Annotated in this window: 100 protein-coding genes, 1 tRNA gene and 1 pseudogene (2 of these 102 cut by a window edge); 33 read left to right on the top strand and 69 right to left on the bottom strand. The window is 64.8% G+C overall.

Annotation, left to right across the window (positions count from 1 at the left end):
- From pnp to rimP, 8 genes are all read right to left on the bottom strand, one after another.
- Nucleotides 1–902, bottom strand: the 5' portion of a protein-coding gene (gene pnp, locus EDE08_RS19540; protein WP_131870448.1) for a polyribonucleotide nucleotidyltransferase. 1261 nt of this gene lie to the left of the window's left edge; the window shows 902 of its 2163 coding nt (coding positions 1–902); its start codon is at nt 900–902; its stop codon lies off the left edge, out of view.
- 378 nt (nt 903–1280) lie between these two features.
- Nucleotides 1281–1550, bottom strand: a complete 270-nt coding sequence (gene rpsO, locus EDE08_RS19535; protein ID WP_008540131.1) for a 30S ribosomal protein S15 — start codon at nt 1548–1550, stop codon at nt 1281–1283.
- A gap of 2 nt (nt 1551–1552) precedes the next feature.
- Nucleotides 1553–2671 (bottom strand): tRNA pseudouridine(55) synthase TruB, encoded by a 1119-nt coding sequence (gene truB / locus EDE08_RS19530; protein WP_061879921.1) that lies wholly within the window; start codon nt 2669–2671, stop codon nt 1553–1555.
- Nucleotides 2668–3114: a 30S ribosome-binding factor RbfA gene (gene rbfA / locus EDE08_RS19525; RefSeq protein WP_061879920.1), complete on the bottom strand. Its 447-nt coding sequence runs from the start codon at nt 3112–3114 to the stop codon at nt 2668–2670. Before rbfA ends, truB begins: the two co-directional genes overlap by 4 nt.
- Nucleotides 3115–3268: 154 nt before the next feature.
- On the bottom strand, nt 3269–5977 hold the full coding sequence (gene infB / locus EDE08_RS19520; RefSeq protein WP_131870446.1) for a translation initiation factor IF-2: 2709 nt from the start codon (nt 5975–5977) through the stop codon (nt 3269–3271).
- 69 nt (nt 5978–6046) lie between these two features.
- A complete protein-coding gene (locus EDE08_RS19515) occupies nt 6047–6730 on the bottom strand; it encodes an RNA-binding protein (RefSeq protein ID WP_131870445.1) in 684 nt (227 codons plus the stop codon).
- 23 nt (nt 6731–6753) lie between these two features.
- The gene (gene nusA, locus EDE08_RS19510; RefSeq protein WP_131870443.1) at nt 6754–8364 is read right to left on the bottom strand and encodes a transcription termination factor NusA; all 1611 of its coding nucleotides are present in this window, start codon (nt 8362–8364) and stop codon (nt 6754–6756) included.
- Between the two features lie 2 nt (nt 8365–8366).
- A complete protein-coding gene (gene rimP, locus EDE08_RS19505) occupies nt 8367–9122 on the bottom strand; it encodes a ribosome maturation factor RimP (RefSeq protein WP_131870441.1) in 756 nt (251 codons plus the stop codon).
- 371 nt (nt 9123–9493) lie between these two features.
- On the opposite strand from rimP, the gene EDE08_RS19500 reads away from it, so the two are divergent.
- On the top strand, nt 9494–10576 hold the full coding sequence (locus tag EDE08_RS19500; RefSeq protein WP_131870440.1) for a DUF2336 domain-containing protein: 1083 nt from the start codon (nt 9494–9496) through the stop codon (nt 10574–10576).
- 115 nt (nt 10577–10691) lie between these two features.
- Here the strand turns inward: EDE08_RS19500 and trmB are convergent, their stop codons facing one another.
- From trmB to murJ, 16 genes are all read right to left on the bottom strand, one after another.
- Complete coding sequence (gene trmB, locus EDE08_RS19495; RefSeq protein ID WP_131870438.1) at nt 10692–11402, bottom strand: tRNA (guanosine(46)-N7)-methyltransferase TrmB; 711 nt, start codon at nt 11400–11402, stop codon at nt 10692–10694.
- Nucleotides 11399–12556, bottom strand: a complete 1158-nt coding sequence (locus tag EDE08_RS19490) for a M20 family metallopeptidase (RefSeq protein WP_131870437.1) — start codon at nt 12554–12556, stop codon at nt 11399–11401. Before EDE08_RS19490 ends, trmB begins: the two co-directional genes overlap by 4 nt.
- A gap of 86 nt (nt 12557–12642) precedes the next feature.
- The gene (locus EDE08_RS19485; protein WP_007603895.1) at nt 12643–13056 is read right to left on the bottom strand and encodes a helix-turn-helix domain-containing protein; all 414 of its coding nucleotides are present in this window, start codon (nt 13054–13056) and stop codon (nt 12643–12645) included.
- 218 nt (nt 13057–13274) lie between these two features.
- Nucleotides 13275–14888 carry an apolipoprotein N-acyltransferase gene (gene lnt / locus EDE08_RS19480; RefSeq protein ID WP_131870435.1) on the bottom strand — a complete coding sequence of 538 codons (1614 nt, stop codon included), beginning with the start codon at nt 14886–14888 and terminating at the stop codon, nt 13275–13277.
- Complete coding sequence (locus EDE08_RS19475; protein WP_165936044.1) at nt 14885–16003, bottom strand: hemolysin family protein; 1119 nt, start codon at nt 16001–16003, stop codon at nt 14885–14887. Before EDE08_RS19475 ends, lnt begins: the two co-directional genes overlap by 4 nt.
- 1 nt (nt 16004) lies before the next feature.
- Nucleotides 16005–16514: an rRNA maturation RNase YbeY gene (gene ybeY, locus EDE08_RS19470; protein WP_061879911.1), complete on the bottom strand. Its 510-nt coding sequence runs from the start codon at nt 16512–16514 to the stop codon at nt 16005–16007.
- A gap of 58 nt (nt 16515–16572) precedes the next feature.
- Nucleotides 16573–17568, bottom strand: coding sequence for a PhoH family protein (locus tag EDE08_RS19465; RefSeq protein WP_131870431.1), 996 nt, complete (start codon nt 17566–17568; stop codon nt 16573–16575).
- 64 nt (nt 17569–17632) lie between these two features.
- A complete protein-coding gene (gene miaB, locus EDE08_RS19460) occupies nt 17633–19027 on the bottom strand; it encodes a tRNA (N6-isopentenyl adenosine(37)-C2)-methylthiotransferase MiaB (RefSeq protein ID WP_131870429.1) in 1395 nt (464 codons plus the stop codon).
- Nucleotides 19028–19210: 183 nt separating this feature from the next.
- Nucleotides 19211–19891, bottom strand: a complete 681-nt coding sequence (locus tag EDE08_RS19455) for an HAD family hydrolase (protein WP_131870427.1) — start codon at nt 19889–19891, stop codon at nt 19211–19213.
- Nucleotides 19892–19989: 98 nt separating this feature from the next.
- Nucleotides 19990–20445 carry a Fur family transcriptional regulator gene (locus tag EDE08_RS19450; RefSeq protein ID WP_061879908.1) on the bottom strand — a complete coding sequence of 152 codons (456 nt, stop codon included), beginning with the start codon at nt 20443–20445 and terminating at the stop codon, nt 19990–19992.
- Between the two features lie 38 nt (nt 20446–20483).
- Nucleotides 20484–20969 carry a ribosomal protein S18-alanine N-acetyltransferase gene (gene rimI / locus EDE08_RS19445; RefSeq protein WP_131870425.1) on the bottom strand — a complete coding sequence of 162 codons (486 nt, stop codon included), beginning with the start codon at nt 20967–20969 and terminating at the stop codon, nt 20484–20486.
- Nucleotides 20966–21661, bottom strand: a complete 696-nt coding sequence (tsaB, locus tag EDE08_RS19440; RefSeq protein WP_131870424.1) for a tRNA (adenosine(37)-N6)-threonylcarbamoyltransferase complex dimerization subunit type 1 TsaB — start codon at nt 21659–21661, stop codon at nt 20966–20968. The genes rimI and tsaB overlap by 4 nt, the downstream gene beginning before the upstream one ends.
- 88 nt (nt 21662–21749) lie before the next feature.
- On the bottom strand, nt 21750–22319 hold the full coding sequence (locus tag EDE08_RS19435) for a NifU family protein (RefSeq protein ID WP_131870422.1): 570 nt from the start codon (nt 22317–22319) through the stop codon (nt 21750–21752).
- A 306-nt stretch (nt 22320–22625) separates the two neighbouring features.
- On the bottom strand, nt 22626–23120 hold the full coding sequence (locus EDE08_RS19425; protein ID WP_165936042.1) for a universal stress protein: 495 nt from the start codon (nt 23118–23120) through the stop codon (nt 22626–22628).
- Between the two features lie 106 nt (nt 23121–23226).
- Entirely contained in the window at nt 23227–24279 is a 1053-nt protein-coding gene (gene trpS / locus EDE08_RS19420; protein ID WP_131870418.1) for a tryptophan--tRNA ligase, read from the bottom strand.
- 207 nt (nt 24280–24486) lie between these two features.
- Nucleotides 24487–26022, bottom strand: a complete 1536-nt coding sequence (gene murJ, locus EDE08_RS19415; protein ID WP_131870416.1) for a murein biosynthesis integral membrane protein MurJ — start codon at nt 26020–26022, stop codon at nt 24487–24489.
- Between the two features lie 126 nt (nt 26023–26148).
- On the opposite strand from murJ, the gene EDE08_RS19410 reads away from it, so the two are divergent.
- Nucleotides 26149–27150: an adenosine kinase gene (locus tag EDE08_RS19410; protein ID WP_131870415.1), complete on the top strand. Its 1002-nt coding sequence runs from the start codon at nt 26149–26151 to the stop codon at nt 27148–27150.
- A 222-nt stretch (nt 27151–27372) separates the two neighbouring features.
- On the opposite strand, the gene EDE08_RS19405 is transcribed toward EDE08_RS19410, so the two are convergent.
- Nucleotides 27373–29067 carry an AMP-binding protein gene (locus EDE08_RS19405; protein WP_131870413.1) on the bottom strand — a complete coding sequence of 565 codons (1695 nt, stop codon included), beginning with the start codon at nt 29065–29067 and terminating at the stop codon, nt 27373–27375.
- 139 nt (nt 29068–29206) lie between these two features.
- On the bottom strand, nt 29207–30403 hold the full coding sequence (locus EDE08_RS19400; protein ID WP_131870411.1) for a serine hydrolase domain-containing protein: 1197 nt from the start codon (nt 30401–30403) through the stop codon (nt 29207–29209).
- A gap of 353 nt (nt 30404–30756) precedes the next feature.
- On the opposite strand from EDE08_RS19400, the gene EDE08_RS19395 reads away from it, so the two are divergent.
- Entirely contained in the window at nt 30757–31077 is a 321-nt protein-coding gene (locus EDE08_RS19395) for a hypothetical protein (RefSeq protein WP_131870409.1), read from the top strand.
- Between the two features lie 104 nt (nt 31078–31181).
- Entirely contained in the window at nt 31182–32675 is a 1494-nt protein-coding gene (locus tag EDE08_RS19390; RefSeq protein ID WP_131870407.1) for an NAD-dependent succinate-semialdehyde dehydrogenase, read from the top strand.
- 103 nt (nt 32676–32778) lie between these two features.
- Here the strand turns inward: EDE08_RS19390 and EDE08_RS19385 are convergent, their stop codons facing one another.
- From EDE08_RS19385 to EDE08_RS19375, 3 genes are all read right to left on the bottom strand, one after another.
- Nucleotides 32779–34161, bottom strand: a complete 1383-nt coding sequence (locus tag EDE08_RS19385; RefSeq protein ID WP_131870405.1) for a hypothetical protein — start codon at nt 34159–34161, stop codon at nt 32779–32781.
- A 463-nt stretch (nt 34162–34624) separates the two neighbouring features.
- On the bottom strand, nt 34625–35539 hold the full coding sequence (locus EDE08_RS19380; protein ID WP_131870403.1) for a phosphoribosylaminoimidazolesuccinocarboxamide synthase: 915 nt from the start codon (nt 35537–35539) through the stop codon (nt 34625–34627).
- A 77-nt stretch (nt 35540–35616) separates the two neighbouring features.
- Nucleotides 35617–36534 (bottom strand): pirin family protein, encoded by a 918-nt coding sequence (locus EDE08_RS19375; RefSeq protein ID WP_028178100.1) that lies wholly within the window; start codon nt 36532–36534, stop codon nt 35617–35619.
- A 243-nt stretch (nt 36535–36777) separates the two neighbouring features.
- On the opposite strand from EDE08_RS19375, the gene EDE08_RS19370 reads away from it, so the two are divergent.
- Nucleotides 36778–37833 (top strand): helix-turn-helix domain-containing protein, encoded by a 1056-nt coding sequence (locus EDE08_RS19370; RefSeq protein ID WP_131870402.1) that lies wholly within the window; start codon nt 36778–36780, stop codon nt 37831–37833.
- A gap of 147 nt (nt 37834–37980) precedes the next feature.
- Nucleotides 37981–39450 (top strand): serine hydrolase domain-containing protein, encoded by a 1470-nt coding sequence (locus tag EDE08_RS19365; RefSeq protein WP_131870400.1) that lies wholly within the window; start codon nt 37981–37983, stop codon nt 39448–39450.
- A 94-nt stretch (nt 39451–39544) separates the two neighbouring features.
- On the opposite strand, the gene EDE08_RS19360 is transcribed toward EDE08_RS19365, so the two are convergent.
- The gene (locus EDE08_RS19360) at nt 39545–40909 is read right to left on the bottom strand and encodes an MmgE/PrpD family protein (protein WP_131870398.1); all 1365 of its coding nucleotides are present in this window, start codon (nt 40907–40909) and stop codon (nt 39545–39547) included.
- 118 nt (nt 40910–41027) lie between these two features.
- Between EDE08_RS19360 and EDE08_RS19355 the strand changes: the two genes are divergently transcribed.
- Nucleotides 41028–42143, top strand: a complete 1116-nt coding sequence (locus EDE08_RS19355) for an FUSC family protein (protein WP_131870397.1) — start codon at nt 41028–41030, stop codon at nt 42141–42143.
- Between the two features lies 1 nt (nt 42144).
- Here the strand turns inward: EDE08_RS19355 and EDE08_RS19350 are convergent, their stop codons facing one another.
- The 3 genes from EDE08_RS19350 to EDE08_RS19340 are packed head-to-tail and all read right to left on the bottom strand — an operon-like array spanning nt 42145 to nt 44677.
- On the bottom strand, nt 42145–42795 hold the full coding sequence (locus EDE08_RS19350) for a 2-hydroxychromene-2-carboxylate isomerase (protein ID WP_131870395.1): 651 nt from the start codon (nt 42793–42795) through the stop codon (nt 42145–42147).
- Nucleotides 42792–43280 (bottom strand): DUF2867 domain-containing protein, encoded by a 489-nt coding sequence (locus EDE08_RS19345; protein ID WP_131870394.1) that lies wholly within the window; start codon nt 43278–43280, stop codon nt 42792–42794. Before EDE08_RS19345 ends, EDE08_RS19350 begins: the two co-directional genes overlap by 4 nt.
- Nucleotides 43277–44677 carry an MATE family efflux transporter gene (locus tag EDE08_RS19340; RefSeq protein ID WP_131870392.1) on the bottom strand — a complete coding sequence of 467 codons (1401 nt, stop codon included), beginning with the start codon at nt 44675–44677 and terminating at the stop codon, nt 43277–43279. The genes EDE08_RS19345 and EDE08_RS19340 overlap by 4 nt, the downstream gene beginning before the upstream one ends.
- Before the next feature lie 161 nt (nt 44678–44838).
- Here EDE08_RS19340 and EDE08_RS19335 point away from each other — a divergent pair, with 161 nt between their 5' ends.
- The 5 genes from EDE08_RS19335 to EDE08_RS19315 all read left to right on the top strand — a co-directional run bounded on the left by EDE08_RS19335 (nt 44839) and on the right by EDE08_RS19315 (nt 47513).
- Nucleotides 44839–45570, top strand: coding sequence for an outer membrane protein (locus EDE08_RS19335; protein ID WP_165936041.1), 732 nt, complete (start codon nt 44839–44841; stop codon nt 45568–45570).
- 169 nt (nt 45571–45739) lie between these two features.
- Nucleotides 45740–46270 carry an RNA polymerase sigma factor gene (locus EDE08_RS39665; RefSeq protein ID WP_245524826.1) on the top strand — a complete coding sequence of 177 codons (531 nt, stop codon included), beginning with the start codon at nt 45740–45742 and terminating at the stop codon, nt 46268–46270.
- The gene (locus tag EDE08_RS19325) at nt 46267–46695 is read left to right on the top strand and encodes a hypothetical protein (protein ID WP_131870387.1); all 429 of its coding nucleotides are present in this window, start codon (nt 46267–46269) and stop codon (nt 46693–46695) included. Before EDE08_RS39665 ends, EDE08_RS19325 begins: the two co-directional genes overlap by 4 nt.
- Entirely contained in the window at nt 46692–47132 is a 441-nt protein-coding gene (locus EDE08_RS19320; protein ID WP_131870385.1) for a periplasmic heavy metal sensor, read from the top strand. Before EDE08_RS19325 ends, EDE08_RS19320 begins: the two co-directional genes overlap by 4 nt.
- A gap of 78 nt (nt 47133–47210) precedes the next feature.
- Nucleotides 47211–47513, top strand: coding sequence for a hypothetical protein (locus EDE08_RS19315; protein WP_131870383.1), 303 nt, complete (start codon nt 47211–47213; stop codon nt 47511–47513).
- Nucleotides 47514–47519: 6 nt separating this feature from the next.
- Here EDE08_RS19315 and murA read toward each other — a convergent pair whose 3' ends face one another.
- The 5 genes from murA to EDE08_RS19290 form a co-directional block, all read right to left on the bottom strand.
- On the bottom strand, nt 47520–48812 hold the full coding sequence (gene murA, locus EDE08_RS19310; RefSeq protein WP_131870381.1) for a UDP-N-acetylglucosamine 1-carboxyvinyltransferase: 1293 nt from the start codon (nt 48810–48812) through the stop codon (nt 47520–47522).
- A 137-nt stretch (nt 48813–48949) separates the two neighbouring features.
- Entirely contained in the window at nt 48950–49417 is a 468-nt protein-coding gene (gene yidI / locus EDE08_RS19305; protein ID WP_131870379.1) for an inner membrane protein YidI, read from the bottom strand.
- 179 nt (nt 49418–49596) lie between these two features.
- On the bottom strand, nt 49597–51168 hold the full coding sequence (locus tag EDE08_RS19300; protein WP_131870378.1) for an MDR family MFS transporter: 1572 nt from the start codon (nt 51166–51168) through the stop codon (nt 49597–49599).
- Nucleotides 51165–52331, bottom strand: coding sequence for an HlyD family secretion protein (locus EDE08_RS19295; RefSeq protein ID WP_131870376.1), 1167 nt, complete (start codon nt 52329–52331; stop codon nt 51165–51167). The genes EDE08_RS19300 and EDE08_RS19295 overlap by 4 nt, the downstream gene beginning before the upstream one ends.
- A 192-nt stretch (nt 52332–52523) precedes the next feature.
- Nucleotides 52524–53465, bottom strand: coding sequence for an AraC family transcriptional regulator (locus tag EDE08_RS19290; protein ID WP_165936040.1), 942 nt, complete (start codon nt 53463–53465; stop codon nt 52524–52526).
- A 345-nt stretch (nt 53466–53810) separates the two neighbouring features.
- On the opposite strand from EDE08_RS19290, the gene EDE08_RS19285 reads away from it, so the two are divergent.
- Nucleotides 53811–56675: an ATP-binding protein gene (locus EDE08_RS19285; protein WP_165936039.1), complete on the top strand. Its 2865-nt coding sequence runs from the start codon at nt 53811–53813 to the stop codon at nt 56673–56675.
- 144 nt (nt 56676–56819) lie between these two features.
- Nucleotides 56820–57581 carry an SDR family NAD(P)-dependent oxidoreductase gene (locus EDE08_RS19280; RefSeq protein ID WP_131870374.1) on the top strand — a complete coding sequence of 254 codons (762 nt, stop codon included), beginning with the start codon at nt 56820–56822 and terminating at the stop codon, nt 57579–57581.
- Nucleotides 57582–57812: 231 nt separating this feature from the next.
- On the opposite strand, the gene gyrB is transcribed toward EDE08_RS19280, so the two are convergent.
- From gyrB to rpsT, 7 genes are all read right to left on the bottom strand, one after another.
- A complete protein-coding gene (gene gyrB / locus EDE08_RS19275; RefSeq protein WP_131870373.1) occupies nt 57813–60248 on the bottom strand; it encodes a DNA topoisomerase (ATP-hydrolyzing) subunit B in 2436 nt (811 codons plus the stop codon).
- A gap of 340 nt (nt 60249–60588) precedes the next feature.
- The gene (locus EDE08_RS19270) at nt 60589–62742 is read right to left on the bottom strand and encodes a hypothetical protein (RefSeq protein ID WP_131870371.1); all 2154 of its coding nucleotides are present in this window, start codon (nt 62740–62742) and stop codon (nt 60589–60591) included.
- A 141-nt stretch (nt 62743–62883) separates the two neighbouring features.
- Complete coding sequence (locus EDE08_RS19265; protein ID WP_131870369.1) at nt 62884–63627, bottom strand: hypothetical protein; 744 nt, start codon at nt 63625–63627, stop codon at nt 62884–62886.
- Nucleotides 63628–63736: 109 nt separating this feature from the next.
- Complete coding sequence (gene recF / locus EDE08_RS19260) at nt 63737–64873, bottom strand: DNA replication/repair protein RecF (protein WP_131870368.1); 1137 nt, start codon at nt 64871–64873, stop codon at nt 63737–63739.
- A gap of 127 nt (nt 64874–65000) precedes the next feature.
- The gene (dnaN, locus tag EDE08_RS19255; protein ID WP_131870366.1) at nt 65001–66119 is read right to left on the bottom strand and encodes a DNA polymerase III subunit beta; all 1119 of its coding nucleotides are present in this window, start codon (nt 66117–66119) and stop codon (nt 65001–65003) included.
- 377 nt (nt 66120–66496) lie between these two features.
- Nucleotides 66497–67906 carry a chromosomal replication initiator protein DnaA gene (gene dnaA / locus EDE08_RS19250; protein ID WP_131870365.1) on the bottom strand — a complete coding sequence of 470 codons (1410 nt, stop codon included), beginning with the start codon at nt 67904–67906 and terminating at the stop codon, nt 66497–66499.
- A gap of 1218 nt (nt 67907–69124) precedes the next feature.
- Nucleotides 69125–69391 carry a 30S ribosomal protein S20 gene (gene rpsT, locus EDE08_RS19240; protein WP_035704405.1) on the bottom strand — a complete coding sequence of 89 codons (267 nt, stop codon included), beginning with the start codon at nt 69389–69391 and terminating at the stop codon, nt 69125–69127.
- A 423-nt stretch (nt 69392–69814) separates the two neighbouring features.
- Between rpsT and EDE08_RS19235 the strand changes: the two genes are divergently transcribed.
- Both EDE08_RS19235 and EDE08_RS19230 read left to right on the top strand, forming a co-directional pair.
- Entirely contained in the window at nt 69815–70132 is a 318-nt protein-coding gene (locus EDE08_RS19235) for a hypothetical protein (protein ID WP_028178126.1), read from the top strand.
- Between the two features lie 127 nt (nt 70133–70259).
- Nucleotides 70260–71000: a polysaccharide biosynthesis/export family protein gene (locus tag EDE08_RS19230; protein ID WP_131870363.1), complete on the top strand. Its 741-nt coding sequence runs from the start codon at nt 70260–70262 to the stop codon at nt 70998–71000.
- 150 nt (nt 71001–71150) lie between these two features.
- On the opposite strand, the gene EDE08_RS19225 is transcribed toward EDE08_RS19230, so the two are convergent.
- The 3 genes from EDE08_RS19225 to EDE08_RS19215 all read right to left on the bottom strand — a co-directional run bounded on the left by EDE08_RS19225 (nt 71151) and on the right by EDE08_RS19215 (nt 73120).
- Nucleotides 71151–71822, bottom strand: coding sequence for a dienelactone hydrolase family protein (locus EDE08_RS19225; RefSeq protein WP_131870362.1), 672 nt, complete (start codon nt 71820–71822; stop codon nt 71151–71153).
- Nucleotides 71823–71995: 173 nt separating this feature from the next.
- Nucleotides 71996–72331, bottom strand: a complete 336-nt coding sequence (locus tag EDE08_RS19220) for a hypothetical protein (RefSeq protein WP_131870360.1) — start codon at nt 72329–72331, stop codon at nt 71996–71998.
- Nucleotides 72332–72334: 3 nt separating this feature from the next.
- Complete coding sequence (locus EDE08_RS19215; RefSeq protein WP_131870358.1) at nt 72335–73120, bottom strand: alpha/beta fold hydrolase; 786 nt, start codon at nt 73118–73120, stop codon at nt 72335–72337.
- 306 nt (nt 73121–73426) lie between these two features.
- On the opposite strand from EDE08_RS19215, the gene EDE08_RS19210 reads away from it, so the two are divergent.
- Nucleotides 73427–74521, top strand: a complete 1095-nt coding sequence (locus tag EDE08_RS19210; protein ID WP_131870356.1) for an HD domain-containing protein — start codon at nt 73427–73429, stop codon at nt 74519–74521.
- A gap of 130 nt (nt 74522–74651) precedes the next feature.
- On the opposite strand, the gene EDE08_RS19205 is transcribed toward EDE08_RS19210, so the two are convergent.
- Nucleotides 74652–76232, bottom strand: a complete 1581-nt coding sequence (locus EDE08_RS19205) for an AMP-binding protein (RefSeq protein ID WP_131870355.1) — start codon at nt 76230–76232, stop codon at nt 74652–74654.
- A gap of 137 nt (nt 76233–76369) precedes the next feature.
- Nucleotides 76370–76780: a VOC family protein gene (locus tag EDE08_RS19200; RefSeq protein WP_131870353.1), complete on the bottom strand. Its 411-nt coding sequence runs from the start codon at nt 76778–76780 to the stop codon at nt 76370–76372.
- A 119-nt stretch (nt 76781–76899) separates the two neighbouring features.
- Here EDE08_RS19200 and EDE08_RS19195 point away from each other — a divergent pair, with 119 nt between their 5' ends.
- From EDE08_RS19195 to EDE08_RS19175, 5 genes and pseudogenes are all read left to right on the top strand, one after another.
- Nucleotides 76900–77874 (top strand): Bug family tripartite tricarboxylate transporter substrate binding protein, encoded by a 975-nt coding sequence (locus tag EDE08_RS19195; protein WP_061879874.1) that lies wholly within the window; start codon nt 76900–76902, stop codon nt 77872–77874.
- A gap of 149 nt (nt 77875–78023) precedes the next feature.
- Entirely contained in the window at nt 78024–78302 is a 279-nt protein-coding gene (locus tag EDE08_RS19190) for a DUF3551 domain-containing protein (protein WP_131870351.1), read from the top strand.
- Between the two features lie 92 nt (nt 78303–78394).
- A complete protein-coding gene (locus EDE08_RS19185) occupies nt 78395–78847 on the top strand; it encodes an ArsR/SmtB family transcription factor (RefSeq protein ID WP_165936038.1) in 453 nt (150 codons plus the stop codon).
- Nucleotides 78848–78855: 8 nt separating this feature from the next.
- Nucleotides 78856–79191, top strand: a pseudogene (locus EDE08_RS19180) (SRPBCC family protein); the annotation flags it as partial.
- Nucleotides 79192–79207: 16 nt separating this feature from the next.
- A complete protein-coding gene (locus EDE08_RS19175; protein ID WP_131870349.1) occupies nt 79208–79945 on the top strand; it encodes a DUF899 domain-containing protein in 738 nt (245 codons plus the stop codon).
- 217 nt (nt 79946–80162) lie between these two features.
- Here EDE08_RS19175 and EDE08_RS19170 read toward each other — a convergent pair whose 3' ends face one another.
- The gene (locus EDE08_RS19170) at nt 80163–81410 is read right to left on the bottom strand and encodes a S1C family serine protease (RefSeq protein WP_131870348.1); all 1248 of its coding nucleotides are present in this window, start codon (nt 81408–81410) and stop codon (nt 80163–80165) included.
- A gap of 203 nt (nt 81411–81613) precedes the next feature.
- Here EDE08_RS19170 and EDE08_RS19165 point away from each other — a divergent pair, with 203 nt between their 5' ends.
- The 4 genes from EDE08_RS19165 (at nt 81614) to EDE08_RS19150 (ending at nt 84103) form a co-directional block, all read left to right on the top strand.
- Nucleotides 81614–82231, top strand: a complete 618-nt coding sequence (locus EDE08_RS19165; protein WP_131870346.1) for a hypothetical protein — start codon at nt 81614–81616, stop codon at nt 82229–82231.
- Nucleotides 82218–82592, top strand: a complete 375-nt coding sequence (locus tag EDE08_RS19160) for a transcriptional regulator (RefSeq protein WP_165936037.1) — start codon at nt 82218–82220, stop codon at nt 82590–82592. Before EDE08_RS19165 ends, EDE08_RS19160 begins: the two co-directional genes overlap by 14 nt.
- A 32-nt stretch (nt 82593–82624) precedes the next feature.
- A complete protein-coding gene (locus tag EDE08_RS19155) occupies nt 82625–83365 on the top strand; it encodes a di-trans,poly-cis-decaprenylcistransferase (protein ID WP_131870343.1) in 741 nt (246 codons plus the stop codon).
- Nucleotides 83366–83617: 252 nt separating this feature from the next.
- Nucleotides 83618–84103, top strand: coding sequence for a Crp/Fnr family transcriptional regulator (locus tag EDE08_RS19150; RefSeq protein WP_131870342.1), 486 nt, complete (start codon nt 83618–83620; stop codon nt 84101–84103).
- Here the strand turns inward: EDE08_RS19150 and EDE08_RS19145 are convergent.
- Nucleotides 84042–84869 (bottom strand): metallophosphoesterase family protein, encoded by an 828-nt coding sequence (locus tag EDE08_RS19145; protein ID WP_131870341.1) that lies wholly within the window; start codon nt 84867–84869, stop codon nt 84042–84044. The two genes, EDE08_RS19150 and EDE08_RS19145, sit on opposite strands and share 62 nt — an antisense overlap.
- Nucleotides 84870–85077: 208 nt before the next feature.
- On the opposite strand from EDE08_RS19145, the gene EDE08_RS19140 reads away from it, so the two are divergent.
- On the top strand, nt 85078–85764 hold the full coding sequence (locus tag EDE08_RS19140) for a DNA-3-methyladenine glycosylase I (RefSeq protein WP_131870674.1): 687 nt from the start codon (nt 85078–85080) through the stop codon (nt 85762–85764).
- Between the two features lie 208 nt (nt 85765–85972).
- Nucleotides 85973–86272, top strand: coding sequence for a hypothetical protein (locus EDE08_RS19135; protein ID WP_131870340.1), 300 nt, complete (start codon nt 85973–85975; stop codon nt 86270–86272).
- A gap of 117 nt (nt 86273–86389) precedes the next feature.
- Here EDE08_RS19135 and EDE08_RS19130 read toward each other — a convergent pair whose 3' ends face one another.
- Nucleotides 86390–87802 carry a sensor histidine kinase gene (locus EDE08_RS19130; protein WP_131870338.1) on the bottom strand — a complete coding sequence of 471 codons (1413 nt, stop codon included), beginning with the start codon at nt 87800–87802 and terminating at the stop codon, nt 86390–86392.
- A gap of 105 nt (nt 87803–87907) precedes the next feature.
- The gene (dinB, locus tag EDE08_RS19125; RefSeq protein WP_131870336.1) at nt 87908–89008 is read right to left on the bottom strand and encodes a DNA polymerase IV; all 1101 of its coding nucleotides are present in this window, start codon (nt 89006–89008) and stop codon (nt 87908–87910) included.
- 43 nt (nt 89009–89051) lie between these two features.
- On the opposite strand from dinB, the gene EDE08_RS19120 reads away from it, so the two are divergent.
- From EDE08_RS19120 to EDE08_RS19105, 3 genes are all read left to right on the top strand, one after another.
- Nucleotides 89052–89495 (top strand): TspO/MBR family protein, encoded by a 444-nt coding sequence (locus EDE08_RS19120; RefSeq protein ID WP_131870334.1) that lies wholly within the window; start codon nt 89052–89054, stop codon nt 89493–89495.
- A 95-nt stretch (nt 89496–89590) separates the two neighbouring features.
- Nucleotides 89591–89800: a hypothetical protein gene (locus EDE08_RS19115; protein ID WP_131870332.1), complete on the top strand. Its 210-nt coding sequence runs from the start codon at nt 89591–89593 to the stop codon at nt 89798–89800.
- A 583-nt stretch (nt 89801–90383) separates the two neighbouring features.
- Nucleotides 90384–91295, top strand: a complete 912-nt coding sequence (locus tag EDE08_RS19105; RefSeq protein ID WP_131870330.1) for a helix-turn-helix domain-containing protein — start codon at nt 90384–90386, stop codon at nt 91293–91295.
- 26 nt (nt 91296–91321) lie between these two features.
- On the opposite strand, the gene EDE08_RS19100 is transcribed toward EDE08_RS19105, so the two are convergent.
- On the bottom strand, nt 91322–92326 hold the full coding sequence (locus tag EDE08_RS19100) for a zinc-dependent alcohol dehydrogenase family protein (protein ID WP_131870328.1): 1005 nt from the start codon (nt 92324–92326) through the stop codon (nt 91322–91324).
- Nucleotides 92327–92987: 661 nt separating this feature from the next.
- Between EDE08_RS19100 and EDE08_RS19095 the strand changes: the two genes are divergently transcribed.
- Nucleotides 92988–94247: a DUF5996 family protein gene (locus EDE08_RS19095; RefSeq protein WP_131870327.1), complete on the top strand. Its 1260-nt coding sequence runs from the start codon at nt 92988–92990 to the stop codon at nt 94245–94247.
- A gap of 222 nt (nt 94248–94469) precedes the next feature.
- Here EDE08_RS19095 and EDE08_RS19090 read toward each other — a convergent pair.
- The 12 genes from EDE08_RS19090 to EDE08_RS19035 all read right to left on the bottom strand — a co-directional run bounded on the left by EDE08_RS19090 (nt 94470) and on the right by EDE08_RS19035 (nt 111201).
- A tRNA-Arg gene (locus EDE08_RS19090) sits at nt 94470–94546 on the bottom strand.
- Nucleotides 94547–94606: 60 nt separating this feature from the next.
- The gene (locus EDE08_RS19085; RefSeq protein ID WP_131870326.1) at nt 94607–95662 is read right to left on the bottom strand and encodes a sensor domain-containing diguanylate cyclase; all 1056 of its coding nucleotides are present in this window, start codon (nt 95660–95662) and stop codon (nt 94607–94609) included.
- Entirely contained in the window at nt 95662–98772 is a 3111-nt protein-coding gene (locus EDE08_RS19080; RefSeq protein ID WP_131870324.1) for a bifunctional diguanylate cyclase/phosphodiesterase, read from the bottom strand. Before EDE08_RS19080 ends, EDE08_RS19085 begins: the two co-directional genes overlap by 1 nt.
- A 174-nt stretch (nt 98773–98946) precedes the next feature.
- On the bottom strand, nt 98947–100032 hold the full coding sequence (locus EDE08_RS19075; protein ID WP_207913038.1) for a branched-chain amino acid ABC transporter permease: 1086 nt from the start codon (nt 100030–100032) through the stop codon (nt 98947–98949).
- Nucleotides 100029–101039: a branched-chain amino acid ABC transporter permease gene (locus EDE08_RS19070; protein WP_028176859.1), complete on the bottom strand. Its 1011-nt coding sequence runs from the start codon at nt 101037–101039 to the stop codon at nt 100029–100031. The genes EDE08_RS19075 and EDE08_RS19070 overlap by 4 nt, the downstream gene beginning before the upstream one ends.
- Nucleotides 101036–101758, bottom strand: coding sequence for an ABC transporter ATP-binding protein (locus EDE08_RS19065; protein WP_131870321.1), 723 nt, complete (start codon nt 101756–101758; stop codon nt 101036–101038). Before EDE08_RS19065 ends, EDE08_RS19070 begins: the two co-directional genes overlap by 4 nt.
- A complete protein-coding gene (locus tag EDE08_RS19060) occupies nt 101755–102531 on the bottom strand; it encodes an ABC transporter ATP-binding protein (RefSeq protein ID WP_131870320.1) in 777 nt (258 codons plus the stop codon). Before EDE08_RS19060 ends, EDE08_RS19065 begins: the two co-directional genes overlap by 4 nt.
- Before the next feature lie 158 nt (nt 102532–102689).
- Nucleotides 102690–103874: a substrate-binding domain-containing protein gene (locus EDE08_RS19055; protein WP_165936036.1), complete on the bottom strand. Its 1185-nt coding sequence runs from the start codon at nt 103872–103874 to the stop codon at nt 102690–102692.
- A gap of 104 nt (nt 103875–103978) precedes the next feature.
- Nucleotides 103979–106003, bottom strand: a complete 2025-nt coding sequence (locus EDE08_RS19050; protein WP_131870317.1) for an acyl CoA:acetate/3-ketoacid CoA transferase — start codon at nt 106001–106003, stop codon at nt 103979–103981.
- A gap of 499 nt (nt 106004–106502) precedes the next feature.
- A complete protein-coding gene (locus tag EDE08_RS19045; protein WP_131870316.1) occupies nt 106503–107942 on the bottom strand; it encodes a sigma-54 interaction domain-containing protein in 1440 nt (479 codons plus the stop codon).
- 258 nt (nt 107943–108200) lie between these two features.
- On the bottom strand, nt 108201–109937 hold the full coding sequence (locus EDE08_RS19040) for a putative bifunctional diguanylate cyclase/phosphodiesterase (protein ID WP_165936035.1): 1737 nt from the start codon (nt 109935–109937) through the stop codon (nt 108201–108203).
- Between the two features lie 298 nt (nt 109938–110235).
- A complete protein-coding gene (locus tag EDE08_RS19035) occupies nt 110236–111201 on the bottom strand; it encodes a sensor histidine kinase (RefSeq protein WP_131870312.1) in 966 nt (321 codons plus the stop codon).
- 179 nt (nt 111202–111380) lie between these two features.
- On the opposite strand from EDE08_RS19035, the gene EDE08_RS19030 reads away from it, so the two are divergent.
- Nucleotides 111381–112220, top strand: coding sequence for an SDR family NAD(P)-dependent oxidoreductase (locus EDE08_RS19030; protein WP_131870310.1), 840 nt, complete (start codon nt 111381–111383; stop codon nt 112218–112220).
- Nucleotides 112221–112348: 128 nt separating this feature from the next.
- Here EDE08_RS19030 and EDE08_RS19025 read toward each other — a convergent pair whose 3' ends face one another.
- Both EDE08_RS19025 and EDE08_RS19020 read right to left on the bottom strand, forming a co-directional pair.
- Nucleotides 112349–113722 carry a cytochrome P450 gene (locus EDE08_RS19025; RefSeq protein WP_131870309.1) on the bottom strand — a complete coding sequence of 458 codons (1374 nt, stop codon included), beginning with the start codon at nt 113720–113722 and terminating at the stop codon, nt 112349–112351.
- Between the two features lie 145 nt (nt 113723–113867).
- Nucleotides 113868–114775, bottom strand: partial view of an LLM class flavin-dependent oxidoreductase gene (locus EDE08_RS19020; protein ID WP_131870308.1) — the 3' portion only. It continues 328 nt past the right edge of the window; 908 of the gene's 1236 nt are visible here — the last part of the coding sequence; its start codon lies beyond the right edge, outside the window; its stop codon occupies nt 113868–113870.

Genomic DNA, 114775 nt, shown 5'->3' with positions numbered 1-114775 from the left:
AGCTCCTTGAACACGCCGGCGACACGGAGCTTGTCGTATTTCGGCTCCTGCCCTTCGGGGAAGTAGTGGGCGATCACCTTTTCCTTGACCTTGCCGACCGCGGCGTAGCGATCCTGCTTGACGGGAATCGCATAGGCGGCGCGCAGCTCCTGCTCGACGAGGCCGAGCATCTCCTTCTCGAGCGCGGCGTTGTCGATCACGGTGACTTCGCGCGGCTCCTTGGCGGCCTTCTCGGCGAGTTCGATGATCGCGTTGATCACCGGCTGGAAGTGGCGGTGACCGAACATCACGGCGCCGAGCATGATGTCTTCGTTCAGCTCCTTGGCTTCCGATTCCACCATCAGCACGGCGTCGGCGGTGCCGGCGACGACGAGGTCGAGCTGGGTGTCGACCATCTCGTCGAGCGTCGGGTTGAGGATGAACTCGTCATTGGCGAAGCCGACGCGCGCTGCGCCGATCGGGCCCTTGAAAGGGGCGCCGGACAGGGTCAGCGCAGCCGACGACGCGACCAGCGCGACGATATCCGGGTCGTTCTCCATGTCGTGCGACAGCACGGTGACGATCACCTGGGTCTCGTTGCGCCAGCCATCGACGAACAGCGGGCGGATCGGACGGTCGATCAGGCGGGAGACCAGCGTCTCCTTCTCGGTCGGACGGCCCTCGCGCTTGAAATAGCCGCCGGGGATGCGGCCCGCAGCGTAGGTCTTCTCCTGGTAGTCGACGGTCAGCGGCAGGAAGTCGACGCCCTCGCGCGGCGCCTTCGCCGCGACGACGGTGGCGAGCACCACGGTCTCGCCATAGGTGGCGACGACGGCGCCGTCGGCCTGGCGGGCGATCTTGCCGGTTTCGAGCTTGAGTGGGCGTCCGCCCCAGTCGATCTCGACTGAATGCTTATTGAACATAGTGGTCTTCTTTCATGGGTTCTCGAAAGAAGGGACGGCGCTCGAAAAACAAAAACCATGCGCAAGATTGCGGGACGCTGATCGGAGCGGATGATCAGCGTCCTGCGATCCTGCCATGGTTTTTGGATTTCGGATGGCGTCCATCCTTTCGGGTCATACGGGCGCCTTGCCCGTTGTGCCCAGCCGCCGGATTGCTGCTGGACTGTCAGTCGGCACAAAGGCGAACACCGAACCGCGGTTTTCACTCTTCATGCCCGGATGCGAATCCTCAAAGACGCGCATCCGACGCGCACGCAGCCTCGATCAAAAACCTTTAAGGAAGCGCTTTCGTTCGAAACCACGCACGAAAACGCGCGCCAGTGGCGCGCGCAGGAACACTTAACGACGAATATTGTGCTTCTCGAGCAGCGCCTTGTACCGCGCCTCGTCCTTCTTCTTGAGATAGTCGAGGAGCGAGCGGCGGGTCGAGACCAGCTTCAAGAGGCCGCGACGCGAATGGTTGTCCTTCACGTGGGTCTTGAAATGGTTGGTGAGGTTGTTGATGCGTTCCGACAGGATCGCGACCTGAACCTCGGGCGAGCCGGTGTCGCCGGCCTTGGTGGCATTCGTCTTGATGACTTCCGCTTTGCGTTCTGCGGCAATCGACATCGTCAATTTCTCTCGTTGCGACCGGAGCTGGCAGTCAGGCCGGTCAGGTTGAACACACGCTTGGGGATGATTTCGCCATTGCCGACTTCAGCAAGCGCGAGAAGCCGGCCTGCCACCGTGACATAGACTGTGCCGCTACAAGTGGGCGCATCCCGTCCGCGCAACAAAACGGCCTGGCCCCGATGGAGCCTTGCCGCATCAGCCCGAGTGACGGCCAGTGCCGGGATGTCGTCCAGCGCGGTCTCAACGGGCAAAAGCGCGTCGGCGAGGCTGCCCTCGCCGGACGCGGCTCTATCGCACAAAGCCTCCAACTGATCCAGCGGAATCATGTCGTTTTCGCCAAACGGGCCGACCAGGGTCCGCCTGAGGGCGCAGATATGGCCGTAAGTGCCGAGAATCCGGCCCATATCGCGGGCTAGCGCCCGGACATAGGTGCCCTTGCCGCACTCGGCCTCGAATACGGCTCGGTCCTTATCCGGTTGATCTACAAGGGTTAAATGGTGAATCTCGACCGGCCGGGGGGCCAGTTCCACGACCTCGCCATCGCGGGCAAGGTCATAGGCGCGCTCGCCCTGGATCTTGATCGCGGAATAGCGCGGCGGGATCTGCTCGATCACCCCGGTGAAGCGGGGCAGAAGCGCCAGGATCGCCTCCCGGGTCGGGCGCTGGTCGGAGGTCGCGGTCACCCGGCCCTCGATGTCGTCGGTGTCGCGCTCCTCGCCCCAGCAGACCGTGAACTGATATCGCTTGCGGCCGTCCATCACGAAGGGAACGGTCTTGGTGGCTTCGCCGAGTGCGATCGGCAGCCCGCCAGAGGCGAGCGGATCGAGAGTACCGGCGTGGCCGGCGCGCTTGGCGTTGAACAGGCGCTTGAGCACCGCAACCGCCTGCGTCGAGGTCATGCCGATCGGCTTGTCGAGCACGACCCAGCCATGGACGTCGCGGCGGTCCCGGCGCGGCTGGTTGCCCTTCTGCTGCTTGGCGCGTGGATCGTTGTTGACGCGGCGCGCCTCCTGATGCGGCCGGGCATCGCCTCCCAGATCCGCGAAATTATTTTTCTGCACCTCGCGCTGATCGGCATCGTTGCCGCCGATCGTGCCGTGAGCCGGGTCCATGGTCATTGCTCTTCTTCCCGATCCGAAGCCGGATTCTGTTCCAAGTCCTGTTCGAGGTCCTTCTGCACCGCAGGTGTTCGCAAAAGCTTCTCGATCCGTTCCGCTTCGTCGAATCGCTCGTCGACGCGGAAGCGAATGTCAGGTGCAAATTTCAGGTTAACGCGCCGCGCGACCTCGCCTCGCAGGAATTTCTTGTTGCGCTCGAGCGCCGCGATCACGATCTCGGTGTCGCGGCCACCGAGCGGCATCACGTAGACCGTTGCGAGCTTCAGGTCGGGCGACATCCGCACCTCCGGCACGGTGATGATGTGACCTTCGAGATCCGCATCATGCACATTGCCTTGCGCCAGAATATCGGCCATCGCGTGGCGAACCTGCTCGCCGACGCGCAACTGACGCTGCGAGCCTCCGCCGGGCGCGGAACTTTTCTTCTGATGGTGGCGTGGCATTCTCGAAAATCACCTCGTCATGCCCGTGCTTGGGACACGAGCATTGTCGTTTTCCTGTTGAAACGAAGAGGGGTGGATGGCCGGAAAGATCCGGCCATCGCACTCCCGCAATTTCAGTTCAAAAAAGATCCGAACGCTTCGGTAAGATTTGGACTTACAGGGAGCGTTGGATCGTCTCCACGCGATAGCACTCGATCACGTCACCGGCACGCATGTCGTGATAGCTCTCGAAGGCCATGCCGCATTCCTGGCCCGACTGAACTTCCTTCACTTCGTCCTTGAAGCGCTTCAGCGTCGACAGCTTGCCTTCGTGCACCACGACGTTGTCGCGGATCAGGCGCACATTGGCGCCGCGTTCCACGGTGCCGTCGGTGACGCGGCAGCCGGCAACCTTGCCGACCTTGGAGATGTTGAAGATCTCCAGGATCTCGGCATTGCCCAGCATGGTTTCGCGCAAGGTCGGCGCGAGCAGACCGCTCATCGCCTTCTTCACGTCGTCCACGAGGTCGTAGATGATGTTGTAGTAGCGGATCTCGATGCCGTTGCGCTTGGCGGCCGCAGCGGCTTCCTTGTTGGCTCGGACCGAGAAGCCGATGATCGCGGCGTTGAAGCCTTCGGCCAGCGTCACGTCGGATTCCGAGATGCCGCCGACACCGGCATGCAGGATGCGGGCGGCGACTTCGTCGGTGCCGAGCTTCTCCAGCGAGCCGAGGATGGCTTCCAGCGAGCCCTGAACGTCGGCCTTGACGATCAGCGGGAATTCCTTGCGGCCCGCCGTCTTCAATTGCGACATCATCTGCTCGAGCGAGCCGCGCATGCCGGAGATCGAAGCGGCCGCGTTCTCGCGCTTCTGGTGCGCACGGTAGCTGGTGACCTGACGGGCGCGGGCTTCGTTCTCGACCACCGCGAGACGATCGCCGGCTTCGGGCGGACCGTTGAAGCCGAGCACTTCGACCGGCACCGAGGGACCGGCCTCCTGCACCGTCTCGCCCTGATCCGAGATCAAGGCGCGGACACGGCCCATTTCGGCACCGGCGACGATGATGTCGCCGACGCGGAGCGTACCGCGCTGCACCAGCACGGTCGCGACCGGACCACGGCCGCGATCGAGCTTGGCCTCGATCACGGTGCCCTCGGCCGGACGCTGCGAATTGGTCTTGAGGTCGAGGAGTTCGGCCTGGAGCGCGATCATCTCGAGCAGCTTGTCGAGATTGGTCTTGTTCTTGGCGGACACCTCGACGTCGACGACCTCGCCGCCGAAGGATTCCACCTGCACCTCGTGCTGGAGCAGCTCGGTGCGGACGCGCTCGGGCTTGGCGTCGGGCTTGTCGATCTTGTTGATGGCAACGATGATCGGCACCCGCGCCGCCTTGGCGTGGTTGATGGCCTCGACCGTCTGCGGCATCACGCCGTCATCGGCCGCGACCACCAGCACGACGATGTCGGTGACCTTGGCGCCGCGGGCGCGCATCGCGGTGAACGCGGCGTGGCCGGGCGTATCGATGAAGGTGATCTTCTTGCCGCTTTCGGGCGACACCACCTGATAGGCGCCGATGTGCTGTGTGATGCCGCCGGCCTCGCCGGAGACGACGTTGGCGTGGCGGAGTGCGTCGAGCAGCGAAGTCTTGCCGTGATCGACGTGGCCCATCACGGTCACGACGGGCGAGCGCGTTTCGGTATCAGTGGAATCGTCGACGGTGTCGAACAGGCCTTCCTCGACGTCCGACGCGGCAACGCGTTTGACGGTGTGGCCCAGTTCTTCGGCGATCAGCTGCGCGGTGTCGGCGTCGATCACGTCGGTGATCTTGTGCATCGCGCCCTGCTTCATCAGCATGCGGATGACGTCGACCGCGCGCTCGGCCATGCGGTTGGCGAGCTCCTGGATGGTGATCGCTTCCGGAATGACCACCTCGCGGATGAGCTTTTCCTTCGGCTCGTTCGAGGCGTGGCCCTTCAGGCGCTGGGTGCGGCGGCGGAACGAGGCGATCGAGCGCTCTCGCACCTCGTCGGCGTTGAGCGCGGTGACCACGGTGAGGCGGCCGCGCTCCTTCTGCGGGCCGGGCTTGTGGGTGGTCTTCGGGGGAGGCGCGGGACGCGCGGCGCCGCCGGGACCGCGACGGATCTGGCGCGGAGCCTCGTCCTCGTCAGGCTCGGCTGCAACTGCGGGGCCGCGACCTGCCGGTGCACCCGGACGCTGCGCGGTCGTCGTTGCGGGACGCGCCGTCGTGGTTCCAGGGCGGGTCGTGGTGGTTCCGGGCCGGGCCGCAGGGGCGCCGGACCGCGGCGCAGGCGCGGTCGGTGCGGCGGTTGCGGGGCGCGCGGCCGCTGCCGGCTGCTCGCCTTCGCCAAAACGCTTCTTGGCTTCGGTCTCGGCCTTCCGCTTGGCTTCGTCCTCGTGGCGATGGCGCTCGTCCTCGGCCTTGCGGCGGGCTTCGGCGGCTTCGCGCTCGGCGCGTTCGGCGGCCTCGCGGACGGCGCGGCGCTGGGCCTCTTCCTCGGCCTGGCGGCGTTCTTCGACTTCGCGCAGCTTGGCATCGGCCAGCGCGCTGGCACGGGCCGAACGCTCGTCCTCGGTCAGGGTACGCAGCACCACGCCGGAACCGGCGTTGCGAGGCGGGGCGGGCGGAGCCGGGCGCGACGGCGCGGCGGGTGCGGCCGGCGCCGGCTTTGCAGCCACCTCAGGCGCGTGCGGCTCGGGACCATCGCCAATGCGGCGCTTGCCGCGCTTCTCGACCACGACCTGCTTGCTGCGGCCATGGCTGAAGCTCTGGCGCACGGTCCCCGTTTCGACGCGCGGCTTGAGCGATAGCGTCTTGCTCGGAACGCTCAGCTTCTTGTCGCCAGGGGTCTTGGTATCAACCATTCAGCAGTCCTAATCCTGATTTATCGGTGTTGTGCGTTGCCGCACCGTCCAATGGGTCGTCGTTGTCTCTCAGAAATCCTGGCCGTGCTTTTCGGCAGTCTTGTCAGCGTCCGCCATCCGGTATCGGACCAGCATCTGGCTACGTGACAGGAATGACCTGCTCGCCGGGCCCGCGAGCAGCGCAGCATGTATCACATTTGACCGGGTGAGTGCCAAATCCAATTCTACCGATTTCAGTGCGGTGACGACCGGAATCTGCGGCTCAGCGCCGCGATTTCCGGTATTTTGACGTGCCAGCATGTCCAATTTGCGGATTCCGTCCGCGGCCCCGTCGCTGGCATGGATCAGGACCTCGACCGTGCCCTCCCGAAGCGCGCTCTCGACCTTGCCGAAGCCGGCCACAACCTGGCCCGCCTTGGCGGCGATCCCAAGGGCTTCCGTCACGCTCCGAACCAGGAGCGCCTCGATGTCGGTGGGAAGCGTCTGAGGGATGCGCAGATCGCGCTTGAAGGCCTTGCTAAATTGGTGACGCCGGACGGCTTCCGCAACCACCTTGCGTGAGGCCGTGATCCACATGCCGCGTCCGGGCAGCTTGCGCTTGAGATCGGGAACCACCTCGCCTTGCGGCGATACGACGAAGCGGACCAGCTCGTCGATCGGACGGACCTCGCGACTGACCGCGCACATGCGCATGGTCGCGGACCTTTCGGTCCGCGGCCCATGATCGAGTTCGCTGTCAATGCTGGCGAGCATCCGGATGACATCCTCCCTGGCCCTTACGCCGGCTGGTCTTCGGTCGCCGCAGCCTCTTCGGCAGGCTTGGCGAGATCGGCTTCGGTGATCCAGCCGGCCTTGACGCGGGCCTGCATGATCATCGCTTCGGCATCGTCACGGGAGATGTCGACGCCGTCGAGCGCACCGGCGTGCTTGGTCGGCTCGCTGCCTTCCTTGCGTTCGGTCCAGCCGACCAGATCGTCGGTGGCGCAGCCGGCGAGGTCGTCGACCGTCTTGATGTCGTTCTCGCCGAACTTCACCAGCATCTTCGAGGTCACGCCGGGCACGTCCTTGAGCGCGTCCTCGACACCGAGCTCCTTGCGCCTGGCCTCGAGTTCGGCTTCCAGCTGCTCCAGATATTCGCGGGCGCGGTTCTGGAGCTCTTGCGCGGTCTCCTCGTCAAAGCCTTCGATCCCGGCGAGTTCCTTGACGTCCACCATCGCGAGTTCCTCGACCGAGGTGAAGCCTTCGGACGCCAGCAGCTGGCCGACCACTTCGTCGACATTGAGCGATTCCATGAAGACGCGGGTGGAGTTCTCGAAATCGGCCTGACGGCGCTCCGATTCCTCCTGCTCGGTCAGGATGTCGATGTCCCAGCCGGTGAGCTGCGAGGCCAGACGCACGTTCTGGCCGCGGCGGCCGATCGCCAGCGAGAGCTGGTTGTTGGTGTCGGGCACCACGACCTCGATGCGCTCGCGGTCTTCGTCGATGACGACCTTGGAGACTTCGGCCGGCGCCAGTGCGTTGACCACGAAGGTCGCGATGTCGGGCGACCAGGGGATGATGTCGATCTTCTCGCCCTGCAGTTCGTTCACCACGGCCTGCACGCGCGAGCCGCGCATGCCGACGCAGGCGCCGACCGGATCGACCGAGGAATCACGGGAAATCACGCCGATTTTCGCGCGCGAGCCGGGATCGCGGGCCACCGCCTTGATCTCGACGATGCCGTCGTAGATCTCCGGCACTTCCTGCGCGAACAGTTTCGCCATGAACTGCGGATGAGTGCGGGAGAGGAATATCTGCGGGCCGCGGGTTTCGCGGCGGACGTCGAAGATGTAGGCGCGGACGCGGTCGCCGTTGCGGAACACTTCGCGCGGCAGCATCTCGTCGCGGCGGATGATGGCCTCGCCGCGGCCGAGATCGACGATCACGCTGCCATATTCGACCCGCTTGACGACGCCGTTGACGATATCGCCGATACGGTCCTTGAATTCCTGGTATTGCCGGTCGCGCTCGGCCTCGCGCACCTTCTGCACGATCACCTGCTTGGCCGATTGCGCGGCGATGCGGCCATATTCCAGCGGCGGCAGGGTGTCCGCGATGGTGTCGCCGACCTGGGCGCCGGGATTGGCGCGCTGCGCGTCGACCAGTGAGATCTGGTTGGAATGGTTTTCGACCTTGTCGACCACCAGCATGTGGCGCGACAGCCGCAACTCGCCCTTCTTCGGGTCGATCTCGGCATGAACGTCGGTTTCGCTGCCGTAACGGGCCCGCGCCGCCTTGGCGATGGCGTCCTCCATCGCGGCGATGACGATGCCGCGGTCGATCGATTTCTCGCGTGCAACGGCGTCCGCGATCTGAAGCAATTCAAGTCGGTTGGCGCTGACTGCCATGGCTAGTCTCCTTGGTCAGGCTCGATCTCGCCCCGCCGCGCGCGTTCGGCGGCCAGGCGATGTTTCTTCGTATTGGTCGGGGCCGGCTTCTTCTTCGGCTTGGTGTTCTTGGTGATCTTCGCACTGATCTCCGCGTGCGGTGCAGCCGGCGGCTCCAGTCCGAGATCCCTGCGCATCTTGCGCTCCTCGGCCTTGCCGCGGCGCATGGATTCCGCGATCAGCTCGTCGGTCAGCACGAGGCGCGCCTCGCCGATATCCTCCATGGTCAGGAGAACGTCGGCTTCGTCGCCCGGCTTGACGTCGTCGCGATGCAGATGCACGCGATCGCCTTCGACCGGACCGAGCGTGCCGCGGAAGCGCTTGCGCCCCTCATGTGCGACGGCCATCTCGATCTTCACCAGATGCCCGGAATAGCGCTCGAAATCGGAGCGGCGAACCAGCGGGCGGTCGATGCCGGGCGAGGAGATTTCGAGCCGATAGGCGCGATCGATGGGATCGGCGACGTCGAGCACGGGCGACAGCGCCCGCGAGATCGCCTCGCAATCCTCGATCTGCATCGAGCCGTCCGGTCGCTCGGCCATGATCTGCACGGTGCAGCCGGCTTCCCCGGAAATGCGGATCCGCACCAGCCGATAGCCCATGCCTTGGAGCACGGGGGCTGCGACTGCCGACACCCGTGCCGCGACGCCGGGCTCGACCACGAGCCGCGGCTCGGCCAGCAATTCGGCATCCGTGGAACCAGGGTTCGGCTCGGTCATGTCCAGGGTCAGGGCGCTCGTTGGTTAAGGCTTGGGTTAAGGCTTGGTTACGACTTCAAAGCCCGCTTCGGAACTTTCCCGACGGCGCGTCGGGCCGCATCTTCCGCCAAGCCGCGTTCAGGTAATAAAAAAGAGCGGGTCCTTGCGGGCCCACTCTCACTACGCGGATCGTATGAGAAGATGAATTGGCGCTGATATAGCGCTTTCCGCCCTCCCGGACAAGGCCCATTGCAGCGGGAACGGGGCCTTTTTGCGCCGATCTGCGGACCCTGCGCAACGCTTCTTTCATCAAGCAGGCCTAACTTCCGCGATCGTGGGGCGGCTTGAACCAAGGGCGCACCCGCGGCGTGCCCCGTTCGAGTTGCGTTTTCATGACCGTTGCCACGTCGCTCATTCCTGGACTGGACGATATCGTCAAACGCGGCGATCCGCGGCGACGCGGCGAGATCGCGCGGGCCATCGCCCAGTTGTTCTTCCAGGATGCGGAGAAGCTTCGCCCCGAGTTGATCGATCTCTTCGACAATCTCCTGATCGATCTCGTCCCGCATGCCGAGCTGTCCTCGCGGGTCGATCTGGCCGAGCGCTTCTCGCACCTGAACAACGCGCCGCCGCACCTGGTCAATCAGCTCGCGCGCGAAAACGAGATCGTGGTGGCCGGTCCCGTGCTGCGCCGCTCGCCCGTGCTCGACGACGCGGCTCTTGCCGAGATCGCGCGCCTCAAAGGCCAGGGTCATCTCCTGGCGATGACGGAGCGCCCAGCCTTGTCTCCCGTCGTCACCGACGTGCTGGTCGAGCGCGGCGATCGCGACGTGGTGCGCCGCGCCGCAGGCAATGCCGGTGCGGTGTTCTCGCCAGGCAGCTATTCCGAGATGATCAGGCGCGCGGCCCAGGACGGTGTGCTGACGCTCAAGATCGGCCAGCGCAACGACCTTTCCGGCGAGCACCTGAAACAGCTGCTCGACGGGACGCTCGACGTCATCCGTCGCCGCCTCTCCAGCGTGGTCAATCCCGCGCGCAAGGCCGAGATCAATCGCGCGATGGCGGCGATCGAGGAGGCCGCGCGCCCGCCGGGGCCGCGCCGCGATTTTTCGGACGCGCAGCGCACGGTGCTCGCCTTGCATCGCGAGGGCCATCTCGGCGAAAGCGCGCTGCTCGGTTTCGCCAAGGCGCACAAATACGAGGAATCGATCGCCTCGCTCTCGGCGATGTCCGGCGTTCGCCTCTCGACCCTCGACCGCCTGATCGCGGGCGACCGCTACGATCCGCTTCTGATCCTGGGCCGCGTGCTCAATCTCGGCTGGCCCACGGTGCGTGCGCTCATCCTGCTCTGGTACGGTCCGCAACGCACGCCTGCCGATGCCGACCTCGAGGCCGCGCGCGTGAACTTCACGCGCCTGATGCCGACGACCGCCGAACGCGTCGTGAATTTCTGGCGCAACCGGCGGACGATTTAAAGTTTCTCTCTCTTGTCATTCCGGGGCGCGCGAAGCGCGAACCCGGAATCTCGAGATTCTCAGGTGCGCAATTGCGCACCATAGTTCGATGCTGCGCATCGCCCCGGAATGACGACTACACTTTTCTGAACCGCAGATAAGCCGCCTTGCGTCCCTCGCGCGCGGCCTTCCGGCCGTAGCGTGTCATGGTGTAGCCCGGCCACGGCTGGCGGAAATCGTCGGCGCGTTCGGCGAGCCAGACGAAGTCCTGCGAGCGCGCAAGATGCGACAGCGTCCAGGCGCAGTAATCGTCGATGTCGCAGACGAAACGGAACTCGCCGCCGCTTCGGAGCACGCGCGCCATTGCGGCGATCGTCCGGTCCTGGACGAAGCGCCGCTTCCAGTGTCGCCGCTTCGGCCAGGGATCGGGGTGAATCAGGTCGATCCGCGATAGCGAATCCTTCGGCAGCCAGGCCAGGAGTTCGGCGGCATCGCCCGCGAACAGGCGGATATTGCCGATGTTGGCGGCCTCGATCTGCGCGAGGATTTTCGCCATGCCGTTGACGTAGGGTTCGCAGCCGATGAAGCCCGTGGCGGGAAAGTTCTGGGCCTCGGCAGCGAGATGCTCGCCGCCGCCGAAGCCGATCTCGAGCCTGACGTCTTCGGCTGGGGGAGCGAAGATCGCGCGGGCATCCGCCGGCGCCTCACTGTCGATGTCGAGGGCAAGATGCGGCAGCAGCTGCTCGATCAGCCCGGCCTGGTGTTGCCTGAGCTTGTGGCCCTTGCGGCGCCCGAAGAAGGCGCGGTCGCTGTCGTCGCGATCGGGGTCTGATTTGCGTTCGCTCATCGCAGCGTCTGATACAGGCGATGGAGCAGCCGCGCGCGCGGCGCGAGCGACGAGACATAGAGCTGCTCATAGTGGGTGTGCGCGCCCTTGCCGTCGACGCCAAGCCCGTCGAGCGTCGCGGTGTACGCGGCGGTGAAATTGCCGTCCGAGCCGCCGCCTGTATGCGTGTCGATCAGCTCGAAGCCGATCTCCGCGGCGAGCGTCCTCGCATGCTCGTACAGCGAGGCGCCCGCATTGCTCTTCTCGTAAGGCGGACGATTGAGCTCGCCGGTGACCGTGAAGGTGACACCGTCCGTCTTCGATGTCAGCCCGAGAATCTTGCCGACGAACTCGTCTGCGTCCTTGAGGCTAACCACGCGCAGATCAACTTCGGCATAGGCCTCTTCCGGCGTGACGTTGGGGCGCGTGCCGCCACGCACCACTCCGACATTGACGGTGACGCCGCGCGTCAGATCGTTCATTCCTTCCAGCGCCAGGATGATATTGCCGAGCTCGCGGACGGCGCTGCGGCCATCTTCGGGCCGGGAGCCGGCATGCGCGGGCACACCCTTGATGGATACCTGGAAGCGCCCGACGCCCTTGCGTCCGGTGACGATCTTGCCGCCGTCGCGCGCCGGCTCGGTCACCAGCACATATTTGGCCTTGCGCCCTTCCTTCTCAATCAGCGCACGCGAGGTCGGGCTGCCGATCTCCTCGTCGGAGGTGAACAGGTGTGTGATGCCGAGCGGCGAGCGATCGGCCGTCGCGCAAAGCGCGCGAAAGGCATGATGGGCGATGTAGGCACCGCCCTTCATGTCGTAGATGCCGGGGCCGAACGCGACGTCGCCTTCGATCTTGAACGGCAGGCGCTCGATGAATCCGATGGGATGAACGGTATCGAGGTGGCTCAGCACCAGGATGCCCGGTCGATCCTGCCCCCAATTCGTGCGCGCCACGAGATGATCGCCGCAGCCATCCACGCCGGCGACGCGCTCGAGCGTGACCGGCAGGTCGCGGTATTGCTCCGCGACCAGAGACACCAGCTTGTTGACCTGTTCAGGCGCTTCGGTCGGCGTCTCGATTTCCACCCAGCGGCGGATGCCATCGAGGATGGTTTGGGAATCGAACCAATTGGAGCCGGTCATGAGCGCATCTGTGCCTTTGAATCGCATCATCGAAGCGGGCGCGCATCAAAGCGCGGTCCTAAATGACGACATAGGCCAGATTTGACGCCGTCTCAAATCGCCATCGCGATGGCGCTTCAGCGCTTGTCGGGACCTTCGCGGGCCGCAATCTGCTCGACGAGATCGACGATGGAGCGGCGCATCTTCGAGTCGGTGATTCGCGTGAACGCCTTGGTCAAGGCGAGCCCTTCGGAGGTCGCGAGAAAGTCCGAGACATAAGAGGGCGAGGCGCCTTCGCTGAAGCCATCCGGACCCGGCACGCCGCTCGGGCCGCCTTCGAACAGGAATGACACCGGCACCTGGAGAATCTCGGCGATCTGCTGGATGCGGCTCGCGCCGACCCGGTTGGTGCCCTTCTCGTATTTCTGGACCTGCTGGAAAGTCAGGCCCAAAGCTTCACCGAGCTTTTCCTGGCTCATGCCCAACATGATGCGGCGCATGCGCACGCGACTGCCGACATATTTGTCAACAGGGTTGGGCGCTTTCGACATTTCCTCAGCCCTCCAAACATCACCTTCGGCGCAATGATCAAGCATGCCTCGGGTGCAGCATCGTCAAAACCAAACCCTGTTATTGGGAAACATTGCGGAGAAATTTAGCAACGCACCTCTGTCTTTCGCAGCTGGTGCAGAATGGGGAGCCCGCGTGCAGTCTGTCAACCGTGGGACTACGGTTGTCAAAGGTTTCCGGCTACGCCGATGAGAAGCAATCAGGGATGTCGTTTGGCGACACGGCGGCGGACGGCCACAATCACGGCGAGCGCGACGAGCATGATTGCTGGTACATCACCCACCCGTGCATAGACGGTCGGCGGGATCGCAGCCGGAAGGTTTGCATCCAAAATGCCTTCGATGCCGAGGCCGAGGCTCGCGACCGTGCGTCCGACCGGATCGATCACTGCGGAGATGCCGGTATTGGCGGAGCGGACCAACGGCAATCCGAGCTCGATCGCGCGCATCCGCGACTGCTCCAGATGCTGATAGGGGCCGGTCGAGATGCCGAACCAGCCGTCGTTGGTGAGGTTCACGATCCAGCCCGGACGTTCGTTGCGTCCGGCCACTTCGCCGGGAAAGATGGCTTCGTAGCAGATCAGCGGCAGCGCCGGTGGTACGCCCGGGACCGGCAGCACATGCCGCACGCTGCCGGCGATAAAGCCGCCGCGCACACGCGTCAGCTGCTCGAAACCGAGCTTCTCCATCAACGTCTGGTAGGGGAGAAATTCTCCGAACGGGACCAAATGCACCTTGTCGTACACAGCGAGCACGCTGCCGTCGTGATCGATCACGTAGATCGAGTTATAGGCGCGTGTGATCGGCGTGCCCCGCGGCAGGTCGGGCGCGCGGACCGAGCCCGTGATCAGCACTGTACCCTTGGGCAGGAGGTCGGCGATTTGCGCCATCGCGTCGGCTTCGCGGGTCAGGAAGAACGGAAAGGCGGATTCCGGCCAGATCAGGATGGTGGCATCGCGTACGCCGGTCGATTGCGGGCCGGAGGCGCGGTCCGACAGCGCAAGGTACTTCTTCATCACCTCCGTCTTCGCGGCGTAGTTGAATTTTGCGTCCTGCTGGAGGTTCGGCTGCATCAGGCGCAGCTTGGCGCCTGACACCATCGTGGTTGGATGCAGCGACAGGCGGATTGCGCCGAAGACGCTCATGACGACCAGAAGCGCGACGGCGGCCGCCGGCGCGCGCCACGGCAGGCGGCGATCGGGCGTGCGGTCGATCAGCGTCGCCGGGCTTGCGAAGATCGCAACCGTCAGGAACGTCATGCCCCACAGGCCGATCAGCGACGCCGTCTGGGCCAGCGGTAGCGGCTCGGACAGCGCATAGCCGAACGCGTTCCACGGAAAGCCTGTCAGTGCGTGACCGCGCAGCCATTCGCTCATGGTAAGGCTCGCGGCGAGCGCTAGCACGCGCGTGGCGTTCTTGGTCCACAGCAGGCGCGCCAGCGCAAAGCCTATCGCAGTGAAGATCGACAGATAGGCCGGCAGGCCGAGGACGGCGAACGGCGTCAGCCAGGCGAACACGTCGGCGTCGACAAAGAAGGCGTAGCCGATCCAGTAGAGGCCAGGCACGAAATAGCCGAGCCCGAACCAGTAGCCGGTCAAAGCGGCGGCGGGGACGCCGCCATAGCGGCCGGCGCCGGCGCCGTCGATCAGCCAGACCAGCACCGGGAAGGTGACGAACAGCACCGGGAAGAGGTTGAACGGCGCCAGCGCCAGCACCGACAGCGCCCCGGCCGCCATGGCGATGACGGCGCGCTTCCATCCCCAGGTGAGAATGATGGCAAGCGCAATCTGCCGGAGTCGCTGTGATGGACTCACTGCGGGCCGGTCCCATCGCTCGGTGGCGGCGTGGGCGTGTCGCTGGCCGATGGCTGTCCGCTCTCCGGCGTGGCCTCGCGGCGCCGGCTCTCGCGCTGGGTGCGCGGCGCGGGGCGCTCCTTCCGTGTCGAGATGCGCAGCCGCTTGACCCGGCGCGGATCGGCGTCGAGCACTTCGACCTCGTAAGTGCCCGGACCCGAGATCACCTCGCCGCGCACCGGCAGGCGTCCGACGAAGCTGACGAGATAGCCGCCCAGCGTCTCCACCTCCTCGCCGGCTTCGCCGGTGACGAAATCCTCGCCGATCACAGAGCGGACGTCGTCGAGGCTGGCGCGGGCGTCGGCGATGAAGGCATTGTCGGGCAGGCGCACGATCGAGGGTGGCTCGTCGCTGTCGTGCTCGTCGTCGATTTCGCCGACGATCTGCTCGACGATGTCCTCGATCGAGACCAGGCCGTCGCTGCCGCCATATTCGTCGACCACCAGCGCCAGATGGATGCGCGTGGCCTGCATCTGCGCGAGCAGGTCGATCGCCCGCATCGACGGCGGCACGTAGAGCAGCTTGCGGATGATATGCGCATCATGAAGCGGCAGTGCGAGATCGACGGCGCGCAGGTCGAGCCCGGCCGGCAACGGCTTCTTGCGCTTGGTCTTGGTGGCTTCCGATACGCGGGCGCGCGCGGTCATGAAGGCGAGCAGGTCGCGGATGTGGACGATGCCGACGGGATCGTCGAGCGTCTCGTTGAAGACGACGAGGCGGGAATGGCCGGCACTCTCGAAGCGGTCCATCAATTCGCCGAGCGGGATGTCGCGCTTCACTGCGATGATGTCGGCGCGATGCACCATGACGTCGGCGATACGGCGCTCGTGCAGGCCGAGAATGTTGCGCAGCATGGTGCGCTCGACCGCGGAGAAGCCGGTGTCGTCGGGCGTCGATGCATCGAGCACGACTTGGAGGTCGTGGCGGACCGAGCCCGCCTTCCAGCCGAACAGCGTCCGGATGGCGCGCAGGAGCCAGCCTTCGGCGGCCGGGCGCATCACCTCGCCATGGGCCACGACGGCGGGCAGATTGCGCGTGTTGCGCGGGTTGTCCTGGATTGGATCGGAATCCGGCATCTCAGTGCGCCCCGGCGCGGTCGGCATAGGGATCGGGGATGCCGAGATGCGCCAGGATCTGCGTCTCCAGCGCTTCCATCTCCTCGGCGTCGCCGTCGTTCTCGTGATCGTAGCCGATCAGATGCAGGAAGCCGTGCACGGCGAGGTGGCTCAAATGGTGCTCGAACGGCTTGTGTTCCTCGTCCGCCTCGCGCCGCATGGTCTCGTAGGCGATCGCGATGTCGCCGAGCATGCGCGGCGCATCGCCCGGCTTCCACCCGCCCTCCGGCTGGAGCGCGGGAAACGACAGCACGTTGGTCGGCTTGTCGATGCCGCGCCAGTTGCTGTTGAGGGTGCGGATGCCGGCGTCATCGGTCAGCATCACAGCCACTTCCGCGTCGGCAACGTCTTCGTCGACGCTCTCGGCGGCGGCCGCCACCGCGCGCTGGATCACGGCTTCGGAATCAGGCTCGCGCTGCCAGCAATCGGCGACGACGAGGACCTCGGTCATGGGCAGGTTGGAATGGGACATTGTGTTGTCTGGGACGAAAGGCGCCGTGCTCGCGCCTCTGGGGTCCGGTGTTGCCTCGTCAGGATTGACCGGTGGCCGGCCGCTGCGGCGAACCTTCGTAGGCGGAGACGATCCGCGCCACGAGTTCGTGGCGGATCACGTCCTCGGCCTTGAAATGAACCTGGGCAATTCCCTCGACGCCGCTCAAGAGGCGGGTCGCCTCGGCCAGGCCCGAAGTCTGGCCGTTCGGCAGGTCGATCTGCGAGGGATCGCCCGTCACGATCATGCGGCTGTTCTCGCCGAGGCGCGTCAGGAACATCTTCATCTGCATCGACGTCGTGTTCTGGGCCTCGTCCAGGATGATGGCGGCGTTGGTGAGCGTGCGGCCGCGCATGAAGGCGAGCGGCGCGATCTCGATCTCGCCGGTCTGGAGCGCACGCTCGACGATGCGCGCATCCATGAGGTCGTAGAGCGCATCGTAGATCGGCCGCAGATAAGGATCGACCTTCTCGCGGAGATCGCCGGGCAGGAAGCCGAGCCGCTCGCCGGCTTCCACCGCCGGGCGCGACAGGATGATGCGATCGACCTCCTTGCGCTCGAACAGCTGAGCGGCATGGGCCACGGCGAGCCAGGTCTTGCCGGTGCCGGCGGGGCCGACGCCGAACACCAGCTCGTGCCGCTTCAGCGCGCGGATGTAGGAGTCCTGTGCGGCCGTGCGCGCGCGCACCGGGCGCTTGCGCAGGTTGATGCTGTCGAAGGTCGATTTGGCCGATTTGGCGTCGAACTCGAACAGCGAACCCTGCGCGATCACGGCGCGGATCGCGCCTTCGACTTCGCCCTGGTCGAGATCCTGTCCCTTCACGGCCTGTCCGTAGAGCATCTCCAGCACGCGGCGCGCGGCATCGCAGCCGTCGCGGCTGCCGCCGATGGTGATGTGGTTGCCCTTGGAATCGACGACCACGCCGAGCCGCCGCTCGATCTGCGCCAGGTGCTGGCCGTAGGGGCCGACCAGCGCGGAAGCGGCGCGGTTGTCGTCGAAGTCGATGACGACCTGGGTCTCGGGCGGAACTTGCATGTCGCGGTCAAATTTGCGGCTGGGAGCGAACGAAGACGAATCCGATGCGCTTTTGGGCAAGGGTTCAGGCTCCAGTGGCTTGCGATAAAGCGGGCTCGCGCGCGCCACGCGGCGTCATGAGCTCGCCGAGAAAGCTGTAGCGTTCGAGGCTGTCGATGCGGACCGGCAGGATTTGTCCGATGATGTCGGGCGAGGCCATGACATGGGTGGGCTGGAGGTACGCGGTGCGGCCGACGATCTGGCCCTCCTTGCGCGCCGGACGCTCGAACAGCACATCGACCGTTGAGCCAATCGCAGCCTTGTTGAAGGCCGATTGCTGGCTGTCGATCAGTTCCTGGAGCCGCTCCAATCGCTGGTCCATCTCGGCGGGGGACACCGTCTCCTGCATGTCCGCGGCCGGCGTTCCCGGCCGGGCGGAGTATTTGAACGAATATGCCGCAGCGTAACCGATTTGCGTGACAAGCGCGAGGGTGGCGAGAAAATCTTGCTCGCTTTCGCCCGGGAAGCCGACGATGAAATCTGATGAAAAAGCAATGTCTTGGCGGGCGGCGCGGAAACGGTCGATGACCCCAAGGTAATCATCGGCGGTATGTTTCCGGTTCATGGCGGCCAGAATCCGGTCCGAGCCCGATTGCACCGGCAGGTGCACGAACGGCATCAGGGCACCGAGATCGCGATGGGCCGCAATCAGGCTGTCGTCGACGTCGCGCGGATGGCTGGTCGAATAGCGCAGCCGCGCGATGCCGGGAATCTTCGCCAGATGCTCGAGCAGCCGGCCGAGCGGCCAGGTTTTTCCGTCCGGCCCGTCGCCGTGATAGGCGTTGACATTCTGCCCGATCAGCGTGAGCTCGCGCACGCCGTTGTCGGCGAGCCGCTTCACGTCATCGACGATCTTCGTTACCGGGCGCGAGACTTCGGCACCGCGCGTGTACGGCACGACGCAGAAGGTGCAGAACTTGTCGCAGCCTTCCTGCACCGTGACGAAAGCGGAAATGCCGCGCGCGCGGATCGCATCGGGCTTCGGCTGCGCCAGGAAGCCGAACTTGTCGGCCGCGGGAAACTCGGTCTCGATCGCGCGACCTTCGTCGCCAGCGCGCTTCAAGAGCTCCGGCAGGTGATGGTAGCTCTGCGGGCCGACCACGACGTCGACCACAGGTGCCCGGCGCACGATCTCCTCGCCCTCGGCCTGCGCCACGCAGCCCGCGACCGCGACCTGCATCGCGCGGCCCGCACGCGCGGCCTCGTCTTTGGCCACGCGCAGCCGGCCGAGCTCGGAATAGACCTTTTCCGAGGCCTTCTCGCGGATATGGCAGGTGTTGAGGATGACGAGGTCGGCATCCTCAGCGCTGGCCGTCTCCACGAATCCTTCCGGAGCCAGCGTGTCCACCATGCGCTGGGCATCGTAGACGTTCATCTGGCAGCCATATGATTTGATGTGCAGCTTGCGCGGCGGCGTCATGGAACCCGAAAATGGCGGTGGAGGACGGCCCCTCAGATATAGGCTGGAGGGGCGAAAATCCAGCGAATGGGGGCCGAGACGGTCATTCCGGGGCGCTCGCAGTGCGAGCGAACCCGGAATCCAGAGGTTTTGGCCGTGATTCCGGGTTCGATGCCGCGCATCGCTCCGGAATGACAGCAATACTCAGCCGGCCAGGGCCTTCGCCTCGACCCGCCGGAGCAACTCCGGGAGCTGGTGCATGTCGGCAAAGGTCAGCTCGGCGCCGGCCTGCCGCAGGGTCTCGGCATGGCCGTCCCCGCAATGGCTGCCTCCGTAAAAGCCGAACACGGTCATTCCCGCCGCCCGCGCGCCGGCAATGCCGGCCAGGCTGTCCTCGATCACGACGCAGCGCGCGGGTGGCACGCCCATTTCGTTCGCCGCGAACAAGAACAGGTCCGGTGCCGGCTTGCCGTTCTTCACCTGCGAGGCCGAGAAGATGTTCGGTGCCAGGCGCTCGTAGAGCCCGGTGCTCCCCAGGCTCATGCGCATGCGCTGATGCGAGCCGCTCGAGGCGACGCAGACGGCCTGCGTGGCGACATCGAGCACATCGTGGATGCCGCGGATCGCTTCCAGGTCGGCTTCGAATGCGCGAAACAGTTCGTCCTGGAGATCGCCGTGATAGGCCTCGGGCAGCTTGCGGCCAAGCTCGGCCTCGATCTCGAGATTGGCCTGCTTTGTCGAACGGCCGAGGAAGCGTTCGAACACCTGCTCCGACGTGATCGGATATCCGTGCCGCGTCAGCACTTCCGCGTGCGCGCGACAGGAGATCACCTCGCTGTCCACGAGCACGCCGTCGCAGTCGAAGATGATGAGGTCGATGGGCATTCAGTGTGTAACTTGGCTATGGCACTCTGGTGCGGGGCGCGCGGTGGCACCTCTCCCAGCGGGGAGAGGTGAAGAGAGGCCGTCGCAAAATTTGTTCATCAATTCGTCGGCTTGTCGTCGTCGAGCGGGACGCAATAGAGCTCGAGTCGGTGATCGACCAGACGGTAGCCGAGCTTGCGGGCGATCTCCGCCTGGAGCTTCTCGATCTCCTCGGAGGTGAACTCGATCACCTTGCCGTCGCGCAGATTGATGAGATGGTCGTGATGGCTGTCGCGCATCTGCTCGTAGCGCGCGCGGCCCTCGCGGAAATCGTGGCGTTCGATGATGCCGGCATCCTCGAACAGCTTCACGGTGCGATAGACAGTCGAGATCGAGATCTTGTCGTCGACCGCGACGCAGCGCCGGTAGAGTTCCTCGACATCGGGATGATCGATCGCTTCCGCGAGCACGCGGGCGATGACGCGGCGCTGCTCGGTCATGCGCATGCCCGTGGCGGCACAGCGCGCCTCGATGTCGGACGCCTTGGATGCAGAGGAAGGTTTCAATGTGGTCATAGCGTTGTCTGCCTGGCGGGCGCTTTCTGCCACCGATGTTACGACAAGTCGCGTCGCATCAGAAGGGCGTTCAATTGTTCCCCGTTGGGCTGCTTATAGTAGCGATCGCGGCGCCCGACCACCACGAATCCGCACCCGTCGTAGAGCCGCCGCGCTGGCTGGTTATTTTCCTCCACCTCGAGAAATATTGTGCGCACGCCGCGCCCGGCGAGGTGGCCGAGATGGGTCATCAGCAGCGTGCGGGAGAAGCCGCGGCCGCGATAAGCCCCGTCCACCGCAATCGAGAGAATTTCCGCCTCGTCCGCGCCGATCCGCGACACGGCAAAGCCGATCGTCTTGCGGCCGAGACGCAAGCGATGCACCAGCGTGTTGCGCTCGCTGATCATGCTCTCGAACTCGCCTTCGCCCCAGCCGTGCGCGAAGGAGGCGCCGTGCAGCTGCGCGAGCCGCGCGGCATCGCGCAAGGTCGCGGGCTCGACGACGGCGCTGCCGCCGTGCCACCACTTCGACAGCCAGCCCATCATGAGGTTGCGGCTTGCGCCGCGAGCGGCTTCTGTGTCGCCGGCTTTGCATCGGGCGCCTTCAGATAGAACGGCCGCGCCGGCGTGGTGTCGGGATCGGCCGCCGCACCGAGCCAGGCGATCCAGCTGATATCGGGCGCGGGCTGCGCGTCGACCGCAACAGGTTGCGGTCCATCCTTCGGCCAGCGATCGGCGAGGATCCTTGCGGCGTTGCCGACCAGATGCGGCGCGCCGAATTGCGAGGCCGCGATCGCCTCGTCGATGCTGGCGACCTTAGGTCGCACCAGCTGGCTGCCGTCGCCGGCGACGATCTGGAAATAGACGTGATCGTGCCGCGCATCGACTGCGGAGAGCACGGGCGCCGTTCCGCTCTGGCCCACGACGGTGGCGGCATAGGCCGACAGGGTTGTCAGGCCGACGGCCGGCCGCCCGGCCGCGAGCGCAAGGCCGCGCGCCGCCGAAATGCCGACGCGCAGGCCCGTGAAGCTTCCGGGACCGACGGTGACCGCGATGCGGTCGAGCGCGGTGAAGGCGAGATTGGCCGATTGCATCACCCGCGCGATCAGCGGCATCAGGGCCTCGGCATGGCCGCGCTTCATGAGCAGTGATTCCTGCGCGCGCAGTTCGGCCGTTTCGGTGTCGAGCACAGCGGCCGCGCAGGCGTCGAGCGCAGTATCGATGGCGAGGATCAGCATGAAAAAGCAAATGGCGAGTGGCGAATGCCGAACAGTCTAGCCGATCGGAGTTCCATTCGCCATTCGCCACTCGCCATTCGCGCTCTAATCACATCGGCCGGACTTCGACCACGTCGGGCACGAAGTGCTTGAGCAGGTTCTGGATGCCGTGCTGGAGCGTCGCCGTTGATGACGGGCAGCCGGAGCAGGCGCCCTTCATGTTGAGATAGACGATGCCGTCCTTGAAGCCGCGGAAGGTGATGTCGCCGCCGTCGTTGGCGACCGCCGGCCGCACCCGGGTCTCGATCAGATCCTTGATCATGTCGACCGTCTCGGCGTCGGCCTCGTCGAAGAACTCGTCCTCGTCGTCGAGATCGGCATCGCCCTGCGCCGTGCCGTCGGCAAGCAGCGGCGCGCCCGACATGTAGTGCTCCATGATGGCACCCAGGATCGCGGGCTTGAGCTGCTGCCATTCACCGTTCGCCTTGGTCACGGTGATGAAGTCCGATCCGTAGAACACGCCGGTGACGCCGGGCACGTCGAACAGCTTTTCGGCGAGGGGCGAACGGCCTGCGGCTTCGCGGCTCGAAAACTCCACGGGGCTGCCGTCGACCACGACGCGGCCCGGAATGAACTTCAGCGTGGCGGGATTGGGGGTGGCTTCAGTTTGAATGAACATGGTTCTCTCCAGACGTCGCCGGTTCAAGGCCGGCGCGTGCCTATCCACTAGCAGATGGCGACGGGGAACGCACGATCAAGGGGAGGTGGGATATTAGCTCATAAAAATCAGTGGGTTGGCCTTACCCTCCTCTGGAGGGGGAGGGTCGATCGCGCGCAGCGCGAGCGGGGTGGGGTGATCTCTCCACTCGGGCACTGTTGGATGCGGAGAGACCGTCACCCCATCCCGTCTCATGTCTCGCTTCGCTCAACATGAGCCGACCCTCCCCCTCCAGGCCCCTCCAGGGGAGGGTAAGAGGCACCGCCGCTACGACAGCGAATCCACGCTTTCGTCGCTCAGCGCGCCCGAGATGATGGTCACCGGCACCGGGAATGTGCCCAACTCGTGCGCCAGCAATGAGACCAACGGCCCCGGCCCTTCCGCGCCGGGATTGGCAGCGAGCACCAGCATGGCGATGTCGGGATCCTCATCGACCACCGCGAGCAGCTGTTCCATGGCGGCGCCTTCCCGGATCACCCGTTCCGGCGTGATCGCGGCGATGCCGTTGGCGCGGCCGGCGGCGCGGTCGAGCGCGGCCTCCGCCGCTTCCTGGGCCTCGGCGCGCATGATGTCGGCGACGCCGAGCCATTCCTGGCTCTGCTGCTCCGGCTCGATGATGCGCAGCATCACCACGCCGCCGCCGGCGCGGATCGCCCAGCGGCTGGCGTAATAGACGGCGCGATCCCATTCGGCGGTGTCATCGACGATGACGAGGCATTTGGGCTTGTGGCCCGGCTCGTAGCAAAGTCGCTTGCTGGTCATGCATGTCCCGGAATGTGCATGGGGACCATGCTGCCACACTCCCGCGATGTTTGGGAGAGGCGAAGCGGCGGGCGCCGTGGCGCCAGCCGGTGTTGCGAAGCGCGCCTTAGCGCCGGCGGATGAAGCCGACGATGTCCTTGGAGAGCTTCATCGTCTCGTCGGCGATGGCACGGGCCCGGTCGGCGCCGTCGATGAGGATCGCGTCGATATGGCCGGGGTCGGCGACGAGGCGCTTCATCTCGCCGGCGATCGGCGCGAGCTTGGTGACGCACAACTCCGCCAGCGCGTTCTTGAAGCTGGAGAACTGGCCGCCGCCGAAATCGCGCAGCACCTCGGCCTTGGAGCGGCCGGAGAGCGCGGCGAAGATGCCGACGAGATTGTCGGCCTCGGGGCGGGCTTCCAGGCCCTTCTCCTCCGTCGGCAGCGGCTCCGGATCGGTCTTTGCCTTGCGGATCTTCTGCGCGATGGTGTCGGCGTCGTCGGTGAGATTGATGCGCGAATTGTCGGAGGCGTCCGACTTCGACATCTTCTTGGTGCCGTCGCGCAGGCTCATCACGCGCGTCGCCGGGCCGGTGATCAAGGGTTCCGGCAGCGGGAAGAACAGCCCGTCATTGTTGCCCTGGGCGCGGATGGAATCGCCGAAGTCGTTGTTGAACTTCTGCGCGATGTCGCGCGAGAGCTCGAGATGCTGCTTCTGGTCCTCGCCGACCGGAACGTGGGTGGCACGGTAGAGCAGAATGTCGGCCGCCATCAGCACGGGGTAGTCGAACAGCCCGACCGATGCGTTCTCGCGGTCCTTACCGGCCTTCTCCTTGAACTGGGTCATGCGGCCGAGCCAGCCCATCCGGGCGACGCAGTTGAAGATCCAGGCGAGCTCGGCATGGCCCGAGACCTGGCTCTGGTTGAAGACGATGTGCTTCTTGGGATCGATGCCGGCAGCGACGAACGCGGCGGTCACCCCGCGGGTGCTGCGCGTGAGCTCGGCCGGGCCGCCCCATACGTCGACGCCCTGCGTGATCGCGTGCATGTCGACGACGCAATAGATGCAGTTGTGGGTTTCCTGCATCTTCACGAAGTTGACGATCGCGCCGAGATAGTTGCCGAGGTGCAGATTGCCCGTCGGCTGGACGCCCGAAAAGACCCGTTCAACGAATGGCATGGTCAGCCTTCCAATAGGTATTCGGGCGTCGTTTCCAACAGCGGCGCTGCCCCGTCAAGGGCAATTCCACCTCTCCCATCGGGAGAGGTCGCGCCGAAGGCGCGGGTGAGGGGTTGGGCTCCATCGAGGGACCTAGTCCCCTCACCCGATTTGCTGCGCAAATCGACCTCTCCCGATGGGAGAGGCGAAGAGCCGTCGGCGCACACTCTAATGAGCGGGGCGTTTCAACGCGTGAACCGCTTCGCGCCAGGACGCCGCTCCGAGGATCTGCAGCAGCAGGCCGTAAACGGCGATTCCAGCCGCGATCTGCGCGCCGAGCACGATGAAATCGATGAAGCCATGGGCCCCGGCCGGCACGAGGCCTGCAGTCAGCCAGAGCAGAGTGCCCATGGTCGCGGCGGCGAGCGCGATCCGCGGCAGCCGCTTGCGGGCGCTCGCATCGACCGAGAAACCGAACTCGCGCGTACCCTTGCGGAGCAGCGCGAGCGCGCTGCCCCAGGCGCCGGCGGCGATGCTTGCGGCGATCCCGCTCGTGCCGAAGAGATGGCCCAATAGGATGGCAAGCACGACCGCGATCACAAAGCCTTGGGCGGTTGCCAGCAGCGGCGTCATCGTGTCGCTGCGGGCATAAAAGGCCGGCGACAACGCCTTGATCAGCACGTGCGCCGGCAGCCCCAGCGCCAGCCACATCAACGCATGCGCCGTCGCCGCGCTGTCATGCGCGCCAAACGCGCCATGCTCGAACAGCAGCCGCACGATCGGCTCGGCCAGCACGATCAGACCAAGCGTCGCCGGCAGCGCCAGCCCGGCTGCAAGCTCCAGCGCGCGCGATTCGGCATGCGCCACGGCGTCGCGATCGGAGCTGGCGACGGCGCGCGTCAACTCCGGCACCAGCACCGTGCCCATGGCGACGCCGACGATGCCGAGCGGCAGCTCGATCAGGCGATTGGCGAAATACAGCCAGGACACCGCCGACGGTGTCGCGGAGGCGATGATCGCGCCCGCGACCATCAGCCATTGCGGACCCGAGCTTGCGAGCATGCCGGGGATCGCCTTGGCGAAGAAGCCGCGCATCTCCTTGTCGAAACTGGCGCGCAGCGGCGTCGCAAGATGCGCGCTTCGCTGCGACAGCAGCATCAGGAGTTGCAGCAGGCCGGCGATGCCGACGGTGGCCGCCAACACCCATGCAGCGAAACTGGCGTCAGCCTGCCAGACGAGCAGCACCGCGATCGCGGCGATCAGCGCGATGTTGAATAACAGAGGCGAGAACGCCGTCAGCGCGAAGCGGCCCTGGGCATTGAGCAGTCCCATCAGCACGGTGACCGGGCCGGCAAAGGCGAGGTAGGGCAGCATCAGCCGCGCACTCTCGGCCGCGCGATCGAGCGTGCCGCTGCCAAGGAAGCCCGGTGCGACGACCGTGATAACCAGCGGCATCAGCAATGCGAGCAGGATGGACATCGCGATCAGGGCCGCGCTGACCGTGCCGAGCACGCGCCCGGCGAACGCCGCTGCGGCTGCCGCCCCGTCGCGATCCCTGATGCGCAGCCAGGCCGGGATCAGCGCCGCGTTCAGCGCGCCCTCGCTGAGCAGCCGGCGCGCCACGTTGACGAGCTGAAACGCTGCGAGAAACGCATCCGCCACGGCGCCGGTGCCGAGCAGCGCCGCAATCATGGAATCGCGGGCAAAACCCAGCAGCCGCGAGGCCAGCGTTCCCGTCGAGACGGTGAGGAAGGAGCGGATCATCGGCCCTTTATCATACCGTTGCTTGCCCGCGCCGGCCCGGTCATGATAGGCCGCGAGCTTGGATTTCACGCCGACAGGAAGCGGATTTCCGTAAGGTCCGCAATCCGGCAAACAGGATCAAGGTGAATGGCTGACGTGAAATATGACGTTCTCGGCATCGGCAACGCGCTGTTCGACGTGCTGGTCAGGACCGACGAGGCCTTTCTGGCCAGGCATGGCATGGCCAAGGGCAGCATGTCGCTGATCGACGAGGCTCGCGCGGCCGCCATCTACAAGGACATGGGTCCGGCCACGGAAGTCTCGGGCGGCTCGGCCGCCAACACCATCGTCGGCATCGGCAGCCTGGGCGCCCGCGCCGCCTATGTCGGCAAGGTCAAGGACGACCAGATCGGCAAGCTCTATGTCCATGACATCCGCGCCGCCGGCGTCGCCTTCAACACGCCCGCCGCCACGGACGGCCCCGCCACCGGCTGCTCCTACATCCTGGTCACCGGCGACGGCGAGCGCACCATGAACACCTATCTCGGCGCGGCGCAGGACCTGTCGCCCGCCGACATCGACCCGGCCGAGGTCGCTGCTGCCGGCATCGTCTATCTCGAGGGCTATCTCTGGGACCCCAAGAACGCCAAGGATGCCTTCGTCAAGGCAGCCCAGATCGCCCATGACGCCAGACGCAAGGTGGCGCTGACGCTGTCGGATTCCTTCTGCGTCGACCGCTATCGCGACGAGTTTCTCTTGTTGATGCGGGGCGGCACCGTCGACATCGTCTTTGCCAACGAGTCCGAGCTGCATTCGCTCTACACGACCTCGGACTTCGACGCCGCGCTGAAGCAGCTTCGCAACGACGTCAATCTCGGCGTCGTCACCCGTAGCGAGAAGGGCTGCATGGTGGTCTCGGTGGAAGACGCCGTCGCCGCGCCGGCATTTCCTGTCGACAAGGTGGTCGACACCACCGGCGCCGGCGATCTCTTCGCTGCCGGCTTCCTGTATGGCCTGGCACGCAATCTCGCCTACAAGCAGTGCGGCGAACTCGGCGCACTCGCCGCCGCCGAAGTGATTCAGCACATCGGCGCCCGCCCGCAGGTGTCGCTGAAGGAATTGGCCCAGCAGCGCGGGCTGACGGCATAGACGAAGTCGCGCCCCATCCTCAGCTGTCATTGCCCGGCGAAGACCGGGCGATCCAGTACTCCGAGCAGCTTGTGATCGATCGAGAAGCCGCGGCGTACTGGATTCCCCGCCTGCCGCCTGCGCTAAAGCTTCGGCGCGCCTGAGACCGAAACCTCGGCGAAGCCTTGGCGTAGCCGGGTCGCGGGGAACGACAGCCATCGTGTAGGGAGAGCACTCAACCCCTCACGCCGTCTTCGCAGCCTTCAGTCCCAGCCGCTGCTCGACTTCCTCGCGCATCAAGAACTTCTGGATCTTGCCCGTCACCGTCATCGGGAATTCGTCGACGAACTCGACGTAGCGAGGGATCTTGTTGTGGGCGATCTGGCCTTCGCAGAACGCCCGCACCTCGTCCGCCGTCATCTGTTCGCCCGGTCTGACGCGGACCCAGGCGCAGAGCTCCTCACCATAGCGGCTATCCGCCACGCCGAAGATCTGCACGTCCTGGATCTTGGGGTGACGATAGAGAAACTCCTCGATCTCGCGCGGATAGAGGTTTTCGCCGCCGCGGATCACCATGTCCTTGATGCGGCCGACGATGTTGCAATAGCCCTCGTCGTCGATGGTGGCGAGGTCGCCGGTGTGCATCCAGCCGTTCGCATCGAGCACGTCGGCGGTCTTCTCGCTCTCCTCCCAATAGCCCAGCATCACGCTGTAGCCGCGGGTACACAGCTCGCCCCGCTCGCCGCGCTTGACGATCTTGCCCTCGAGATCGACGACCTTGACTTCGACATGCGGATGGATGCGTCCGACCGTGGAGACGCGGCGCTCCAGTGGATCGTCCACCGCGCTCTGGAAGCTGACCGGACTGGTCTCGGTCATGCCGTAGGCGATCGTGACCTCGCGCATGTTCATCGCGTTGTTGACGCGCTTCATCACCTCGATCGGGCAGGGGGCGCCGGCCATGATGCCGGTGCGCAGCGACTTCAGGTCGAACGACTTGAACTCGGGATGATCGAGCTCGGCGATGAACATGGTCGGCACGCCGTAGAGCGCTGAGCATTTCTCCTGTTCAATCGTACGCAGCGTCGCGAGCGGGTCAAAACCCTCGCCGGGATAAACCATCGCGGCGCCGAGCGTGACGGAAGCGAGGTTGCCCATCACCATGCCGAAGCAATGATAGAGCGGCACCGGAATGCAGATGCGGTCCTGCTCGGTGAGGCGCATGGCGCGGCCGGTGAAATAGCCGTTGTTGAGGATGTTGTGGTGGGTCAGCGTCACCCCCTTGGGCGATCCCGTCGTGCCACTGGTGAACTGGATGTTGACGGGATCGTCGAATTGCAGCTCATGGCCGAGCGCATCAAGCTGCCGGCGGTGCCGGTCGCCGCCCATGCGCGCGACCTCGTCGAAAGGAATCGTGCCGGCAGCGGCGGGGCCGCCGATCTGGATGACATTGCGCAGGGCCGGCAGCCGTGCCGCCTGCAACTGCCCCGGCTCGGCGACTGGCAGCTCCGGCAACAGCGTGTTGAGCATCTCCATGTAGTTGCTGGTCTTGAACGCGGTCGCGGTGACGATCGCCGTGCAGCCGACCTTGCGAAGCGCAAATTCCAGCTCGCTCAAGCGATAGGCCGGATTGATCGTCACCAGGATCAGGCCGGCCTTGGCGGCGGCGAATTGGGTCAGCGTCCATTCCGGCCGGTTCAACGACCAGATTCCGATCCGTTGCCCCCGCTCGAGGCCGAGCGCGAGGAAGCCGGCGGCGAGCGCATCGACCCGTTCGGCCAATTCCGACCATGTCCATCTCACGCCATGGCTGGGCGAGATGAGGGCTTCGCGATCGCTCCAACGCTGCACAGCCCGGTCGAGGCTGCGGCCGATGGTGTCGCCGAGCAGCGGCGCGTCCGAGATGCCGCAAACGTAGCTATCGCTCTTCTCTGCCAAGTCGATGCCCTCCAGCCCGAGTCCTTCAACTCAAGTCCAGCTCAAGTTCTTGCCTCTCATGCCCGGAGCGAGAGTCTCCGGGCACGAGAGTGTCCATTGTACCGTGAGCGCGCGACAAGTCGCGCCTCATACCAAGCGGCTACGCTGCCTTCTGCCCGCTTCCAGCCGCATCCAGCCCGGCATAGACTCCGCGCTCGAAACCTGCGAAGGCCTCCAGGCATTTCGCGTCGCCGAACGGCAACAGCTGCATCAGGATCACGCCGGTGACATCGCGCGCGGGATCGATCCAGTAATAGGTGTTGGCAAGGCCCGCCCAGGCGAGACTGCCGGCGCTGCGGCCCTCGGCGGTCTTGACGGTGTTGATCATGAAGCTGAGGCCCCATTTCTTCACCTGATCCGGATAGAGATCGACGTCGTTGGTGTACATCGGCGCCGCCGTTGCCATCTTGGTCATGACGAGATCGCCCATCTGGTTCTGGCTCATCATGGCGATCGTGTCGGCCTTCAGCACCTGGTTGCCGTTGCCGCGGCCCTCGTTGAGGATCATCTGGGTGAACTTGATGTAGTCGGCCGCGGTCGAGTAGAGGCCGCCGCCGCCCATGTGGAATTCCGGCTCCTGCTCGAGCTCGAACGGGATCGATGCGAGCTGACCATCCTCGCCGCGCGCATGCATGCCGACCAGCCGCTTGCGCATGCTGTCGGTGATCTTGAAGGCCGTGTCGCCCATGCCGAGCGGGTTGAACAGATTGTCGCGCAGATAGGCGTCCAGCCGCTTGCCGCTGACGGCTTCCACTGCCTTGCCGACGAAATCGATGTTGGTGCCGTATTCCCAGCGCGTGCCGGGGTCGCTCATGATCGGGGTCTTCAGTGCCGCATTCTGGCAGGTGGTGATGGCGGGGATGCCGTTCTTGTCCAGATAGACCGCGAGATCGCCGTTCCACATATTGTAGCAGAAGCCGGCGGTGTGGGTCATGAGCTGGCGCAGCGTGATCGGTCCCTTCGCCGGGCGCAGCTTCGCCTCGCCGTTGGCGTCGAAGCCTTCCAGCACCTGCGGATTGGCGAGATCGGGCAGGACATCGCCGATCGGCGTATCCAGCGACAGCTTGCCCTGCTCGACCAGCTGCATTGCGCCCGCTGTCGTCACCGCCTTCGTCATCGATGCGATCCAGAACACGCTGTCGGCGGTCATCGGATCGGGCTTGGACAGATCGCGTTGGCCGAACGCGCCCTGATACAGCACGTCGTTACCGCTGGCAGCGATGGCGACGACGCCGGGAATCTCCTTGGCCTCGCTCTTCTGACGCAGAATCTCGTCGATCTCGGCTTTGCTTTGCATGGGGTTTCCTCGGGTTTGATTATTGTTGGAGTGATTGATTGTCGCCCCACATGCCCGGCGCGGCAAGCGGGCATCTACGCGCATGCGCCGGTCGCGATGTCGTGACTTGACGGTCTTGGTCCCACGCAGGACGACAACGGGGCTGGGCGGCGACCTTCCTTTGCAATCTGCGGTGGATGCCCGCGCGCCGCCCTCACCCTGGATGGGGCTCCAGGCGATAGGTTTCACCCGTTTTGCGGACGCCTGAAACATTTCGTGAGCTGCCGCGTTCAGCACCCCGGTCCGATCCATGGGCCGGTCAAGACTTGATGCAAATGTTGCCGTCCGAGGATGGGTGGCGAGGGGGACCTCAGATGATTTCGACCTGGAGCGACTGGAAGCGCTATCCCCGTCAGGGACGCGGCGAGAACCTGGAGGCGCCGATTTCGCCCGGTATTTACGAGGTCCGCATCGCCGGCACCGGCGCACTCTATTCGTTTGGCGCCGTCGACAATCTGGCCCAGGCGCTGGCGCTGCTGCCGGTCGGCTCGAGGTCATGGTTCGGCCGCCGCGACACCTCTTCAGTCCCCGATCTCGAATACCGGACGTGCGCGACGTCCACGAAGGCCGATGCCAAGGCCGCGGCCGAGCGCATGATCGGCCGTCGCGAGACCTATATGAGCGGCGCGGCGTAAGGCCGCTGCCAGTCTGGCTGCCATCTGACGTGCGTTGCAGGGCGATGCATTGCGCATCGTCTGTCCCTATATTGCGGCCGATCCGATCGCCAGGGAGAAACGCCATGACCCAGACCGCCGCCGCCCGCGCCCCGCAAGCCACGTCCAATCTGCGCGACCGGTTGAAGGATCCGTCGCTTTTGAGGGAGGCCTGCTACATCGACGGCGCCTGGGTCGGCACGCCGGTCTTTGCGGTCAACAATCCCGCCACCGGCATTGAGCTCGCCAAGGTTCCGCAGCTTGGTGCCGAGGAGACGACCAGGGCGGTCGAAGCCGCCGAGCGCGCCTTTCCGGCCTGGGCCAAGCACACCGCCAAGCAGCGCTCCAACATCCTGCGCAAATGGTTCGAGCTGATCGTCGCCAATCGCGAGGACCTTGCGCTGATCCTCACCTCCGAGCAGGGCAAGCCGCTCACCGAGGCGCTCGGCGAGGTCGACATCGGCGGCGCCTATGTCGAGTTCTTCGCCGAGGAGGCGAGGCGCGTCTATGGCGAGACTATTCCGACGCAGCGCCCCGATGCGCGGCTGCTCGCGATCAAGCAGCCGATCGGCGTCTGCGGCGCCATCACGCCGTGGAATTTCCCGAACTCGATGATCACGCGCAAGGTGTCCCCGGCGCTCGCCGCCGGCTGCACCGTGGTGCTCAAGCCCGCCAACGAGACGCCGCTGTCGGCGCTCGCGCTTGCCGCGCTCGCCGAGAAGGCGGGTGTGCCCAAGGGCGTCTTCAACATCGTCACCGGCGATGCCCCACCGATCGGCAAGGTGTTGTGCGAGCATCCGGCCGTGCGCTTCGTCGGCTTCACCGGCTCGACCGCGGTCGGCAAGATCCTGTATCAGCAGGCTTCGGTCGGCGTGAAGCGGCTCGGCCTCGAGCTTGGCGGCAATGCGCCGTTCGTGGTGTTCGACGACGCCGACATTGACGCCGCGGTCGAAGGCGCGATCGTCTCGAAATACCGCAACATGGGCCAGACCTGCGTCTGCGCCAACCGCCTCTACGCCCAGGACAAGATCTACGACGAGTTCGTGCAGAAGCTGTCGAAGAAGGTCGCGGCGATGAAGATCGGCGACGGCACCGAGAGCGGCGTCACCCAGGGGCCGCTGATCAACATGAAGGCCGTCGACAAGGTGGAGCGCCACATCGCCGATGCCGTGAAGCGCGGCGCCAAGGTCGTCACCGGCGGCAAGCGCAGCGAGCTCGGACGCTCGTTCTTCGAGCCGACGGTGCTGGCCGACGTCAAATCGGACTCCCTGGTGGCGCAGGAGGAAACCTTCGGCCCGCTCGCACCTGTCATCCGCTTCAAGGACGAAGCCGATGTGATTGCGATGTGCAACGCCTCGCCGTTCGGCCTGGCCTCCTACTTCTATTCCCGCGATCTCGGCCGCGTCTGGCGCGTCGCCGAGGCGCTGGAGTCGGGCATGGTCGGCGTCAACACCGGTCTCATCACCACGGAGGTCGCGCCCTTCGGCGGCGTCAAGGAGAGCGGCCTCGGGCGCGAAGGCTCGCATCACGGCATGGAAGAATATGTCGAGATCAAATACGTGATGATGGCGGGGGTGTAGCCCCGGCCTTTGTGCGCGACATTCGCCTTTCACCACCCGCATTTTTTCGCCGGCCGGCACACGCGCGGCCGTCGAAGGGGGATCAGCCAGGGCTTCACGCCAATCACGCCTTGGCAGCAACGTACCCGTAAAAATTCATGAGGAAGTCCTTGGTGGCGAGGGGCTTTATGGCGCCGGCTTTATTCGGGTGCGGGATCTCGTAGTCGCCATTGCCCCATGAGAAAACCTTCGCCTTCACGGACCCGTTCACGACCTGTATCTTCTCGCGCAGCACGACCCAGTGCATCGTGAACGCGGAGCCTTTATCGGACTGATCATCATAGTCCGTCATATTGGCGCTTATGAAGAGGCATACGCGATACCCCTTGTCGAGCAGGGTGTTGGCTTCGTTTACATCGGCGATGCCTTTGTTGAAGCGCGAAATGTTGGTGTTCTCGCGCACGTCCCGGTATCCGGCCTTGCGGAACCATTGCTCCATCTCGCTCGGCAGGGTGACGCCGGCAAGATCGCTGATTCTGCCCGTGTCGTCGAAATCGAGGAACCAATTCTCTGAATCGCGTATGGAGGCGCACGTCAGCCAATCGACGTGGTCCAGCGACCAGGGCGGCGTGTAGTTCCTCACATCCTTTCCCGGCTTGATCAGCAGGCGGCCAAGAGTCGCCTGTCCCTTCTGATACAGGTCGATCGCGAACCGCGCGTAGTGCCCCGGCTTATCGGATGCGTAGCTGAACATCAGCGCGGAGGGCCCGCACAGACTTCCCTGATCCTGATCGATGAGGCTCGGCTTCGCGATGCGCCTGAGAATACCTATGCCGACGCGGTGCGGGTCGAGCTTCGGAAAGAACGTGGTCCTCGTGTTCTTGAGGAAATCGCAGACCATTTCTGCGGCGAGTTTCCTGTGATCCGAATTGAGGTCGTACGGTCCGATTCCAAGCCACTTCTTCTGTTCGTCGCCGACGAAGAGGTTGATGAGCTTTTTCGAAGTCGGGGAGAGCGTTCTGGAGGTATTCGCAATGGTGAGCAGGTCGTCCAGCTCGAATGCGGTGACCATGCCGTCCGTGACGGTGGCCCGGATGATATCGACCACCTCCGCGTAATCCAGCTTCAAATCGTCGGCGATGCCTTTGCTAAGTGCAGAATTGACGGAAGGAGTAGCGACGGCATCCCACTGGCCCTTTTGCGGGGCGGGCTTGGCGGCCGCCTTTGTCGACAGTTCAGCGAGCCGCTTGAATGTCGGGCCCGCAGGCCGGATGTAACCGTCGGGCGTGCCGGGAAAGTTCTTCTTTTGGAAATACAGAATCGAGGTGTAGAGGCTGTCGCTGGCGTGACCGGTCACGACCAGCTGCGGCTTGAGCATGTTCTCAGCACCACCGTCGGAAATGGAGATCTTGTTGAGCAGCGAAATGACCAGCTCCTGGTCCTTTTTCCAGTTCTGGCAGCTTCGACCCGTCGCCGCGACCCGTCCGACTTTATCTTTCAGCTGCATATGGTGTCTCCTTCGATACCAAAATGCTGCCTCGAACCTCCTGACATGCGGCCGGCTGAGGCAGGCGCTGTTGCCAACTCTTCCGCTGTAGAATGTTGGTCGCACCTGCCGGCCTTCGTGTTCACCCGCAAGCGCCGCGGCTATCCTGTTGTAACTTTCACTAGTGCGTGATGGCTGCCATTCTTTCTCGTGCTGCTTGGCCCGGTGAGCCGAACTGATAAGGCCGGCATCTTCGTCGGCAATGCCGCAGACGAGCATCGCGCCACGCGCCAGCCAAGTTCGTCTCACCTGCTGATCCGGCCGCCGCTGAACGGGAGCCCATGGTGGGCAAGTGTTCCTGCGCCTATTCCGCCAACGACATGGTCGATGTCGACAACGGCATCGTCGTTGACGTCGAAGCGACGACCGCAATCCGACGGACGCCTGAGGCAAGCGCGTCGCGCGGGGACGACGATAGTGTGCGCTAGATCTTCAGCTCTTTCCCCGTCACGCGCCGATACGCTTCCAGATATCGTCTGCTGGTTGCATCGACGACGCTGGCCGGCAGTGGGGGCGGCGGGGCGTCGCCGTTCCAGCGGCCGGCGCGGCGTTCGACGTCGAGATAGTCGCGGAGCGGCTGCTTGTCGAAGCTCGCCTGCGGCTGACCGGGCTTGTAGGCATCCACCGACCAGAAGCGCGAGGAATCCGGCGTCATCACCTCGTCGATCAGGATGATGCGGCCGTCCTTGTCGCGGCCGAACTCGAACTTGGTGTCGGCGATGATGATGCCCTGCTCCCGCGCCAGCTCCTCGCCGAGCGTGTAGATCGCGCGCGTCATGCTCTCCAGCGTGTAGGCGACCTCGTCGCCGACCACTTCGCGCATCCTGGCGATGGTGATGTTCTCGTCATGGCCGCTCTCGGCCTTGGTCGCCGGGCTGAAGATCGCGGGCTCCAGCTTCTCGCTTTCGACGAGACCGGCCTTCAGCTTCTCGCCGGCCAGCGTGCCGCTCGCGACATATTCCTTCCAGGCGGAGCCCGAGAGATAGCCGCGGATCACGCATTCGATCGGGAATACGGTGGTCCGCTTGCACAGCATGGCGCGGCCGAGGATCTCGGCGCGGTGCGGTTTCAACGCCGGCACGGCCGCGACGATCTCGTCGCTGTCGGCGCTGATCATGTGATGCGGCACCACGCCTTCGAGTTCATTGAACCACCACGCGCTGATCTGCGTCAGCACGGCGCCCTTCATCGGGATGGTCTCGGCCATCACCACGTCGAAGGCGCTGATGCGGTCGGTGGTGACCAGCAGCAGACGATCATCGTCGACGGCGTAGATATCGCGCACCTTGCCGCGTCCGATCTTGGGCAGGGGCAGGTCGCTGGAGAGCATGGTGGACATCGGTATGGCTTTCGCAGGCAGGGCCTTCAGGCAATGAACCGGCCGCGCCGGATGGCGCAGCCGGAAACCCGATTAGCCTATTCCGGCAGCGGAATGAACTCGTGTTCCTGCGGAACTGCCGCGAAGCGGCCGGTTTTCCAGTCCTGCTTGGCCTGCTCGATCCGCTCCTTGCTGGAGGAGACGAAATTCCACCAAATGTGGCGCGGTCCTTCCAGCGCATCGCCGCCGAGAAACATCATCCGCGTCGCCTTGAGCGCCTTCACAGTGATGCGGTCGCCGGGCCGGAAGATGAGGAGCCGCGGCCCCTCGTAACGTTCGTTCGCGATCTCCACCTCGCCCTCCACCACGTAAATCGCGCGCTCCTCATGATCAGGATCGAGCGGCACGGTCGCGCCCGCGACTGCCGTGACCTCGGTGTAGAACCAGGGCGACACCATCGTGACGGGCGAGGCGATGCCGAAGGACGAACCCGCGATCACGCGTGCGGTAAAATCACGCTCGGAGATCATCGGCAGTTCGCCGGCGGCGTAGTGCTGGAACGACGGCGCGATCTCTTCCGATCCGGCCGGCAGCGCGATCCAGCTCTGCAATCCCAGCATCTTCTGGCCCGAGGCGCGCTGCGCGTCCGGCGTGCGCTCGGAATGCGCGATGCCCCGTCCGGCCGTCATCAGATTCATCGCGCCCGGCGCGATCTCCTGGACGTTGCCCTCGCTGTCGCGATGCATGATCGCGCCGTCGAACAGATAGGTGACGGTGGCAAGCCCGATATGCGGATGCGGACGCACGTCCATGCCCTTGCCCGAGACGAACTGCACCGGGCCGAAATGGTCGAAGAAGATGAAGGGCCCCACCATCTGCCGCTTGCCGTGCGGCAGCGCCCGCCGCACCGCGAATCCGTCGCCGAGATCGCGCGTCCGCGGCACGATGACGAGATCGAGCGCATCGCAGGACATGGGATCGCCGAGCACGGGATCGTTCGAGGGTTGCCAGCTCATGGGGGACTCCTTTTTGTATCTCAGTGAGTCTGATCGTAGCAGAATTTCGCAGCATCGTCGCGGCAAAGCCCGGACAAGACGTCGTGTCGCAATGAGGCCTCATACTCCGCTGTCATCGCCCGCGAAGCCGGGCGATGACAGCGGTGGAGGTGGCTCTAGGCCTGGCCTGCGGATGGTCCTTGAAAAACCTGGCGCAACCAACGATGTTTGGCGGCCTTCAACTGCGACCGATCGCACCACCCGATGACCCTTGCCGCAACCGAGCTTGCCTTTCGCGCCGCCAGCGTCGCGCTGTTGCTGGTGCTGGCGGCGTCATTGCTCTCCGACTTCTGCAAGGTGCTGGCAGCCCGCCTCGGCGCGGCCTTCGCGCTCGGCTCGGCCGCGCATGCGGCGAGCTATTCGATCGGCGTGTCGTCGCTGGTCCCGGCGTGGCATGCACCGCTGATTGCGCTCTCGACTGGCAACATCGTGGTGTTCTGGCTGTTCACGCGCGCGCTGTTCGATGACGAATTTCGCCTGCAATCGTGGCACGGGTTGATCTGGGCGGCAGTGACTGCCTTCAGCCTTGTCGGGTGTCTCTGGATCGCACCCGGCGGGAACATGCGCTTCTCCGTGATCGCAGTCGATTTGATCGTGCTCGGTTTCATCGCGCTCGCGGTGGTGCAGACGATCGCCTCGTGGTCGGCTGATCTGGTCGAGCGCCGCCGCAATGTTCGTGTCTTCATCGTCTGCGCCGCCGCGCTCTATGGCGGGTTGAATGCGCTGCTTCAGATCCTCGTTGCCGGCAGCGCAGGCGATGTCGCCAACACGATCAATGCCGGTGTGCTCGCCTGCATCGTTGCGGCCATTGCCTATGCGATGATGCGCGTCGACGGCGCCGATCTGTTTCCGGTGTCAACGTCCGCGCCGGCGATTCTGGCCCAACCCGGGAGGGCCGATGAATCCGCCGACCGGAAGCTCATCGATGCCCTGATGCGCCTGATGGCGGACGAACGCATCTATCGCCAGGAGAACATCACCATCGGCGTGCTGGCGGGCCGGCTCAAGATTCCCGAGTACCGCCTGCGCCGGCTGATCAACCAGCAGCTCGGCTATCGCAACTTCAATGTGTTCCTGAACAACCACCGGATCGAGGAGGCCAAGGCCGCGCTCGCCGATCCCGCCCAGGCGGCGGTCCCTGTCATCACCATCGCCATGGACGCCGGCTTCCAGTCGCTCGGACCGTTCAACCGCGCCTTCAAGGCGGTGACGGGTGTGACGCCGACGGAGTATCGCCGGCTGAAGACGACTGCGGCCTAGTTTCCAAGCCACTAGAATCACACTGAAATTTCAGAATCGGCGAGGCTGGTCCGGTTTCGACAAGGTCATTTTCCAGATCCGGCGAGCGCACCTCCGCCGGCTCCGGCTTCCTCCTCGGCATACGCCCCAGCCTGAGAAAGAAAGCCCGTGACCCGCCGCCGCAAAATCATCCTCCTTGCCACCACCATGGCCTATGCCGGCCTCGCGCTCGGCGCAGCCCGCGCTCGCGACGTGCCGAAGGTCGCAACCGGCTTCGTGGCCGACATCCTGTGCTCCGAGACGTTCGTCTCCGGCCTCGATCCCAGGCGCACCTTCGCGGAGACCATTGACGCGATGCCGGGTACCGGCTTGATCAGCTGGGCGATGGATTACCAGATCGATCGCGCGCGCAAGGATGTCACGGTGACGCTGTTCGGTCTCGGCCGCAGCCACGCGGTCTATCGCGAGGGCCTCGGCTGCACGCTCGAGCACGGCGCTGGCGTTGCCGCCGTCGAGCCGCCCGCAGGTGACAGGCAGCCGGCATTGCTGCCCGAGATCGCCGGCCCCGCGATCGTGCCGCCGCAAAGCCCCTCACTTGCCGCCGCGCTCGACCGTGCCTTCACCGAGCCCTCGCAGCCGCCCCACCGCCGCACCCGCGCCATCGTCGTGATGAAGGCCGGGCGTGTCATCGCCGAGCGCTACGCCGACGGCATTGGACCTGAGACGCCGCTGCTCGGCTTCTCTATGACGAAGTCGGTGATCTCGGCCTTGATCGGCGTGCTGGTGCGCCAGGGCAAGCTGAAGCTCGATGGCCCCGCGCCGGTCGCGGCCTGGAAAGATCCGGATGATCCGCGCCATGCCATCACCGTCGATCAGCTGCTGCGCCACACCGCGGGCCTTGCACTCGGCAGCTCGCTGCAAGCCTCGCTCGGCTCGGCGTTCGAGCCGGTCAACCGGATGAAATTCGTGGAGACCGACATGGCCGCCTATGCCGAGACCATCCCGCTCGAGACCGCACTTGGCACGGCGTGGAACTATCACGACGGCAACATCCTCATTCTCTCGCATCTGATCCGCGTGGCCGCCGGCGGCAATCCCGCTGACGCACTCCGCTTCGCGCGCCACGAATTGTTCGCGCCGCTCGGCATGCGCCATGTCGTGCTCCAGCTCGACGGCTCGGGCACGATCGAAGGGTCGAGCGAGATGCTGGCCCCCGCACGCGACTGGGCGCGCTTCGGCCAGCTCTATCTCAATGACGGCGTCGCCGGCAGCAAGCGCATCCTTCCTGAGGGCTGGGTGAGCTACACGGCCACGCCCACGCCGAACGCGTGGGTCGGCATCGGCGCCGGCTTCTGGACCAACCAGGGCGACAGTTTTGGCGCGAAGTTTCGCGTGGAGCACGGCTGGCCGCGCGATGCCTTCTTCGCCAAGGGCACGATCGGGCAATACACCATCGTGATCCCGTCGGAGAAGCTGGTGATCGTGCGCATGGGACGCTCGCCGAATGCGCCGCCGGAAGCGGACGGCGTGTTCGATCTCGTGCGCGATGTGGTGGCGGCCACGCGCGCCATCTCTTCTCCCTCTCCCCGCTTGCGGGGAGAGGGTTGGGGTGAGGGGGAGTCTCCGCAAGGAAGGTGAGAGTTGGATTCGTGGAGACTCCCCCTCACCCGGAATCCAAGCTGCGCTTGGATTCCGGCCTCTCCCCGCAAGCGGGGAGAGGCGAAGAGATCCACTACCTTCCCAATTCCGTCGCCTTGGCGACGCGATCGAACCGCTCCAGCGTCATGATCGCGTCCGCAAACTTCTCCGCGCGTGCGTTCAGCACGGGGCGGGCGAGTGTCAGGAACTTCTGCTGCATCGCCTGCGTGTCCGGAAACGAATTCGGCTCGCCGGAGGGATCGGCATAGAGCCGCTCGTGCACGCCATCATCCGTCGTGATGCTGACGCGGGCGCCGAACGGATGAGTGCGGCCCTCCAGCCGATCGTCCTGCACCACGTCGAACCTGTCGGCCAGCGCGTCGATCGCGGCATCGCCCAGGCGGTTGTAATCGTCCCAGCCGAACGAGCCTTGGTCGAGCGCGAGCGCGCCGGTGAAGAACATCGAGAACTGGCCGCCGACGATCGAGCGCGGGTGGCGCTTGGTCGCTGCATCCCCGGTCAGCGTGATGCCGTTGCGGTGCAGGCCGATCTCGACGCGCTTGACCTGGTCCGGCGTCAGATTGTGCTCGCGCCGCATCGCGATCAGCGCGTCGATCGCGGCATGGGTGTAGCGGCAGCTCGGATAGGGCTTCACGCCGATCTTCATGGTCTCGTAGGTCTTGCCGAGTTCGGCGACCGCCTTGTCCGGATGTGCGTCGTCGGTGTAGCCGGCGAGCAGGCCGTGCTTGCCCTCGACCGATTCCGTCGCGCCGACGAAATCGTTGCGCGCCAGCGTCGCGGCGATCACGCCGTTCATCGCGGCGGCGCCGACCTGGTAACGCTTGTTCCAGGCGCCGTTGACCAGAAATTGCAGCGAGCCCGCGGCCTGGCTGCCGGAGACGCCGAAGGCAGCGATGAGCTGCTTCTCGCTGAGGCCGAACAGCTTGCCGGCCGCGGCGGCCGCACCATAGGTGCCGGCGGTCGCTGTCGGGTGGAAGCCGCGCGCATAATGCGAGGTCGGGTCGAGCGCGTTGCCGAGCCGGCAGCAGACCTCATAACCCGCGACGATCGCGGTCAGCACGTCACGGCCGGACGCGCCGACCATCTCGCCGACGGCGAAGGCGGCAGGAACCACCGGTGCGCTCGGATGCAGCGAGGAATCGGCGTGGGTGTCGTCGAAGTCGAGGGAATGGCCGAGCGCGCCGTTGAGCAGCGCTGCGACCGCCGGCGTCCAGGTCTTGGTATCGCCGAACACGGTGGATTCGCCCTTGGTGTCGAGCGCCAGCGCCTCCAGCATTTTCAGCATCGACGGGGTCGATTCGGCCTCGCGTCGCGCCCGGATCGCGCTGCCGAGGAAGTCCAGCGTCAGCACTTTTGCGCGATCCAGCACCTCCGCTGGAATATCCCGGTATTTCAGGTTGAAGACATAGGCGGCGAGCGTTGCGGTTTCGTGGGCCATCGTGTTTCCTCGTTTTGGCGCGCAAGTTAGGCGGGCTGATTTGGCCTTTCAAGCGGCCTTGGGGCTGCGGGCATCAGCCATGCTTTTGCTTGGCTTCCAGGATCGGACCGGGACTTCGATGGCACTCAAAAATGAGCTGTTCGACCATATCAGGTCGCGGCGGACGCAATTGGGGCTGGCGATCCGGGTCACGGTGGCCGCGGCTGCGGCCTATGCGATCGCCACCGCGCTGCATCTGTTGCTGCCGCTCTGGGCGGTGCTGACCTCCCTGATCGTGACCCAGATGAGTGTCGGCCGTTCGCTGAAGGCGACGCGCGACTACATGCTGGGCACCATCGGCGGCGCCGTCTATGGCGGCGCCATCGCGATCCTGATCCCTTACTCCAGCGAAGCCGGTCTGCTGGGGCTTCTGGTGCTCTCCGTCGCCCCGCTCGCCTTCATCGCCGCGATCAATCCGAGCCTCAGCGCGGCTACGGTCACCGCGGTGATCGTGCTCCTGGTCCCGACCCTGCATCATGCCGATCCCATGACCTCGGCGATCGACCGGGTCAGCGAGGTTGCGGTCGGCGCCGTCACGGGGCTGCTGGTCTCGTTCCTGGTGCTGCCCTCGCGCGCGGTGCGGCAGATTCGCGCCAGCGCGGCGGTTCTGCTCGAATTGATCGCGGATGCCTTCACCGAGCTGCTCGCCGGCCTCACGCGCGGCCGCGACAACGATGCGCTGCACCGGATCCAGGACGGCATCGGCACCGCCATGGTCAGCCTCAACGCGATCGGCTCCGAGGCCGAGCGCGAGCGCGCCGCGCGCCTGTCGAGCGGCCCGGACACGGGCCCCTTGCTGCGGACCATCCTGCGGCTGCGCCATGACGTCGTGATGATCGGCCGGGCCACCGTGGTGCCGCTGCCGGCCGACGTGCAGACGCGGCTCGCAGGCCCGCTGGCGGAAGTCTCGACCGTGATCGCGCGCTTCCTGCGTTCGGCTGCCAGCGCCTTGCGTGAAGGCGCCGGCGCGCCGCCAATCCATCCCGTCCACGTCGCGCTCCAGCATTACGCCGAGGCGGTCGCGTCTGTCCGCCAGGATGGCCTGATTCGCGGCCAGCCCGGCGACACCGCCGAGCGCTTCTTCGCGCTCGGTTTCTCCCTTGAGCAGATGCATCAGAATCTGTGCGACCTCGACCGCGTCGTCGGCGAATGGTCGGAGGCGGCGGCCGGCAAGTCCGCGCGGGTGGCGGAGTAAGCTACCGCTTGGTCAGGCCCTTGCCCTGCATGCGCCAGATGAGGAGATCGATGCGGTCCTGGCCGAAGAACGGCTCGTTCTCGAACACGAAGGTTGGCACGCCCCAATGGCCGGAGGCCGCATGGTCCTTCTCGTTCTCCGCAATCACCCGCTCGTAGCGGTCCGGGTCGGCGGTGATGGCGGCATCCATCGCCGCGAGATCGAAGCCGGCCGCTGCGGCGGCGCGTGCGAGGTGATCGCCTTCGTTCCATCTTGCCACCGAGCCGTCCCATAGCACGGGCGCGATCGCAGAGGTGAACACGAGCGAGCGTCCCTCGAACTGCGCCATGGCGCCCAGACGGGTCAGGCGATGGATGTAGGGCTGCTCGGCCGCGACCTCCAGCGTCGTCATGTCCTGCACGATCGGGTCGGGGCGGGGAAAGCGGAACGGAATGCCCTCGTATTCCGCCACGCGGGTGGAATCTCGGACAACGTAGCGCGCGAACTGCGGGTTGGCCTTCTTGAAGAAGCCGGGCACGCGCACGGCGAGCGGATAGACCGGACGCAGGTTCACCGCGAGATCATAGTCTTCGACGAGTTTCAGCGTCTTGGGCAGCGCCAGATAGCTGTAGGGGCTGCGGAAGGAGAAGAAGAGATCGACTGACAAGGTCATCGCGCCGGCTCCACGATCCGTCCCATCATGCTGCGGACCACGAGCTTGTGGAAGGGCATGATGAGGGTGAGATAGGTCCTTCCGAGCAGGTTATGTGTCCGCACCAGCGTCGTCGAGGTCACCCGACGGCTCGCGGCATTGCCCTCCACGTCGACCACGATGCGGAAGTCGAGGTGAGAATCGTCGAAGCCCGCGACCAGCCGCTCGGGAGTTTCACTCAACACCGGAAACAGACCGATCATGCCGCCGGGCGCCGGCGCGCCCTCGCCCGATGTCTTCAGCCCGAATGGCTTCACCAGAATGTTGCGCAGGCGCAGCAGCGCGTCGACCCAGCGCGGCCCATCCAGCACCATCCTGGTGCAGGCCTCGCGGGCATTTACAGCCGTCGCGCCGACTTCCACGCGAAACGCGTCGATGAACTGGGCGCCGGCCAGCACTGCACTGGCGTCGACCTCCGGCGTGACTTCGCGGACCATCCCGATCATCCCGCCAATCTGCGCGTCAGCATCCGGAAGCGCAAGATCAGCAGCCCGGCATAGACGAACGTGCCGATCGAGAATCCGATCCAGACCCCGACCGCGCCCAGCCCTGTGTGGAACGCCAGCATCCAGCCGATCGGAAAGGCGACGCCCCAATAGCCGATCGCCGCGAACAGCAGCGTCATCCTGGTGTCGTTGATGCCGCGCAGCGCGCCGCCCATGATGGTCTGGAGGCCGTCGGCGATGAAGAAGGTGGCGCCGACCACCAGCAGTGTCGCGGTCAGTTCGATGGTGGCGGCGCTTTCGCTGCCGCCGCCGAAGAACAGACGGCCAAGCTGGTAGCGCCCGATGATGATGGCGATCGTCAGCGCCGACACCAGCGCGACGCCGAGCACGGCCGCGGCGAGCCCTGCACGCTTCACGGCCGCGGCATCGCCGCGGCCGAAGGCATGGCCGACCCGCACCGTCGCCGCCATGCCGATGCCGAGCGGCACCATGAACAGCACGGCCGTCACCTGGAGCGCAATCTGGTGCGCAGCAATGGCGGCGGTCGAGATCAGTCCCATCAACAGTGCCGCCGAGGAGAACAGGCCATATTCCAGCAGCAGCGCAAACGAGATCGGCGCGCCGACCGCGATTAGCTGGCGCATCAACGGCCAGTCGATCCGCCAGAGATGCGCGAGCGGATGATAGTCCGCGAACGGCTTGCGCCATGCGGCAATCGCGAGCGCGGCGATGAAGGTGCCGAGGTTGACCAGCGTGGTCGCCAGCCCTGCGCCGAACAGGCCGAGCTCCGGCAGGCCGAACAGGCCGTGGATCAGGACGTAGACGAGGACGGCATTGACCGGGATCGCCGCCACCGTGATCCACAATGGCGCCTGCGGCCGGTTCACCGCGCTCATCATGCCACGCAGGGCGATGAAGCCGAGCGCCGGTGCAATGCCCCAGGCAAGTCCATTCAGGTAGTGCTGGGCGAGGCTGGCCGAATGCGGGGCCTGTCCGAGCGCGAGCAGGATCTGCTCGCCATAGAGCGGCGAGGCCATCATCGGCAGCGAGATCAGCAGCGCGACCCAAAGTCCGACGCGCAAGGAGCGGCGGATCAGCCTGACATCGCCGGCGCCGAACGCCTGCGCCACCAGCGGCGACACGGCGGACGTCAATCCGAGCCCGAAAGTGAAGCTGACGAAATAGACCGTATGGGCCAGCGCCGCCGCAGCCACCGCATCCTCGCCGAGCCGCCCGATCATCGCGAGATCGGTGGTGATCATCGCGATCTGCCCGAGCTGCGTCAGCATCAACGGCACAGCGAGGCGCAGCGTCTCGACGAATTCTTGCGCGAGATGGCTTGGCGGCGCATCCGAGCGTGCTCGGTACGGCTGTTTGGTATCCACAAGATCGGTCATGGCAGGGGCATAGCAGCCCCGATTGGCGAAGTAACGGCAAAGAAACGATGCGGTCGGGGTCCCGCCGGAAAAAAGCGCGCGCTGAGCGAAGGAAAGTGTGGCTTGCGCCGTATTCGTCATGTGCGGCGAACTTCCGCCGGTCTCGGATTGGGAATTTGAGCATGATAGCGCGATTTGGACTGAGGCTCGCCGCAGTGAGCATCGGTTCTGCCATGAGTGCTGGCCACGTCGCGGCGGCCGATCTGAGGCTGCCTGTCTCACCCCCGCCGCAAGCCCAGGCCGCGTCGGCGGCTCTCTTGAGCTGGGCCGAGCCCTATTTCGGCGTCCAGGCCGGCTATCTGTCGGGCCGCTCCGAGGTCTCATTTCCCACCACCGGTGAATTTCACTTCGTCGATCCCAAGGGAGCCACGGCAGGCGCCACGGCCGGCTTCGCGGCGCAATGGGGCCGGATCGTCGCCGGCATCGAGGGCGATGTGAATTTCGTCGATGCGCGCGCGACCATCGATACCGGCTTTGCGCCGACCCCCGCCGTCACGCAGCTTCAATCCGCCGTCAACTGGAATAGCCATCTGCGCGGGCGCATCGGCTACGCTTTCGACCGGACGCTGCTGTTCGCCAGCGGCGGCCTTGCGATCGCAGGCGTGGAGAGCAAGGCGTTCGACAATGCGAGCGGCACTGTTGCGAACTGGAGCGACACCCGAATCGGCTGGTCGATCGGAGCGGGCGCGGAATTCCGCTTCGCCCGGCCGGCGTCGCTGCGGCTCGAATATCTCTATGACAATTACGGATCAAAGACGCTCGGAGCACAGACGGTCGGGGCGACCGCTTTCGGTGAGCGCGAATCCAGGCTCGATACGCATACCGTTCGAGCCGGCGTGTATTGGCGATTTTGACCGGGGCGATCGCGGCTTGTTGCCGCAGGTGCCTCAATTGAAGCGGCGGTGCGTCCCGGCAATGCGGCATATCTCTCCCGGCCGGGACCGGCTCGCACTCCGCAGCAACGATGGCCGCAGGCCAGGGCAACAGATCGAGATGACGGAAGAGCCATCGGACGAGGCCTTGATGGCGGAGGTTTCGGCGCGGCGGCAGCATGCGTTTCGTATTCTCATGCGGCGTCACATGCCGCGGGCGCTGCGGGTCGCCGAGCGGATCGTCCGCGATCCAGTCGAGGCCGATGACATCGGCCAGGAGGCGTTCATGCGCGTCTGGACTCACGCGGCTTCGTTCGATCCGCAGGTTGCGAAATTCACGACCTGGCTCTACCGCATCGTCCTCAATCTGACGTTCGACCGCACGAGGCGCCGTACGTTCCAGCCGCTCGATGCGGCTGGTGATGTGCCCGATACGGGGCCGCACGCGGTCGAGCGGCTGATCGCCGATGAGGAATTCCGCCTTCTCAACCGCGCAATGCTCGCATTGTCGGACCGCCAGCGCGGCGCGATCGCGCTCTTCCACATGGAGGGATTGAGCGGCGAGGAGGCGGCGAAGGCGATGAACCTCAGCGCCAAGGCGTTCGAATCGCTGCTGGGCCGCGCCCGCACGGCGCTCAAGGCAAATGTTCAGAAAATACAGGACACGGGGAGCTACGCATGACGCCCGATCAGTTCAGACGATTGGCCGAGACGTGGGGAGGCGATGTCGAGCGCTGGCCTGCGGCAACGCGTGAGGCCGCGCGGCGACTTGCGGCGAGTGCGGAAGGAGCTTCCGTCCTGGATCAGCAGGCGCGCCTCGACGGCCTCCTTGCGGTCGCCCCGGAGATCGAGACCGAAAGAGCGGATCGTTCAAGCTTGCTCGTGCTGCAAAGGCTGGCCGCGCTGCCGCAGCAGCATCGGCCGCCATGGCATCGCCGCCTGCTGCGCTGGCCGGCTCTCGTTCCCGCCGCAAGCCTCGCCTGCTCCGTGATGGTGGGCGTGTGGCTGGCGGGGACGATTCCCTATGTCCATCCGTCGTCGGACCCCTTGTCCGTCATGAGCGGTGTCTTCGACGTCTACGCAATCGGTTTTGGATCGGGGAAATGAAGTTCTGGCGAGAATCGTCTACTCTGCGAGCGCTCGTGCTGGTGTCGCTCTGCCTCAACGTCATCCTGTTCACTTATGTCTCCGTGCAATGGCTGCGGCCCGGCGGTCTCGTGCCGGGCGAGGGTCTGCCGCTCCGGATGATCGAGCGTGTGGCGGAGAGATTGCCCAAGGAAGACGCAGAGGTCCTGTGGAGTATCTATCAGGGCAAGGAGGCCGAGCTGCTGCCTCTCCAGACCGAGTACCGGCACGCGCTGGTGAAGGCCATGAAGGCCGCGGCACAGACGAACCTGGACAAGGCCGAGCTGGAGGCTGCCGTCAAGGATGCCCGCGACAAGCGCGTGAAGATCGGCGACGTCGTCGTCGCGACGTTCGTCGAGATGCTGGAGCGAATTTCACCGAAAGGACGCCGCCAACTCGTCGGCGGCTATTTTCGCTGAGCCGCGCAGAGTGAACGAGGGATTCGGCCCGTCCAGACGTATCACCTACATCGATGTCTGCGAATTGGTGGAGATGATATGGTGCAACGATTTGGTCGGCCGGCAAGCGGACCGGTGGTGAGCTTCTCGCGGCGGTCGGCCGTTTATGTCAGGGCGGGTCTCGCCGCTGCGAGCCTGATCGCACTTCTCGTGCTGTTCCTGTCCCAGGCCTCCGCAGGGGATGCGCGGAGTGAGGCAAAGCAGGCCTGCAAGGCCGACTATTCACGGTTCTGCGCCGGCACCATGCCCGGGGGAGGCCGCATCCGCAAATGCCTCGGCGACAATTACGCGAGCCTGTCCGCGACCTGCAAACAGGCTCTCGACGCGAACCCGCCGAAATAGTGCGGCCTAGCTCCGCGCCGGCACGCGCTTGATCTTCGCCCCAAGCGCGTTCAGCCGTTCCTCGATGCGCTCATAGCCGCGCTCGATCTGATCGGCGTTGTTGATGGTCGAGGTGCCCTCGGCGCACACCGCGGCGAGCAGCATCGCCATGCCGGCGCGAATGTCCGGCGACGTCATCGTCGCGCCGTGCAGGCGGCTGGGACCTGCGATGATGGCGCGGTGCGGGTCGCACAATACGATGCGGGCGCCCATCGCGATCAGCTTGTCGACGAAGAACATCCTGGATTCGAACATCTTCTCGAACATCAGGATCACGCCCTCGCATTGCGTGGCGGTGACGATCGCGATCGACATCAGGTCGGCCGGGAACGCCGGCCAGGGCTGGTCCTCCAGCTTGGGCACATGGCCGCCGAAATCGTCCTGGATCTTCAGGGTCTGGTTCGAGGGCACGATGAGATCGTCGCCTTCGACGCGGCAGACGATGCCGAGCCGCTCGAAACCCATGCGGATCGAGCGCAGATGCTCGATGCCGGCGCGCGTGATGCGCAGCGGCGAGCGCGTCACCGCGGCAAGGCCGATCAGCGAGCCGACCTCGATGTGGTCGGGCTGGATCCGGTAAGTCGTTTCCCCCAGCGTCGCCGGCCCATACACGGTCATGGTGTTGGTGCCGATGCCTTCGATCCTGGCGCCGAGCGCGACCAGGAAATTGGCGAGGTCCTGCACATGCGGCTCGGAGGCCGCGTTGCGCAAATAGGTGACGCCGTCGGCGGCGACCGCCGCGACCAGCGCATTCTCGGTCGCGGTGACGCTGGGCTCGTCCAGGAACACATCCGCTCCGGCGAGCTTTGGCGCGCGGAATTCCAGCCGGTCGGTCGCGGTGACCTTTGCCCCCAGCTGCTCCAGCGCCAGCACATGGGTGTCGAGCCGGCGGCGGCCGATGACGTCGCCGCCCGGCGGCGGCAGCATCACCTCGCCGCAGCGGGCGAGCAGGGGTCCCGCGAGCAGGATCGAGGCGCGAATGCGCACGCAGAGCTCGGGGTCGAGATCGGCGGCGCGGATGCTCTTGGCGTGAATCACCAGCGTATTGCGGTCGGTCCATTCCGCCGACGCGCCGACCGAGCGGATCAACTCGACCAGCGTCTCGGTGTCGCGGATCCGCGGCACGTTGTGGAGCGTCACCGGATGCTCGGTCAGCAGCGCGGCGGCGATGATGGGTAGCGCCGAGTTCTTGTTGCCGGACGGCTCGATCGAGCCCGAGAGCCGGTGACCGCCCTCGACGATGTATTGGATGGGCGCCACTTGATCTCTCGCTGTCCTGTCGCGGTGGGTGGGCTGCTTCGGAGGCGGAAACTACCGAGAATTGAGCAGGGTAGCAATTCTGCACTTGCCGCGGCCGTGGGTCGCTGCTGGCCCGAACAGGCCGGCTGCACCAGCGTTTAGAACAAGCCGATGATATTCGCCACCACATAAAGGATCACGATCACCATCAAGACGCCCATCGCCAGGAAGGAGATCTCGACGGCGATGGCGCCGGCCCCCAGTGCGGCTGCCACGCCGGCCAGCAGCCTCTCTTCGCGAAACACCAGGGCCAGAACCGAGAACAGGATGGCGAGCAGGCCGAGCGAGATCGCGCCGATGGAGGATGCCTCTCGCAACTGGCTTCCCGTCGACTTCTCGCGCGGCGGCGCCTGATATTCGACGCCTTTGACACGCGCGATCAGGCGGTCCTTCAGGCGGTGGCCGGTGTCGACAATCACCTTGTCGGCCGGCGGCGGCGGATAGAGCACCGGCACGACCCAGTGCGGCAGGACGGCCGCGATCAGTGCCAGCACCCCGACGATGCTGCCGATCACGCCGAGACGGCGGGAGGGCGGGGTGGAGCTGGTCGCCGCGGAGATGGTCATGACGTGGCGCTTCCCGGCCGGAACTGGCGCTGCGGGTTCATGCCACTTCGTCGCGATGGCTGCTGGTGAGGTTCACCGGCGCCCAAACCGATCCCGGAATGCGATGGGATTGGGCTTGATTTGAGGTTGGCTTGATTGTGCGTCGAGGAGGGTTCGCCGATCCCGCTTGAGGGGGTTTCTCATCCGGCAGGAGCCCGCTTGATCATCGGCGATCTTGTGAGCGCCACGGCAAGCACGGCAGTTAGTAAGACGACTGCTATCGAATAGAACGCGTCTGAATAGGCCATTATTGTTGCCTGTTGCTTGACAAGTTCACCGAGCAAGATCTCGGCTTGCTGATAGGAGCGCGCCGGATCTGGCACGCCATGGGGCAAGAAGTACTGTTGCATCCGGGTCAGGAAAGACTGGTCGATCGGATTGAACGACGTCACCGCTTGCCCGATGATGTTGGAGTGGAACTGCTCGCGTTTCGTGATGACTGTGGCCAGCGCGGCCGTTCCAATAGCGCCGCCCAGACTGCGAAGCATATTGAACAGGCCAGACGCCGCCGCCGATTCATCCGGCTTGATGTGCGCCATCGCGATGCTCGATAAGGGGGCAACGAGGAGCGACTGGCCGACCGCGCGCACCAGGTTGGTCAACATCAATTGCGGCCCGGAGTCGTTCAAGCTCAGATGGATATTCATGACACAGCTCGCTGCGAACACGATCAGTCCGGCGCAGACGACCACGCGCACATCGAAGTACTTGAGGATGAGCGGGACAAAGGGAATGATGACGAGCTGAGGGAAGCCTGACCAGGCGAGCACAAGCCCGATCTGTTCGGCATTATAGCCTTGGACGGAATCGAGATAGGCCGGCAGCACATAGACCGATCCGAACAAGCCGAATCCGACGAGTGTGTTGGCGAGTGTACCGAGGCCAAAATTGCGATTCGCAAGCAGGCGAAGCTGCACGGCGGGCTTGTCGCTTCTCAGCTCGATGACCGCGAACGCCGTCAACATGACGGCCGCGACGATGGCGAGATGCGCGATGTAGGGAGAGCCGAACCAGTCGTCCTTGTTGCCCTCGTCGAGCACGGTCTGAAGGCAGGCAAGCCCTATCGCCAACGAGCCTATGCCGTACCAGTCGCCCTCTTTGAGAAGGTGCAACTGCATCGGCGTGTGGTCGAGGCTCGGGAATAGCAAGGCGAGCATCACGGAGCCGGGGATAAGATTGATGAAGAAGATGTATTGCCAGCCAAAGTGCTCGGTGAGATAGCCCCCGATGGTCGGCCCAATGGCCGGACCGAAGGTGGCTGTGACCGCGAATATCGCCAGCCCGATCGGGCGTTGTCCGGAAGGGAGCTTGGTAAGCAGGATGGTGAATGCCATCGGAATCATGACGCCGCCCGTGAAGCCCTGCAGCGCGCGGGTGACGATCATGGTGCCGAGGCTGTCGGCAAAGGCGCAACTGACCGAGAAAGTCAGAAAAAGCACCACGTTGGTCAGCAGGAATCGGCGGAAGCCGAACACGCGACTGAGATAGTCGGTCAGCGGAATCATGATGATCTCGCCGATCAGGTAAGACGTCGATATCCACGCGCCGTTGTCGATCCCCGTGCCGATTCCTCCTTCAATTTCCGCAAGCGATGAATTGACGATCTGGATGTCCAGCACGGCGATCAGCGCCCCGAGCATGCAGCCATAGACGGCGACCCAGGTCCGCAGTGACGCGCGCTCGGTGTCCCGATCATCGATCGCGCCGCTCATCGCTGTGAGCCCTGGGGAGTGGCGCCGCGCCTTGTGTCGATTGTCGCAGTCACCGACATGCCGGGACGCAGCATGCCGGCGAGCGGGTCGTTCGGGTCAACGGCGATCTTGACCGGAATGCGTTGAACAATCTTCGTGAAATTGCCGGTGGCATTGTCGGGCGGCAGCAGAGCGAACTCCTGTCCGCTGGCAGGCGCCAGGCTGTCGACCCGGCCGCGAACTCGTTTCCCGGGAAACGCATCGACGTCGAGGGCGACGGGTTGCCCGGCGCGCACCTCGGCCAGTTGGGTTTCCTTGTAGTTCGCCACAACGTAGATCTTCGCGAGCGGAACGATGGCGAGAAGCTGGGTGCCTGGCTGAACGTACTGGCCAAGCCGCAGCGTGCGATCGCCGATGACGCCATCAACCGGCGACGTGATCGTGGTGTATCCGAGATTGATCCGTGCCTGCCGCAATGTCGCTTCGTTTCGCTTGAGTGTCGCCTTGGCCTGCGCCAATTGAGCATTCAGGGTTTCGATCTGCTTTTTGGCGGCATCAAGCGCGGCCTGGTCCTTGGCGACGATCGCCGTCGCGGTATCGATCTGCGAGGCCGCCTGCTGTGCGTCCTGGACCGAACCGTAGCCGTCGTCTGCGAGCTTGCCGTAGCGTTGACTGTTCTCTTTCGCAAACAGCTCCTGCGCCTTGTCCGCATCGATTGTCGCCTCGGCTTGGCGGATCATGGCCCGCTGCTGAGCGATCTCGGCCTCGATGGTGGCGATCCCGGCGGTGGCCTGCTCGACGCCAGCGGCTGCCTGCTCGACAGCCGCCTCGTAGTCGCGTTGGTCGATGACGGCCAGAACCTGCCCGATCTTCACATGCTGGTTATCGTCAACGAACAATGATGCGATATTCCCCGCAACCTGTGGTGCGATCGAAACGACATCGGCCTGCACATAGGCATCGTCTGTAGCGGCTTCGAAGCGCCAATGCGCCCAATACCTCCAACCGGTATAGGTCCCGCCGCAAACCGCCGTAATCGCCAATATCACGGGCACCAAGTGTCTCAGCAACGGACGCGCCCGCTCTGTGGACGCGCTGCCCAGACGTTCGGATGCCCCAGTTGCAGCGTCTCCGGAAGGCGAGACGCGCCCCTCCGTTTCAATGCTCGTCGCGGTGGAGGTCATTGCTCCCGAGCCCTTTCAGGATGATCCAGGCATCATTGTTCAGAACGCCGGCATTGCGTCTTCTCGGGTGAGCAACCTATTGCGAGATCGCATGGCGAATTCGCTGCATATCGGCCAAGCCGGATTGCGCCAGGCGGCGGGCAGGGCGCCGTTCGACATTTGGGTCACTCTCCGCTGTCGTACGGAAGTACGCTAAACGGGTCCGGGAGCGGCCGTGCCGCTCGCCCGCGTTCGCCAATGAGCAGGGGTCTCACCGGTGATTTCTTTGAACACGGCCGAGAAATGTGCCTGAGTGCAGAATCCGACCGCGAGCGCGATTTGGACCAAAGGCGCCTCTGTGTTCAGCAGCGCCTTCGCGTGTTCGACCCGTTGAGCCAGCAGATATTCGTGGGGGCGGTATCCCGTCGCGGCCCGGAACTGTGCAGCAAAATGCATACGGGAAAGTCCGGCGACTCGAGCCAGTTCCGGAAGCCTTATCGATCGATGAAAATTCTGTTTGACGTGGTCTTGGACGCGCCGAAGCCTCCAGTTTGCCAGGGCTCCGACCTTGGTGCGTGGAAATTCGAGGCGCGTGAGTCGCATCGCCAGCGTTTGTCCGATGCAGCGGGCGAACGGCTCGTCGACCGGTTCGCCGCGTCCGAGCAGCGGTCGGGTGAGCTGTCCTGCGAACATATCGCGAAGCAGAATAAGGTCATTCAGATGCTGAGTTGGGCGACGCTGCGCGATTGGCGGCCGATCTGTAAAGTATGAGTCTGGGACGTGGAAATGCAGGAAGTCGCAGGGTGCATCGAAGCGTGCGACGAGCCGCTTTGAGGGAGCGCTGACATACAACGTGCTTTCCGGCATGATGCCCTCGAAGATTGTTCGCTGTTCTGCTGTCAACTTGATGCGCGTCGTCCTCAACGCCACGCCAATGAAGTAGTGATCACTGGGGGTGACCGCCTCCTCGATGCGAGACGCGGTTCGGAGATCGAGCCAGCGCGAAACGGTGATGTCCTGGGCCAGGGACGCACCAATTTGTTCCGGCCTGCGCCACGCCCGCTCCTCCAAAGGATATCCTCGCGGATGTCTCTTGTCGCACAGCGCGGGGTGATGACCGTGTTCGGGGGGGACCGCATGCATGTCGTCGCGCATCCTGGCTCTCCTCTGTTCGCTTGTACTTGCGATACCGAGTGGATTTAGCCCGCACTTGCTTCCGAAGGCGCGTTAGCTCCTCTTAAGAAATGTTGGATTCCGCTAAATCGAATGCTGCGACCGTCCGCCGCAGGCGTGAAGTTCAGTTAACTCACACAGAGCCGGTCCTTCCAATATCCGAGTTCAATCAGTTGCTTGCGATGATGGATAGTGGAACGCAGGTGATGGCCGCCAAAGCATGGAACGCGAAGACGCTACCCGGCAGGCCGGTTCGCACATACATTTGCGAAGCCGGTAACTGCGCCCAGCCGCTCAAGTTGGAGACGCGCCATCAGGTGAAGCGGGATGATGTCGAGCAGTACTCAGGCGTCTATCAGTTCCGATGCGATCATTCTCTTTGGCGACTTCCAGCTCGATCGCAGGCGTCGCTTGCTTCTCAAGGATGGAAATCCCGTACGAATTGGGTCGCGCGGCCTGGACATTCTGATCGCGTTGACCGATCGCGCGGGCGAAGTTGTCAGCAAGCGTGATCTCCTCGAGTCGGTGTGGAAGGGTGTTGTGACCGATGAGGCGGGCCTGAGGGTACATATGTCGACGCTTCGCCGGGCTTTGGGCGATGGCCGGAATGATGCGCGCTACATCGTCAACGTCGCAGGCCGCGGATACAGTTTCGTTGCCGCAATCAAGCGGACTCACACGAGCCTGGCGTCCTCGTCGGATTTCAACTCGGCTGACCGGCTGGGTCGTCAATTCCTGTCGCATCGCGGGCTCTTCGTCGGCCGCGACGAGGTCGTTCTCAGTATAAGCGGGCTTCTCGTGAGTCGACGGTTTGTCAGTATCGTGGGCGCCGGCGGCATCGGCAAGACGGCGGTCGCGGTCGCCTTGATCGCGCGGTTGCGAGCCGAATTTGGCGACGAGAACGTCGCCTTCGTCGATTTTGGCGCGGTGCTCGAGCCTGGCTTGGTGCCTGGCAGCGTGATTTCGGCGGTTGGCTGCACATTGGGGGGATCCGATCCCGTCGCCGAACTGTCAAGCTTCCTTGCAGATAAGCGCATGCTGGTCGTCTTCGACAGTTGCGAGCACCTCCTCGATCCGATCTCGCTCCTGGCAGACCGGCTATTCCGTGAGGCCCCCTTCGTCCATTTACTGGCCACCTCGAGGGAGCCGTTGCATGTCGAGGGTGAGACGGTGCATCTGCTCAGTCCGCTCGCTTACCCAGTGGAGGAAGTTCCGACGGCGGAGGAAGCCTTGGCGACGCCGGCCGTGCGTCTGTTCATGGATAGGGCAGCGTTCAGCGGATTCACCGAAGATCTAACCGACGCCGATGCGCCGATCGTTTCGGATATATGCCGGCGGACTGACGGAATTGCGCTGGCGATAGAGCTGGCCGCCAGCCGCGTCGGAAGTTATGGGATCCGTGGCGTTGCAGGCCTCCTGGCGCAAAATGCGGAGATGGCATTACCCATCAGACGCAATGTTTCTCCTCGACATCGAACGCTTCAAGCGATGCTTGACTGGAGTTACGATCTGCTCGCAGAAGACGAAAGGCGAACGCTTTCGCGCCTGTCCGCTTTCGTCGGTCTGTTCACGATGGAGGCGGCCTGCTTCGTCGCCGGCGAAGAAGAGAGCGACCGGGCAGCTATCGCTTCGACCCTGGAGAGACTGGTCGACAAGTCTCTGGTCTGGGTAAGACCGACCGACGAAGCGGTCTTTTACCGCCTCCCCGATACGACGCGCGCCTATGCTGCGGCGAAGCTCAGCCAATCCGAAGACGTCGAGCCGATTGCCAGTCGCCATGCTCGCTACTTTGCTTCCTTGTTCAAATCACTTGCTCTCGAGCATGGCGCGTATGCCGAGATCGGGCGCCATGCACCACACCTCGGGAATGTACGAAAGGCGCTCGAGTGGAGTTTCTCCAGCGAGGAGAATCGCAAGACCGGGATTGAATTGGCGGCCGATGCTGCGCCCTTGTTTCTTGGTCTTTGGCTGCTTGCGGACTGCAGCCACTGGTCGCGCCTTGCCTTGACCGCGATCCAGGATATGAGCGAGATGCCGCTCCGGGAGGCGCGCTTGCTGGAGGCGTTCGCTGTCGCTTCCATGCATATGTGGGGCAATACGCAGGAGGTGAAAGATGCGATCCAGCGTGGGCTGGATCTGTACGAAGCGGGCGAGCAAGGATTGGCACAACTTCGCCTTCTGGCCGGCCTCAACCTCTTCCTGACGAGGATTGGCGACTTTGATGGCGGGCTGGCGGCCGCCGAGAGATGCAAAGCCGTGGCGGATCGGAGCGGATCGATCAGCGATCGGGTCATCTCCGAATGGATGCTTGCCGCCGCCTTGCATCTTGCCGGTCATCAAGCCGATGCCATCGCCCATTGCGAACTGGGGTTTGAGCTCGAGGCCACCAGTAGCCGCCTCGACCTCAATTTGTTCGGCTATGATCACCGCCTCCGCGCGGAGCTTGCGTTGGCACGATCGCTTTGGCTCAGAGGGACGGCAACGCGCGCGTGCGGGTTGGCCGTGGCGGCTCTCCATGAGGCCGAAGGGTTGTCACCGCCGAGCAACTATTGCATGGCTGTAGTCCATGCTGTCCCTATCCTGCTCTGGAATGGCGACACTGAAGTCTGCGCCGAGCATATAGATCGCGCAATCGTGCAGGCTGAAAAGCACTCTCTCAAGGCGCTCGCAGCCGCTGCCCTGGCGTTGAAGGGGGAGTGGCTCACGATGACGGCAAAACCTGCAGCCGGCGTGGAAACATTGCGCCAGGCTTTGAAACTGCTGTACCGCGAACAATTTCGCATGCTTACGTCCGCTGCTGCGCAGGCCCTGGCAGATGGATTGGCACAGAGCGGAAGGTTGGTCGAGGCCCGAACGACGATCCAGACGGCGATCTCTTCAGCACAAAAGATGGGTCAGAAGTTTTCAATGCCCGGCCTACTGCGCACGCAGGCACAAATAATCATGAGAAGTGCGGATGCCCAGCCCGACAAGGCAGAGTCATTGCTGCGAGAGTCGATCAACTACGCAAAGAGCCAAGGCGCGTTGGCATGGGAGTTGAGGGCTGCGCTCGCATTGGCCCGGCTACTGATCGTGCATGGGCGTGTAGCGGAGACGCGCGCAGTTCTCGAGCCGGTCTTGGCGGCTCACGAGGAAGATTCCGGCTCATCGGATCTCCTGGACGCAACGGATCTTCTGGCGCGCTTGGCGTGATCGGGAAGAATCCGGCATGAGCGGTCAGGGGAGCCGCGGCGGCTTTTCATTTCCTTGCAGTTCATAACACCTTGAGCGTCCAAGTCTGGTCCATATTCCTCCTCTCCGCAAGACCGCTTGAAAAAGCAAACGGCAGGAGCAGCGATGGAACAGGACCGCAGAATCGCCGTCGTGACGGGCGGCAGCCGCGGCATCGGGCGGAGTACGGTTCTCAGTCTGGCAAGGCGAGGTGTTGACAGCATCTTCACCTTCAAAACTGCTTTTGCTGAGGCCGATGCGGTTGCAAGAGCCGTTGAGGAGATCGGTCGGAGAGCCATTCCTTTGCAGCTTGATCTCGCGGAAGCGAGCAGCTTCGACGGTTTCGTACTGCAATTCCGCGAAGCACTTGGAGTTCTTGGCGCCACACGTTTCGATTATCTCGTCAACAATGCCGGGATCTCGCATCGTGGCGGGTTGGAAAGCACGACCGAGGCAGAACTCGATGCGATCTATCGGGTGAATTTCAAAGCAGTGTTCTTTCTCACTCAAAAGTTGCTGCCTCTCATCAAGGACGGCGGCCGTATCGTCAACATGTCGAGTGGGCTCGCCCGAATCCTCGTGCCCGGTAGCGGGCCGTACGGTGCGTTCAAGGCTGCGATCGAGGTGCTGACGCGATACCAGGCAAAAGAACTCGGCGCTAGAGGCATCGCGGTCAACGCGGTCGTCCCCGTGGCGATCCGAGCTGATTTCAGTGACGATATGGTCTGGGAAAGTCCCGAACTGAATGCCCAGGGCGACAACGTGTCCGCGCTCGGCCGACCGGGTGTACCGGAGGATATCGGTTCAATGATTGCTTCTCTGCTGTCCGATGAGAACCGTTGGATCAACGCGCAGCGCATCGAGGTTTGGGGCGGGATGGCCATCTAGCAGCCTTGCGGTCCCACCAAGAATGCCGTCGAGCCCGTTGCCCGCCATCGGACTCGTCGCGACCCGGGTCGGAACGTGCAGCATCCGCTGCGTGGCCGAGCTATTGGCCAAAAGCCATCCCGGCCCCTAAAGCGCGATGCGATTAGGATGAATCGTCATCGCGCTTTAGGTTGTCGTTCAAGCATGATCTTTCCGGAAAACCGCTGCACGCTTTTCCGGATCATGCTTTAGTTAGATATCGATCGTCGCGCTGAGCGAGTGTTCCTGGATGAAGTCGCGGCGCGGCTCGACCACGTCGCCCATCAGCTTGGTGAAGATGTCGTCGGCCTCGTCGACCTCCTTGACCTTCACCTGGAGCAGCGAGCGTGCATCGATGTCCAGCGTCGTTTCCCAGAGCTGTTCGGGGTTCATCTCGCCGAGACCTTTGTAGCGCTGCAGCGTGACGCCCTTGCGACCAGCGTCGGTGACGGCCTCGAACAGGTCGACCGGGCCGTAGACCATGTGCTCGACGTCCTTGCGCCTGAGCTTGCCGGGTCGGGCATAAACGTCCTGGAGCTTCCCGGTGTATTCGTCGAGCTTGCGCGCCTCGACCGAGCCGAGAAAGGCGTCGTCGATGACGGCGGTTTCCTTGACGCCGCGCACCGTGCGCTCGAACTGGAAGCCCTGACCTTCCACGTACTGGCCGATCCAGCCGCGCTCGACCTCCTCGGACTGATTGTCCAGCCGGCTCGCGATGTATTGCGCGGCGGCCGCAGCCTTCGCCGGATCGCCGTAGATCGCCTTGTTCAGCACGCCGGTGATGGCGGCCTGCTCGATCACCTTGCGATTGTAACGGCTGTGCAGATTGCGCAAGACGCTGCGGACGACGCGGGCATCGTCGACCAGCGAACGCAGGTCGCGGCCGGTGCGATCGCCGCCGGCGCCGGGAAGGAACACGCAGTCGTCGAGGCCGGTGTCGATCAGATAGTCTTCCAGTGCCCGCTCGTCCTTCAGGTACTGCTCGGACTTGCCTCTGCTGACCTTGTAGAGCGGCGGCTGGGCGATATAGAGATAGCCGCCGTCGATGATGTCTCGCATCTGGCGGTAGAAGAAGGTGAGCAGCAGCGTGCGGATGTGAGCGCCGTCGACGTCGGCGTCCGTCATCACGATGATCTTGTGATAGCGCAGCTTCTCGATCGAGAATTCGTCGCTGATGCCGGTGCCGAGCGCGGTGATCAACGTGCCGATCTGCTCCGACGAGAGCATCTTGTCGGGACGCACGCGTTCGACGTTGAGGATCTTGCCGCGCAGCGGCAGCACCGCCTGGAATTCGCGGTTGCGGCCCTGCTTGGCGCTGCCGCCTGCCGAGTCGCCCTCGACGATGAAGAGTTCGGACTTGGCCGGATCCTTTTCCTGGCAGTCGGCGAGCTTGCCGGGCAGCGAGGAGACGGAAAGCGGGCTTTTGCGGGTCAGCTCGCGCGCTTTTCGCGCGGCTTCGCGCGCCGCCGCGGCCTGGATCACCTTGCCGACGATCATCTTGGCTTCGCCCGGGTGCTCCTCGAACCAGGCCTGGAGCGCCTCGTTGAGGACGTTCTCGACCACGGGACGCACTTCCGAGGACACCAGCTTGTCCTTGGTCTGCGACGAGAATTTCGGATCGGGCACCTTCACCGACAGCACGGCGGTGAGGCCTTCGCGGCAATCGTCGCCGGTCAGCGCGATCTTTTCCTTTTTTGCATTGGCCTCGGCATAGCCGTTGACCTGGCGCGTCAGCGCGCCGCGGAAGCCGGCGAGATGGGTGCCGCCGTCCCGCTGCGGGATGTTGTTGGTGAAGCACAGCACGTTCTCGTGGTAGCTGTCGTTCCACCACAGCGCGGCCTCGACGCCGATGCCGTTGGCTTCCGCGCGCACCATGATCGGCGCCGGCACGATCGCCTTCTTGTTGCGGTCGAGATATTTGACGAATTCCTCGACGCCGCCGGAATAGTGCATCTCCTCGCGCTTCTCGACCGCATGACGCATGTCGGAGAGGACGATGTTGACGCCGGAATTGAGGAAGGCGAGCTCGCGCAGGCGGTGCTCGAGCGTGGCGAAATCGTATTCGATGTTCTTGAAGGTCTCGGTCGAGGCCAGGAACGTAACTTCGGTGCCGCGCCTGCCCGGCGCGTCGCCGACCACCTTCAGCGGTGCGACGGCATCGCCATGGGCGAACTCGATATAGTGCTCCTTGTTGTCGCGCCAGATGCGCAGGCCGAGCTTGCTCGACAGCGCGTTGACGACGGAGACGCCGACGCCGTGCAGACCGCCGGAGACCTTGTAGGAGTTCTGGTCGAACTTACCGCCGGCGTGCAGCTGAGTCATGATGACCTCGGCCGCCGAGATGCCTTCGCCCTTGTGGATGTCGACGGGAATGCCGCGGCCGTCATCGCGCACGGTGACGGAATTGTCGGAATTGAGGATCACTTCGACCCGCGTGGCATGGCCCGCGAGCGCTTCGTCGATCGCGTTGTCGACGACCTCGTAGACCATGTGGTGCAGGCCCGAGCCGTCATCGGTGTCGCCGATATACATGCCCGGGCGCTTGCGGACGGCGTCCAGACCCTTGAGCACGCGGATCGATTCCGCCCCGTATTCGCTCGCGGTGGAGGGCTCGTTTTCGGCAGCAGGCTGCCGAGCAGGTTCTGTCATGAGAGGCCTTCGAGATGTCGCCCGAATCAGCGGCGCAAAAGGCGCTGATTTGTGAGGCTATTTGTGCCACGAAAGACCGCTTGCGCCTAGCGCAAAGTATCTCCCGGCAACCCTTTGAACAGATGGGGTTTTTAGGCCGATTTTCAAGGCTTTTGAAGGGCGATTTCCGGCACTGCAAAAAGCCCGATTCGAGGGCTCGTTCCGGGTCCTGTGAGACGTGGATTTTGCGGGTCGGGAACGGGTGGTTCCGGGTTCCTGGTCACTGGTCGGGCCACCGGCTCGGGGCACCTCTCCCGCAAGCCTGCCAGCGGGAGAGAGTGCACCGCGGCGTGGTGTCGCCTCAGTACATCTGGAGCGGCAGCACGTCCCCGCCTGGCCCCACCAGGAGGCCCCAGGCCTCGCCGGCGGCAACGGTCAGCGCTTCGGTGCGGGCCGGGCGTCCGGGCAGCCGTAGCGCGTACTGGTACTTGCCGGGCGGCAGGTCGAGCATCGGGCCTTTCGGCGATTGCGGGCCGCCGGCGCCGGCCGCGATCTTCACCGTCTGCTTGTTGATCGTCAGCGAGGCTTCGCTCGATCCCATGTTTCCGAGCATAAGCCGCGCCTGGCCTGCCTTCGGCATGATGTCGGCCTTGGCCGCGGCATCCGAATTCTTCTGCGCCAGATCGACCGTGGTCTCGCCCTTGGCGCGGCCGAGCTTGAGCACGGCCGGGCCTTGTGGCGAGGTGAATTCGATCTGCGCGCGTTCTGCGGACACAGTCGCGCCGTCGGCCTTCTCCTGCCAGCCGAGCCTGGACAGCTCAGCACGGTAGAAGGCGAGGACGTCGCCGAGCGGGGCCGGGATGCTGGCCGCCAGCTCGCGGCGGAACGGCGCCTCGTTGCCCGGCATCTTTGTGGTGGCAAACGATTTTAGCGAACGCTGTGTCGGCACGGGCAGTTGGGACTCGGGATCTGGCTTGAGCGGCTCGGACGATTTGGCCTGCACCTCCACCTCCGTGCCGGGCGCAGGCTTGGCCGCTTCCGTCACCAGACCCGATCCGTTGGCGCGGACATTCACCTTCGGGCCCATCTGCATCACGGTCATCGAGATCGACTTGCCGCCCCTGGAGAACGTCATCACCGCCATGTTGGGCTGGTTGATGACGGAGGGCTGCTCCTTCCAGCCCGAGCTCTTCAGCGTCGTGCGATAGAACATGCCGAGCGCCTTCACGGTCGACGTGGACGAGAATTCGAGCCGGCCGTCGCCGCCCTCGAACGTCACGCCCTCGGCGGTCTCGGGCAGCGGCACCGGCGTCTTGCTGTCGGCGCGCGCATTGAGCGGCGCATCGGACAGGGAAGCCGCCTGTGCCTTGCGCCTGGCCTCATCAGCGGCAATGAGCTGCTGCGCCGCGCCCAGCGCATCGCCAAGGAATTTTTCGTCGGCCTCCTTCTTCGCCTTGGCGCGGGCGGCAAGCGCGGAGTCCTTCACCTGCGCGGTCAGGCTGATCATGGTGAAATCGTATTTGCGGCCGAGCCGCAGCACGGCGGTTTCCTCTGCCGAGGAAATCCTGATCGCGACCTCGTCGCCGGGTGCGAGGGGCGCGCTGCCATCCTCCTGCCAGCCACGCGCGGCGAGCTCGCGACGATAGAAGGCGAGCACGGCAGGCAGCTCGGCCATCGCGGCCGCCGAGATCTCGCGCTTGTTGGAGCTTGCGCCGCCGAGGCTCCGCGCAGATTTGGTCGGCTTGGGGCGCGGCAGGCCGGCCATGTCGTCGTCGGCCTGAAGCGCCTCCGGCAGCGCGAACGGCGCCACCCGGATCTCGACACTGGTCCTTCCGTCGTCGCGGCGCGTCAGGGTCAGCATGACCGGCTTCTGCTTGTAGAACTGCGTCGTGTCGCCATCGGGATGGTCGTAGAAGACGCGCATGCCGTTCGGGACGGTCTCGGCGAGATCGGCGTTCGGCCAGCGTGCCGCAGTCTCGGGCGTGAGCTTGCGCCAGCCCATCGTTGCCATCTCCTTGGCGAAGAAGGCCGAGGTCGCATCGAGCGCGCCGGGCGCGACGCAGCCGAGATAGGGCCGGGTCTCGTCGAACACGAGTTCGGTCGCGCCGTCCGGAAACGGCACATTGGAATAGATCCGGTTCGGCGTGTAGGACACCGCGGACTGACCGCGGGCCTGCGTGAAGGAGGCACGGAGCCCCTGCCGTCCCTTCTTGAAGGTCAGCGTGGAGCTCTTCTCGTCCAGCGGATACACATAGGGCACCCAGCCGTCCGCGCTCAGCAGCTTCTTCGTCGCGTCCGACGCGGCGGCAACCCCGCTCGGCACGGTGTACGTCACACGGTAGGTGTCCGGGCGCGAAGTATCCTCCACCGCGCCGTCCAGCCGCGGCAGGGTATGGACGTCGACGATGCCTTCGTCGGCCGCGCTCGCGGGATGTGGGGCGCTCGCCATCGCGAGAATGCAGGCAAGCAGCAGCCATCTTGCCGGGGCTTGCGCCCCGCGCCGGATCATCGGCATCGTCAAAGCTCCGGATTTGGGCGCGGCTTCATGTCCGCGCAATTGCAGGCTGCGACATCATCGGCGCGGCCTCAGACGAGAAGTCGCTGCAGGAACCGGCCAGGTTCAACAGGCGGCGCATGAGCTGCGCGCAGGCAGGGCTCAATACAGCTGGAGCGGCGGCCACGCCTCTCCGTCGCGTCCGACCGTGAGCTCCCAGGTATCGCCAGCCGTGACGGTGAGCACGTTCGTGGTGGCCGGACGGCCCGGCACGCTCAGTGCGTAGGGATATTTGCCGGGCACGAGGTCCAGCGCGACGGCATTGGCGCCGGCGGGGCGCGGGATGGTGCGCTCGCTGATCGCGAGCACGGCTTCGTTCTCGCCGATGTTGCTGAACACCAGCTTGGCCTGGCCGGGTTCGGGCAGGACGTTCGCCCGGGTTGCGACATCGGAATTCTTCTGCACGAGACGGACCGCGGTGCTGCCGTCCTTGCGCTCGAGCTCCAGCGTTGCCGGCCCGATCGGGGAGACGAAGGCGAGGCGCGCGCGATCGGCGGTGACCGTCGCGGTGTCCTGCCGCTCCTGCCAACCGAGCTTTCGCAGCTCGGTTCGATAGAAGGCGAGGACGTCGCCGAGCGCCGCGGGCACGCGGGCTTCGAGCCGGGTCCGGAGCGGCTCTTCGAGGCCGGGCATCACGGTGGTGTGGATCCCACGATAGCTGTAGCGGGTTGGCGCAGGCAGCTTGGCAGCCGGATCCAGCGTCAGCGCGGCCGAGAACAGCGGCGGCAGGTTCGACACGAAGGCGCCGGCGCCTGCCGCGAGCAGGCAGCTTGCGAAGAGAGCGAGGCCGCACGCAACAAGCTGCCATCGTGCCGGAGCTTGCGCCCCACGCTCCACCGTCGCCATGCTCATGCTCCAAGGATATCGCGCGTGTCTGAAATCCCGCGCGATGGCGGCGTCCAGCAGCCACAAGCAGCTAGTCGCTGATGGAAACGGGCGGGTTCAATGTGGCGGCCTACCTTCGGGCCGAGACTCGTCCGCTCTCGACGTCAAAGACTTCGCCGCCCGCGCCGATCTCGGTGAACGCGGCAGGATCCGCGCCGGTCAGCCACACCTGCGCGCCGAGCTTCTTCAGCTCCTCGAACAGCGCCGCACGGCGGTTCGGATCGAGATGCGCGACCACTTCGTCGAGCAGCAGCAGCGGCACGATGCCGGTCATCTCGGCGACCAGCGTCGCATGTGCGAGCACGAGCCCGATCAGCAGCGCCTTCTGCTCGCCGGTGGAGGCGTCGCGCGCCGGCATGTTCTTGGGCGCATAGACGACCTGCAGATCGGTGAGATGCGGGCCGTCGGTGGTGCGGCCGGCGATCGCGTCGCGCGGGCGGTTGTCGCGCAGGATCTGGCGGTAGCGATCCTCGACCGAGGTCGCGGTCTCCGTCAGCAGCGCGTTCTCCATCCAGCCGTCGAGCGCGATTTGCGCAGACGGGAACGCGGATTCCTGCGCGCGCGCGTTGAGCATGCCGGTGAGCCTTGCCGCGGTCTGGCCGCGCGTGGCCGCGACGGCGACCGCAAGCTCCGTGGTCTCGCGCTCGATCGCGTCACACCAATGGTCGTCGTAATTGCGCGTCTCAAGCAGGCGGTTGCGCGAGCGCAGCGAGCGTTCGAGTGCGTTGATCCGGCTGGAATGCTCGCTGTCGATCGCGAGCACGAGGCGATCGAAGAAGCGCCGGCGCTCCGAGGCTGCGCCCATGAATAGTCCGTCCATCGCCGGCGTCAGCCACACCATGCGGATGTGGTCGCTGAAGGCGCTGGCGGAACCCACCGGTTCGCGGTCGATGCGGCAGCGCCGGCTCGCCGAGCTGTCAGCGCGCGGCGCGTCGATGCCGGTGCCGAGCGTCGCGAGCCCCAGCGCGCCCTCGACCTGCGCCGCCACCGCCCAGGAGCCGTCGCCCTGGTTGTCGGCAACGTCCTCCAGCGTCGCCCGCCGCAGGCCGCGCCCCGGCGACAGGAACGAGATCGCCTCGATGCAATTGGTCTTGCCCGCCCCGTTCGGCCCGACCAGCGCCACCATGTCAGCCGCCGTCTCGAGCCCCGCCGCCCGATAATTGCGAAAATGCGTCAGCGTCAGGCGATGAATGCGGGAGGGGGTCATGGGATCCGCTTTTCGTCATGCCCGGCCTTGTGCCGGGCATCCACGTTCTTGGACTCCGAAGACGTGGATGGCCGGGACAAGCCCGGCCATGACGGATGTAGTTGATAGGTCGGGATGTTGGTAGGTCTCACACCCGCATCGGCATCAGCACGTACAGGGCGCTCTTGTCGTCGCGGTCCTGCACCAGCGTCGGCGAGCCGGGGTCGGCGAGCCTCAAGGTCGCGACGTCGCCTTCGATCTGGGCGGCGATGTCGAGCAGGTAGCGGGAGTTGAAGCCGATATCGAGGGCATCGGAAGCGTATTCGACCTCGAGCTCCTCGGTCGCGCTGCCGGAATCCGGGTTGGTCACCGACAGCACCAACTTGCCCGCCGACAGCGACAGCTTGACCGCCCGTCCCCGCTCGCTGGAGATCGTGGAGACGCGGTCGACCGCGTTCTCGAAATCCTTCTTGTCGACGACGAGCTCCTTGTCGTTGCCTTGCGGGATGACGCGGCCGTAGTCGGGGAAGGTGCCGTCGATCAGCTTCGAGGTCAGCACCACGTTACCGATGGTGAAGCGGATCTTGGCTTGCGACAGCTCGATCGTCATCTCGGCGTCGGTATCCTCGATCAGGCGCTGCACCTCGCCGACGGTCTTGCGCGGCACGATCACGCCGGGCATGCCCTCGGCGCCCTTGGGCTGCACCAGGTCGAGCTGGGCGAGGCGGTGGCCGTCGGTGGCGACGCCGCGCAGGGTGGCGGCCTTCGGCGTGCCGGCGGCGTGCAGATAGATGCCGTTAAGGTAGTAGCGCGTCTCCTCGGTGGAGATCGCGAACTGGGTGCGGTCGATCAGCCGCTTGACGTCCTTGGCGGCGAGCGAGAACGAGTGCGACATGTCACCTGCGGCCAGATCCGGGAAATCGTTCTCCGGCAGCGTCTGCAGCGTGAAGCGCGAGCGGCCGGCGCGGATCGCCAGCACGGCGCGGTCGCCGTCGGCTTCCAGCACGATCTGCGAGCCATCGGGCAGCTTGCGCACGATGTCGTAGAACATGTGCGCCGGCACGGTGGTGGAACCGGCGGTCGCGGTTTCCGCCGGCAGCGTCTCCGTCACTTCGAGGTCGAGGTCGGTCGCTTTCAGCGACAATTTCGCGTTCTCGGCACGAACCAGCACGTTGCCGAGGATGGGAATCGTGTTGCGGCGCTCGACCACGCGGTGGACATGGCCCAGCGACTTCAGGAGTTGCGCGCGTTCGACCGTAACCTTCATTGCACTACTCGCCCGATCCCCAAGGAAAACACAGCGTTGAGACGGCCGGGCGGCGGGACGCGCGCCACGGCACCGAAGACCCCGAGAAGCCGGATCATCCACCCGATATGACCAAAGCCGTCAGGGTCGCGCAAGGTGGCCCGGATGGCCACCGGATTCAAGGGATTGGCGCCAGTTCCCCACGATTTACAGGCAGTTTCGGCTGTCTCAAGCCGTCATGCCCGGGCTTGTCCCGGGCATCCACGTTCTTGGTGCCGCAGGGTAGGGCGTGGATGGCCGGGACAAACCCGGCCATGACGCTGTGGGGCCGCCGGTGTGCGCGAGCCTCCTCGACGATTGACCCGCCGCAGGCGGGGAGAGGCCAAAGAAGTAGGCCCTTACTCCTGAAGCTGGCGCTTCAGCGACTCGACCTCTTCCGACAGCGCGGTGTCCTTCGAGACCAGCGCCTCGATCTTGCGCACCGCGTGCAGCACGGTGGTGTGGTCGCGTCCGCCGAAGCGGCGGCCGATCTCGGGCAGCGAGCGCAAGGTCAGCGTCTTGGCGAGATACATCGCCACCTGGCGCGGGCGGACCACGTTGGCGGTGCGGCGCGAGGACAACAGGTCGGAGCGGCTGACATTGTACTGCCGCGCCACCACGCGCTGGATGTCCTCGATCTTGATCCGCTTCGGCTCCTGCGGCCGGACCAGGTCGCGCACCTCGTGCTCCGCCATCTCCAGCGTCACCGGCCGGTTGTTGAGCTTGGAATGCGCGAGCAGACGGTTGATCGCCCCTTCGAGGTCGCGGCCGTTATGAGTGATGGTGCGCGCCAGATAGTGCAGCACCTCCTCGGGCACCTCGAACGTCGCATGATGGGCGCGGGCAGCTGCGACGCGCGACTTGAGGATGCCGTGGCGCAGCTCCTCGCCGAGCGAGCCCATCTCGACCACGAGCCCGCCTGCGAGACGCGAGCGCACGCGGTCATCGAGGCTTTCGAGGTCGGACGGCGGACGGTCGGCTGCGATCACGACCTGGCGGCCGGCGTCGATCAGCGCGTTCAGCGTGTGGCAGAATTCGGCCTGCGTCGACTTGCCCTGCAGGAACTGCAGATCGTCGATCACGAGCACGTCGATGCCGCGCAGCGCTTCCTTGAAGGCCAGCGCCGTCTGCGTCTTCAGCGCGGCGACGAAGCCGTACATGAATTTTTCAGCGGTAAGATAAAGCACCTTGCGCTCGTTGCCGGAATTGCCGGCCCAGGTTACCGCCTGGAGCAGGTGCGTCTTGCCGAGGCCGACGCCGGCATGGATGTAGAGCGGGTTGAACATCACGGGGTCGCCGCGGCGACCCTCGGCGACCTGGCGCGCGGCCGCATGCGCCAGCGTGTTGGAGCGGCCGACGACGAAGCTCGCGAAGGTCAGGCGCGGATCGAGCGGCGAGCCGCCGAGCGCGTCGTGATTGGCCGAGACCGGAGCGGTCGCGGTCGAGCGCAGCTCCGGCGTCGGCGCGCGGCGCGCCTCGACCGGCGCGGGCACATCTTTCGTCTGCACCACCGGGCGCACAGCGGAACGAACGGTGAGATCGATGCGATGCACCTCCGGCATCTCGGCCTGCCAGCACGACAGCACGCGCTCGGCGTAGTGCGCCTGGATCCAGCTCTTCAGGAAACGCGTCGGCACCGAGAGCCGCACGCTCTCGTCTTGCACGCCTTCCAGATCCATGCGTGCAAACCAGCTCGTGTAAACGTCCTCGCCAACGCTCGAGCGCAGCCGACCCTTCACGCGTGACCAGCGATCCTGTTCCATTGTCATCGTCAGAAAACTTCTCTCGAGAGATATAGTTGCGTGGTGAGCGCCATGCAGGGTTCCTGCCACGGTCCCTGAAGTGGCGCGACCTCAAGCGAGTCCATCGTCAGGCATGGCTCGACCGTTCGGCGCGGACGCCGCAAGTCGGATCAGCGATGTCTGGGATGGAGGGGTCGCGAGGTCAGCGCGTACTCGGCGCTTCGTCACACGCGGGAGGCGGGAGATCCGACGGAGCTGGAACGGCATCGTTGGAATAGGAAACGTGCTTCAATACCGCGTTGAGTCCGTAAGACATGATACCTCCCCGTCCTGCCGTGATCACTCACGACAGGGTCCTGCGTGTCCTGAAGACAACCGCGCCGTACTCCTGTCGCGGATGCCTGCCCAATGTACTGGTCGTCCGCTCGACTTCGCCACCTTGCGTGCCGGGATAGCATTGCGATGTCTCTCCTGTTGCGCTGGGCGCGAGCGAGAAGATCCCGCTTGGAGACATTCAGACAAACAGCTACCATTCCCATACTGCTATGGGTTTTGAACCGACATCGCTTGTTGAAGCGTCGCCTACGTGCACACCGCCGCCGATTTGCACGTTCGCCCCGTTTCCTAAACCGCACTGGTCTGAAGATCGTGGGCGCCGCTGACGACTTAAGGAATACACTAAGCGGAAAGACTCGCAACGAAATTGATTCACACTTGAGGCGTCAAAAAACTTGACCTCGGTTAACGCCGCGCGCGGGTTGTTCACAGGCTCCGAAGCAAGTTTTTGAATCCGTGCACAGAATCGAGAATGTCGCGCGGTGTGTGACAATTTTCGGCCACCGCCAAAATTTTTTAACAAATTCGTCACGCGCCGGACGTGTGAGCGAATTTTCCAAATGCTTGTCGCTGCTATGTTGATAAGTGATTATTGGTGCATCGCTTTTCGAGACTCGTTTTGCAGGGTAACTCCACGGCACACGCGGTCCAGTGAATCTACGGTGTGCAGAACTCTCGTTGCCGCCGATTCAATTCGTGCCCGCGGCGCAGGGGTTTTTGCAACGCGGTGAAGCTTCCGCCGTTGCACGTCGTCGGCAAGATAACGCAGACGGTGTGTCCACGATCGAACGTCGCTTGACCGCTTGCGTGAATATGACAGTCAACAAAAAAGCCCGGCGCGATGCCGGGCTGTTTGACGCGCTGACCGGATCGACCGATCAGATGATGTCGCGAGGCTACTTCGCGAGACTACTTGGCGAGCTTGGCGATCTGCGCGGTGAGGCGCGAGACTTTGCGGCTGGCGTTGTTCTTGTGAATGATGTTGCGCTGGGCGGCGCGCATCAGAGCGGGCTCGGCAGTCGCGAGCGCCTTCACGGCAGCGGCGCGATCGCCGGTCTTGATGGCTTCCTCGACGGTGCGCACGGCGCCGCGCATCTGGGTGCGGCGCGACTTGTTGACGGCGGTGCGGCGGGCGATCTTGCGCGTCGCTTTCTTGGCGGAAGTGGTATTGGCCATGGTCTCAATGTCCTTTGCGGGTACCGGTCGCGTCTTGGTCGGGTAGCGCCGGCTTGCTTGACCGCGTAATCGACGCTCGGATTTAGGGTGTTCGGTTGCTGGGCCGTTCCTGGAACATGAGCGACGGCCTTGCGGCTGTCTCTGAGGCTCCAAAGAGTCTTCAAGCTCGAGAGTGGCTTCAAGCTCAAGGTGCCTGCAACTGCTCAAAGAACAGCGGCGGCAGGATTGCGCCCACCGCCAATTGGCGCCCTTATAGAGAGGCTCGTTCGCACCGTCAACGCTTTCGGGAGGCCGAGATCCGGCCCTTGACGGTCCGGATCTGTACCGTAACGCCCTGAAGAGGTTGAATTTCTGCCGTCGTCCGGCTATTGGCTGGCAATGTTCCAGGAGGTCATCCGACCGGACGACCATCGTAGGTGAGGCATGATCCGCGGCTTTTTCCGACTGATTGGGCTGTTGCTGCTCGCCGGCGGGTTCATCTTCATGGTCTATGACGGCGCCCGCTGGGTGGCCGACCAGACCCTCAGGTTCACCCGGTTCGGCCAGTTCTGGAACGACATCAATCAGGCCAGCCAGGCGGCGTTCCGCACCTGGGTCGAGGCCAAGGCCCCCTGGCTCTGGACCTCGGTGATCCGCCTCGTGCTGGATCAGCCGGTCTTCGCCGTGCTCGGCATTCTGGGTATCCTGCTGATGATCCTGTTCCGCCCGCGCAAGCCGTTGATCGGCTATTCCCGGGATTGATCTCGGCGTGAGCGTGTAGTCGAAGGACGCATCTTGCTTACCCTCCAGGGGAGGGTAAGACACTCAACGCTTTATTAACCATAAGCGGTGCATCACTGGAGCTGTCTCGTTTCGAGGGATGGGTCCGGTGCCGGTTGCACGCGCGTTTCGATGGTCGAACTTGGCGTCCTTGGCAGCGTCCGCCGCGCTCGTCCTTGGCGGCTGCATGCAGACGACCGGTCCCGTTGCGGTGATGCAACCTCGTCCCGATCTCGACTCCATGGCCTATGGCCAGCCTTACGCTGCGCCGCAGCCGGTCGTGGTTGCCAACAACGGCGGCGGCGCCATCGCGGCGCTCAGCAACTCCTTTGCCGCTTCGCCCGCACCCATGCCGGTCGGCTACGCCGCGCCGATGGTGGTACGCAATGGCACCTCCTACCATCTCGACGCCGGCGACAAGCTTCGCGTCGTGGTCTACGGCCAGGAAGGCCTCACCAACAGCTATGCGATCGACGCCGGCGGCTCCATCACCATGCCGCTGATCGGCGCCGTGCCGGCGCGCGGCCGCACCACGGCAGGTCTGGCCGGCGAGATCGCCGCGCGCCTGCGCAACGGCTACATCCGCGAGCCGTCCGTGGCGGTCGAGATCGAGGCCTATCGTCCGTTCTTCATTCTCGGCGAGGTCCTCGCGCCCGGCCAATATCCTTACGTGCCGAACATGACGGTCGAGAGCGCCGTCGCCATCGCCGGCGGTTTCTCGCCGCGCGCCAAGCGCGACCTGGTCACCATCACGCATACCGAGAACGGCGGCGCCATGCGCGCCGTGGTGCCGCTCGGCACCCCCCTCAGCCCGGGCGATACCGTGTTCGTCGGCGAGCGCTGGTTCTAGGTTTCAGCCCGAACCTTTCCTTCGTCATTCCGGGGCGCGCGTAGCGCGAGCCCGGAATCCATTCCTCGACCGGCTCTGACGCCCGATGGATTCCGGGCCTGCCCCGCTTCGCGCCGCATCCCGGAATGACGGTGGAGAGAAGCGCGCGCTCTATTTCAAATGCTTCGCGAAAAAATCCATGCTGCGCGGCCAGGCAATGTCGGCGCTGGCCTTGTCGTAGCTGGCGCGCTCGTCGCAATGGAAGCCGTGCTGGGCCCTCGGATAGATGAAGACCTCGACGTCGGGCCGTTTCGACTTGATGGTCTCGACATCGGTGAGCGGGATGCCGGCATCCTTCTCGCCGAAATGCAGCTGCGTCGGCACCTTCGGCGTCTCGTCGGCAAAGCGCACGACCGCGCCGCCGTAATAGCCCACCGCGGCCTTCAGCCCCGACAGCCGCGTCGCCGCGACGAAGGCGACGCTGCCGCCGAGACAGAAGCCGATGATGCCGACGGGGCCGACGCTCTTTGCGGCATCGATCGCGGCTTGCGTGTCGCGCAGCATCGCGGCCCAATCCGGATTGGCGACGAACTTGCGCGCCTCCGCGATCTCGTCGGGCGAATAGCCCGACTGGAAATTTGGCGACGTCCGGTCGAAGATCGACGGCGCGATCGCGACATAGCCTTCTTTGGCGAGGCGGTCGCAGACCGAGCGGATGTGGTGATTGACCCCGAAGATCTCCTGGATCACCACCACCGCGCCCTTCGGCGTGCCGGAGGGGTCAGCGCGATAGGCTCCGAGCTGGAAATTGTCGGAGGTCGTCAGTCTGATGTCCTGTCCCACGCGGGTTGTCCTTCTTGGTTGGTCTTCGATCGGCAATTTCAGCTCTCACCCCTCATCCTGAGGAGCGCGCCCTTCGCGCGCGTCTCGAAGGATAGAGGCCCTCGACGCCTCAGCCGGGCCTTCATCCTTCGAGACGCTTGCTGCGCAAGCTCCTCAGGATGAGGGTAGATACCTCACTCCCACATCCAGTTCTCGCCGTAGTCCTCCTTCCATCCTGCCAGCCGGCCGTGACGGAATTGCAGGAACAGGCGGTGACGGTAGGGGATCAGTCCGCTGCCGCCGATGTTGCGCAGCGCGAGATAGATCTCGTTGCCCGGACGTCCGCGGACATATCGCAGCGGCTGGCCGAGGGCGCGCGCGGTTTGCTCCGCATCCATGCCGAAGGCGAGCGGCGTGTTGTTCGACAAGGTCGCGACGAAGGGCTGGCGCGGCGGTATGGCGCCGAACGGCTCGGCCTGCGCGGATATCGACAGCAACATCGCGCCCGCAGCCAGCATCATCAGCTTCATCGCCTACGTCCTTGCTTGATCGACCTGTGCCGGCAAGTTGTTCAGGAAAGGCGCGACCGCGTCAACAAAGGCCTTGGGCTGATCGATGTTGACGGCGTGTCCGGCCGCGGGGATCACGACCTTTTGTGCGCCGGGGATCTTTGCCGCCATGTAGTCGGACGCGGCGAGGAACGGCGTGTCGTCGGCGCCGACCACGATCAGGCTGGGCACCTTGATCTCGGGCAATAGCTCCATGACGCGCGCATCGCGCTGGGTCAGCATGCCGCGCGCGGCAAGCGCCAGCCCGCCGGCATTGCGGTGGCTCGCGGTGGCGCGCTCGCGCGTCGCCGATTTCAGCATCTCGAGGCCTTCGCGGTCGAGCCTGTCAGCGGTGGCAAGCGCCCGCGCGTTCCAGGCTTCGCGCGCGTCGTCCTTTTTGAACCCGGGACCGGTGTCGATGATCAACAGCGCGCGGACCCGCTCCGGGTGGGTGCGATAGAACGCGAGCGACATGTAGCCGCCGAGCGAGAGACCGCCGATGATGGCGCGCTTCGCTCCGACCGCATCGAGGATCGCCGCCATGTCGCCGACAGTCAGCGCTTCGCTGTACGCGCTCGGATCATCGGGATAATCGGACTGGCCGTGGCCGCGCATGTCCCACAAGATCAGCTTGTGATCCTTCGCGAGCGCAGCGACCTGCCCATGCCACATCGCCGAGGTCGAGGAATAGCCGTGCGTCAGCAGCAACGGCGGCCCCTCGCCATGAACCTCATAGTAGATCCCGACGCCGTCCCGATTGATCTCAGGCATTGTTTCCACCCCTCTTGTTTCGCGTTCATTCTAGCCGGGATGATTTCGATCGCGCGACACGTCCTTGCGCATGAGCCCGTTGTTGTCTCGATAGCCTTCCTCCGCCGCTCGAAAAAGCCCAGCATTTACAATGGCCGTTCTACTGTGCATGGGGTTGTTTTCGCCGCTGCCGTTCCGGCCCTGGAACCGAAATCCCTAAAATTGCGCGCGATTCCCAAGGGTTCCATTGAGCACGCCTCTTAAGGGCCGGAGAACCTGATCCGGCCTAGGCTGACGCCAAATTCCGTCCCGTGCCTTGGGGAAGTCATGAACGCCTCAGCGAAACCCGCCGCCAAACGTCGGCTTCTGCTCGCCTCCGATCGCAGCGACGAGAGCAGCGAGCTCGCCAGCATTCTGAAAGCGGTCGGCGAAGTCTCGACAGTGACGACGGAGGCCATCCCCGCCCAACCCGCGCGCGATCTCTCCGGTCTCGTGGTCGACATCAACCTGCGCTCGCCCGAGAGCGTGCAGCGGGTCCGCAACAAGCTGCGCGGCGATGCCTATCGCTCGATGCCGCGGCTGTTCGTGCTCGCGGACGCCCTGCATCACGGCACCATGCAGGCATGGGCGTTGGGGGCCACCGACACCATCTCGCGGCCGCTTCAGCCCGAGGCCATCCTGCAGCGCATCCGCGCCGCCTTCCCGGACACTGCCGCCTATGACGCGACCGATCGCGGCAAGACGCTCAACCGCGGCGTCGAGGCGGCGCACGTGGTGCTGGTCAGGATGTTCGAGAAGATGCCGCTCGGCGTGCCCCTGACGTTCGACGACGTCATTGCGGCCGAGAGCAAGATTCTGAAGGCGATCAAGCATTCCTCGCTGCGCGAATGGCTGACCACGGTCGGCTGCCACCATGTCGGCAGCTATCGCCATTGCCTGTTCGTCACCGGCTTCGCCGTCGCCTTCGCCCAGCATCTCGGCATGCGCGAGGATGACCAGCGCCGCCTCACCCGCGCCGCGCTGCTGCACGACGTCGGCAAGGCCTTCGTTCCCGCCGCGCTGCTCGACAAGCCCGGCAAGCTCACCGACGAGGAGATGGAAGAGGTGCGCCAGCATCCGCGTCGCGGCTATGAAGCGCTCGCCGCGCAAGGCGGCTTCCCGCCGGAGATGCTGGATGTGGTGCTGCATCATCACGAATTCCTCGACGGCTCCGGCTATCCGAACGGCCTGTCGTCGAACCAGATCAGCGACATCGTGCGGCTGACGACGATCGTCGACATCTACGCCGCCCTGGTGGAGAAGCGCGCCTACCGCATGCCCTTCACTCACTCCCGCGCGTTCACGATGATGGAAGGCATGGGCGGCAAGCTCGACCAGCAGCTGCTGCAGGCGTTCCGGCCGGTGGCGCTGGGATCGTTCTAGGCGAAATGCCGTAGGGTGGGTTAGCCTCGCGGCTGCGCGAAGCGCAGGCGCCAGGCGTAACCCACCATGCTTCCGCGTTTGTCGAACGAAGTTGGTGGGTTACGCCTTCGGCGAACCCACCCTACGAATTTCACCCCACCATCTTCCTGAGTTCCGCCTTCGCCACCTTCTCCAACGTCGACCGCGGCATGTCGTCGACGAATCTTATCTCGCGCGGCACCTTGAAGTCGGCGAGGCCCTTGCGGCAGGCGGCCATCACCCTGTCTTGCAGGTCGGGCGCGGCGCCCGCGACGCCGCCCTGCGGGATGATGAAGACGACCGGCACCTCGTCCAGCATCGGATGCGTCTTCGCCACCACCGCCGCCTCGCGCACGCCCGGGACCAGCGCGATCACCTGCTCGATCTCGGAGGCCGCGACGTTCTCGCCGCCGACCTTCAGCATGTCCTTGGCGCGATCGCCGAACTTGATGTAGCCGTTCGGAAGCCGCTCGACGCGGTCGCCGGTGAGAAAGAAGCCGTGCTCGTCAAAACTCTCGCGCGTCGCCTTCTCGTTGTGCAGATATTCGGCGAACAACGACAGGCCGGGAATGCCCTTGATCGCGAGGTTGCCGGTGCCGCCGACTTCCGTCGGCCGGCCGTCGTCGTCGGTGATGCGGATCTGGTATTCGGGCGCGGCGCGGCCGATCGACATCGGGATGTTGGGCTGATCGACCTCGCCGACGATGCCGTGGGTGATGGTCTCGGTCATGCCCCACCAGCCGATCACCTTGACCCCGAAGGCGGCAAACGCCGGCGGCTCGTTGATCGCCGTGCCCCACAGGCGGAATTTGTGGTCCTTCGGGATCTCCTGCTCGAGCAGGGCCTTCATGCAGAACGGAATGGTCGAGGTCCAGGTCGCGCCGTGCGCGCGCGCGACGCTCCAGAACCGGCTGGCGGAGAAGCGCGGCTGGATCACGCAGGTGCCGCCGACCCACAGCGTCGCCAGCATGGAGTAGGCCAGCGCATTGGTGTGGAACAGCGGCAGGTAGGTCTGGTGCACGTCGCTCGCATGCAGATCCTCGTGCGCGGCGTTGATCTTGGCACCCCACAGCGCATTGGCATGGGTCCACAGCACCGCTTTCGGCCGCGACGTGGTGCCGGAGGTGTACTGCACGCTGCAAGGCGCCAGCGGATCGGCCGCCCGCTGCGGGCGGTCGGCGCTGTCGGCAAACAGCGCCTCGAAACTGTCGCCGCGCGAGACGGCCTGTGCGGGCGCCGTGCCGGCATCATGCGACGTCACGGCCATCCAGCGAATGTTGCGGCAGTTCTGCGCGACCACTTCCGCATAGGCCGGCTGCGTGATCGCGGCGACTGCGCCGCAATGATCGGCGAAATACTCGATCTCCGCCGGCGCCGAGCGGGTGTTGGTGGTGACCGCGATGGCGCCGAGTTCGACACAGGCAAACCAGGCCAGCATCGCCTCGATGCAATTGTCCAGGTGAATGAGCACATATTCGCCGGGCTTGACGCCACGCCTGGCCAGCCCTGCCGCGAGCGCACCGACGCGCTCGTGAAATTCGCCATAGCTCCAGTGCGGCGCCGGCGCGTCGAACGGCGCCCAGATCAGGAACGGATGGGAGCTGCGCGCCTCGGCGCGCATCCTCAAGAGCCAGGGCACGTCGAGCCCGTCGAAGGGGCCCACGATTCCGGCAGCGGTTTTCTGGATAGCCATGTGTCCTCCCGTGCAGCCTGCATCTTGCCGGCGGCTGCTTTTTGATGATTGCGTCTTCCTGCCATCCAATGGCGTGGGACGCAAATTGGGGGACAGTCCGCAATGACGGTGCTTGGGGCGGTGCGGTCCTGTCGGCCTCAATCCTCGTACGACGAGATCTCGATCAAGCTGCCATCAGGGTCCCTGCAATAGACCGAGCGCAGCGTGCCGCGCGCGCCTTGCCTCGGGCCTGGGCCTGCTTCGATGGCGACGCCATGTGCCTGCAAATGCGCCACCACCTCGTCCGGTGTGGCCGAGGTGAGAAAGCACAGATCCTCGCTGCCGGCGGTCGGGTGGCCGGCGGTGAACCACTCCACTTTATCTGCATCGCGTTGCCGGACGTTGATCTTCTGGTTACCGAATTCAAGCAAAGTGCGGGGCGGCTTGCCGCCGCCAGGATCGAACAGCTTGACTTCCATGCCGAGAATCTTGCGATACCACTCCGCGGTCACCGCGACATCGGTGACATTGATCACGAGATGATCCAGGGCGTGAACCTTGATCTGCATGTCTCATCCTTTCGTCGTGATGCGCGCTGCGCACTTTGCGCCTGTGGCAGGCTTTGTTACAACCGACGCGACCTTCAAGCTATCCGACTTTCAAGAACAACACTGGGAGAACCCTTGAGATGATCACTCGCCGTACCGCGCTGGGCCTGCTCGCCGCCAGTCCGCTTGCAGCCACCCCGCTGTCGAAGGCCCTTGCCGCCGATTACCCGGCCCGTCCGGTGAAATGGGTGGTCGGCTATCCGCCGGGCGGGGCCACCGACATCCTGGCGCGGCTGCTCGGCCAGCGGCTCTCGGAAAAGCTCGGCCAGCAATTCGTGGTCGAGAACAAGCCGGGCGCCGGGAACAATATCGCCACCGAATCGGTCATCAATGCCGAGCCCGACGGCTACACGCTGCAGCTGGTCAACCCGGCCAACTACATCAATGCCTCGCTCTACGCCAACTTGAAGTTCAACTTCGTGCGCGACATGGCGCCGGTCGCCTCGTTCCAGCGTGTGCCGAACGTGATGACCGTCAACAAGGACGTGCCGGCCAAGAACGTCGCCGAGTTCATCGAATATGTGAAGGCCAATCCCGGCAAGGTCAACATGGCCTCGTCAGGCAACGGCACCTCGGTGCATCTGTCCGGCGAGATGTTCATGGCCATGACCGGCTGCAAGATGCAGCACGTGCCCTATCGCGGCGCTGCGCCCGCGATCACCGACATGCTGGGCGGCCAGGTGCAGGTGATCTTCGACAACATGCCCTCGATCATCCAGCACATCCGCTCCGGCTCGCTGCGGGCGATCGGCGTCACCACCGCGCAGCGCTCGCCGCAGCTGCCCGACGTGCAGGCGATCGCAGAGACCGTCAAGGACTACGAGGCCAGCGCGCTGTTCGGGATGGGTGCGCCGAAGAACACGCCGAAGGAGATCATCGCCAAGCTCAACGCAGAGGTCAACGCGCTGATGAAGGAGCCCGACATGGCCAAGCGTCTGGTCGAACTCGGCGGCGAGCCGCGGGTGCAGACGCCGGAGGCGTTCGGCGAAGAGATCAAGGCCGAGACCGAGAAGTGGAAGAAGGTCGTCGAGTTCGCCGGCCTGAAGGTCGAGTAGCGATCTTGTGATGATCGAGATGGAGCCCTGCCGTTCGGCAGGGCTTTTTTCTTGCGCGCACGATTCCGTTGATCTGGAATAAAAGGGCGCAGCGAAACCTGATGGAATGTGGGGCCGTATCTCGCGTCACCAAGAGAGGAATTCGAATCATGCGCATGATGCAATTGGCGCTGCCGGCGCTGGCCACCATGGTTCTCGTCGGTTTCGCCGCCAGCACCCCCGCCACCGCGCGCGATTATCCCTGGTGCGCGCAGGGCGGCGAGTATGATTATCCCGGCGAATGCGCCTACAGCACCTATGAGCAGTGCCAGGCCAGCGTCTCCGGCCGCCTGCTGTTCTGCGATCGCAATCCTCGCTTTGCCTACGGCCAGCAACAGGACCCGCAACCGCGGCCGCACCGGCGCACGCGGCCTGTCACTCCGTACTGATCGCGCTACGCTCGCCGGATCAGGCAGTCGTGCGGACCCGTGCGAACGGGTTCCTGCTTGACGCCTTTCCGCTCGCGTCTATACTAAACCACATGGTTAAGTATAAGGACGAGACGCTGGACCGGACCTTTGCGGCGCTGTCCGACCCGACACGGCGTGCGCTGCTGGCACGCCTCGGCGAGCAGGACGGCCTGACGGTGAGCGAGCTGGCGGCCCCGTTTCCGGTCTCGCTGCCGGCGATCATGAAGCATCTCGACGTGCTCACGGATGCCGGCCTGATCATGCGGGAGAAGACCGGGCGCGCAGTCGCCTGCCGGCTCACCGCGCAGCCGATGGAGCAGGCGATGAACTGGCTCAATCGCTATGCGCAGTTCTGGTCCCACAATTTCGATCGCCTCGCCGCCTTCGTGGAGCAAGAGACATGGCCAACGCAGCCGCCAATGCCGCTGAACGCCCGGCAGAACGACCGAGCCTCACGCTCACGCGCCGGCTCCGCGCGCCGCCCGAAAAGGTCTACGCCGCCTGGACGCAAGCCGCGCAGCTAGCGCAATGGTTCGGGCCGCCGAACATGAAGCCGGCGACGCTTCAGGCCGAGCTCGACGTCCGCGTCGGCGGCCGCTACCGCATCAGCTTCATCCGTGACGACGGCGAATATTTCGAAGCCGGCGGCCTCTATCGCGAGGTGGTGCCGAACGAGCTGCTCGCGTTCACCTGGGCCTGGCATTCGACGCCCGAGCGTGAATCGCTGGTGACGATCTCACTGAAGCCGGACGGTGCCGGCACCTTGATGGTGTTCCATCACGCCCAGTTCTTCGACGAGACCGCACGCGACAACCACCGGCGCGGCTGGAGCTCGTTCCTCGACAAGCTCGACGCCTTCGTCGCCTGACGCCAGGGAGATCGCCATGCAGCACCATCAGATCGTCTCGCGCGAGCAATGGATCATCGCGCGCAGGGCCCATCTGGCGCGCGAGAAGGAGCTCACGGCGGCCCGCGAGCGCCTCACCGAGGAGCGCCGCGCCTTGCCCTGGGTCAAGGTCGACGAGGCTTATCAATTCGACGGGCCGAACGGCATCGTGTCGCTCGGCGACCTGTTCAAGGGCCGTCCGCAACTCGTCGTGCAGCATGTGATGTTCGCACCCGACTGGGACGTGGCCTGCAAGAGTTGCTCGTTCTGGGCCGACGGTTTCGAACGCATGGTGCCGCATCTTGCCGCGCGCGATACGTCCATGGCTGCGGTCTCGCTGGCACCCAGCGCAAAGCTCGAGGCTTTCAGGAAGCGGATGGGCTGGACCTTTGACTGGGTCTCCTCAGGCGGCACCGACTTCAACCGCGATTACGGCGTGACGTTCTCGCAGGAAGAGATCGAGACCGGAAAGCCGATGTACAATTTCGGCACCACGCCTCTCTACGGCCCCGAACTGCCCGGCATCAGCGTGTTCTTCCGCGACGAGGCCGGCGCGATCTTCCATACCTATTCCTGCTTCGCCCGTGGCCTCGACATGATGAACGCCGCTTATCAATATCTCGATCTCACCCCGCTCGGCCGTCACGAGGAAGACCTGCCCTATCCGATGGACTGGGTTCGCCTGCGCGACCAGTACGAACCGCAGGCGGCGAGGGGGGCGTGCTGTCACGGGTGAAGTTGTACGCTGGATCGGCAACAACGGTGTCATCGCCCGACTCGACCGGGCGATCCAGTACTCCGAGACGACTGTGATGAACCGAGAGGCCGCGGCGTACTGGATTCCCCGCCTGCCACCTACGCTAAAGCTTCGGCGCCCCTGGACCTCGACCCCGGCGAAGCCTTGGCGTAGCCGGGTCGCGGGGAATGACAGCGGAGGCTAACCGCAGCTCACGCTACCGCTTCGCGTCCGCCTGCTCCGTCGCGTTGCACGAGATCAGCATCGTATAAGGCCGGGCGTTGGTGGCGATGTCGGTGGTCTTGAGCTCGCTCTTTGGCTCGGCGGTCTGATAGGGCACCACGGAATTGTCGAGGAAGTCGCGCAGCACGCCGGTCTTGATGGCGAAGTTGATGTTTTCAGGGATGTTGCCGGTCGCCACCGCGATACGCAATGCCGGGATCTTTGCGGTGACCACGCCCACGACCTGACCTGTGTTATCGAACAGCGGCCCGCCGCTGTTGCCGGGCTGCACGGGGGCACTGATCTGCAGGAAGCGCGAGTCGTTGCGCATGCCGCTGAGCGAGCTCACGATGCCGGTGGTCACGCTGAAGTCCGAGGTCAGGATGCCGTGATAGGGAAAGCCGATCGCGACCACGGAGTCGCCGGAGCGAATCGAGCGGTCGCGGATCCGGGCAAAGTCCTTGAACGTCGTCGTCGATGGCGCCTGCAACAGGGCGAGATCGTTGTTGGTGTCGCTCGACACGACGCGCAGCACCATTGCTGCCTCGCCGGTGAGATTGCCCTTGATGTCGCCGACGCAGCCGTCGATCACGTGGTGGTTGGTGACGATGTGCCCGCTCGTGCTCACCACGAAGCCGGTGCCGCTCTTGGCCCTGGCGGGTTTGCCGCCGGCCGGCGATGCCGCCTGCTTGTCCGGCGCGGCCTGCGGCTTGGCAGCCATCTTGGTGAAATCGCCGACCTTGTCCAAGCCGTCGGCCTTGACGCGGGTCACACAATTGCTGACGGCGGCAATCAGAGGGGTAGTCGAGGTCAGGCTGAACTGGAAGGGCGTGCCTCTCGCCACCGCCACCATCAGGCTCGCCTTCTGGAAAGCGCGCGCGACGTTTGTCGGCAGAACGGCTGAGACCATGACCTCGGAAAAGGCGGTCGCAAACAGCCTCACCTCGGCCTGACCGTCGAAGGTCAGGTCGATCGTCAGGTTCTCGCCCTTCTTGAAACGAAACGCTGGATTGGCAAAACCGAGCAGCCACGCGTTGTTCGAATCCTGGCCGACAAGCAAGGTCATGCCATTGGCGTAGGGCATGCTTGCAGCGCAGTGAGAGAACGCGCCGGTCGAGTCATGGGTGAAAGCGCCACCGTTCCAGTTGCCGACGTGGATTGTGCCGAAAGGCCCCGCCGCATGAACGAGCCCGACCAGCATCACCTCGAAAACGAACGCAACGACAAACGACCTCAGCCACATACCAGCCCCCTGGAACGCTTCCGGGTCCATCTTATCCGTCAGGATATGTAGCGCGCAACCGCCAGTTGTCCGCTCGCCTCCGGGTCGGGCCGTCGCGACATTCGGGCTTGCCTTTGCTTTGCGGTGCCATATACTTTGCAATACAAAGTAACGGGACATCACGCCCCGAAACACCCGGGTGGAACGAGGATTTGGCGTTGCCGATGCGCGATCTCGACAAGGCGCTGGCCGACATCGTGACGATCCGCAGCCAGATCGCGGCGGGCACCGCCTTCCGCGGCTACGGCCCGGCGACGATGGTGGCGACCGGCGCTGTCGCGCTCATCACCGCGGTTCTGCAATTCTGGCTGCTGGATGACCCCACCGGCGAGCCGCTCGGATTCTTCATCGGCTGGCTCAGTGCCGCCGTGCTCTCGGGGCTGATGATCGGCATCGAGATGCGGGCGCGTTCGCGCCGTCACCATTCGGGCCTGGCGGATGCCATGATCCACCAGGCCGTCGAGCAGTTCCTGCCGGCAGGCGTTGCCGGCGTGCTGCTCGCGGTGGTGATGTGGAAGTTCGCGAGCGAGACGCTGTGGCTGCTGCCGGGCCTGTGGCAGATCCTGGTGTCGCTCGGCATCTTTGCCTCGGTCCGCTCACTGCCGCGCACCGTTGCACTCGCCGGCGCCTGGTATTTCGTGTCCGGCTTTGCGGTGGTGGTGCTGGCAAGCCGAACCCATACGCTGTCGCCATGGACCATGGGGCTGCCCTTCGTGATCGGGCAATCGGTGATGGCGGCCATTCTGCATTTCGCGTCTGGAGACAATGATGTCGAAGACTGACAACGCGCCCTTCTCCTATGAAGGACTCGATCGCGTGATCCACGAGAAGGCGAGGCTCGGGCTTCTGACCTCGCTGATGGCGCATCCCAAGGGGCTGGCATTCGGCGATCTCAAGCAGCTCTGCGGCCTCACCGACGGCAATCTCAGCCGGCACCTTGCCGTGCTCCAGGAGGCGGGCCTCGTCGAGATGACCAAGGGCTACGAGGGCAACCGCCCGCACACGACCTGTCGCCTGACCAAGGCCGGCCGCCGTCGTTTCCTCGACTATCTCGCCGTGCTCGAGCGGCTGGTGCGCGACGCGGCGAAAGCCGCCGGCCGCGAGGCGCCGCCGCTCGGCCGCCTCGGTATCGCCTCGACCTGATTCTCCCCCTTTTATTGACCGGAGACTTTGCAATGCAAAGCGAATCCACGTCGCGCAACGAGAAGCTTCATGTCGGCATCATCATGGACGGCAACGGCAGATGGGCGACGCGGCGCGGCCTGTCGCGCGTGCGCGGCCACGAGGCCGGTGTCGAGGCCATCCGCCGAATCGTCGAGGCTGCACCCAAGCAGGGCATCGGCACGCTGACGCTTTACGCCTTCTCGGCGGACAATTGGCGGAGGCCGAGGGCGGAGGTCGCGGCGCTGATGACCTTGCTGCGCTTCTATCTCGCCAACGAGGTGCAGAGCCTGGTCAGGAACGGTGTGCGTCTCACCGTGATCGGCCGCCGCGACCGGCTGCCTGACGGCATCGCCACCGCGATCACGCGCGCCGAAGAGGCGACCGCCCGAGGAAGCGCGCTGCATCTGCGCATCGCCGTTGATTACTCAGCTCGCGATGCGATCCTCAACGCGGCGGCCAAAGCGGCCGCGCTCACCAGCCTCACCCGCGAAGCGTTCTCGCAGCTCGTCACCGGCGAGGCTGGCCTTCGCGACGTCGACCTCATCATCCGCACCTCGGGCGAGAAGCGGCTGTCGGACTTCCTGCTCTGGGAGGGCGCCTATGCCGAGCTGCATTTCACCGAGCGGATGTGGCCCGAATTCGATGCGGGCGATCTCAGCGAGGCGCTCGCCGCCTTCCACGGCCGCGAGCGCCGCTTCGGCGGGCTTCGGGCGATCGTGCCTGAGGAGGTGCCCTCGCTCTCCCGGGTGTGACGCACGGCACGCGAAAACGCGCCGTTCGTTTTCAGCCGCCAGGTTGGGCAGCGCCGACCATGCGGCCGGTGCGCGGCCTCGGACATGCGCGGCCTGGCGACGGAGGCGGGTTAAGGATCCTGGCCCTGGAGACTGGCGCGGTCCACCTCGCCAAGTGCTGTCGCGCCCGTCATAGACGCGTTGATTTGTCGTGTGGCACGGATCATGCTCTGGTCTGGGGCGATGGGGTCCGCAGCGACGGGAGCTTCTGCGATGCGCGCAGTCCTGGATTATTGCACCGGCGGAACGGAGCGGCAGGTCGCCGCCGGCACGCTGATTGTCAACGAGGGCGGCACCAGCGGCCACCTCTACGTACTGATGCAAGGCAAGCTCGAAGTGCTCAAGGGCGAGATGGTGGTCGCCACCGTCACCGAGCCCGGCGCAGTGCTCGGCGAGATGTCCGTGCTGCTGGGCCAGCCGCACACCGCCACCGTGCGGGCCTGCTCCGACGCGATCGTCTATGAGTTCGAGGACGCCGCCTCGTTCCTCGAGAAGGAGCCGGGTGTGGCCCTGCTGATCGCAAAGATGCTGGCGCAGCGGCTCAATGTCGCCAACACCTATCTCGCCGATCTCAAGCGGCAATATGCCGGCCAGGGCACGCATCTGGCCATGGTCGGCGAGGTGCTCCAGAGCATGATCAACCTGACGCCGCATGAGGTCTCGCCAGGCTCGGATCGGAAATCCGATCCAAGAATGTGAGCCAGTCGGGCGACGCCTCGATGGGGGCGGCGGGGCGCTTCAGCGGCGCATTCAGGTCGATCCACTGGGCTTCGCCGGCCGCGAGCCAGAATGCCTTGTCCGTGTCGAGGTCGAGCACGATGCAGGTCGGCGGCCGGCCCGGTTGCAGGCCGGTGTTGAAGACCCAGGTCTGGCCCAGCCGGTCGAACCATGAGCCGCCGGTGATGAACGGCGACTGGTGCACATGGCCCGAGATCACCATCGATGGCTGGTATTGCATGATCCACTGCACCAGCTCGACGTCGCCGAAGAAGCGCTTGCCGCCCCAGCTCGTCGGTGAATCCGCCGGCGGCGCGTGGTGCGCCCAGATCCAGCGCGGCGGCCTGACGGCCGCGGCATCGCGCAACTGCTCGATGAGGCGTTGCTTGACCTGAGGTCCGTCCCACCACGGGCACACCGTGAACATTGTGTCGCCGATGCTGAGGCTGTCGCCGTCGCAGGCGATGCCCAGCTCGCGTACCTCCGAAATCCAGCGTGCGATCTTCTCGCCTTCGGTGCTGCGCTCGTCCAGGTCGTGATTGCCGGAGCAGAGGATCACGCGGGTCCGCGCGGCAAGGAGCGCGAGGTACTTCTTCACCACCACGATCTGGGCGCGGAAGTCCACGATCGAGCCGATGTCGAGCGCATCGCCGGCGAAGACCACGAGATCGAATTGCGGCGCCGCGCTGACCAGCCAGTCGAGCTGCGGCAACGAGTAATGCAGGTCGGCCACGACCAGGCAGCGCATGGAAAATCCGACGGCCAGAGATCAAAATGTCAGGGGATTCCAAAAACGGCATAAAGCAAGAAGCAGACCAGCCCGGCCGCCCCTTTGCGTCAATACTATGAGCGACAGCATGCTGCGTCCCGTCGCAGAGCGCAAGGGGCGGCAATGCGGGGGCTGGACCGGATCGCCGAATTCTGGTGTCGTGCCTGCCCTCAACACCTGTGTTCACATGACCCCCTTCAAGACCATTCGTGCGCGGGCCGAGAAGCGCAAGGGCGGGCCCAAGGCGCTGGAGAAACTGATGCCGGCCAAGCCGGACCTCCAGCGGCTGGCCAAGTTCGGCGATGACCGTATCCTCGCCGAGATGACCAGGCGGGTGTTCTGCGCCGGCTTCGCCTGGAGCGTGATCGATTCGAAATGGGACGGCTTTGAAGACGCCTTCCTGCATTTCCAGCCCGCCAAGCTCACCTTCCAGCCCGAGGACTATTGGGAGGGCCTGCTGCGCGACGCGCGCATCGTGCGCAACGGCGCCAAGATCATGTCGGTGCGCGACAACGCCGCCTTCGTGCAGGAGATCGCGAAGCAGCACGGCAGCTTCGGCAGGTTTCTGGCGAAGTGGCCGTCGTCCGACGAGATCGGCCTGCTCGATCTCCTCAACAAGCGCGGCAGCCGATTAGGGGGCAACACCGGCCAGATGCTGCTGCGCTTCGTCGGCTGGGACGGTTTCGTGACGTCCAAGGACGTGGCGGTCTGCCTGCGCGATGCAGGTCTCGACATCGCCGAAGAGGTCAAGTCGAAGGGCGATCTCGCCAAGGTGCAGGCGCAGTTCAATGCCTGGGCCGAGGAGACCGGCCTGCCCTACACCTATCTGTCACGCATCTGCGCTTTGTCGGTCGGTGAGAACCGCGGCGAGTAGCGCGTGAGCACGCTGACGTCGAGATCGTGTGCATCCTGTGGCGATCTCGCGCCGCGAGCGCGGCAGATGCCGCGCGCGATCACGAAATACATTTTGCAGGAACATTTGTCCGCAGCGCCTGTTCGGGACTTTGAGCCAGGCGGACAAGGGCAGGGAACGCATGCTCCCGCCTGGGTCAATGGAACCGCAGACAGAAACGGAGCAGCTCATGAAGCTCACATCCGAACAGGTGAAGCAGACCGTCAACCAACTCGGCGCTCAGGTGCTGCCCGACGAACATCCCGCGATGCCGCAGCTCAACAGCATGTTCGGCGAGCACACCTTCTTCGTCGACGAGACGGGCCTCAAGGTCCTCGAGCCTGCAGGATCGCCTGGTGCCGACACCGACCGGCAGAGCGGCGAGGTCGTCAGTCTCGCCGATTGGGGCGACTCCGACCTGACGCGCCTGATGGCGCATGAGCCCGAGCCGACCGGCGTGATCGTGGTGTTCGAGCACGTGAGGCATTGAGCGGTTCGAGCAGATCGACTTCCAATGGTGGCGGGCCTGAAAATCCGTCACCGACAGTCGCACGCGCCGGGCGATCTGTGTTCGCTTTTCGAGGCGGCTCCAACGTGGCCGCGGGAGTCATGCCTGGAGCGGAATCTCGATGGCGATCTGAGTCCCCGGACCCGTCGTGCTCTCGAGCCGCAGGCGGCCATTCAGCGATGAGGCCACCAGATTAAAGGCGATGTGCAGCCCCAGGCCGGTGTGGCCGCTCTCGCGACCGGTCGTGACGAACGGATCGAAGATCTGCGCCTGCAACTCCTCGGGAATTCCGACGCCCTCATCAGCGCAGACGAGGCGGACGGATGTCGGGTCCGGCTGGCTGACTGTGAGGACAAACCGGCCGCCTCTCTTGTCAGGATAGGCATGCCCTGCGCTATTGAGGGCGAGATTGCTGATCACCTGGGCAAGCGCTCCGGGGTAGCTGTTGAGCTCGATTCCCGCCGGGCATCGGACCTCGACCGTCAGGCCATGATGCGACAGCAATGGCCCGAGCCTGGACATCAACTCCGACAGCCAGTCCTTGAGCTCGAAGGTCCGCCGGTCCTCGTCGGCCTGATGGACGGCGACCTGCCTGAAGCTGTGCACCATCTCGGATGCGCGGTGCAGATTGTCGAAGGTCAGGTCGAGCCCCTGCTTGAGCCTGTCGATGCCCTTGGTCAGGTCGGAACGCCGGACCGATGTTCCGCCCAAGGCGTCAGCCATCGTCTGCAGATCGGTCTGCATGGCGGTCGAGGTCGTCAGGGCGAGGCCGAGCGGGGTGCTGACCTCGTGCGCGACACCGGCCACCAATTGGCCGAGAGAGGCGAGCTTTTCCGCCTGTACGAGCTGCTCCTGCGTCGCGCGCAGATCGCGCAGCGATTTCTCCGAGCGTTCCTTTTCCCGTTGCAGCGCCTCTGACGTCCGGAATTGTCTTCGTGCCCGGTATTCGCGCGCAGCCACGGCGTACAGCGACAATGCGTAGGCATTGCCGACGAGAGAATGATTGATGAAGCTCAGCCCGGTCGGCATCGTCGTCGCGAACGACTCGGCGACCAGCAGCGCCACCCACGACAGCAAACAGAAAATCGCCAGCGAGCCGATCCGCAACGGCAACATGGTTGAGACGAACAGGATGATCATCATCATGCCGGGCGCGGCAAAGGTGAAGCCCGACGGCAGCACGTGATAAATGCTGGGCAGGATGCAGCCGGGAATGACGCAATAGACGAGGAAGATCGTCTCCGCCCAGGGCTTCATCCATCGCCGTGACAGCAGCGCTGTCAGCGGCAGCAGGATAAATACGGCCGTGCCGCCGCGGATTGCGAGCGTGATCGGAACCACTTCGGGGTACAGCACCCAATCCCAGAGCGTGTAGCCGGCATAGGTGGCGGCGCCGAGCAGCATTGCGATCTGCGTCCATCCGAGGCTGCCCCGGACATATTGGTCGACAAATCGCCGCTCCTCGATGCGGTCTTCGAAGCGCAGTCCGAGGCGTATCAATAAGGCAAGCATTCCAACATCAATCGCGAAAAGACCTGTTTGACGTCTCTACGACAGGTTTTGGGCCGCGTCGCTGCTAAAGATGTCGCGTTCGCCGAAGCGGTCCTCCGGCCGGATTCAGATGCCCAGCGTCAACTGCGGCTCCGAACCGCCACCGGCCTGGAGCGAGGACAGCGAGACCCCCAGCAGCCTGACGCGCTTGGGCAGCGGCATCTCGGCTTCGAGCAGGCCGCAGGCCAGACGCTCCAGTTCGTCCCGGCCCGCGACGGCCGCGGCGACGGACCTGCTGCGCGTGATGATCTCGAAGTCGGCGAACTTGATCTTCAGGGTGATGGTGCGGCCGCGATTGCCGGTGGACTCACAGTGGCGCCAGACCTTGTCGACGAGAGGCCTGAGTTCGGCGACCAGCGTATCGAATGCGTCGAGGTCGATCGAGAACGTGTTCTCCGCGCCGATCGATTTGCGGATCCGGTTGGCCCTGACAGGCCGCTCGTCGACGCCGCGTGATATCCAATAGTAATAGGCGCCGGACTTGCCGAAATTCGCGTTCATGAACTCCAGCGTCTGGTTGCGGATGTCGCGGCCGGTGAACAGGCCGAGCGCGTTCATCTTCGCGGCTGTCGCCGGGCCGATCCCGTGGAACTTGCCGACCGGCAGCGTCTCCACGAAAGCGGGCCCCATCTCCGGCGAGATCACGAACTGGCCGTTGGGCTTGCGATGATCCGAGGCGAGCTTGGCCAGAAATTTGTTGTAGGAGATGCCCGCCGAAGCGTTGAGGCCCGTCTCGGCCTTGATCTTCTCGCGGATCTTCCGCGCGATGTCCCGCGCCAGCGCAATGCCTTGCAGGTTCTCCGTCACGTCGAGATAGGCCTCATCCAGCGACAACGGCTCGACGATGGCCGTGTGCTCGGCGAAGATGTCGCGGATCTGCCTCGAGATCGCCTTGTAGACCTCGAAGCGCGGCTTGACGAAGATCAGCTCTGGACATTGCCGCTTCGCCGTCACCGACGGCATGGCGGAGCGAACGCCGAACTTGCGGGCCTCATAGCTGGCCGCCGCGACGACGCCGCGTTCCGCGGAGCCTCCGACCGCGACCGGCTTGCCGCGCAGCTGCGGATTGTCGCGTTGCTCCACCGACGCATAGAAGGCATCCATGTCGATATGGATGATCTTGCGCACCGGCGAGGCTGCGCCGGTCACCGTGTCGGATTCGCTCATGGAAAGATGATACAATCGGGCCAGGGGAAGCGCGAGGTGATGGATGCTTCAGTTGTTGGTCTTCGTCGTCGCCGTGGTCGGCACCGGCTGGGTGATCGGCGCGACCAATCTGCCCGGAGCGTGGTATGCGGGCCTGGCCAAGCCGGATTTCGTGCCGCCGAACTGGGCGTTTCCGGTGACCTGGACCATCCTCTACATCATGATCGCCGTCGCGGGCTGGCGGACCTATCGTCGTGCTCCGTCGGGAAAGGCGATGCTGGCCTGGACGGTCCAGCTGGCGCTCAATTTCACCTGGTCTCCGGTCATGTTCACGATGCACCAGATCGGCGCCGCGCTCGTCATTCTCATCTGCCTGTTCGCCGCGATCGTGACCTACATCGGCCTCGAGATGTCACGAGACAGATTGGCGGCCGCATTGTTCGTGCCTTATGCGGCCTGGGTCGCGTTTGCCGGCGTGCTCAATGCGGCGATCTGGCGTTTGAATTGAGACGATGATTCTCAAACAATCTCAAACAGCAATCCCGGGCTTGTGAGTGGCAGGCATGAGCCCGCGATCTAATATGAGCCTGCGGAGGACAGCCAATGCAATACAGCTTCGAACTCATTCAGACGATGCGTCAGGCCCTGGAAACCGTGATGGCGAGCGTGCCGGCCCATCAATCGGTCTTCGGTCTCAAAGCGGCCGTGGCCGAATGCATCCTGAATGCCGCCGCACACGGCCACACGTCATACGACGGATTGGTGACGGCCGCCTCCGACCAGCTCCAGGCGATCATTGCGATGCTGACGTGAGGGGCTTACCTGAATAGTTGGCCCCGACGCACCGTGGAGGTGCAGGAGATTACGGGAGAGTATCAGCACGGCGCTCACGCGAGCGATGACGCGTCTTGGTGCTGTCACTAGACCCACGCGGCGGAACGCCACAGGTCGTCCCGACGTCGCGAGGTTGCGGACCCGTCTGGCCGCCAACATATGTTGCGGGATGTACCACAGGGGGCAGATGAGCTGGCGAGCTCAGGTGGCGGCCTCGTGGGGCCGCGCGCGCGGATCGCAATACGATAATTCAATATTCAATAGGAGACACAGCAGTGAGCGTGCCTGCCTATTCGTCTTTCAGCAAATGTTACTACGAGGGCCGACAGGCCTTTTATGTGCGTACAGGGAAATCGCCGGGCAGAATCCTGGATATGCTCGAACGGACGGACCTTCCGACCACGGCGATCGCGCTCGAGGCTCGGTCCTCGTCGAACCAGGTCCTCGCCCGGGTTTTCGTGCAGCACATGCGCTTGAACCCCTCCAACTATCGTCGGACCGTTCGCGATCCGGTTCGCCCATCTATCCCGCCTCGCGCGCATTCGGCTCTGGAGGGACGGCAATGACCGTCCATGCCGATTCGTCATTCGCCCAGTGGCACAGCAAAGGCCGACATGCGCCCTACTTGCGCACGATGAAATCCCCGGGCGGGATACTCGACCTTCTTGAGGTCCAGCGACCAGCCGGGGACATGTCCCGCCCGGCCGTGTCGGACATTGTGCTGATGGAGGACATGCTTGGCTGCAGTCGTGTCAGGGGAGACCTGGGAGGAGGTCGCTTCGATGTGAAGACCGAGAAAGGCACTCTCGCCCTTGCTGCGCCGAACTTTGCGACCTCGGTGATCAATGACGAAAGTCATCGGCTCCGCAGCCTGGCGTTTCCTTTGGCCCGGTGGCAGAGCGTGCTCGACGAGGCAGCCGACGGCCGCTTCTCGTTCGACACCTCCTGCATCTACGGCCGAGTGTTCGACTCGTCGGCGATCCGATCGGCGGTCCGCAAGCTGTGGACTCTCTGTGAGGACGAGGGGGCGCCGTCGCGGCTGTTGGCGCGTGCGGCGGGCTGCGAGATCCTCGCCGAGCTTTGCAGCCTGGGTGGAATGCCGTTCGCGCCGGCCAGGGGCGGCCTCGCGCCTTGGGCGGAACGGCGCTGCCTGGAACTGATGCGAGCGCGGCTTTCGGATGATATCAGCCTCGACGATCTGGCAGCCGAAGCACGGCTTTCACCGTTCCATTTCGCCCGCATGTTCAAGCAAAGCCTCGGTGTGCCGCCGCGGGTCTACCTGACGCGACTGAGAGTGGAGAAAGTTCGCGAAATGCTCGAACATACGGACCTTCCGGTCACGCAGATCGCCCTGGAAGTCGGGTACTCGTCCAACCAGGTCCTCGCCCGTGTCTTTCTCAAGCATCAGCGCATGAGTCCGACCGATTATCGTCGGGCGGTTCGCGATCCGGTCCGCCGTATCGTGATGCAGTAACTGCTGCCGCTGCCCTGCGGAGGCATCTATTGAGGGACGGGAAGCGCCACAGTCTGCCCCACAACATCAACCGCCACCTTGCCGCGAAGTCCGCGCGATCCCCCGTTTTCGAGCAATTCATGCGCTTCGCCGACCCGGGCCAGAGGCAGCACCGCGCCGATCACCGGCTTGATCAGGCCGCGTTCGACGAGGTTCGTCACCGCGTCGAGCTTGCCGCGGTTCTGCCGGGTGAACACGAAATGGTAGGCGGCATTCTTGCCCCACGCCTCGATCAGGTTCTGCGGCTGTGCGATGTCGACGATGCTGATCACCCGTCCAGCATCCGCGAGGGCGAGCGGGCTCTTCGTCAGGGTATCGCCGCCGATGGTATCGAACACGACGTTCACCCCCTGACCATGCGTCAGGTCCGCCACGGCTGAGACATAGTCGTCGGACCTGTGATCGATCACCTCGTCCGCTCCGAGCGAACGTACGAATTCATGGTTGCTGGTGCGCGCCGTGGTGATGACCCGCGCACCCATCGCCTTGGCAAGCTGGATCGCCACCGTGCCCACGCCACCGGCGCCACCGTGGATCAAGATCGTTTCATGAACGGCAAGCTGGGCGCGGGTCACCAAAGCTTCCCAGACCGTGCCTCCGACCAGCGTCAGGCTGGCGGCCTCCAGATGATTGATGTTGCGCGGCTTGCGCGCGACCAGATCGACATCGGCTATATGCTGTTCCGCATAGGAGCCGGGGCCGCCGAAGATTTTGGGCGTGTAGTAAACCTCGTCGCCGATTCCGAATTCGTTCACGTCCGCTCCCGTCTCTTCCACGACACCGGAAACGTCGTGACCGATGATGGCGGGGAGCGGCACGTAATCGGTATAGTCGCCACGGCGGATCTGAATGTCCAGGGGATTGATGGCGGTGGCGTGGACGCGCACCCGGACCTGTCGCGCTCCGAGAGCCGGTACGGAAACATCGCGCAGCTCGAACGCGTCGTAGCCACCGAATTTATCGAGGACGATGGCCTTCGTGGTATCGGTCATGATCTTACCTCGTCTCAAGGCGACTCGGCCAGTCGGGCCGTGGGCGCAGGCCAGGGCCGAGCGCTTCGGGACGCATGGCGAACAGGCCGTGCGAATCATCCGGATAGGTCTCAGCGCGCCCGACAAAGCGCTCGGGGCTTCAGCCGGTGATCCTATCAAGCGTTTCGAACGAAATGCGGCGCGGAACCTGCGACACGTTGCCAATCTTGCGGCTAAGTGCTGCGCGGCAGCTTCTTTTCAGCATTCTGACCTGCCGCCGGCGACCGCGTTACGTAGCGCCCTGCGTTTCACCGAGGCGCCCTGTATCGAGTTTCACGAAAGTGGAACTCTCGTTCGGGTCGCAGCGAGCGAGCGGCCCCGGTTCTCCGGTAGCCGGGAAAAGCGCAATGTTGGCACCTGCGCAGCAGCCCTCGCACCGCCTTGTCAAGGCGTTTCGGTAAAATCGGTTCGACGCCGCGATCAAACAGTTCTGCATCGCCTGGCGGGCGCTTTGACATCGTCCTGCCGTCGAACAGCGCAACAGTCTCTGCCGCGCCGTTCGCCGGCTGTTGCCAGCAGGCGTGGGATAGCGGGCGCGGATAGAATGATTGCCAGGACCTAACTCAAGCGCCGAAGACCAAATGCCACATCGCGTACAGATGCTGGATGGAGAAAATTCAAAATGAACAACAAGTGGCCCCACCTCGACTACCTCAGCTGGCGCGAGACTTGTTCAGCTCTGCATCTCTACCTCCAGATCGCAGGCAAGTACCGGCTGGCTCATACACCGTGGCTGAACCATTCGTGGCACGCGACCTTCTATGTCACGCCGAACGGTCTGGCATCCTCGCCGATACCCGACGGCCCGGGCATCGAGATCCTGTTTGATTTTCGGGAGCACAGGGTTGTTGGCGCCAGCGGCGAAGGCCGCCGAGCATCGTTCGAGCTCGGGCCGTCCACGGTCGCGGCGTTCCACGACAGCTTCGTGAAGTTGATTTCGGACCTCGGCGGCACGCCGACATTCAACGGACAGCCGAACGAGGTCCCCAACCCGGTCCCCTTCGCCGAAGATCATCGCGACCGGCCCTATGATAGCCACGCCGTTCAGCGCTTTCACCAGGCGCTCGTGGCGATCGACAGGGTCTTCAATCGGTTCCGCACCTCCTTCCTCGGTAAATCCAGCCCCGTTCATCTATTCTGGGGCAGCTTCGACCTCGCCGTTACGCGCTTTTCGGGACGGCGCGCGCCGCTCCACCCCGGCGGAATTCCTGCCTTGCCAGACGACGTGGCGCAGGAGGCCTATGACCGCGAGGTCTCGTCGGCGGGCTTCTGGCCGGGCGGCGGCGGCACCGACTATCCTTCCTTCTACGCCTACGCCTATCCGGCGCCGAACGGCTACCGGGCCGCGACGGTCCGGCCCGATGCCGCGTTCTGGCACGAGGGCCTGTCTGAATTCATGCTCCCTTACGATGCCGTGCAGTCGGCTGCCGATCCCGACGAAGCCCTGATGGCTTTCCTCATCTCGACCTACGAGGCTGCGGCCGATCTGGCAGGCTGGGACCGCGATCTTCTGGAATGCGCGCGCGGACAGCCACGTCAGGTCCGCTCCCCGGATGCGGCGCAGGCTGCGCAAACGCATTCAGCCGGCGACAATAATGTCGAGCGGACAGATGGCGCATCGAAGGGACGCTACTGGCTCGTCGTCGACGGCGTCGAAGCCGAGATGACCTACAGCCGGGCGAACGACAAGTTGATCATCATCGACCACACGGAAGTTCCCGCCGCCTTGCGCGGCCGCAAGATCGGAGAGCGGCTGGTGCGACGGGCGATCGAGGACGCGCGGCGCGAAGCGTTCGCGATCATTCCGCTCTGCCCGTTCGCAAAGGCGCAGATAGAGCGACATCCGGAGTGGCAGGACGTGGTGCGTGGGGCAAAGACCTGACGGCGATGAAATCAGATCTGTGCTCAAAACGGCTCCACGACCGCCGGCCGAATGGGTCAAATGCCGTACAGGCAAGGACAGCTGAAAGGGCAAAACCATGCCGTAACGCGATGCGATCGTTTCCGGCCACTGCTGCGCCGACACGAACGCCGAATGTCGCAGAACACGGCCGCACCAACGATGACGATCGGTGTAGCGCATCGCGTCGTGGATTTGCGGAGCTGGCGCACCCGACACGATTCGAACGTGTGACCTTTGCCTTCGGAGGGCAACGCTCTATCCAGCTGAGCTACGGGTGCTAGTCGACGTTCATTAGCCGATTGGCGAGGGGCGGGCAACCGCTTCTCGCCGGATCGGACTCAAGCCGTTTTGCGCCGGAAGGGCGCCGGGCCTGCTGCGGCCTCCCGGCCGAGGGCGGCGAACTCGGCCAGAACCCGTTCGGCGCAGATGACGCGGTTGCGGCCGAGCCGTTTGGCGACATAGAGCGCCTCGTCGGCGGCGCCGAGCAGCCGGTCGGGGCCGCCATCGGCGCCGGTGGGAATGTGGCTGGCGACGCCGACGCTGAGCGTGACGTGGTCGCCGCCGCCCGCGGCGCCGTGCACGATCGCCAAGGCCATCACGGCGCAGCGGATCTGCTCGGCGACGAGGCAGGCGGTGTCGCAATCCATGTCCGGCAGGATCAGCGCGAACTCCTCGCCGCCATAGCGGCCGGCGAGATCGAGCGGGCGCACCGCGTGCCGGCTGACGACGGCGGCAACCGCGCGCAGGCACTCGTCGCCACTCTGGTGGCCGTGGCGGTCGTTGAACAGCTTGAAATGATCGACGTCGACGAACAGCAGCGCCAGCGGCTTCTGCGTGCGCTGGGCGCGGGCCCATTCGTCCGACAGCATCTGGTCGAAGGAGCGGCGGTTCGCCAGGCCGGTCAGCCCGTCCTTGGTGGCGAGCTCCTTCAGCGCCATCTCGGCGCGCTTCTGGTCGGTGAGGTCGCGCAGCGTCTCCACCACCGCGATCAGCCGTCCGGCCTCGTCGTGGATCGGGCCGGCGTCGATGGCGAGATAGAGCTGGCTGCCGAGCTTCGGCATCACGCACCAGTTCTCCGCGGAAAAGCCGAGCCCGTTATGGCCGCGCGCGGCATATTCCGAATAGTATTCCGGCAGCTGCTCCGGACGGTCGAGCGCGACGAGGTCGGCAAGGCAGGGACGCCTGGTCTCGTAAAAGGCCTGCCAGTGCTTGCCGGTGCCGATCACCTCGGAGGCGGCGACGCCGGTCAATCGCTCGCAGGCCCTGTTCCAGATCACCACACGGCGCTTGGGGTCGATCACGAAGGTGGGCACCACCAGGTGCTGCATCAGCCGCACGGCATAGGAATCCGCAACGTCGACGGCTGTGGCCGGAGCTGTCCTCGACCTCGCCATCAGGCCACCGCAGCCACGGGCGCGGAGTCGCCGGGGCCGAACAGCTTTCGCACCTCGCTGGCCGGCTTCGGCGCGCTGAAAAGATAGCCCTGCATCTGCGTGCAGCCGAGCGCGCGCAGCATGTCGCGCTGTGCCTCGGTCTCGACACCCTCGGCGACCGTGGTCATGCTGCTGGCGGCCGCAATGTTCACCACCGCCTGCACGATCACGGGCGAGCCGCTCGCCTCGGCGATGTCGACGACGAAGCAGCGGTCGATCTTGATCTTGTCGAACGGGAAGCGCTTCAGATAGCTCAGCGAGGAATAGCCGGTGCCGAAATCGTCGAGCGCGATGCGCACGCCGATCGAGCGGAGCTGATGCAGGATCGAGAGCGCCGCCTCGTCGTCGCGGATCAGCACGGCCTCGGTGATCTCGAGCTCGAGCCGACGCGGGTTCAGGCCGGAGGCGGCGAGCGCGCCAGCAATCCGCAGCGCCAGCGTGTCGCATTTGAGCTGCACCGGCGAGACGTTGACCGCGACGCGCACATGCGCCGGCCAGGTCGCGGCCTCGTTGCAGGCCATCCGCAACACCCAGTCGCCGAGCTCGTTGATCATGCCGGTGTCCTCGGCGACCGGAATGAACTCCGCCGGCGACACCATGCCGCGCTCGGGATGCCGCCAGCGCAGTAGCGCCTCGCAGCCGGATACTTCGTTGGTGCGCAGGTCGACCAGCGGCTGATAGTGAATCTCGAAGCTGCCATTCACGAGAGCCTGCCGCAAATCCAGCTCCATGCTCAGGCGCGCCTTGGCGCTCGCATCCATCTCCGGTTCGAAGAAGCGGTGGGTGCGGCGTCCATTGGCCTTGGCGCCGTACATTGCAAGGTCTGCGTTCTTGATCAGCTGATCGAGATCGGCTCCGTCCTGCGGCGCCAGTGCAATCCCGATGCTGGCATCGGTGGAGAGCTGATGGCCGAGACAATGATAGGGCTGCCGGATCGCCCGGTAGATCCGCGCGACGAAGGACAGCACGTCGGCGGGGGATTCGATCCCGGTCTGGATCACCGCGAATTCGTCGCCGCCGAGCCGCGCGATCAGGTCGCCCGGCTTGAGGCAGCCGCGGAGACGGTCCGCGATCGCCTTCAACAGCTCGTCGCCGACGTGATGGCCGAGTGAGTCGTTGATGCCTTTGAATTCGTCGACGTCGATGTAGAGCAGTGCGAACCGTTCGCCGCCGGCGACCTTCGCCAGCTCGCGTTCGATCTGCTCGCGGAACAGGGTTCGGTTCGGCAGGTCGGTCAGCGCATCGTAATGCGCCAGATGCGCGATCTGCTCGTCGGCGTAGCGCCGCTCAGTGACGTCCTCGATGACACTGATGAGGTAGCGCGGCTCGCCGGACCTGTCGCGAATGCCGATCCGGGTCGAGGTGATATAGCGCAGCCCCTTGGTCTGGCTTCGCCAGGGATGCTCGTCCTTGAACAATCCGTCGGCGGCCTGCAGCGCTCTGCTGTCGTCCTCGGTGACGAGTCTGGCGGCTTCTTCCGGGTAGAGATCGAAGGGGGTCTTGCCGACGATGACTTCGCGCGATTGGCCGAATTGCTGCTCGGCGGTCCGGTTGATCAGTAGATATTGTCGCGTTCGGGCGTCCTTCACCGTGATCTGCGAGGGGATGTGATCGATGATCTCGCGCAGGAACGTGTGGTTGCGGTCGCGTTCCTGCTCCAGATTGCGCCGCTCGGTGATGTCTTCGATCGTGGCGACCCATCCGCCCTGTGCGAGCGGCGTGTTGATGACCTGGAAGGCGCGGCCGCTGGCCAACTGATGAATTCTCGTCGAAACCGTACCTTCCGCGACGATCCTCATCACGTCGGCGCAAAATGTCTCCACATCGCCGTCGAACGCGCCGCGCTCCTTGCGATGATACATCGCCTCGCGGATGTGGCAGCCCGGCTTGATGACGTCGTGGGAGAGGCCGAACATGTCGGCGTAGCGGCGGTTGCAGGTGACGATGTAACCGGCGGCGTCGTACAGGATCAGCCCTTGCGACATGTTGTTGAGGGCGGTGTCGAGCTGAAGCCGCTTCGCTTCGATCCGCTCCTGCGCCTCACGGTTCTGCCGGTTGATCTGGCGGATGATCAGATACAGGATCAGCGCGATGATGGCGGCTGAAAGCGCTGCGGTCGTGACCATGAAGCCGGTCTGCTGCCGCCAGTCCGCAAGGGCCGCCGCCGTGGTGTTGGTGCCGACGATGATCAGCGGGAAATGCGTCAGCGACGCCGCCGAGCCGAGCCGCTCCTCGTCGTCGATGAGGCCCCTGACGCGGAGAGTCTGCTGGCCGCCATGGGTGAGCACCTTCCGCATCAGTGGCGCATCCCTGAGGTTGCGCCCGATCAGCTCTTCGACATGCGGATGGCGCGCCAGCATCTTGCCGTGGCGGTCGAACAGCGAGATGGCCGTACCCTCGGCGAGCGCGACAGACGCGAAATACTGCCGGTAGCTGTCCGGGTCGATCCGGCGCACCATCGCGCCGAGGAAGGTGCCGTCGGCGCCGGTCAACCGGCGTGCGACGATCGTGGTCCATTTGTTGATGATGAAGCTGCGGACGGATTCCAGCAGCACCGTTTCGGACTGCGGATTCGTCTTGAACGTCTGAAAGTAGGCCCGGGACGAAATATTGATCTTGGGCAGCGGGTGGGCCCGCGACCAGTTGATCAGTTCGCCGTCGGCATCATAGATCGCGATGTCGCCCAGATGGGACACGGAGCTGATCTTGCTGCGCAGCATCTGGTTCGTGTCGGGTCCGGACATGCGCTCGCGGAACATTGCCGGGGAGCTGATGTCGGCCAGGTTCATCTGCCCGATCAGATCGGCGGCGACGACATCGGAATCCTCGAACTGCTGATCGAAATGCCGCGCGATCAGCTGCACCGTGTTTTCCAGCTCGCGTTCGCGGTTGGCGAGAGTCCGCTCGCGGAATTCGCCGACGGCCATGGCCGTGACGGCGAAGATTCCGGCGACCAGCAACACGCCGCACAGGGTCAACCACAGGACGGGACTACGTCGCGCCAAGGCCTCCCAGCCGCTCCTCGCGGCAAGAGACATTCCGGCAGCCACCGTAGAAAGGACCTGGCGCATTCCACCTCACACGAGGAACAGGAATACACCGCACAAATGGCGCAAACCTTAGGAAAGCAAGTTACCCAAGTATTAATCCGGTTGAGCAACGGCGTCCGCACGTCGCGCAGCGGGAAGCCCGTCACGGTTGCGCGGCGCGCGCAGCAAGCGCCGCGCTGCATCATTACCAGTGGCTTAATGCGAGCTGCCGGCGCTCTTGTCGCCGCCGGCCTTGCGCAGCCGCCCGACCACGCCGGTCGGGAAGAAGTAGACGCTGGCGATGAACAGCAGCCCGAGCCACAGCAGCCAGCGATCGGGATGCAGCAGCCCCGGCAGCAGCGGCAGGCCGGCTTCGCCCGCCGCGTTGGAGGCAATGCCCATCAGCGATTGCAGATAGTTCTGGGCGAGGATGAAGATGGTGGCGCCGATGAGCGCGCCGTAGATCGTGCCCATGCCTCCGATCACGACCATCAGCAGGATGTCCAGCATGATCGAGAAGCTCAGCGAGGTATCGGGGCCGGCATAGCGCAGCCACAGCGCGTTCAGGATGCCCGCGCTGGCGGCCACGAGCGCCGCGAGGCAGTTGGCGTAGGTCAGGTGGAACACGGTGCGGAAGCCGAGTGCCTCGGCGCGAAACCGGTTCTCGCGGATCGCCTGCAGCACGCGTCCGAACGGCGAGTTCACGACGCGCAGCAAGGCGAGGATCATCAGCGCCGAAACGGCGAACACCAGATAGAAGGTCAGGATCCGGCCGTTGATCTCGAAGCCGAACAGGCTCTTGGGGATCAGCACGGTGCCGGGGCGCAGCAGCTCTGGCAGCTGGAAGCTGCGTCCGTCCTCGCCCCCTGTCAGCCAGGACAGCTGCGAGGCCAGCACCTGGAAGGCGGACGCCACGGCCAGCGTGATCATGGCGAAGAAGATCGCCGCGACGCGCAGCGAAAAGAGCCCGATGGCCAGCGCGAGCAAAGCCGCGAGCGGCAGACCCACGACGATTCCGGTTGCGACCGCGGTCCAGTTCGGGCCCATCCCGTACAGCGCGATCGCGATGGCGTAGCTGCCGATGCCGTAGAACATGGTGTGGGCGAACGAGACCGAGCCGGTATAGCCGAGCAGGAGGTCGTAGGAGGCGACCAGCGCGGCGAAGACGCAGATCTTGGCCGCGACGTTCAGCGCCTTGGCACCCGGAAACAGGAATGGCGTCGCCGCGAGCGCCAGGATGATGACGACGAGAAGGAGCGTGAGGATGCGGCTACGCGGCGGATCGCCTGAGAGGATCATCATCGGCTGGTCACCGCATAGAGGCCGCGCGGCCGCCACATCAGAATGGCGACCATCAGCAGGATGTTGGAGACGAGGGCGAGCTTTGGCACCAGGAAGCCGCCGTAATTGGCGACCATGGCGACCAGGATGGCGCCGATGAAGCAGCCGCCGATCGACCCCAGGCCGCCGATGATGACGACGATGAAAATCAGCACCGTGAGGTCGTCGCTCATGGAGGCGTGCACCTGTTCGCGATAGAGCGCCCACATCACGCCGCCGAGGCCGGCCAGCGCCGATCCCGTCATGAACACGCCGAGGAACAGGCGGCGGATGCGGTAGCCGAGCGCCTCCACCATCTCGCGATTCTCGACCCCGGCGCGGATCAGGAGGCCGACCTTGCTGCGGTTGAGCACGAGCTGGATCGCGATGAAGATGGCGAGGCCGATCAGCATCGCCAGCACGCGGTACTTGGCGATCGCGACGTCGCCGAGGATGAACGAGCCGCGCAGCGACGTCGGCAGCGGCATCGGGATGATCTGCGGTCCCCACAGCGCATAGAGCGTCTGCTCGGCGACGATCAAGCCGCCGGTCGTCATCAGGATCTGCTTCAGATGCTGGCCGTAGACGGGCAGGATCAGCACGCGCTCGACGACCAGGCCGAGCGCGCCGGAGACCGCCATCGACAGCAGCGCGGCCGGGGCCAGCACCGCGAGATTCATCCAGAGCGAATCCGCCTGGATGGACGCCGCGAACGGGGCCAGAACCAGCGTGGCGACATAGGCGCCGACGGCGATGAAGGCGCCGTGGCCGAAATTGAGCACGTCCATCAGGCCGAACACCAGCGTCAGCCCGGAGGCCATGATGAAGATCATCATGCCCATGGCGAGGCTCGCCACGGTCAGCGTGAGCCAGGAGCTGGTCGAGCCGATCAGGGGAATCATGAGCAGTGCGAGCGCGACCGGCAGCAGGATCGGCGCGAGATCGCGCTTCGGCTTCGGCAGCGGATCGGTTGCGGCAATGTCACTCACTGATGCGCCTCCAGGCTCAGGCCGAGCAGCCGCTCCTGCAGCGGCACGTCGGCGGCGAGCGCCGCCATCTCGCCGCGATGGACGATGGTGCCGTTGTCCATCACCAGCACGCTGTCGCCGAGCTCGCGGGCGGCAAAGAAATTCTGCTCGACCAGGAGGATCGTGGCGCCCTTGCGCTTGATCTCCTTCAGGCACTCGATCAGCGCCATCACGATGGCCGGCGCAAGGCCCTTGGTGGGCTCGTCGATCAGAAGCAGCTTGCGCGGCTCGACGATGGCGCGGGCGATGGACAGCATCTGCTTCTGCCCGCCCGAGAGGCTTCCCGCGCGCGACAGCCAGAAGCGGCGCAGCGCCGGGAAGAAGCCGAAGATCCAGTCGAGCTGGGTGTCGTCGAGCGGCCCGTCGCGGGCCGCGAGCACGAGGTTCTCCTTCACCGTGAGATCGGAGAACACCGCCATGCTCTCCGGCACGTAGCCGACACCGAGCCGCGTGATGTCGGGCGTGGCAAAGCGCTCGATGCGCTGGCCTGCGAGGCTGATCTCGCCCTTCGAGGCCTGCCACAGGCCGATGATGGTGCGCAGCGTCGTGGTCTTGCCGGCGCCGTTGCGGCCGAGCAGCATCGTGACCTGTCCTTGCGGGACTGCGAGATCGATGCCCTGAAGGATGTGATAGCGGCCGATATGGGTGTGCACGCCGGAGAGCTTCAGGAGATCGGTCATGCTGCGCTCTCTGCAGCGTTCTTGGGCGCGACGCCGAGATAGGCCTCCTGCACGATCGGCGAGGCGATCACCTCGGCCGGAGGGCCGTCGGCGACGAGCTGGCCGTTATGCAGCACGATGATGCGGTCGGCCAGCGAGCGCACCACGTCCATCTTGTGCTCGACGAGGAGAATGATCTTGCTCCTGTCCTGCTTGAGCTGCGCGATCAGCTTCAGCACGACAGGTACCTCGTCGATGCTCATGCCGGCGGTCGGCTCGTCGAACATGAACACCTTTGGCTCGAGCGCGATCATCAGCGCGACCTCGAGCTTGCGCTGGTCGCCGTGCGACAGCGCGGTCGCGGTGACGCCGCGGCGGCTGCCGAGCGCGACCTGGTCGAGGATGGCGTCGGCGCGCGCGATCAAATCGCGGCGCACCATCCAGGGCCGCAGCATGTCGTAGTGCGTGCCGTTCGCCGCCTGCACCGCGAGGCGGACGTTCTCTTCCACCGACAGGTTCGGGAACAGATTGGTGAGCTGGAACGCGCGGCCGAGACCGGCGCGGGTGCGCATCGGCGCGGAATGCTGGGTGATGTCGATGCCGTCGAACAGGATGCTGCCGTGTGAAGCGCGGAGCTGGCCCGAGATCAGGTTGAAATAGGTGGTCTTGCCGGCGCCGTTCGGCCCGACGATGGCGGTGAGCTCGCCCGGGCGAAACGTGCAGGAGACATTGTTGACCGCGACATGGCCGCCGAAGCGAATGGTGAGGTCGCGGGTTTCGAGGGTGAGAGACATTGGGTCCAAGCGTGTCGGGCTGGTTGTGACACCTCTCCCCGAAGGGGAGAGGTCGATTTGCGCAGCAAATCGGGTGAGGGGGCGCAGGTCCCACGAGAGGGCGGTACCCCTCACCCGGCGCTTCGCGCCGACCTCTCCCTACGGGAGAGGTGAAGAACTTACCGCTTGTTCTTGATCGGAACGTTCATGTCCTCGATCTTCAGCTCGCGCACCGGCTCGAGCACGGCCCAGGCGACGTTCGGATCGACCTTGACCTTGAAGTGATACATGCTTTGCAGCGCCTGATGGTCCTCCTTGCGGAACACCATCTTGCCCTTGGGCGTGTCGAACTCGAGGCCCTCCATCGCCGTGATCAGCTTCTCGGTGTCGGTCGATTTCGCCTTGGTGACGGCGGCGACGACCGACATCGCGGCGGCGAAGCCGCCCGCGGTGAAGAAGTCCGGCGGTGCGTTGAAGCGCTTCTGGTGCTCGGCGACCAGCCAGTCGTTCACGGGGTTCTTCGGGATGTCATAGAAGTAGTAGGTCGCGCCTTCCATGCCGGGCAGGCCCTTGTAGGCGGCGAGCGCCGGCAGGATGTTGCCGCCGGTGGAGAGCTCGATGCCGAAGCGCTTCGGGTCCATGTCCTGCAGCTTGGAGGGTGGGTTGCCGGCACCGGCCCAGATGATCCAGATGATCTTGCGGCCCGGCTTGTCCTTCAGCGCGTCGAACAGGCGCTGACCGACGGCGGTGAAATCGGTGGTGTTGGCCGGCGCATATTCCTCCGCGACCAGCGTCGCGCCGGTCTTGGCGAGCGCCTCCTTGAAGGCGGCGACGCCGTCGCGGCCGAACGCATAGTCCTGCGCCAGCGTCGCCACGGTGACGCCCTGCTTGCCGATCGCGACCGCGTTGGAGATCGCGTCCTGCGACGAATTGCGGCCGGTGCGGAAGATGTAGCGATTCCACTTCTCACCGGTAATCTGGTCCGCGACCGCGGGCTCGACGATCAGGATCTTCTTGTTCTCCTCGGCGACCGGGAGCATCGCGAGCGCTGCCGCCGACGAGGTCGTGCCGATCGCAATGTCGGCCTTGTCGTCCTGATAGGCCTCCGCGAGTGCGGTCTTGGCCAGATCCGGCTTGCCCTGGTCGTCCTTGGTGATGACGACGATCTTGCGACCGTCGAGCGTCATGGTGCCCTTGGTGGCGTATTCAAAGCCCATCTTCAGGCCGGTCTCGGTCTGCTTGGCGTAGGCCTCGAGCGGACCGGTCTTGCCGTAGATCAGCGCGATCTTGAGATCGTCGGCCTGCGCGGACGCGCCCGCGGCGAGCGCGAGGATGGTTGTTGTTATGATGAGTGATCGACGCACGATGGTCCCTCCTGATTTGCAGTTTCTCGGTAACAGCGATTTGCACAAGCTTGCGAACATTGCAATCGAACCTTCCGATGGAGCTGGCGGGTTTGCGGGCTGCATCATTTTTGGGCCTGCTTGGCTGCACTCGCCTCGAGCTGGCGCCAGTCCGACTGCGCTTCCTCCGCGCTTTCGAAGATGTGCGGCGCGACGCCGCGTTTCTCGAGGGCTTCGCCGAGCTTGATGCGCAGGAAGCCCGACGTGGTGTAGCGCGACACGCCGGAATAGAAGCGGTCGACGAGACTGCGCACCATGGCGGAATAATCGTCCATCAGCTCCGGCAGGATGGAAAAATTGTCATAATTGACGATGGCGTAGACCCGGCGCCCGAGCGGTGCCAGGCGGGCCTCGACGAGCGAAGCGATGGTGTCGATCTCGGCCTTGCTGCGCAGCGGGTAGCGTTCCAGATTGACGAAGAACAGGTTCTGCTGCTCGTCCAGCGTGAAGCGCTGATCGAGCGGGATGGTGAGCAGGCGCTCGCGCAGATCCATCAGACCCTCGCCGAAGATGCGCGCGTCCATCAGCACAGGGTCGCGCGGGATCAGCGGCTTGAAGTCCATCAGGCGCAGGATGTCGCGCTCGATGTCGATGCCGGGCGCGACTTCGGTGAGTTCAAGCCCGTCGCCCCTGAGCTCGAACACGCAGCGCTCGGTGACGTACAGCGTGCGTTGCTTGCGCGCGGCGGCAAACGGACCGCTGAAGGTGACGTGCTCGACGCGATCGACGAACTTGCGCGACTTGGCTTCGTCGAGGATGACGAGTTTCCCGTCGCGCACGGTGACGCGTTGCTTGCCCGCCCCGAACGTGCCGACGAAGACGACTTCCTTGGCATTCTGGCTGATGTTGATGAAGCCGCCGGCACCAGCAAGCTTCGGCCCGAACTTGCTGACATTGAGGTTGCCGGCGCGGTCGACCTGGGCGAGGCCGAGAAAGGCCGCATCCAAGCCGCCGCCATCGTAGAAGTCGAACTGGTAGGGCTGGTCGATCACGGCCTGCGTGTTGATCGCCGCGCCGAAATCGATGCCGCTCGCCGGGATGCCGCCGATCACGCCCGGCTCCGCCGTCAACGTGATCAGATCGATGATCCGCTCCTCATTGGCGACCGAGGCGATTCCCTCGGGCATGCCGATGCCGAGATTGACGACGCTGTTGGCCTTCAGTTCCAGCGCGGCGCGGCGCGCGATGATCTTGCGCTCGCTGATCGGCATCATCGGCAGCGAGGCGGCGCGCACGCGGATCTCGCTCGAGAAGGCCGGATTGTACTGCGTGCCGAAGGTCTGCCAGTGGTTCTCCGGCCTCGCCACGACGACGCAGTCGACGAGGATGCCGGGAATCTTGACCTGGCGCGGATTGAGGCTGCCGGCTTCGGCCACGCGCTCGACCTGGGCGATGACGATGCCGCCGGAATTATGCGCCGCCATGGCGATGGCGAGCGCCTCGAGCGTCAGCGCCTCCTTCTCCATGGTGAGGTTGCCGTCGGGATCGCCCGTGGTGGCGCGGATGATCCCGACATCGATCGGGAAGGTCTTGTAGAGCAGGCACTCTTCGCCGCGCAGCGTGATCAGCTCCACCAGGTCCTCGGTGGTGCGTGCGTTCAGCTTGCCGCCGCCATGCCTGGGGTCGACGAAGGTGCCCATGCCGACGCGGGTGATGTGGCCGGGCCGGTGCGCGGCGATGTCGCGGAACAGATGCGTGATGACGCCCTGCGGCAGGTTATAGGCCTCGATCTGGTTTGCGATCGCGAGCTGCTGCAGTTTCGGCGCAAGGCCCCAATGCCCGCCGATCACGCGTCGGACCAGGCCTTCATGTCCGAAATGATTGAGCCCGCGCTGCTTGCCGTCGCCCTGACCGGCCGCATAGACCAGCGTCAGATTGCGCGGCTTGCCCTGCGTGTAGGGCGCATCCCCCTCGTGGGACAGGTAGAGCTCCTCCAACGCGATCGCGATCTCCTCGGCAAAGCCGATGCCGACGAAGCCGCCGGTCGCCACGGTGTCGCCGTCGCGGATCAGCATGACGGCTTCATTCGCCGAGACGACCTTGCCCTTCTCGGAATTGCGCAAGTAAGGCAGAGCTGGATGATGGCTCACGGCGTTCCTCCCGCTCCCTGGACCGTAGGCCTTGTTTTGCTTGATCTTATCGCGAAGAGCTGCCCCGGAACAGGTTGCTCCTCGCGAATGAAAGACGGCAAAGCGGAGAGCAAGGTCCGCGCCAGATCCCGCAGCTTCGCGCAAAACCGCTGAAATCTCCGGCAATTGCCTGCAATTCGCCCCTGAAGAGCAGCCGGGCGCGCTGTCCGGAATCCGAGACTCCGGACAGTCGGTGTCTCGAAACTCAGACGGACTAAGGCACCTGAACAGAGCGCACGACGGCGAGCCATTCACTCCACTGTCGTCCCGGACAAGCGCACCACAAGCGCGCGCTGATCCGGGATCCATACCCCCAGGAGGTAGTTGTGGCGCGAGCTGGCGACTGCGAATCTTCGCCAAACTCAACCCTGTGGCTATGGATCCCGGATCTGCGCTTACGCTTGTCCGGGACGACACCGGGAGTATGGCAGCAGCTACGGCTCCATCCGGATCTACGATCTCAGACCGGCGCCGCCCCCGTCGCGAGGCCGAACTTGGCGAGCTTCTTGTAGAAGGTTGCGCGCGAGATCCGCAGCATCCTGGCGGCTTCCGTGATCTGGCCGTTGCTGGCGGCGAGTGCCTGTTCGAGCGTGTGCTTCTCGAACTCCGCCTCGGCTTCGGCATAGGGCACCACCGCTCCGGCCGGTCGCGCAGGCGGCGCCAGCCTGACCTCGGTGTCGACCGGGAGAATGCGCGCGACGTCCTCGCCGGTCAGCCGCCCGGAATCGCTGAGGATCAGCGCGCGCTCCAGGATGTTGCGGAGTTCGCGGACATTGCCCGGCCAGTCATAGCGCGACAGCGCGGCGAGCGCGCTCGGCGTGATCTTCGCCTTGACGTAGTCGCCCGATCCGCTGATGTCGTCGAGCAGCCGGGCGCAGATATCAGGGAGATCGTCGAGGCAATGGCGCAGCGGCGGCAGCTCGATCGAGAGTACGTTGAGCCGATAATAAAGGTCGGGCCGGAACGCGCCCTCGCTGACGCGCTTGCGCAGATCCACATTGGTGGCAGCGATCACGCGCACGTCCACCTTCGAGATCTTGTCCGAGCCGAGCGGCTCGATCTCGCGCTCCTGGAGCACGCGCAGCAGCTTGGCCTGCAATTGCAGCGGCATCTCGCCGATCTCGTCGAGGAACAGCGTGCCGCCGTCGGCAATGCGGAACTTGCCCTCGCGTCCCCGCCGGTCGGCGCCGGTATAGGCGCCCGGCGCAGTGCCGAAGAATTCCGACTCGATCAACGTGTCCGGGATCGCGGCGACGTTGACGCTGACGAACGGCCTCTCTGCACGCGAGGAGGCGTTGTGGATCGCCTGCGCCAGCATCTCCTTGCCCGTCCCGGTTTCGCCGGTGAGCAGAACGGTGACGCTCTGCCGCGCGGCGCGGCTTGCGATCTCCTTGGCCCGCGCGATGGCTGGCGTCGTGCCGACGAAATCGGCGAAGGTGAAGCGCGCCGCGCGGGCGTTGGACAATTGCCGCCGCGCCAGCCGCAGATCGCTCTCGAGCTGGGCGACGCGGGCCAGCAGCGGTTTCAGGCTTTCGAGATGATCATAGAGCACGAAGCCGATCGCGCCGATCACCGTCCCGTTTTCGTCCTCGATCGGCATGCGGGTGACGACGAGCTGCTCGCCGCCGAGCTCCATGATGTCGAGCAGGATCGGCTCGCCGGTCTCGGCCACCTTCCGCATCAGGCTGTTCGGAATGACCTCCTCGATCGGCCGGCCGATCGCCTCGCTGGCATGGCTGAGACCGAGCGCGGCAAGGTATTTCTCGTTGACGTAGACGACGCGCCCGCCGCGATCGATCGCAATCGCGCCCTCGCAAAGCTTTTCCAGCCGCTCGAACAGCGTCTCCATCGCGCGCGCACGGAGATAGGCAGGGTCGCGGATCGAGGCGGAAGCGGACATGACATATCCCAGCGGAAGTCCGCCTGTGTATTAGCAAAAGGCCAGCAATTTCAAAGAGGGAAATGGGCACTCAGCGAGCTCGGCAATTGCCGTCGTCCCGGGGCGCGAAGCGAACCCGGGACCCATACCCACAGGAAGACGTTTGGCGAAGACTCGGAGTGGGAGCTTCGCGTCACACGGCTCCCTGTGGTTATGGGTCCCGGGTCTGCGCTAACGCTAGCCCGGGACGACAGCGGTGTTTGTTGCGCCGCTTTAGCCCTACCGCCGATACCCGCTCGCCCGCGAATAGCCCTGGCGGTTCTGCTGCATTGGGCGGCTTGCCACGCTGACCCGCGCCTCGCTTGATACGGGCGTTGCGAGCTTCAGCTCTTCCAGGAAGATCGGCCGGGAGAAGTAGTAGCCTTGCGCGTAGCGGATCTTCGTTGCCGCCTGGAGATAGGCGAGCTCCTCGTAGGATTCGAGGCCTTCGGCGACCACCGTCATGCCGAGCGCTTCGCTCAAGGATTCGATCGCGCGCAGGATGCCCTGGCTGCGCGGGCGCTTATGGATGTCGGTGATGAAGGAGCGATCGATCTTGATCTCGTCCGCGGTGATGTCGGCCAGCGCCGAGAGCGAGGAATAGCCGGTGCCGAAATCGTCGATGGAGATGCCGACGCCGAGCTTGCGGAACATCGGCAGGATCTCGGCCTGGAAATGATTCTTGGCGACGAAGGCGTCTTCCGTAACCTCCATCATGAATCGCTGCGGAAAGCCGGTGTCGTCCAGCGCCCGCGCGAAGCTGCGCATGAATTCGGGATTGCCGGCCTGCTTGGCGGCAACGTTGATGCTGATGTTCGTACCCGCGCCGAACGTGTCGTTGATCAGGTCGATCGACTTGACGATCTCGGCGAGCACGAGATGGGTCAGCTCGTCGATCAGGCCGAGCTCGCCGGCGAGATTGATGAACGAGCCGGGTGCCTGAATCACGCCTTCGTCGTCGCGCAGGCGGACCAGGGCCTCGATGCCCTTCACCGCCTGTGTGCGGATGTCGACCTTGGACTGGAAGGCGCAGCAGAAGCGCTTTTCCAGGATGGCGAGCCGCAGCGACTGCTCGACCTTCATCCGCGCCTGCGCCTCGCGCTCCATGCTGGTGTCGAAGAAGGTCGCCAGTCCCTTGCCGTTGTTCTTGATGCGGTACATCGCGATGTCGGCGTTCTGCCGCAGCGTCTCGAAGCTGCTTCCGTGGTCGGGATAGAGGCTGATGCCGACCGAGGTCGAGGCGAAGACTTCCGAATTGTCGATGAAGAACGGTGCAGTCAGCCGCTCCAGCGTCGATTGCATGAACTCGGCGACTTCCTCCTGGCTCTGGATCGGGGAAAGCAGCAGCAGAAATTCGTCGCCGGAGATGCGCGAGAGCATGTCGGAATCGCGTAAGTCCCGCCCGAGCCGCTTCGACAATTCGACCAGCAGCGCGTCTCCGACGACATGGCCGTAATAGTCGTTGATGTGCTTGAAATTGTCGACGTCGAGAAAGGCCAGCGCGAAGCGCTCTCCGCCGCCATCCTTCGCCAGCAGATTGTTGGCGCGATGCTCGATGACGCGCCGCGAGGGCAGCCCGGTCAGCTCGTCGAAATACGCCGAACGGAACAGCTGGTCTTCGAAATTCTTCTGCTCGGTGATGTCGGAGGATGCCGAGATCAGGAGCTCGCGGCCGGCGAGCCGAACGGGACGATGGGTCGTGAGCAGCACTTGGCGCGCGGCGCCGACGTGAAGCGCCTCCTCTGTCACCACCGCCTGGCCGGCGGTCAGCGCCTGCCGGCAGGCTTCCTGTCGCGGGGCCAGATCGGGTGAGGGACGGCTGCCGTCCATGCCGAGCTGGGCGGCGGCGGCATCATTGACCAGCAGAAGCTCGCCATGCGCGTCCTGCACGGTGAGGCCGGCAGGTAGCATTCTAACGATTTCCTTGAGAAAACTGAGCTCGGCTTCAGTCGCGCCGGAATATGTATTGTCGTTCATACAAGTCATGAATCTTGTTGTTTCGGCGCGCCTTTGCAATGGGCGCGATCTTGCGCAGTTCCCTCTTAAGTTTGGTTAAGGGGCCCGGAGAAATACGGGGGTGTTTTGGAGAAAACTTGTGACGATGCGACGCGCGCCGACGATCGTCATTAACAGAGGGTCAACGCGCAAAGTGAAACTGCGAGCGAAGGGCGTGGCTGCGCTTTCGCTTCCATCGAGTCCGGCTGCGTATGCGCCTTGGTTGAACGGTGCGAACTGCAGTCGACACTTTTCGTCGCCCGGAGAAGTGATGCGCGCTCTATTCGCTTCGCGGGATTCGGCACTGCATGATGCAATGCAGCCCGGTCTTCAGATACGAGATCTCGGTCCTGCCGTCGAAGGACGACAATGCCGATTTCAGCAGCTTGGTGCCGAAGCCGGGCTCGGACACCTTGTCCACGCTCGGCCCTTCGGTTTCGTCCCAGGTGATGGTCAGGCGGTCGTCGCTGATGGTCCAGGACACCTGCAACAGGCCGCGGGGTGAGGAGAATGCGCCATACTTGCCCGCATTGGTGGCAAGCTCGTGAAACATCAATGACAGCGTGACCGCGAGCTTCGGCGGCAGGAATAGTCGATCGCCATTGAGGGTGAAGCGGACATGGCCATAGGGGCCGAGCTCCGAGATCAGGAGGTCGCGGATATCGCAGCCGCCCTTGTCGATCCGCGAGATCAGATCGTCCGTTGCGGCCAGCGAGCGCAGCCGGGGATCGACCCGGGCCCAGACCTGCGGGTGGTCGTGCAGCACCTGGTGCAGCACGGCATGCGCCGTCGACAGCTTGTTCTTCAGCCGGTGCTGGAGCTCCTCGACCAGCAGCTTGCGATACTCTTCTTCCTCGATCAGGCGTTTGGAGATCCGGCGCTGCTCTGCCAGCATGGTGCGATAGTGTTCGACACCCCAGATGGTTATCGCGCAGACGGCCCAGTAAAGGGCCAGCAGGGCAAAGCGCGCGCGATCGGCAAAGGCATCGCCGAAATTCAGGACGACTCCAAGCACGCCGCCGATCAGCGCCGTGACCACGCCGATCCGGAATCCTCCCAGGGCAGCTGCAAAGAATACGGCCGGAAAGTACGGCGTGAAGTAGATGTCGGGGCGAACCTGGGCGAGCCCCCATCGGACCAGTGTCGCGGCCAACAGGCAGACTATCGCAAACGAGATGCTCAGACCGAGCGAGGGCGGCGCCGCGCCCTGCCAGCCCTTGCGGAACTCGTCGATCAGCTTCCCCATGCGCAGCCCAGTGGCGATATGCGTTCGAACATCGAGCGGTCTGCGAGAACGTTACGCATGCCGCCCGCACAAGCATAGCTTGCCTTGTCGGAAGCGGGCAGGGATAGTGCCCGCTTCGGCGACGGCGGCGGCCGACATTCGCCATTTGGCATCAAATCACTCGAAAACAGGAACATTCCATGGGCAGGCTGGACGGCAAGGTTGCGGTGGTTACGGGGGCGACGAGCGGGATCGGATTGCGCACTGCGGAAGTCTTCGTTGCCGAAGGTGCCAAAATTGTGATCGCGGGCCGGCGCGTAGCTGAAGGCGAGGCACTGGCAAAGCAGCTCGGGGCCAACTGCATCTTCCGCCAGACCGACGTCACGGTCGAAGCGCAGATGCAGGCGCTGATCGCGCTCGCGGTCGAGAAATTCGGCAGGATCGACTGCCTGTTCAACAATGCCGGCGGGCCGGCGCAGACCGGCGGCATCGAGGGCCTCGAGGCCGAGCGGTTCGATGCGGCGATGGCGACGCTGGTGCGCAGCGTCATGCTCGGCATGAAACACGCTGCGCCCTACATGAAGAAGCAGGGCTCAGGCAGCATCATCAACAATGGCAGCATCGCCGGCCGCCTCGCCGGCTTCTCGTCGTCGATGGTCTATAGCGCGGCCAAGGCGGCGGTGATCCATCTCACCAAATGCGTGGCGATGGAGCTCGGCGAATCCAACGTCCGCGTCAACTCGATCTCGCCGGGCGCGATCGCAACCGGCATCTTCGGCAAGGCATTGGGGCTCTCGACCGACGCAGCGGAGAAGACGCCGGCCGTGATGCGCGAGGTCTACAAGACCGCGCAGCCGATCCCGCGTGCCGGCCTTCCCGACGACATCGCCCATGCCGCGGTGTTCCTGGCGAGCGACGAATCCAGCTTCATCAACGGCCACGATCTCGTCGTCGACGGCGCCATGACCGGCGGCCGCAACTGGAGCCAGCAGCAGCAGGGCTATGTGGCTCTGCGCAAGGCGTTCGATCAGGGGGCGTAAGCGGCGCTCTCGTGCCCCGGACGCAGGGCCGTAGGGTGGATTAGCCGAAGGCGTAATCCACCTCTTTGGTGTCCGCGGTGACAGAAGTGGTGGGTTACGCTTCGCTAACCCACCCTACGAGAGCGGCGCTACGCCGCCTTCACCGTCACCCGCAGCCCGTCGCGCGGCTTCGGGATCGGCCACATCTGCCAGTCCGGCTTGTAGCCGGGCTCTAGCGAGACCTCGATGTTCTGCAAAAAGTGCCGCGCGAAACATTTCGCCTGCATGTAGGCGAAGTGCAGGCCGAGGCACATATGCGCACCGCCGCCGAACGGCACGAAGGCGAAGCGGTGGCGGCCACGCTGCGCTTCCTCGGTGAAGCGCAGCGGATCGAAGCGGTCCGGCTCCGGCCAGATCTCCTTCATGTGGTGCGTGTAGAGCGGATTGACGCCGATCGCCGTGCCGGCGGGGATCGCGAACCCCTTGAAGCTGAAATCGCGCATCGCGCGGCGCGGCATCGACGGCACCGGCGGCCTGATCCGCAGCGCTTCCTTGAACGCCATCTCCGACAGCGGCATCTTTTCGAGATCGTCGAAGCTGCTCGGCGCCCCCGGGTCAAGCCCGAGCGCGAGCACCTCGGCGCGCAGCCTGTCCTGCCAGCCCGGATTGGCGGCGAGCTCGCCGATGAAGGACGTCAGCGACGAGGTCAGCGTGTCGTGCGCCGCCATCATCAGGAAGCTCATGTGGTCGATGATGTCCTGCTCCGAGAGCAGCGCGCCGTTCTCATGGGTGGCGCGGCAGAGCTGCGAGAACAGATCGTCGCCGCCATGATTGCCGCGGCGGAGCGGAATCTGCTCGCGGAAATAGGCGACGATGCGCTTGCGTCCCTTCACGCCTCGCGCCATCTGGGTGCCGGGCAGGGGGCGGCGGACCGGGGAGACGGAGGCGGCGACCATATCGACGAAGGCGCGGTTGATCTCGTCGACCTCAGGCCCGATATCGGCGCCGAGGAACGAGGCCGCAGCCAGATCGAGCGTGAGCTGCTTCATCGCCGGATAGAGCTGCATCTCGCCGGGTCTTGCCCTCCATTGCGCGACGCGCGCAGAAATGCCGCGGTCGAGATCGCCGAGATAGGACTTCATCGGGCCGGACTTGAACGCGACCGACAGCGCCTTGCGATGCAGGCGATGCTCGTCGAAATCGAGCAGCATCAATCCGCGCGGAAACAGCAGGCCCAGAACCTTGTTCCAGCCATGCGTCGAGGAGAACAGCTTCTGCTGGTCGAACAGCACGAGCTCGTTGGCCTCGGGCCCGAGCAGCACGACATTGGTCTCGCCGAAGAAGTGCGTGCGGTAGACCAGGCCGTATTTGGCGCCGTTCGCCTCGATATGGCCCTTCGGATCGGCGAGCACCTGAAAGGTCTTGCCGATGATCGGCCAGCCTTCGTCGCCGGGAATGTGGGTCAGCTCATTGCGCCTGGGCGGGATGAAAGGAAGCGCGGGGGCCACATTCTGCATCGACATGACGAATGCTCCAGATGAGCAAGGCTGATCCGACAGCTTAGCACAGCCTCGTGCAGAAGCGATGTGCCGTTCCGACGTGGGAAGGTGCCCGCGGTGTGGTTCACCTCTCCCCTCCGGGGAGAGGTGCACGGCGCCGATCGCCGGCCTACCGCTTCGCGGCTTCCTTCTGCAGATCCGGGGCGTTGACGGCGGGAATGGCGACGCGGCCGGGGCCGGTGACCTTCAGCGCCTCGGCGGCCTTCTCGTTCTCCATGATCTTGGCCATCACGGCCTGTCCTGCGCGCTCGAAGATCGCGCGGTTCTCGATCACGAATTTTTGCGATTTGCGAAGACCGTCGATGTAGCCGTTGATCTCGGGAACGACGTAGCGCGCGACCATGTCCCAGCTGCGGCGGGTATTTTCCGGATTGGCCCAGTCGTGCACGAAGCCGATGATGGCGCCGACGCCGCCGGAGACCTGCATCACGTTCTTGATGGTTTTGACGAGATCGTCGGGCGTGCCGATGGTAGACGCGGCGCCCTCGACGAAGGCGGTCTTGTCGACCGCTTCGTCGGGCGAGGAGAACGCGGTGAGGCCCGGCCGCTGCAGCGTGCCGACATTGTACTCGTTGTGCCAGCGCATCAGCCCGGCGCCCGCTTCGCGGCGCGCCTGCTCGCGCGTCTCGGCGATGTGGAAGGTCAGCAGCACGCGCCAGTCGGCGCGGTTCACCTTGGTGCCGTGCTTCTTGGCGGCATCCTCGGCGAACTGCCATTGCTGCTGCAGCGACATCAGTCCCTGCGTCGTCATCGAGCCCAGCGAGATGATGCCGATGCCGTATTTGCCGGCGAGCGTCATGCCGGAGGGCGAGATCTGCGAGGCCACCACGAACGGCATCTCCTCCTGCAAGGGCAGGATCTGCAGCGCGGCGTCGTTCATCGTGAACCAGTCGCTCCTGGCGGTGACGCGCTCGCCGTTGAAGAGGCGGCGGATGACGCCGATCGCCTCGTCCTGGCGGTCGCGCTGCGTCATCGGGTCGATGCCGAGCGTGTGCGCATCCGAGGCGAGCGCGCCCG

The organism is Bradyrhizobium sp. R2.2-H, from assembly GCF_004346455.1.
Taxonomy (GTDB): domain Bacteria; phylum Pseudomonadota; class Alphaproteobacteria; order Rhizobiales; family Xanthobacteraceae; genus Bradyrhizobium; species Bradyrhizobium diversitatis.
Note: the sequence above shows the minus strand (reverse complement) of the source record. Positions and strands in the feature narration are given on the sequence as shown.

Coding starts and splice junctions, on each gene's coding strand:
- EDE08_RS19065 (WP_131870321.1), bottom strand. CDS start 101,758: ATGACCGATCTCCTGAAGCTCTCCGGCGTGCACACCCATATCGGCCGC.
- EDE08_RS19105 (WP_131870330.1), top strand. CDS start 90,384: ATGACCGTCCATGCCGATTCGTCATTCGCCCAGTGGCACAGCAAAGGC.
- EDE08_RS19395 (WP_131870409.1), top strand. CDS start 30,757: ATGATTTCGACCTGGAGCGACTGGAAGCGCTATCCCCGTCAGGGACGC.
- EDE08_RS19165 (WP_131870346.1), top strand. CDS start 81,614: ATGCGCGATCTCGACAAGGCGCTGGCCGACATCGTGACGATCCGCAGC.
- rimP (WP_131870441.1), bottom strand. CDS start 9,122: ATGACCGAGCCGAACCCTGGTTCCACGGATGCCGAATTGCTGGCCGAG.
- EDE08_RS19215 (WP_131870358.1), bottom strand. CDS start 73,120: ATGCCTGAGATCAATCGGGACGGCGTCGGGATCTACTATGAGGTTCAT.
- EDE08_RS19285 (WP_165936039.1), top strand. CDS start 53,811: ATGATGTCGAGCAGTACTCAGGCGTCTATCAGTTCCGATGCGATCATT.
- EDE08_RS19350 (WP_131870395.1), bottom strand. CDS start 42,795: ATGACCTTGTCAGTCGATCTCTTCTTCTCCTTCCGCAGCCCCTACAGC.
- EDE08_RS19155 (WP_131870343.1), top strand. CDS start 82,625: ATGCAAAGCGAATCCACGTCGCGCAACGAGAAGCTTCATGTCGGCATC.
- EDE08_RS39665 (WP_245524826.1), top strand. CDS start 45,740: ATGGCGGAGGTTTCGGCGCGGCGGCAGCATGCGTTTCGTATTCTCATG.
- rpsO (WP_008540131.1), bottom strand. CDS start 1,550: ATGTCGATTGCCGCAGAACGCAAAGCGGAAGTCATCAAGACGAATGCC.
- EDE08_RS19140 (WP_131870674.1), top strand. CDS start 85,078: ATGACCCCCTTCAAGACCATTCGTGCGCGGGCCGAGAAGCGCAAGGGC.
- EDE08_RS19150 (WP_131870342.1), top strand. CDS start 83,618: ATGCGCGCAGTCCTGGATTATTGCACCGGCGGAACGGAGCGGCAGGTC.
- EDE08_RS19235 (WP_028178126.1), top strand. CDS start 69,815: ATGATCCGCGGCTTTTTCCGACTGATTGGGCTGTTGCTGCTCGCCGGC.
- EDE08_RS19465 (WP_131870431.1), bottom strand. CDS start 17,568: ATGCAAGTTCCGCCCGAGACCCAGGTCGTCATCGACTTCGACGACAAC.
- EDE08_RS19340 (WP_131870392.1), bottom strand. CDS start 44,677: ATGACCGATCTTGTGGATACCAAACAGCCGTACCGAGCACGCTCGGAT.
- EDE08_RS19490 (WP_131870437.1), bottom strand. CDS start 12,556: ATGATGCGATTCAAAGGCACAGATGCGCTCATGACCGGCTCCAATTGG.
- EDE08_RS19085 (WP_131870326.1), bottom strand. CDS start 95,662: ATGGCGAGGTCGAGGACAGCTCCGGCCACAGCCGTCGACGTTGCGGAT.
- EDE08_RS19425 (WP_165936042.1), bottom strand. CDS start 23,120: ATGACCAGCAAGCGACTTTGCTACGAGCCGGGCCACAAGCCCAAATGC.
- EDE08_RS19265 (WP_131870369.1), bottom strand. CDS start 63,627: ATGGCGACGGTGGAGCGTGGGGCGCAAGCTCCGGCACGATGGCAGCTT.
- EDE08_RS19130 (WP_131870338.1), bottom strand. CDS start 87,802: ATGCTTGCCTTATTGATACGCCTCGGACTGCGCTTCGAAGACCGCATC.
- EDE08_RS19270 (WP_131870371.1), bottom strand. CDS start 62,742: ATGCCGATGATCCGGCGCGGGGCGCAAGCCCCGGCAAGATGGCTGCTG.
- ybeY (WP_061879911.1), bottom strand. CDS start 16,514: ATGTCCCATTCCAACCTGCCCATGACCGAGGTCCTCGTCGTCGCCGAT.
- EDE08_RS19160 (WP_165936037.1), top strand. CDS start 82,218: ATGTCGAAGACTGACAACGCGCCCTTCTCCTATGAAGGACTCGATCGC.
- EDE08_RS19205 (WP_131870355.1), bottom strand. CDS start 76,232: ATGGCTATCCAGAAAACCGCTGCCGGAATCGTGGGCCCCTTCGACGGG.
- EDE08_RS19080 (WP_131870324.1), bottom strand. CDS start 98,772: ATGCGCCAGGTCCTTTCTACGGTGGCTGCCGGAATGTCTCTTGCCGCG.
- EDE08_RS19035 (WP_131870312.1), bottom strand. CDS start 111,201: ATGGGGAAGCTGATCGACGAGTTCCGCAAGGGCTGGCAGGGCGCGGCG.
- EDE08_RS19095 (WP_131870327.1), top strand. CDS start 92,988: ATGAACAACAAGTGGCCCCACCTCGACTACCTCAGCTGGCGCGAGACT.
- EDE08_RS19400 (WP_131870411.1), bottom strand. CDS start 30,403: ATGCAAAGCAAAGCCGAGATCGACGAGATTCTGCGTCAGAAGAGCGAG.
- EDE08_RS19115 (WP_131870332.1), top strand. CDS start 89,591: ATGCAATACAGCTTCGAACTCATTCAGACGATGCGTCAGGCCCTGGAA.
- dnaA (WP_131870365.1), bottom strand. CDS start 67,906: ATGACAATGGAACAGGATCGCTGGTCACGCGTGAAGGGTCGGCTGCGC.
- EDE08_RS19335 (WP_165936041.1), top strand. CDS start 44,839: ATGATAGCGCGATTTGGACTGAGGCTCGCCGCAGTGAGCATCGGTTCT.
- EDE08_RS19485 (WP_007603895.1), bottom strand. CDS start 13,056: ATGTCGAAAGCGCCCAACCCTGTTGACAAATATGTCGGCAGTCGCGTG.
- trmB (WP_131870438.1), bottom strand. CDS start 11,402: ATGAGCGAACGCAAATCAGACCCCGATCGCGACGACAGCGACCGCGCC.
- trpS (WP_131870418.1), bottom strand. CDS start 24,279: ATGCCATTCGTTGAACGGGTCTTTTCGGGCGTCCAGCCGACGGGCAAT.
- EDE08_RS19435 (WP_131870422.1), bottom strand. CDS start 22,319: ATGTTCATTCAAACTGAAGCCACCCCCAATCCCGCCACGCTGAAGTTC.
- truB (WP_061879921.1), bottom strand. CDS start 2,671: ATGACCATGGACCCGGCTCACGGCACGATCGGCGGCAACGATGCCGAT.
- EDE08_RS19375 (WP_028178100.1), bottom strand. CDS start 36,534: ATGAGCTGGCAACCCTCGAACGATCCCGTGCTCGGCGATCCCATGTCC.
- EDE08_RS19195 (WP_061879874.1), top strand. CDS start 76,900: ATGATCACTCGCCGTACCGCGCTGGGCCTGCTCGCCGCCAGTCCGCTT.
- EDE08_RS19455 (WP_131870427.1), bottom strand. CDS start 19,891: ATGCCCATCGACCTCATCATCTTCGACTGCGACGGCGTGCTCGTGGAC.
- EDE08_RS19380 (WP_131870403.1), bottom strand. CDS start 35,539: ATGTCCACCATGCTCTCCAGCGACCTGCCCCTGCCCAAGATCGGACGC.
- gyrB (WP_131870373.1), bottom strand. CDS start 60,248: ATGACAGAACCTGCTCGGCAGCCTGCTGCCGAAAACGAGCCCTCCACC.
- EDE08_RS19475 (WP_165936044.1), bottom strand. CDS start 16,003: ATGCCGGATTCCGATCCAATCCAGGACAACCCGCGCAACACGCGCAAT.
- EDE08_RS19360 (WP_131870398.1), bottom strand. CDS start 40,909: ATGGCCCACGAAACCGCAACGCTCGCCGCCTATGTCTTCAACCTGAAA.
- EDE08_RS19500 (WP_131870440.1), top strand. CDS start 9,494: ATGACCGTTGCCACGTCGCTCATTCCTGGACTGGACGATATCGTCAAA.
- EDE08_RS19025 (WP_131870309.1), bottom strand. CDS start 113,722: ATGTCGATGCAGAATGTGGCCCCCGCGCTTCCTTTCATCCCGCCCAGG.
- dnaN (WP_131870366.1), bottom strand. CDS start 66,119: ATGAAGGTTACGGTCGAACGCGCGCAACTCCTGAAGTCGCTGGGCCAT.
- EDE08_RS19170 (WP_131870348.1), bottom strand. CDS start 81,410: ATGTGGCTGAGGTCGTTTGTCGTTGCGTTCGTTTTCGAGGTGATGCTG.
- EDE08_RS19355 (WP_131870397.1), top strand. CDS start 41,028: ATGGCACTCAAAAATGAGCTGTTCGACCATATCAGGTCGCGGCGGACG.
- EDE08_RS19370 (WP_131870402.1), top strand. CDS start 36,778: ATGACCCTTGCCGCAACCGAGCTTGCCTTTCGCGCCGCCAGCGTCGCG.
- EDE08_RS19200 (WP_131870353.1), bottom strand. CDS start 76,780: ATGCAGATCAAGGTTCACGCCCTGGATCATCTCGTGATCAATGTCACC.
- EDE08_RS19290 (WP_165936040.1), bottom strand. CDS start 53,465: ATGCGCGACGACATGCATGCGGTCCCCCCCGAACACGGTCATCACCCC.
- EDE08_RS19045 (WP_131870316.1), bottom strand. CDS start 107,942: ATGTCCGCTTCCGCCTCGATCCGCGACCCTGCCTATCTCCGTGCGCGC.
- rpsT (WP_035704405.1), bottom strand. CDS start 69,391: ATGGCCAATACCACTTCCGCCAAGAAAGCGACGCGCAAGATCGCCCGC.
- EDE08_RS19100 (WP_131870328.1), bottom strand. CDS start 92,326: ATGACCGATACCACGAAGGCCATCGTCCTCGATAAATTCGGTGGCTAC.
- EDE08_RS19040 (WP_165936035.1), bottom strand. CDS start 109,937: ATGAACGACAATACATATTCCGGCGCGACTGAAGCCGAGCTCAGTTTT.
- EDE08_RS19185 (WP_165936038.1), top strand. CDS start 78,395: ATGGTTAAGTATAAGGACGAGACGCTGGACCGGACCTTTGCGGCGCTG.
- infB (WP_131870446.1), bottom strand. CDS start 5,977: ATGGTTGATACCAAGACCCCTGGCGACAAGAAGCTGAGCGTTCCGAGC.
- nusA (WP_131870443.1), bottom strand. CDS start 8,364: ATGGCAGTCAGCGCCAACCGACTTGAATTGCTTCAGATCGCGGACGCC.
- EDE08_RS19390 (WP_131870407.1), top strand. CDS start 31,182: ATGACCCAGACCGCCGCCGCCCGCGCCCCGCAAGCCACGTCCAATCTG.
- EDE08_RS19075 (WP_207913038.1), bottom strand. CDS start 100,032: ATGATGATCCTCTCAGGCGATCCGCCGCGTAGCCGCATCCTCACGCTC.
- EDE08_RS19320 (WP_131870385.1), top strand. CDS start 46,692: ATGAAGTTCTGGCGAGAATCGTCTACTCTGCGAGCGCTCGTGCTGGTG.
- EDE08_RS19220 (WP_131870360.1), bottom strand. CDS start 72,331: ATGAAGCTGATGATGCTGGCTGCGGGCGCGATGTTGCTGTCGATATCC.
- EDE08_RS19450 (WP_061879908.1), bottom strand. CDS start 20,445: ATGACCACATTGAAACCTTCCTCTGCATCCAAGGCGTCCGACATCGAG.
- EDE08_RS19120 (WP_131870334.1), top strand. CDS start 89,052: ATGCTTCAGTTGTTGGTCTTCGTCGTCGCCGTGGTCGGCACCGGCTGG.
- EDE08_RS19030 (WP_131870310.1), top strand. CDS start 111,381: ATGGGCAGGCTGGACGGCAAGGTTGCGGTGGTTACGGGGGCGACGAGC.
- EDE08_RS19210 (WP_131870356.1), top strand. CDS start 73,427: ATGAACGCCTCAGCGAAACCCGCCGCCAAACGTCGGCTTCTGCTCGCC.
- rbfA (WP_061879920.1), bottom strand. CDS start 3,114: ATGCCACGCCACCATCAGAAGAAAAGTTCCGCGCCCGGCGGAGGCTCG.
- EDE08_RS19410 (WP_131870415.1), top strand. CDS start 26,149: ATGGCTGACGTGAAATATGACGTTCTCGGCATCGGCAACGCGCTGTTC.
- EDE08_RS19515 (WP_131870445.1), bottom strand. CDS start 6,730: ATGCTCGCCAGCATTGACAGCGAACTCGATCATGGGCCGCGGACCGAA.
- EDE08_RS19135 (WP_131870340.1), top strand. CDS start 85,973: ATGAAGCTCACATCCGAACAGGTGAAGCAGACCGTCAACCAACTCGGC.
- EDE08_RS19300 (WP_131870378.1), bottom strand. CDS start 51,168: ATGAGCGGCGCGATCGATGATCGGGACACCGAGCGCGCGTCACTGCGG.
- EDE08_RS19315 (WP_131870383.1), top strand. CDS start 47,211: ATGGTGCAACGATTTGGTCGGCCGGCAAGCGGACCGGTGGTGAGCTTC.
- murJ (WP_131870416.1), bottom strand. CDS start 26,022: ATGATCCGCTCCTTCCTCACCGTCTCGACGGGAACGCTGGCCTCGCGG.
- rimI (WP_131870425.1), bottom strand. CDS start 20,969: ATGATGGGCTGGCTGTCGAAGTGGTGGCACGGCGGCAGCGCCGTCGTC.
- miaB (WP_131870429.1), bottom strand. CDS start 19,027: ATGACGCCGCCGCGCAAGCTGCACATCAAATCATATGGCTGCCAGATG.
- EDE08_RS19060 (WP_131870320.1), bottom strand. CDS start 102,531: ATGTCTCTCACCCTCGAAACCCGCGACCTCACCATTCGCTTCGGCGGC.
- EDE08_RS19345 (WP_131870394.1), bottom strand. CDS start 43,280: ATGATCGGGATGGTCCGCGAAGTCACGCCGGAGGTCGACGCCAGTGCA.
- EDE08_RS19295 (WP_131870376.1), bottom strand. CDS start 52,331: ATGACCTCCACCGCGACGAGCATTGAAACGGAGGGGCGCGTCTCGCCT.
- EDE08_RS19280 (WP_131870374.1), top strand. CDS start 56,820: ATGGAACAGGACCGCAGAATCGCCGTCGTGACGGGCGGCAGCCGCGGC.
- EDE08_RS19145 (WP_131870341.1), bottom strand. CDS start 84,869: ATGCGCTGCCTGGTCGTGGCCGACCTGCATTACTCGTTGCCGCAGCTC.
- dinB (WP_131870336.1), bottom strand. CDS start 89,008: ATGAGCGAATCCGACACGGTGACCGGCGCAGCCTCGCCGGTGCGCAAG.
- EDE08_RS19190 (WP_131870351.1), top strand. CDS start 78,024: ATGCGCATGATGCAATTGGCGCTGCCGGCGCTGGCCACCATGGTTCTC.
- yidI (WP_131870379.1), bottom strand. CDS start 49,417: ATGACCATCTCCGCGGCGACCAGCTCCACCCCGCCCTCCCGCCGTCTC.
- EDE08_RS19325 (WP_131870387.1), top strand. CDS start 46,267: ATGACGCCCGATCAGTTCAGACGATTGGCCGAGACGTGGGGAGGCGAT.
- recF (WP_131870368.1), bottom strand. CDS start 64,873: ATGACCCCCTCCCGCATTCATCGCCTGACGCTGACGCATTTTCGCAAT.
- EDE08_RS19385 (WP_131870405.1), bottom strand. CDS start 34,161: ATGCAGCTGAAAGATAAAGTCGGACGGGTCGCGGCGACGGGTCGAAGC.
- EDE08_RS19175 (WP_131870349.1), top strand. CDS start 79,208: ATGCAGCACCATCAGATCGTCTCGCGCGAGCAATGGATCATCGCGCGC.
- tsaB (WP_131870424.1), bottom strand. CDS start 21,661: ATGCTGATCCTCGCCATCGATACTGCGCTCGACGCCTGCGCGGCCGCT.